Annotated in this window: 93 protein-coding genes and 3 pseudogenes (2 of these 96 running past the window's edge); 54 read left to right on the top strand and 42 right to left on the bottom strand. The window is 72.2% G+C overall.

Annotation, left to right across the window (positions count from 1 at the left end; genetic code table 11):
- Positions 1-183 carry the 5' end (the start) of a MarR family transcriptional regulator gene (locus tag PYR91_RS00775; RefSeq protein ID WP_279776898.1) on the bottom strand. It extends 204 nt beyond the left edge of the window, so only the first 183 of its 387 coding nucleotides appear in the window; it begins with the start codon at positions 181-183; its stop codon lies beyond the left edge, outside the window.
- Positions 184-269: 86 nt separating this feature from the next.
- On the opposite strand from PYR91_RS00775, the gene PYR91_RS00780 reads away from it, so the two are divergent.
- The 5 genes from PYR91_RS00780 to PYR91_RS00800 all read left to right on the top strand — a co-directional run bounded on the left by PYR91_RS00780 (position 270) and on the right by PYR91_RS00800 (position 4,946).
- Entirely contained in the window at positions 270-1,700 is a 1,431-nt protein-coding gene (locus tag PYR91_RS00780; protein WP_279776899.1) for an MFS transporter, read from the top strand.
- Between the two features lie 162 nt (positions 1,701-1,862).
- Complete coding sequence (locus PYR91_RS00785) at positions 1,863-2,522, top strand: hypothetical protein (protein ID WP_279776900.1); 660 nt, start codon at positions 1,863-1,865, stop codon at positions 2,520-2,522.
- A gap of 92 nt (positions 2,523-2,614) precedes the next feature.
- Positions 2,615-2,971: a cupin gene (locus PYR91_RS00790; protein ID WP_279776901.1), complete on the top strand. Its 357-nt coding sequence runs from the start codon at positions 2,615-2,617 to the stop codon at positions 2,969-2,971.
- Positions 2,972-3,177: 206 nt separating this feature from the next.
- A complete protein-coding gene (locus PYR91_RS00795; RefSeq protein WP_279776902.1) occupies positions 3,178-4,257 on the top strand; it encodes an adenosine deaminase in 1,080 nt (359 codons plus the stop codon).
- 65 nt (positions 4,258-4,322) lie between these two features.
- The gene (locus PYR91_RS00800; RefSeq protein ID WP_279776903.1) at positions 4,323-4,946 is read left to right on the top strand and encodes a PH domain-containing protein; all 624 of its coding nucleotides are present in this window, start codon (positions 4,323-4,325) and stop codon (positions 4,944-4,946) included.
- Positions 4,947-5,616: 670 nt separating this feature from the next.
- Here the strand turns inward: PYR91_RS00800 and PYR91_RS00805 are convergent.
- Positions 5,617-7,284, bottom strand: a complete 1,668-nt coding sequence (locus PYR91_RS00805; RefSeq protein WP_279776904.1) for a phospho-sugar mutase — start codon at positions 7,282-7,284, stop codon at positions 5,617-5,619.
- A 135-nt stretch (positions 7,285-7,419) separates the two neighbouring features.
- Positions 7,420-8,223 carry a purine-nucleoside phosphorylase gene (locus tag PYR91_RS00810; RefSeq protein WP_279776905.1) on the bottom strand — a complete coding sequence of 268 codons (804 nt, stop codon included), beginning with the start codon at positions 8,221-8,223 and terminating at the stop codon, positions 7,420-7,422.
- Positions 8,224-8,412: 189 nt separating this feature from the next.
- Here PYR91_RS00810 and PYR91_RS00815 point away from each other — a divergent pair, with 189 nt between their 5' ends.
- From PYR91_RS00815 to PYR91_RS00830, 4 genes are all read left to right on the top strand, one after another.
- Complete coding sequence (locus tag PYR91_RS00815) at positions 8,413-9,042, top strand: RDD family protein (RefSeq protein WP_279776906.1); 630 nt, start codon at positions 8,413-8,415, stop codon at positions 9,040-9,042.
- A 594-nt stretch (positions 9,043-9,636) separates the two neighbouring features.
- Positions 9,637-10,548 (top strand): polymorphic toxin-type HINT domain-containing protein, encoded by a 912-nt coding sequence (locus PYR91_RS00820; RefSeq protein WP_279776908.1) that lies wholly within the window; start codon positions 9,637-9,639, stop codon positions 10,546-10,548.
- Positions 10,549-11,704: 1,156 nt separating this feature from the next.
- Positions 11,705-12,907 (top strand): kynureninase, encoded by a 1,203-nt coding sequence (gene kynU / locus PYR91_RS00825; protein ID WP_279776910.1) that lies wholly within the window; start codon positions 11,705-11,707, stop codon positions 12,905-12,907.
- 318 nt (positions 12,908-13,225) lie between these two features.
- Positions 13,226-14,092, top strand: coding sequence for a sulfotransferase (locus tag PYR91_RS00830; protein WP_279776912.1), 867 nt, complete (start codon positions 13,226-13,228; stop codon positions 14,090-14,092).
- Positions 14,093-14,210: 118 nt separating this feature from the next.
- Here PYR91_RS00830 and PYR91_RS00835 read toward each other — a convergent pair whose 3' ends face one another.
- The gene (locus PYR91_RS00835; RefSeq protein WP_279776913.1) at positions 14,211-14,669 is read right to left on the bottom strand and encodes a gamma-glutamylcyclotransferase; all 459 of its coding nucleotides are present in this window, start codon (positions 14,667-14,669) and stop codon (positions 14,211-14,213) included.
- Positions 14,670-14,889: 220 nt separating this feature from the next.
- On the opposite strand from PYR91_RS00835, the gene PYR91_RS00840 reads away from it, so the two are divergent.
- Positions 14,890-16,284, top strand: coding sequence for an NAD(P)H-quinone dehydrogenase (locus tag PYR91_RS00840; RefSeq protein WP_279776914.1), 1,395 nt, complete (start codon positions 14,890-14,892; stop codon positions 16,282-16,284).
- Between the two features lie 6 nt (positions 16,285-16,290).
- Here PYR91_RS00840 and PYR91_RS00845 read toward each other — a convergent pair whose 3' ends face one another.
- From PYR91_RS00845 to PYR91_RS00855, 3 genes are all read right to left on the bottom strand, one after another.
- On the bottom strand, positions 16,291-17,505 hold the full coding sequence (locus tag PYR91_RS00845) for a pentapeptide repeat-containing protein (protein WP_279776915.1): 1,215 nt from the start codon (positions 17,503-17,505) through the stop codon (positions 16,291-16,293).
- A gap of 201 nt (positions 17,506-17,706) precedes the next feature.
- A complete protein-coding gene (locus PYR91_RS00850; RefSeq protein WP_279776916.1) occupies positions 17,707-19,068 on the bottom strand; it encodes a hypothetical protein in 1,362 nt (453 codons plus the stop codon).
- 195 nt (positions 19,069-19,263) lie between these two features.
- Entirely contained in the window at positions 19,264-21,012 is a 1,749-nt protein-coding gene (locus PYR91_RS00855; protein WP_279776917.1) for a biotin carboxylase N-terminal domain-containing protein, read from the bottom strand.
- 231 nt (positions 21,013-21,243) lie between these two features.
- On the opposite strand from PYR91_RS00855, the gene PYR91_RS00860 reads away from it, so the two are divergent.
- Positions 21,244-21,516: a WXG100 family type VII secretion target gene (locus PYR91_RS00860; protein ID WP_279776918.1), complete on the top strand. Its 273-nt coding sequence runs from the start codon at positions 21,244-21,246 to the stop codon at positions 21,514-21,516.
- A 226-nt stretch (positions 21,517-21,742) separates the two neighbouring features.
- A complete protein-coding gene (locus PYR91_RS00865) occupies positions 21,743-22,129 on the top strand; it encodes a TadE/TadG family type IV pilus assembly protein (protein ID WP_279777092.1) in 387 nt (128 codons plus the stop codon).
- A 187-nt stretch (positions 22,130-22,316) separates the two neighbouring features.
- Here the strand turns inward: PYR91_RS00865 and PYR91_RS00870 are convergent, their stop codons facing one another.
- Positions 22,317-27,335 (bottom strand): FtsK/SpoIIIE domain-containing protein, encoded by a 5,019-nt coding sequence (locus PYR91_RS00870; protein WP_279776919.1) that lies wholly within the window; start codon positions 27,333-27,335, stop codon positions 22,317-22,319.
- A 96-nt stretch (positions 27,336-27,431) separates the two neighbouring features.
- Entirely contained in the window at positions 27,432-27,962 is a 531-nt protein-coding gene (locus PYR91_RS00875; RefSeq protein ID WP_279776920.1) for a hypothetical protein, read from the bottom strand.
- A gap of 358 nt (positions 27,963-28,320) precedes the next feature.
- On the opposite strand from PYR91_RS00875, the gene cutA reads away from it, so the two are divergent.
- From cutA to PYR91_RS00940, 13 genes are all read left to right on the top strand, one after another.
- Positions 28,321-28,665 (top strand): divalent-cation tolerance protein CutA, encoded by a 345-nt coding sequence (gene cutA, locus PYR91_RS00880; RefSeq protein WP_279776921.1) that lies wholly within the window; start codon positions 28,321-28,323, stop codon positions 28,663-28,665.
- A 369-nt stretch (positions 28,666-29,034) separates the two neighbouring features.
- Positions 29,035-29,733: a hypothetical protein gene (locus PYR91_RS00885; protein WP_279776922.1), complete on the top strand. Its 699-nt coding sequence runs from the start codon at positions 29,035-29,037 to the stop codon at positions 29,731-29,733.
- Position 29,734: 1 nt separating this feature from the next.
- A complete protein-coding gene (locus tag PYR91_RS00890; RefSeq protein ID WP_279776923.1) occupies positions 29,735-30,544 on the top strand; it encodes a hypothetical protein in 810 nt (269 codons plus the stop codon).
- The gene (locus PYR91_RS00895; protein ID WP_279776924.1) at positions 30,541-31,848 is read left to right on the top strand and encodes an ATPase, T2SS/T4P/T4SS family; all 1,308 of its coding nucleotides are present in this window, start codon (positions 30,541-30,543) and stop codon (positions 31,846-31,848) included. Before PYR91_RS00890 ends, PYR91_RS00895 begins: the two co-directional genes overlap by 4 nt.
- Entirely contained in the window at positions 31,845-32,759 is a 915-nt protein-coding gene (locus tag PYR91_RS00900) for a type II secretion system F family protein (RefSeq protein ID WP_279776925.1), read from the top strand. The genes PYR91_RS00895 and PYR91_RS00900 overlap by 4 nt, the downstream gene beginning before the upstream one ends.
- Positions 32,752-33,678 carry a type II secretion system F family protein gene (locus PYR91_RS00905; RefSeq protein WP_279776926.1) on the top strand — a complete coding sequence of 309 codons (927 nt, stop codon included), beginning with the start codon at positions 32,752-32,754 and terminating at the stop codon, positions 33,676-33,678. The genes PYR91_RS00900 and PYR91_RS00905 overlap by 8 nt, the downstream gene beginning before the upstream one ends.
- Positions 33,679-33,918, top strand: coding sequence for a hypothetical protein (locus PYR91_RS00910; RefSeq protein ID WP_279776927.1), 240 nt, complete (start codon positions 33,679-33,681; stop codon positions 33,916-33,918).
- A complete protein-coding gene (locus PYR91_RS00915) occupies positions 33,915-34,343 on the top strand; it encodes a pilus assembly protein (protein WP_279776928.1) in 429 nt (142 codons plus the stop codon). The genes PYR91_RS00910 and PYR91_RS00915 overlap by 4 nt, the downstream gene beginning before the upstream one ends.
- Entirely contained in the window at positions 34,340-34,798 is a 459-nt protein-coding gene (locus PYR91_RS00920) for a pilus assembly protein TadG-related protein (protein WP_279776929.1), read from the top strand. Before PYR91_RS00915 ends, PYR91_RS00920 begins: the two co-directional genes overlap by 4 nt.
- A 31-nt stretch (positions 34,799-34,829) precedes the next feature.
- Positions 34,830-37,982: a bacterial transcriptional activator domain-containing protein gene (locus PYR91_RS00925; RefSeq protein ID WP_279776930.1), complete on the top strand. Its 3,153-nt coding sequence runs from the start codon at positions 34,830-34,832 to the stop codon at positions 37,980-37,982.
- A 141-nt stretch (positions 37,983-38,123) separates the two neighbouring features.
- Positions 38,124-38,900, top strand: coding sequence for a hypothetical protein (locus PYR91_RS00930; protein WP_279776931.1), 777 nt, complete (start codon positions 38,124-38,126; stop codon positions 38,898-38,900).
- On the top strand, positions 38,897-39,865 hold the full coding sequence (locus PYR91_RS00935) for a hypothetical protein (protein ID WP_279776932.1): 969 nt from the start codon (positions 38,897-38,899) through the stop codon (positions 39,863-39,865). Before PYR91_RS00930 ends, PYR91_RS00935 begins: the two co-directional genes overlap by 4 nt.
- A gap of 83 nt (positions 39,866-39,948) precedes the next feature.
- The gene (locus tag PYR91_RS00940) at positions 39,949-40,599 is read left to right on the top strand and encodes an MOSC domain-containing protein (RefSeq protein ID WP_279776933.1); all 651 of its coding nucleotides are present in this window, start codon (positions 39,949-39,951) and stop codon (positions 40,597-40,599) included.
- 36 nt (positions 40,600-40,635) lie between these two features.
- Here PYR91_RS00940 and PYR91_RS00945 read toward each other — a convergent pair whose 3' ends face one another.
- The 5 genes from PYR91_RS00945 to PYR91_RS00965 all read right to left on the bottom strand — a co-directional run bounded on the left by PYR91_RS00945 (position 40,636) and on the right by PYR91_RS00965 (position 45,675).
- Positions 40,636-41,142 carry a methylated-DNA--[protein]-cysteine S-methyltransferase gene (locus PYR91_RS00945; RefSeq protein ID WP_279776934.1) on the bottom strand — a complete coding sequence of 169 codons (507 nt, stop codon included), beginning with the start codon at positions 41,140-41,142 and terminating at the stop codon, positions 40,636-40,638.
- Entirely contained in the window at positions 41,139-42,710 is a 1,572-nt protein-coding gene (locus PYR91_RS00950; RefSeq protein WP_279776935.1) for an AlkA N-terminal domain-containing protein, read from the bottom strand. The genes PYR91_RS00945 and PYR91_RS00950 overlap by 4 nt, the downstream gene beginning before the upstream one ends.
- Positions 42,711-42,812: 102 nt before the next feature.
- Positions 42,813-43,757, bottom strand: a complete 945-nt coding sequence (locus PYR91_RS00955) for an NYN domain-containing protein (protein ID WP_279776936.1) — start codon at positions 43,755-43,757, stop codon at positions 42,813-42,815.
- Between the two features lie 103 nt (positions 43,758-43,860).
- The gene (locus PYR91_RS00960) at positions 43,861-44,064 is read right to left on the bottom strand and encodes an acyl-CoA carboxylase subunit epsilon (RefSeq protein ID WP_279776937.1); all 204 of its coding nucleotides are present in this window, start codon (positions 44,062-44,064) and stop codon (positions 43,861-43,863) included.
- Between the two features lie 12 nt (positions 44,065-44,076).
- A complete protein-coding gene (locus tag PYR91_RS00965; RefSeq protein ID WP_279776938.1) occupies positions 44,077-45,675 on the bottom strand; it encodes an acyl-CoA carboxylase subunit beta in 1,599 nt (532 codons plus the stop codon).
- A 74-nt stretch (positions 45,676-45,749) separates the two neighbouring features.
- On the opposite strand from PYR91_RS00965, the gene PYR91_RS00970 reads away from it, so the two are divergent.
- The 3 genes from PYR91_RS00970 to PYR91_RS00980 all read left to right on the top strand — a co-directional run bounded on the left by PYR91_RS00970 (position 45,750) and on the right by PYR91_RS00980 (position 51,112).
- Positions 45,750-46,562, top strand: coding sequence for an ABC transporter ATP-binding protein (locus PYR91_RS00970; RefSeq protein ID WP_279776939.1), 813 nt, complete (start codon positions 45,750-45,752; stop codon positions 46,560-46,562).
- Complete coding sequence (locus PYR91_RS00975) at positions 46,538-48,094, top strand: hypothetical protein (RefSeq protein ID WP_279776940.1); 1,557 nt, start codon at positions 46,538-46,540, stop codon at positions 48,092-48,094. Before PYR91_RS00970 ends, PYR91_RS00975 begins: the two co-directional genes overlap by 25 nt.
- Before the next feature lie 189 nt (positions 48,095-48,283).
- On the top strand, positions 48,284-51,112 hold the full coding sequence (locus PYR91_RS00980) for a phosphoenolpyruvate carboxylase (RefSeq protein ID WP_279777093.1): 2,829 nt from the start codon (positions 48,284-48,286) through the stop codon (positions 51,110-51,112).
- A 362-nt stretch (positions 51,113-51,474) separates the two neighbouring features.
- On the opposite strand, the pseudogene PYR91_RS00985 reads toward PYR91_RS00980, so the two are convergent.
- From PYR91_RS00985 to PYR91_RS00995, 3 genes and pseudogenes are all read right to left on the bottom strand, one after another.
- A pseudogene (locus tag PYR91_RS00985) lies at positions 51,475-51,882 on the bottom strand (formate dehydrogenase accessory sulfurtransferase FdhD); the annotation flags it as partial.
- Positions 51,883-52,119: 237 nt separating this feature from the next.
- Positions 52,120-52,713, bottom strand: a pseudogene (locus tag PYR91_RS36365) (formate dehydrogenase accessory sulfurtransferase FdhD); the annotation flags it as partial.
- On the bottom strand, positions 52,710-54,923 hold the full coding sequence (locus PYR91_RS00995) for an FdhF/YdeP family oxidoreductase (RefSeq protein WP_279776941.1): 2,214 nt from the start codon (positions 54,921-54,923) through the stop codon (positions 52,710-52,712). The gene PYR91_RS00995 and the pseudogene PYR91_RS36365, both read right to left, overlap by 4 nt.
- A gap of 232 nt (positions 54,924-55,155) precedes the next feature.
- Between PYR91_RS00995 and PYR91_RS01000 the strand changes: the two genes are divergently transcribed.
- From PYR91_RS01000 to PYR91_RS01040, 9 genes are all read left to right on the top strand, one after another.
- Entirely contained in the window at positions 55,156-55,983 is an 828-nt protein-coding gene (locus tag PYR91_RS01000; protein ID WP_279776942.1) for a biotin--[acetyl-CoA-carboxylase] ligase, read from the top strand.
- A 100-nt stretch (positions 55,984-56,083) separates the two neighbouring features.
- Positions 56,084-56,596, top strand: coding sequence for a PH domain-containing protein (locus PYR91_RS01005; protein WP_279776943.1), 513 nt, complete (start codon positions 56,084-56,086; stop codon positions 56,594-56,596).
- Between the two features lie 33 nt (positions 56,597-56,629).
- Positions 56,630-57,622: an adenylate/guanylate cyclase domain-containing protein gene (locus PYR91_RS01010; protein ID WP_279776944.1), complete on the top strand. Its 993-nt coding sequence runs from the start codon at positions 56,630-56,632 to the stop codon at positions 57,620-57,622.
- A gap of 102 nt (positions 57,623-57,724) precedes the next feature.
- A complete protein-coding gene (locus PYR91_RS01015) occupies positions 57,725-58,810 on the top strand; it encodes an S-(hydroxymethyl)mycothiol dehydrogenase (RefSeq protein ID WP_279776945.1) in 1,086 nt (361 codons plus the stop codon).
- Positions 58,807-59,469, top strand: coding sequence for an MBL fold metallo-hydrolase (locus PYR91_RS01020; RefSeq protein ID WP_279776946.1), 663 nt, complete (start codon positions 58,807-58,809; stop codon positions 59,467-59,469). Before PYR91_RS01015 ends, PYR91_RS01020 begins: the two co-directional genes overlap by 4 nt.
- A gap of 174 nt (positions 59,470-59,643) precedes the next feature.
- Positions 59,644-59,823 carry a (2Fe-2S)-binding protein gene (locus tag PYR91_RS01025; RefSeq protein WP_279776947.1) on the top strand — a complete coding sequence of 60 codons (180 nt, stop codon included), beginning with the start codon at positions 59,644-59,646 and terminating at the stop codon, positions 59,821-59,823.
- Between the two features lie 16 nt (positions 59,824-59,839).
- Entirely contained in the window at positions 59,840-60,328 is a 489-nt protein-coding gene (bfr, locus tag PYR91_RS01030; protein ID WP_279776948.1) for a bacterioferritin, read from the top strand.
- A gap of 254 nt (positions 60,329-60,582) precedes the next feature.
- A complete protein-coding gene (locus tag PYR91_RS01035; RefSeq protein WP_030451323.1) occupies positions 60,583-61,251 on the top strand; it encodes a response regulator transcription factor in 669 nt (222 codons plus the stop codon).
- Between the two features lie 11 nt (positions 61,252-61,262).
- A complete protein-coding gene (locus tag PYR91_RS01040) occupies positions 61,263-62,534 on the top strand; it encodes an ATP-binding protein (protein ID WP_279776949.1) in 1,272 nt (423 codons plus the stop codon).
- Here the strand turns inward: PYR91_RS01040 and PYR91_RS01045 are convergent.
- The gene (locus PYR91_RS01045; protein ID WP_279776950.1) at positions 62,518-63,105 is read right to left on the bottom strand and encodes a GtrA family protein; all 588 of its coding nucleotides are present in this window, start codon (positions 63,103-63,105) and stop codon (positions 62,518-62,520) included. The genes PYR91_RS01040 and PYR91_RS01045 overlap by 17 nt on opposite strands.
- Positions 63,106-63,290: 185 nt before the next feature.
- Here PYR91_RS01045 and PYR91_RS01050 point away from each other — a divergent pair, with 185 nt between their 5' ends.
- The 3 genes from PYR91_RS01050 (at position 63,291) to purE (ending at position 66,186) form a co-directional block, all read left to right on the top strand.
- Entirely contained in the window at positions 63,291-64,235 is a 945-nt protein-coding gene (locus PYR91_RS01050) for a hypothetical protein (RefSeq protein WP_279776951.1), read from the top strand.
- Between the two features lie 183 nt (positions 64,236-64,418).
- Positions 64,419-65,585, top strand: coding sequence for a 5-(carboxyamino)imidazole ribonucleotide synthase (locus PYR91_RS01055; protein ID WP_279776952.1), 1,167 nt, complete (start codon positions 64,419-64,421; stop codon positions 65,583-65,585).
- A gap of 88 nt (positions 65,586-65,673) precedes the next feature.
- Entirely contained in the window at positions 65,674-66,186 is a 513-nt protein-coding gene (gene purE / locus PYR91_RS01060; RefSeq protein ID WP_279776953.1) for a 5-(carboxyamino)imidazole ribonucleotide mutase, read from the top strand.
- Between the two features lie 201 nt (positions 66,187-66,387).
- Here purE and PYR91_RS01065 read toward each other — a convergent pair whose 3' ends face one another.
- A complete protein-coding gene (locus PYR91_RS01065) occupies positions 66,388-67,707 on the bottom strand; it encodes a UDP-glucose/GDP-mannose dehydrogenase family protein (RefSeq protein ID WP_279776954.1) in 1,320 nt (439 codons plus the stop codon).
- A 174-nt stretch (positions 67,708-67,881) separates the two neighbouring features.
- Between PYR91_RS01065 and PYR91_RS01070 the strand changes: the two genes are divergently transcribed.
- Entirely contained in the window at positions 67,882-69,045 is a 1,164-nt protein-coding gene (locus tag PYR91_RS01070) for an acyl-CoA dehydrogenase family protein (RefSeq protein WP_279776955.1), read from the top strand.
- A 61-nt stretch (positions 69,046-69,106) separates the two neighbouring features.
- Here the strand turns inward: PYR91_RS01070 and PYR91_RS01075 are convergent, their stop codons facing one another.
- From PYR91_RS01075 to PYR91_RS01085, 3 genes are all read right to left on the bottom strand, one after another.
- Positions 69,107-70,057, bottom strand: coding sequence for an SDR family NAD(P)-dependent oxidoreductase (locus PYR91_RS01075; RefSeq protein ID WP_279776956.1), 951 nt, complete (start codon positions 70,055-70,057; stop codon positions 69,107-69,109).
- Positions 70,058-70,096: 39 nt separating this feature from the next.
- Entirely contained in the window at positions 70,097-70,687 is a 591-nt protein-coding gene (locus PYR91_RS01080; RefSeq protein ID WP_279776957.1) for a TetR/AcrR family transcriptional regulator, read from the bottom strand.
- A gap of 224 nt (positions 70,688-70,911) precedes the next feature.
- Positions 70,912-71,355 carry a type II toxin-antitoxin system PemK/MazF family toxin gene (locus PYR91_RS01085; protein WP_279776958.1) on the bottom strand — a complete coding sequence of 148 codons (444 nt, stop codon included), beginning with the start codon at positions 71,353-71,355 and terminating at the stop codon, positions 70,912-70,914.
- Between the two features lie 695 nt (positions 71,356-72,050).
- On the opposite strand from PYR91_RS01085, the gene PYR91_RS01090 reads away from it, so the two are divergent.
- Entirely contained in the window at positions 72,051-74,744 is a 2,694-nt protein-coding gene (locus PYR91_RS01090; RefSeq protein ID WP_279776959.1) for a ricin-type beta-trefoil lectin domain protein, read from the top strand.
- A gap of 204 nt (positions 74,745-74,948) precedes the next feature.
- Here PYR91_RS01090 and PYR91_RS01095 read toward each other — a convergent pair whose 3' ends face one another.
- Together PYR91_RS01095 and PYR91_RS01100 are read right to left on the bottom strand one after the other, a co-directional pair.
- Positions 74,949-75,176, bottom strand: a complete 228-nt coding sequence (locus PYR91_RS01095; RefSeq protein ID WP_279776960.1) for a hypothetical protein — start codon at positions 75,174-75,176, stop codon at positions 74,949-74,951.
- A 67-nt stretch (positions 75,177-75,243) separates the two neighbouring features.
- Complete coding sequence (locus PYR91_RS01100; protein ID WP_279776961.1) at positions 75,244-76,473, bottom strand: hypothetical protein; 1,230 nt, start codon at positions 76,471-76,473, stop codon at positions 75,244-75,246.
- Positions 76,474-76,609: 136 nt separating this feature from the next.
- Between PYR91_RS01100 and PYR91_RS01105 the strand changes: the two genes are divergently transcribed.
- Positions 76,610-79,411, top strand: a complete 2,802-nt coding sequence (locus PYR91_RS01105) for a BTAD domain-containing putative transcriptional regulator (RefSeq protein WP_279776962.1) — start codon at positions 76,610-76,612, stop codon at positions 79,409-79,411.
- 150 nt (positions 79,412-79,561) lie between these two features.
- On the opposite strand, the gene PYR91_RS01110 is transcribed toward PYR91_RS01105, so the two are convergent.
- The 3 genes from PYR91_RS01110 to PYR91_RS01120 all read right to left on the bottom strand — a co-directional run bounded on the left by PYR91_RS01110 (position 79,562) and on the right by PYR91_RS01120 (position 84,655).
- Entirely contained in the window at positions 79,562-80,980 is a 1,419-nt protein-coding gene (locus tag PYR91_RS01110) for a non-reducing end alpha-L-arabinofuranosidase family hydrolase (RefSeq protein WP_279777094.1), read from the bottom strand.
- A gap of 80 nt (positions 80,981-81,060) precedes the next feature.
- On the bottom strand, positions 81,061-82,524 hold the full coding sequence (locus PYR91_RS01115) for an endo-1,4-beta-xylanase (protein WP_279776963.1): 1,464 nt from the start codon (positions 82,522-82,524) through the stop codon (positions 81,061-81,063).
- Between the two features lie 70 nt (positions 82,525-82,594).
- The gene (locus PYR91_RS01120; RefSeq protein WP_279776964.1) at positions 82,595-84,655 is read right to left on the bottom strand and encodes an RICIN domain-containing protein; all 2,061 of its coding nucleotides are present in this window, start codon (positions 84,653-84,655) and stop codon (positions 82,595-82,597) included.
- Here PYR91_RS01120 and PYR91_RS01125 point away from each other — a divergent pair, their 5' ends adjacent.
- Positions 84,656-84,925, top strand: coding sequence for a hypothetical protein (locus PYR91_RS01125; protein WP_279776965.1), 270 nt, complete (start codon positions 84,656-84,658; stop codon positions 84,923-84,925).
- Between the two features lie 582 nt (positions 84,926-85,507).
- Here PYR91_RS01125 and PYR91_RS01130 read toward each other — a convergent pair.
- Complete coding sequence (locus PYR91_RS01130) at positions 85,508-85,726, bottom strand: hypothetical protein (RefSeq protein ID WP_279776966.1); 219 nt, start codon at positions 85,724-85,726, stop codon at positions 85,508-85,510.
- Positions 85,727-86,455: 729 nt separating this feature from the next.
- On the opposite strand from PYR91_RS01130, the gene PYR91_RS01135 reads away from it, so the two are divergent.
- Complete coding sequence (locus PYR91_RS01135) at positions 86,456-87,043, top strand: hypothetical protein (RefSeq protein ID WP_279776967.1); 588 nt, start codon at positions 86,456-86,458, stop codon at positions 87,041-87,043.
- Between the two features lie 34 nt (positions 87,044-87,077).
- Here PYR91_RS01135 and PYR91_RS01140 read toward each other — a convergent pair whose 3' ends face one another.
- Positions 87,078-89,414, bottom strand: coding sequence for a rhamnogalacturonan lyase (locus PYR91_RS01140; protein ID WP_279776968.1), 2,337 nt, complete (start codon positions 89,412-89,414; stop codon positions 87,078-87,080).
- A gap of 346 nt (positions 89,415-89,760) precedes the next feature.
- Positions 89,761-90,210 (bottom strand): GNAT family N-acetyltransferase, encoded by a 450-nt coding sequence (locus tag PYR91_RS01145; RefSeq protein WP_279776969.1) that lies wholly within the window; start codon positions 90,208-90,210, stop codon positions 89,761-89,763.
- Positions 90,211-90,293: 83 nt separating this feature from the next.
- On the opposite strand from PYR91_RS01145, the pseudogene PYR91_RS36370 reads away from it, so the two are divergent.
- Positions 90,294-90,416: pseudogene (locus tag PYR91_RS36370) on the top strand (hypothetical protein); the annotation flags it as partial.
- Here PYR91_RS36370 and PYR91_RS36375 read toward each other — a convergent pair.
- Positions 90,380-91,630: a glycosyltransferase family A protein gene (locus tag PYR91_RS36375; RefSeq protein ID WP_347942811.1), complete on the bottom strand. Its 1,251-nt coding sequence runs from the start codon at positions 91,628-91,630 to the stop codon at positions 90,380-90,382. The pseudogene PYR91_RS36370 and the gene PYR91_RS36375 overlap by 37 nt on opposite strands.
- Positions 91,627-92,637, bottom strand: coding sequence for an iron-containing redox enzyme family protein (locus PYR91_RS01155; RefSeq protein ID WP_279776971.1), 1,011 nt, complete (start codon positions 92,635-92,637; stop codon positions 91,627-91,629). The genes PYR91_RS36375 and PYR91_RS01155 overlap by 4 nt, the downstream gene beginning before the upstream one ends.
- Before the next feature lie 280 nt (positions 92,638-92,917).
- Between PYR91_RS01155 and PYR91_RS01160 the strand changes: the two genes are divergently transcribed.
- Complete coding sequence (locus PYR91_RS01160; protein WP_279776972.1) at positions 92,918-93,748, top strand: phosphoribosylaminoimidazolesuccinocarboxamide synthase; 831 nt, start codon at positions 92,918-92,920, stop codon at positions 93,746-93,748.
- Between the two features lie 9 nt (positions 93,749-93,757).
- On the opposite strand, the gene PYR91_RS01165 is transcribed toward PYR91_RS01160, so the two are convergent.
- Positions 93,758-95,218 carry an LCP family protein gene (locus PYR91_RS01165; RefSeq protein ID WP_279776973.1) on the bottom strand — a complete coding sequence of 487 codons (1,461 nt, stop codon included), beginning with the start codon at positions 95,216-95,218 and terminating at the stop codon, positions 93,758-93,760.
- A 182-nt stretch (positions 95,219-95,400) separates the two neighbouring features.
- On the opposite strand from PYR91_RS01165, the gene PYR91_RS01170 reads away from it, so the two are divergent.
- A complete protein-coding gene (locus tag PYR91_RS01170) occupies positions 95,401-96,426 on the top strand; it encodes a glycosyltransferase family 2 protein (RefSeq protein ID WP_279777095.1) in 1,026 nt (341 codons plus the stop codon).
- Here the strand turns inward: PYR91_RS01170 and PYR91_RS01175 are convergent.
- From PYR91_RS01175 to PYR91_RS01205, 7 genes are all read right to left on the bottom strand, one after another.
- A complete protein-coding gene (locus PYR91_RS01175; RefSeq protein ID WP_279776974.1) occupies positions 96,380-97,060 on the bottom strand; it encodes an aminotransferase class III-fold pyridoxal phosphate-dependent enzyme in 681 nt (226 codons plus the stop codon). The two genes, PYR91_RS01170 and PYR91_RS01175, sit on opposite strands and share 47 nt — an antisense overlap.
- Before the next feature lie 333 nt (positions 97,061-97,393).
- Positions 97,394-99,802 carry a BTAD domain-containing putative transcriptional regulator gene (locus tag PYR91_RS01180; protein ID WP_279776975.1) on the bottom strand — a complete coding sequence of 803 codons (2,409 nt, stop codon included), beginning with the start codon at positions 99,800-99,802 and terminating at the stop codon, positions 97,394-97,396.
- A 358-nt stretch (positions 99,803-100,160) separates the two neighbouring features.
- Positions 100,161-101,387, bottom strand: coding sequence for an imidazolonepropionase (gene hutI / locus PYR91_RS01185; RefSeq protein WP_279776976.1), 1,227 nt, complete (start codon positions 101,385-101,387; stop codon positions 100,161-100,163).
- Positions 101,388-101,602: 215 nt separating this feature from the next.
- Complete coding sequence (locus PYR91_RS01190) at positions 101,603-102,934, bottom strand: formimidoylglutamate deiminase (protein ID WP_279776977.1); 1,332 nt, start codon at positions 102,932-102,934, stop codon at positions 101,603-101,605.
- A 106-nt stretch (positions 102,935-103,040) separates the two neighbouring features.
- On the bottom strand, positions 103,041-104,222 hold the full coding sequence (locus PYR91_RS01195) for an allantoate amidohydrolase (protein WP_279777096.1): 1,182 nt from the start codon (positions 104,220-104,222) through the stop codon (positions 103,041-103,043).
- Between the two features lie 158 nt (positions 104,223-104,380).
- Positions 104,381-106,048 (bottom strand): urocanate hydratase, encoded by a 1,668-nt coding sequence (gene hutU, locus PYR91_RS01200; protein ID WP_279776978.1) that lies wholly within the window; start codon positions 106,046-106,048, stop codon positions 104,381-104,383.
- A gap of 29 nt (positions 106,049-106,077) precedes the next feature.
- Entirely contained in the window at positions 106,078-107,118 is a 1,041-nt protein-coding gene (locus PYR91_RS01205) for a MurR/RpiR family transcriptional regulator (protein ID WP_279776979.1), read from the bottom strand.
- Positions 107,119-107,287: 169 nt separating this feature from the next.
- Here PYR91_RS01205 and PYR91_RS01210 point away from each other — a divergent pair, with 169 nt between their 5' ends.
- Both PYR91_RS01210 and PYR91_RS01215 read left to right on the top strand, forming a co-directional pair.
- Positions 107,288-108,841 carry an aromatic amino acid lyase gene (locus tag PYR91_RS01210; protein ID WP_279776980.1) on the top strand — a complete coding sequence of 518 codons (1,554 nt, stop codon included), beginning with the start codon at positions 107,288-107,290 and terminating at the stop codon, positions 108,839-108,841.
- 93 nt (positions 108,842-108,934) lie between these two features.
- A complete protein-coding gene (locus PYR91_RS01215; protein ID WP_279776981.1) occupies positions 108,935-109,723 on the top strand; it encodes a DUF72 domain-containing protein in 789 nt (262 codons plus the stop codon).
- Positions 109,724-109,801: 78 nt separating this feature from the next.
- On the opposite strand, the gene PYR91_RS01220 is transcribed toward PYR91_RS01215, so the two are convergent.
- Complete coding sequence (locus PYR91_RS01220; protein WP_279776982.1) at positions 109,802-110,710, bottom strand: helix-turn-helix transcriptional regulator; 909 nt, start codon at positions 110,708-110,710, stop codon at positions 109,802-109,804.
- A 147-nt stretch (positions 110,711-110,857) separates the two neighbouring features.
- Positions 110,858-111,094, bottom strand: coding sequence for a DUF397 domain-containing protein (locus PYR91_RS01225; protein ID WP_279776983.1), 237 nt, complete (start codon positions 111,092-111,094; stop codon positions 110,858-110,860).
- Between the two features lie 223 nt (positions 111,095-111,317).
- Between PYR91_RS01225 and PYR91_RS01230 the strand changes: the two genes are divergently transcribed.
- The 4 genes from PYR91_RS01230 to PYR91_RS01245 form a co-directional block, all read left to right on the top strand.
- Positions 111,318-111,938 (top strand): ATP-binding protein, encoded by a 621-nt coding sequence (locus PYR91_RS01230; RefSeq protein ID WP_279776984.1) that lies wholly within the window; start codon positions 111,318-111,320, stop codon positions 111,936-111,938.
- Between the two features lie 82 nt (positions 111,939-112,020).
- Positions 112,021-112,845 carry an SAM-dependent methyltransferase gene (locus PYR91_RS01235; RefSeq protein ID WP_279776985.1) on the top strand — a complete coding sequence of 275 codons (825 nt, stop codon included), beginning with the start codon at positions 112,021-112,023 and terminating at the stop codon, positions 112,843-112,845.
- A gap of 128 nt (positions 112,846-112,973) precedes the next feature.
- Positions 112,974-114,242 (top strand): Bcr/CflA family efflux MFS transporter, encoded by a 1,269-nt coding sequence (locus tag PYR91_RS01240; RefSeq protein ID WP_279776986.1) that lies wholly within the window; start codon positions 112,974-112,976, stop codon positions 114,240-114,242.
- A 365-nt stretch (positions 114,243-114,607) separates the two neighbouring features.
- Positions 114,608-115,343, top strand: the 5' portion of a protein-coding gene (locus tag PYR91_RS01245) for a hypothetical protein (protein WP_279776987.1). 110 nt of this gene lie beyond the right edge of the window; the window shows 736 of its 846 coding nt (coding positions 1-736); its start codon is at positions 114,608-114,610; its stop codon lies beyond the right edge, outside the window.

Consider the following 115,343-nt stretch of genomic DNA (forward strand, 5'->3'; position numbering starts at 1 on the left):
GGCGTCGGCCAGCTCCTGGACGCGGTACTTGCCGTGCTCGGACTCGCACATGCGGTCGAGCACCTCGAAGTCGCTGACGCCCAGCCCGTGCTTCTCACCCAGCTCGCGTTCGAGCGCACACCAGGTGGATGCGTGTCGGGCCAGCAGCTCACGCCACGAGCCCACGACCTCGGCGTCGTCCATGCCCGGACTATAGCATGCACGTTCATCTGATGCACGGGAATTATTTGCTTGTGCATTGAATGCATACGCATGTAGCCTCCTGAGACATGATCTCCCCACAAGACGAACGTTGGGACGGGCGCCTCTGGGGGGCGCTGACCGTGCTCTGCGCCGTCGTGTTCCTTGACGCGCTCGACGTCTCCATGGTCGGAGTCGCCCTGCCGTCCATCCAGGCCGACCTCGGCCTCTCCACCTCGACCCTGCAGTGGATCGTCAGCGGGTACGTGCTCGGGTACGGCGGCCTCCTCCTGCTCGGCGGCCGCACCGCCGACCTGCTCGGCCGCCGGCGGGTGTTCCTCGTCGCGCTCGCGCTCTTCGCGGTCGCGTCCCTGCTCGGCGGGCTGGTGGACGACGGAGCCCTGCTGATCGCGGCCCGGTTCATCAAGGGCATCAGCGCCGCCTTCACGGCGCCCGCGGCCCTGTCCATCATCACCACCACCTTCGCCGAGGGCCCGGCGCGCAACCGGGCGCTGAGCATCTTCACCGCCTGCGGCGCCAGCGGCTTCTCCCTCGGGCTCGTCCTGTCGGGCTTCCTCACCGAGCTCGGCTGGCGCTGGACGTTCCTCATGCCGGTGCCCGTCGCGATCATCGCGCTCGTGGCCGGCCTGAAGCTGCTGCCGCGCCACTCCGGCGAGGAGCGCGCGACCGGCGGGTACGACCTGTTCGGCGCGGCGACGATCACCCTCTCGATGCTGCTGTTCGTGTTCTCCGTCGTGCAGGCGCCCGAGGCGGGCTGGGGCTCGCTCTCCACGATCGCCGGCCTGGCGGGCGCCGTGGCGCTGCTCGCGCTGTTCGTCGCCGTCGAGCTGCGCATCAGGCACCCGCTGGTCCGCCTGTCGATCCTGAGGTCCGGGCCGCTGGTCAGGGCCAACCTCGGGCTGGTCATCCTGTTCGGCTCCTACGTCGGCTTCCAGTTCGTGGCCATGCAGTACTTCCAGAACCTGCTCGGGTGGTCGGCGCTGCACACCGCCCTGGCCTTCCTGCCCGCCGGGCTGCTGGTGGCGGTCACCTCCACCAAGATGGGCGACCTCGCCGACCGGTTCGGCACGCCCAAGCTGATCGTGATCGGGTCGGCGTCGCTGGCCGCCGGGTACGCCGTGTTCCTCGGCGCCGGAGAGAACCCGAGCCTCGCGACCATGGTCATTCCCGGCATGGTGCTGCTCGGCATCGCGTTCGCGCTGTCGTTCCCGTCCCTGAACATCCAGGCCACCAACGGCGTGGCCGACGACGAGCAGGGCCTGGCGTCCGGCCTGCTCAACACCTCGGGCCAGGTCGGCGGGGCACTCGTCCTCGCCATCGTGGCGGCCGTGGCGACCGCCGACGGGGGCGCGGTCACCATGGAAGCCATCCGCTCGTCGTTCGCCGTCTGCGCGGCCCTGGCCCTCGTCGGACTCGGCATCGCCATCACCGGCCTGGTGACCCGCTCCCGCCCCGCCACCGAGGAGGCGGAACGGGCGGAGGTGCTGGAGAGGATCTGACGGCCTTCGTCGCCACCGGTCAGCCCCTCGGCGCGTGCGCCGGGGGGCTGCTTTGCCGCCTGTGGGTGACAATCGCGGGACACCGGGTGATCCGGCGAACCTCCGGGGCGGTCCCGACGTCGTATGGTTGGTGAACTTCCTGAAGGAAGACGAGGCACCGACATGAAGAAAATCGCCGTAACCGCCGTCCTGGTGTCGTTCACGCTGCTCACGGCGTGCGGCAGTGCCGAGAATCCCGCGCCCCAGGCCACCGCCACGGTGACGGTCTCGCCCTCGGAGCCCGCCTCGTCCGCGCCCGAGACCTCCACCCCGGCGACCGGCCCGTCGGCCACCGCCTCCGCCGGCCTGTCCGGCACCCCGGCGCCCAGCGCGGCGGCGTCCACGCTGCCGCCTCCGACCGGCACCAAGCAGGTGGAGGTGACCCGCAACCCGTCCCGCCCGCCCCTGGTCGTCGGGGCCCGCGCGGGCGGCCACAAGGGGTTCGACCGCGTGGTCATCGACCTCAAGGGCCCCATGACGGGCTACACCGTCGGCTGGGTGAAGCGCATCCTGGAGGACGGCTCGGGCGACCCGATCGAGGCCGAGGGCGACGCCTACCTGCAGGTCACCCTGCGCCCCGCCAACGCCCACACCCCCGACGGCAAACCGACCTGGGGGAGGACGCCCGTGTTGCGGCCCGAGCTGTCCAACGTGCGCAGCATCATACGAGCGGGCGACTTCGAGGCCGTGGTGACCGTCGCCGTCGCCCTGCGCCACCGCGCCGGCTTCCGCGTCCTGGAACAGCGCGAGCCCTCCCGCCTGGTGGTCGACATCGCCCACTGACAGGGATGATGTGGGTGAGCACCTCCCGCCGGGGCCGCCCCTCGCTCGCGCCCCCGGGCGACGCGGGTGAGCCGGGGTCCTAAACTGGCTCCGTGGTGAGCAGAATCGCGGGCCCGACCCGCATCCCGGTGCCCGGCGGCAAGGTGATCGACGAATACGTCGGCCACGTGAACACCGGCGACGACCAGGTGTCGATCGCCCACATGGTCGCCCCGGCGGGCTGGGAGGAGCCTCCCCAGACGCCGGAGTTCACCGAGCACACCGTCGTCCTGCGCGGCACCGTGGTGATCGAGCACGACTCCGGCGTCACCGAGGTCTCCGCCGGCCAGGCCTTCACCACCACCCCCGGCGAGAAGATCCGCTACACCGTCGGCCCGGAAGGCGCCGAGTACATAGCCGTCTGCCTCCCCGCCTTCACCCCCGAAACCGCCAACCGCGCCGACTCATAGACCGTCAACACCAGTCACACCGTCCGCAAGCCCGATCGCCGTCCCCTGAACGGCGCATTCGGCACGGCCTTCCAAGGGCGGCCCTCCTTCCCAGCCCCACTCGCCGTCGCGCGAACAGCCGTGCCTCAGCCGCGTACGGATACGCGCTGTCCACAGGGCGGGGCGTCCGGGGGTCGCCGGGGCGGCTCAGTCCTTAAGATGAGGCGATGAACCTGCAGCCCAGCCTTGTCGAGATCCGCAAGGCGCCCAAGGTACTTCTCCACGACCATCTCGACGGCGGCCTGCGGCCCGAGACGGTCGTCGAGCTCGCCCGGGAGACCGGCTACGACAAGTTGCCCACCGGCGACGCCGACCAGCTTCGCGCCTGGTTCCGAGACGCGGCCGACTCCGGGTCGCTGGAGCGCTACCTGGAGACCTTCGCCCACACCGTCGGCGTCATGCAGACCCGCGAGTCCCTGGTCAGGGTCGCGGCCGAGTGCGCCGAGGACCTCGCGCACGACGGCGTCGTCTACGCCGAGGTGCGTTACGCCCCCGAGCTGCACACCTCCGCCGGGCTCACGCTCGACGAGGTGGTCGAGGCCGTCCTCGAAGGCTTCCGCATCGGCTCCCAGGGGCGGGGCATCCGGGTGAACACCCTGCTCACCGCCATGCGCCACCAGGCCCGGTCCATGGAGATCGCCGAACTGGCCGTGCGCTACCGCGACGTCGGCGTGGCCGGGTTCGACATCGCCGGAGCCGAGGCCGGCTACCCGCCCACCCGGCACCTCGACGCCTTCGAGTACCTCCAGCGCGAGAACTCCCACTTCACCATCCACGCCGGCGAGGGCTTCGGGCTGCCGTCCATCTGGGAGGCCATCCAGTGGTGCGGCGCCGACCGCCTCGGCCACGGCGTGCGCATCATCGACGACATCAAGGCCTCCTCCGACGGCACGGCCACGCTCGGCCGCCTGGCGGCGTACGTGCGCGACAAGCGCATCCCGCTCGAGATGTGCCCGACGTCCAACCTGCAGACCGGCGCCGCCGACTCGCTGGCCGACCACCCCATCGGCCTGCTGCGCCGCCTCAATTTCCGGGTCACGGTCAACACCGACAACCGGCTGATGAGCGGCACCAGCGTGTCCCAGGAGTTCGGCAACCTGGTCGAGACCTTCGGTTACGGCTGGGACGACCTGCAATGGTTCACCATCAATGCCATGAAGTCGGCCTTCCTGCCGTTCGACGAGCGGCTCGCGCTGATCAACGGTGTCATCAAGCCCGGATTCGCCCAGCTCAAGTGGCAGGCTTGAGAACTGCCGCGAAGGCGTTACCGTGGTGACCGCCTGGTGAACGGAAAGGTGCCGGTGAGCGAGCGGTGAAGCCACAAATCTACCGATCCAAGACCGCATGGGTCCTCGGCTGGGTGTGGGTCGCCTTCGCCGCCCTCAACGCCGCGGATCTGCTGGTCAACGGCCGTCTGCCGTCGGCCCTCATCGCGGGCGCCGTGCTCGCCGTGCTCACCGCCGGGGTGTTCATCGGCTGCCTGCGCCCCGGCATCCTCGCCCGCGAGGACGGCGTGCTGGTGCGCAATCCGCTGCGCAACGTCTTCGTGCCCTGGAAGGCCGTCGACGCCGTGCACGTCTCCCACTCGATCACCATCGAGTCGGGCGACGAGAGCGTCCGCTGCTGGAGCCCCCAGTCGTCCGCACGGGAACGCGCCAAGTCCGTCCGCCGCGGCGTCCCCGCCACCACCCCGTCCACGCCCGGCTACCTGCCGAGCAGCCGCGCGGAGGTCCCCAAGGCCCAGCAGACGGCCGCGATGGCCGTGGCGGGCCGCACCCACGCCGACTGGGTGGCCCAGCAACTCACCGAAGCCGCCGACCGAACCCCCCGCCCTCCAGGCGATCAGACGACCCTCACCGCCACCTGGTCCCCCTCCGCCCTGGGCGCCCTGGCCGCCGCCCTGATCCTGGTGATCGCCGCCCTCATCGTCGCCTGACGCGGCGGTTCCTCGCCGGTGGCCGCGGCGTGGCTTCCTCGCCCGGTGGCCGCGGCGGCCTGCTCGCTCGGTGGCCCTCGCCCTCCACCTTCCTCCGACTCCCCTCCGCCTGACGGGGTGCCCCCTTCCGGCGCCGCGTCGGTGCGAAGTGGTACGGCGAAGTCGGCGCCGCCGTACGGCGGCTCGCCGGGTGAACAGCGGCCCTGGGGATGCGTGCGTCTGACGTGGGTTCCAGCCTCTTCGACATCGACCCTCATCCCGTACGGACAGCCGCCGTCCCAGAAATGGCGCCTTCGGCGCGCCTTTCAAGGGCGCCCCTCGCCCAGCCCGCCGTCCATCGTCACGCGGGAGACCGCCCTGCGGTGTCCAAGGGACGACGGTCGTCGACACCATGCCGTTCCACCGGCGGGATGCCGGGGTGAGGTGCGACTTCGACCGGGCCGCGTGTCTGTCCCTCGTGCGGGGCGCTCACCCGCCTTCGCCAGGGGCCGGCCTTCCCTCTCCGCCTGACGCAGTCCCCCTTCCGGCGCCGCGTCGGTGCGAAGTGGTACGGCGAAGTCGGCGCCGCCGTACGGCGGCTCGCCGGGTGAACGGCTCAGGGCGGTGTGCGACCCAAGGTGCCCGGCCTCGTCTCTTCGTCAGCGCGTGTGTGAGGCCCCGGCAACTGGCGCTACAGACCGAGGGCCGTGGAGAGGTCCGCCTTAAGAGCGTCCAGGTCCTGGGCCGCCCTGCTTCGAGCGGCGGGGGCGTCGGCGATGCCGGAGACCGGGACGACGACCTCCAGGTAGCACTTCAGTTTGGGTTCGGTCCCCGACGGGCGGACGACCACGCGGGCGTCGCCGTCCAGCGTGTACCGCAGGCCGTCGGTGGGCGGCAGACCCTCGACGCCGGTGCTCAGGTCGTCCACCGACCGCACCGCCCGGCCGCCCAGGGCCGTCGGCGGGGTGGCCCTCAGTCGCTCCATGGCGGCGGTGATCAGCGAGAGGTCGTCGACGCGCACCGAGAGCTGCGACGTCGCGTGCAGCCCGTACCGTACGGCCTGTTCGTCGAGCAGGTCGATCAGCGTCCTGCCCTCCCGCCTGGCCGCCGCGGCCATGCCGGCCACCGTCAGGGCCGCGCCGATGCCGTCCTTGTCGCGCACCGGCAGGCCGTCGTCCGAGCCGACGCTGTACCCCAGCGCCTCCTCGTACCCGAACACGAGCCCGTCCCCGGCCTTCACGATCCACTTGAACCCGGTCAGCGTCTCGGTGTGCCTCACCCCGTGGGCCTTGGCGATCTTGCCGAGCAGCGAGGACGACACGATCGAGGCCGCGACCAGCCGGTCGGGGCCGGACGTGCGCCCGATGACGTACTCACCCAGCAACCCGCCCACTTCGTCCCCGGTGAGCATCCGGAACCCGCCGTCTCCGGTGGGCACCCCCACGGCGCACCGGTCAGCGTCCGGGTCGTTGGCGACCACCAGGTCGACCCCGTCCCTCCCGGCCAGGTGCAGGGCGAGGTCCATCGCGCCGGGCTCCTCGGGGTTCGGGAACGCGACCGTCGGAAAGTCGGGGTCGGGCTCGAACTGCGCCTCGACGACGGCCGGAGGCGCGAACCCGGCCGCGGCGAAGGCGCGAAGCAGCATGGTCCCGCCGACGCCGTGCATGGGCGTGTAGACGACCCGCAGGTCACGGGCCTCCCCGAGGGGGAGCGCGGTCACCGCCGCCAGGTACGGCTCGACGATCGCGGCGTCGTCGAGGGTGTCCCAGCCCTCGCCCAGCGGGAGCCGGTCCACCGGGCCGACGGCGTCGATGGCCGCCGAGATCTCCGCGTCCAGCGGCGGCACGATCTGGGAGCCGTCACCCCAGTAGACCTTGTAGCCGTTGTCGCGCGGCGGGTTGTGCGAGGCCGTCACCATGATCCCGGCGTCCGCGCCGAGGTGCCGCACGGCGAAGGCGAGCACCGGCGTCGGCCGGCGGTCGGCCATCATCGACACGCGCAGCCTGGCCCCGGTGAGCACCGCCGCCGAGTCGCGCGCGAACGTCTCGGAGTTGTGCCGGGCGTCGTACCCGATCACGACGTGCGCGCCCGGCCCCAGCCGCGCCGCCAGGCCGGCCGCCGCGCGCATCACCGTGACGCGGTTCATGCGGTTCGGCCCGGCGCCCATCTCGCCCCGCAGCCCGGCCGTCCCGAACTCCAGCCTGGCCGCGAAACGGTGCTGAAGCTGTGCGGTGTCCCGCCTGTCGAGCAGGTCTCGCAGCTCGGCCCGCGTGCGCGGATCAGGATCCTGCGCCAGCCACTCCTCGGCCCGCCGCACCAGCTCAGACTCCACGAACCGCGGCCCCGCAAGCTCGGACACCGTAGAACCCACCCCTAATCAAGTACTCCCGCGCACGAATCCTCGACGGACCGGCCCGAATCCCGGCAAGAGCCCAGCCCCACTAGCGTCGTCAAACGTCCAGGGCTGGGGCGCGCCCATCAGCCCATCAGTACCTCAGAGCTTGTTCACCAGCGTGCCGAGCAGCACGCCCATGCGCGCCGCCGTCTCCCGGCCGACCTGGAGGACCTCCTCGTGGTTCAGCGGCTCGCCGACGAGCCCCGCGCCGGGGTTGGTCACCAGGGACAGCCCGAGCACCTCGGCGCCGCCCTCGCGTGCCGCGATGGCCTCCAGGGCGGTGGACATGCCGATCAGGTCGCCGCCGAGGGTGCGCAGCATGCGGATCTCCGCCGGCGTCTCGTACGTCGGGCCGCGGAACGCCACGTACACGCCCTCCGCCAGCGACGGGTCGACCTCGCGGGCCAGCGCGCGCAGCCGCTTGGAGTACACCTCGGTCAGGTCGATGAAGGTGGCCCCGGTGATCGGGTTGGACCCGGTCAGGTTGATGTGGTCGCTGATCAGCACCGGCTCGCCGACCCGCTGGGTCTCCGGACGCAACCCACCGGCCGCGTTCGTCAGCACCACCGTCCGGACGCCGGCCGCGATCGCCGTCCGCACACCGTGCACGACCGGCTCGACGCCCCGCCCCTCGTACAGGTGGGTGCGGCCCAGCAGGATCAGCGCCTTGGCCCCCGACTCGGTGGTGACCGCCCGGATCGTCCCGAAGTGCCCGGCCACCGCGGGCGCGGCGAAGCCCGGCAGATCCGTCACGGGAAACTCGGCGACCACCGCCCCGATGGCATCGGCCGCCGGAACCCACCCCGACCCCATGACCAGCAGCACGTCGAACGAGTCGACCCCGGTACGGCCCTTCAGCACGCCCGCCGCCTCAGCGGCGAGCCCATAAGCGTCCTTGCTCACGATGACCGAGGCTACCGCCCAAACCCGAAGATAAGCACACCCACGACACACCCGGCGAACAGCCATTCAAGATCGGCGCTCCTCGCACGTTCCCGGCTCCCTCAAGCCTCGGAACTCCGGCGAATGAGACGAGTGTTGATGGCGCGAAGCAAGGAACGTCTGCGACATACGTCCTGCCATAATCGCCGTGTGATCGTTTCCCCTCCCGCCGGTCGGTTGGCGCCGGTGGTGGCCGCGCGTACGCAGCGGTTCGCGGCCTTCTTCGTCGACCTGGTGTTGTTCTCGATCGTCTTCGTGCTGGCCCAGGCGGCGTACAGCACGGTGATGCCTTTCGACGCGGCAGAGGAGGAGCCCGTCCCCGGCGTGGTCGAGGGCTACCTCAACCAGTTCGCGGGCGACCCGGCATGGCCCCTGACACTCGCGCTGAACGCCGGCTTCGCGCTGTACGTCTGGCTGAGCCACGCCCGCTGGGGCCAGACCCTGGGAAAGCGCATCTTCCGCCTCAAGCTCGTCACCAGCGACGGTGAGCCACTGACCACCGCACGCACGGGAGTACGCGCCGCGCTCTACCCCGCCCTGACGGCGGTGCCGTACGCCGGACTCGCGACCCACCTCATCGACGCCCTATGGATCTTCGCCGACCGCGACCGCCGCACCCTCCACGACAAACTCACCGGCACCGTAGTGGTGGACCTCAACCCACCGTCCTCATCCACCGGCCGCCCCAAGACGAGAATCTGGGACTTCCTCCTCGCCTTCCTGCTCGTCCTGCTCGCCATCTGGATTTACTACGTCGTCACCATCCTCTTCCAAACCTGACGACGGAAACTATGCCGAGCGCACGCAGGGCGGGGTTGCCCGAACTCAAGGAATGACACTTGTGGTGCCCACGAGCCGGGGTGCGGAAAACCCAAGGCACCTAACTACTGCAATAAGGGTGTCAAACAGTGCCAGACCGCTCCGCCGCCTGACAAGAGAAAGCTGAGGAATCCAGGTGGGCCCAGTGGCAACGGGAACGGGCCGACCGCGCCGTGCCAATGTGGAACATCGCCACAACCGTATACACCTAAACCGAAGCCGAAGATCGACTGCAGTGACGGGCCGACGCAGGGGTCGTGCGACAGGTTGCCCCCCGAGGCGCGAACCGGCTGTGGAAAGCGCTGCGGGTACATCGAGGGCTACAACCCTGACCTGGAGGTCCTGAACTGCGATCTCTGGTCGCCTGATCCGGAGTGTCCACCGCTACGCCCCGAGCTGGTTTCCTGTATGGGGATGTGTGGACCACCAGACGCGAACTGCGGTAACTCAGGTAGCGGTGGCTTCTACAGCACCCTGTACACCGCTTGCCCACCACCAGGTCAAGGGGATCCGTCGATCATCAACGACCTCGCGGGCCAGTGCAGTGACAACCTGATGTGCGACATCCTTATAGGTGACGGCATAAATTGCCTGGCCACCCCAAACTGGGCGGACTGCCTCTCCGCCGGCGTCGGCATCATCCCGGTCGGCAAGCTGCTAAGCGGCGGCGTCAAACTCTCCACGAAGCTCCCTAAGGCGTTCAATAAGGGTGATGGCTGCTTAACCGGCAACAGCTTCGTCCCCGGAACCCTCGTCCTAATGGCCGACGGCGCCCGCACGCCAATCGAGGAAGTTCGAGTCGGTGATCTCGTATTGGCGAAAGATCTGACGACGGGAGAGTCGGGGCCAAGATTAGTCAACGCGCTAATAGTTGGTGGCGGAGGCAAGAGCCTCGTGGAAATCACCGTACACGTGAACGGAAAGCGAGATGTCGATGCTCGCTCCGTGATTGCCACCGACGGCCACCCCTTCTGGGTCCCCCGATTGGAACGATGGGTGACGGCGACCCAGCTTCGCGTCGGCATGCTTTTGCAGACGAGCGCTGGTACTTATGTGCAGGTTAGTGCTCTTAAGAAGTGGACAGCCCCTGGGACGGTTCACAACCTGACGGTGGCACATTCTCACACTTACTACGTCTACGCAGGCAACGTTAGCCTCTTCGTGCACAACTGTGACCGGAAGGGGTTGAATTTCAGCGATGCGGAGCGGAACCGAGTGTATGATAATAATCTCAACAAAAACAATGGAGTGATAAGGTGCGAATACTGCGGACGCGATGTTCTGCGACGCCCGCGCGGTCAGCAAGGCGCGCCTGATGACGCACAGATAGACCACGTCGATCCCAAGTCGAAAGGTGGCTGTGGTGCCGCCCATAACGGGTGCGTCGCCTGCCGCACATGCAATCGCGATAAATCGACGAAGACGCTATCCGATTGGGATGACGAGCTTCGAGAGTTTTTAAACTGAAGGATGTCGGCTGTGTCAAAAGAAGCGAGCGATTCGCACACTGCTCACCTCGCAACTGAGCGCCTATATAAGGTGGCCTTTGACTTGGAGTCTGTCACCTCCACATGGCCGCCCTTCTCGGTGGAGCGCCTGTGGGCGAAGAAAACGTCGGTAACCAGGGAGGTTGAGATTTGTAATATTCCATTCTATATTCCCAACCTATCTTATGGCGACGTCGTGTTGGTGAGGCCGGATCATGATAGGCGTGAACTAGTATTCGTCCGCCTTGTTAAGCGCTCAGAGCACTCGACCGTGCGGATCTCCTTGGGGGACGAGGTGGATGGTGCTACGGTGGCAGCTGAACTGCTCTCCCTAGGATGCTCTTGGGAGGAAAGTAATGTTCCGGCCTACCTCGTATTTGATGTACCGCCGAAAGTGAATTACGGCAGAGTGCGCGAGTGGTTGCTTCAGCGAAAGTCGGAGGGCGTGTTCGCTATCGAAGAGAGTGTAATATCCGAACGGCATTGGGCTGATCTGGAGCTATAGATCGTCAGAATGCAGCTGTCGGTACGAGTTATAAATTCGCGAACGCCCGAACAATTGGGGCTCTTTGCTGAGGAGCTACGGCTTCTTCGTAAAGGTCTGATGGAGTGGAGCGGGCCCGCGCGCCGTACAATGAATTCGCGATAGCCATGGGATTGCGAGACGCAACTAGCCTCCCCGGTGATTGTCGAAGACTTCATGATGCCTTGGCGGCAGGGGAGTGCATGGAACCCTTGGATTGGGCGAGTACTCTTCTCGCGACGGAGATTTCCTTCGTTAGCGATGTCGTCGGCTCTGGCTACGAATGGTCGACCACAAAGGGATGGTCGGACGAACGGACTGTGAAGGTTCTGCGGTCCATCCAGCGAAAGCTTGTGAGCACTGTCGCGCCTGTAATGGGTCGAAGTCTGGGGACGCGACCGTCAGAGTTCTAGACATTTTTCAGAGCCATTCTTTGTACGCCGTTGTCGTCCAGAACACACCGGGATCTCCCTGCGGTCATGTCTCGTAGTGATCGTCATCTACTTCTTCCACGAAGGGTTGCGCTCGACGACCAGCCGGGTGGAGTGTGTCCGGGCTGTAGGGGTGCGTAACGTTTGGTGCAGTGGGATGACCTGCGGAAGGGGTAGGGCGTATGGGTGAGCTGGGGGAGCGGGCGGCGGAGTTGGATGGTGGGGATTCGTTGGCCTTGGTGCGGGGGGAGTTTGATCTTGCGCCGGGGGTTGTTTATTTGGATGGGAACTCGTTGGGGGCGTTGCCTCGGCGGGTGGCTGGGCGGGTTGCGGAGGTTGTTGGGCAGCAGTGGGGGAGGCGGCTGATTCGGTCGTGGTCTGAGGGGTGGTGGACGGCGCCTGAGCGGGTGGGGGAGCGCGTTGCGCCGTTGGTGGGGGCGGGGCCGGGGCAGGTCGTGGTGGCGGACTCCACGTCTGTGAATCTGTTCAAGGCGCTGGTGGGGGCGGTGCGGATGGCGCCGGGGCGATCGGAGATCGTCGTGGATGCGGCCACGTTTCCTACGGATGGGTATGTGGCCGAGTCGGTTGCGGGGCTCATGAATGTGGAGCTGCGGGCTGCTACGGCCGATCGGCTTGATGACGTGCTGGGTGAGCGGACGGCTGTGGTGCTGCTCAACCAGGTCGACTACCGGACGGGGCGGTTGTACGACATGGCCTCGGCGACTGAGACGGTGCATGGCGCCGGGGCCCGGGTGGTGTGGGATCTGTGTCACAGCGTCGGGGTGCTGCCGATCGAGCTGGACGCGCTGGGTGTCGACTTCGCGGTGGGGTGCACGTACAAGTTCCTGAACGGGGGGCCCGGGGCGCCGGCGTTCATCTACGTGCGCAAGGACTTGCAGGGGGCGTTCGAGCAGCCGTTGGCCGGGTGGGGCGGGCATCGGGATCCGTTCGCGATGGCTCCGACGTACGAGCCGGCGGCGGGGATCGAGCGGGCGCGGGCCGGGACGCCGGACATCCTGTCGCTGCTGGCGCTGGAGGCGGCGCTGGAGGTCTGGGACGGGGTCGATCTCGCCGAGGTGCGGGCCAAGGGGCTTGCCTTGACCGGGTTCTTCATCGAGTGCGTCGACGAGTTGGTGGGGGACGCCGTCGAGGTCGTGACGCCGCGCGACGGGATGCGCGGGCACCAGGTTTCGCTGCGCCACGATGACGCGCGGGCCTTGATGGCGGAGCTCATCGCGCGCGAGGTGATCGGGGACTTCCGGGCGCCCGACATCATGCGCTTCGGCTTCGCGCCCCTGTACAACCGGTACGGCGACGCTCTGAGCGCGGCCCGCGCCCTGGCCGACGCACTCGCCACCCTGAAGGACGCCCCCGCGCGGCCTTGACGGTGTCCTGCTCTCCACCGTTCTCGGGGGGTTGTTCGGTCGTCTGGAGCGCCGTATGGCGGTGCCGGTGGGCGGGTGGTCTTGGGCGCTGAGGTGGGGTGTTCGCGCGGCGGTGGGGAGTGGGCTGGGTGAGGGGTCGCCTGTTGAGAGGCTGTGCCGAAGGCGCCGTTTTCAGGGGGCGGCGGGCGGCTGAGGTGGTGGGTGGGGTTGGTAAGGGTTGTGCCAACTGGGGTGGGGGGCGTGTGTCGTTGCGGTTTGGGGGTGGGGGGCGGGGGAGTCTGGAGGGTGACTTGTCGGGGGGTGTCCGTGGAGCGGGACATGGTGTCTTTTCTGATCGGCAGCGGGCGTTGCGGGTCCACGATGCTGTACAAGGTTCTCGCCGGGCATCCTGACGTGCGGTTCCTGTCCAACGTCGACGACCGGGTGAGGCTGTTGCCGGGGACGATCGGGCGGTGTCAGGGGATGTTGTACCGACATACCCCGGCTCGCTGGTCCGGGTGGCGGCTGCGGCCGTCCGAGGGGCAGCGGGTGCTGGCTCGGGAGGTGTCGCCCGCGCTGGTGGATCCTTTTCGGGATCTGACGAATGCCGACCTCACGCCCTGGATGGCGCGACGGGTGCGGGACTTCTTCGACGGCCTGGCGGCGGATCGCGGCGGGCGTGTCGTGCACAAGTTCACCGGCTGGCCGCGGGTCGCCCTGCTGCATGAGGTGTTCCCGCGGGCGCGGTTCGTGCACATCGTGCGGGACGGCCGGGCGGTGGCCAACTCGTGGCTGCAGACGCCCTGGTGGCGGGGTCACCTGGGCGAGGAGGGGTGGGGGCTGGGGCCGCTGCCGGAGGCCTACGCGCGCGAGTGGGACGGTGAGGGGCGTTGCCTGGTGCATCTCGCCGCGATCGGCTGGAAGATGCTGATGGACGCCTTCGAGGAGGCCCGCGCGGGCCTCGCGCCCGACCTGTGGTTGCAGGTGCGGTATGAGGACCTGCTGGCCGATCCCCGCAAGCAGGTCGACGTGATCCTGGACTTCCTCGGCCTGCCCTGGACGGCCGCCTTCGAGCGCGGCTTCCTCGCCCGTTCCTTCACCGCCGACCGTCTCCGGGGCTTCCAGGACGAGCTGACCCCCGACCAGCTGGCGCGGCTCAACCGGTCGCTGGGCGTTCATCTCGGCGAGCTGGGTTACCGGGTCTGACCCTCCGCGGAGCGGCCGCTGGTCGGGCCGGGCGCCGGCGCGCACCGGCGTACGGGAAGGCGGGTTCGCGTCGGGCGGCGTCAGAGCGGGGCGGCGCCGAGGTCGGTGCGGCCGGCGGTCAGGGGGTGTCGCCTATGGAGGTGCAGGGGCGCGAGCGCAGGTCGGTGACGTAGTCGTCGGGGGCGCCGGCCTTCTCGGCGGCGTCGGCGAGGATGCCGAGGTAGCGGGCGGACGGGAGGCCGCCCTCGTAGCCGTCGAGGACGTAGAACCAGGCCACGATCTCGCCGTCGAGGGTCGCCACCCGCAGTTTGACCTTGTGGTAGAGCCGCAGGGCCGCGCCCTCCCACTGGTCGAGGGACGACTCGTCCCACTCGGGGACGTCGTACAGGACGACGAACACGTGGTCGTCGGGATCCTCGGCGATGGTGGCGAGCGCCCCTTCCCAGCCGACGTCCGCACCGCCGAAGGTGAGGCGCCAGCCCTGCAGCCAGCCCGTGCCCCGCATGGGGGAGTGGGGGGCGCGCTGGGCCATCTGCTTGGGGTCCATGTTGCTGCCATAGGCGGCGTAAACCGGCACGGGACATTAGACTAAACCAAGATCGCTCCGGTGGGCCGGCCCGACGCTCCCGACGCGCGATTCGGGTGCGTCGGCGAGTTCCTTCTTCCGGCGACCGCCACCGCGACCCGTTGATTCACGGGGGTTTTACGGTGAGATCCGCGTTTTTTACCGGGCTTCACCGCCTTCTCATTGCCCATCCCACACCGGGCACAGGACGACATGCGGGACAATGGGGTATGTGACGAGGATTGTGATCATTGGCGGTGGGCCCGGCGGTTACGAGGCGGCGTTGGTCGCCGCACAGCTCGGGGCCGAGGTCACCGTGGTCGAACGCGAGGGCCCGGGCGGCGCGTGCGTGCTGACCGACTGCGTGCCGTCCAAGACCATGATCGCCACATCGGTGCGCAAGCAGGCCCTGCTGGACGGCACTTCGCTGGGCGTCCACTACACCGGCGGCGCCGACGGCGACGTGGGCGGCGTCCACGCCGACATGCCGCTGGTCAACAAGCGGGTGAAGGAGCTGGCGCGTGCCCAGTCCGCCGACATCAGCTCCCGGCTCGTCGCCGAGGGCGTGGAGGTCGTGCAGGCCGCAGGCCGCCTGGTCGACCCCCGCATCGTTCGCGCGGGCGACCGCACCATCTCGGCCGACGTCGTCATCGTCGCCACCGGCGCCACCCCGCGGGTGCTGCCCGGCGCCGAGCCGGACGGCGAGCGTGTGCTCACCTGGCGCCAGCTCTACGACCTGGACGAGCTGCCCGAGCACCTGATCGTCGTGGGCTCCGGCGTCACCGGCGCCGAGTTCGCCGGCGCGTACCGCTCCCTGGGCTCGGAGGTCACCCTGGTGTCCTCCCGCGACCGCATGATGCCGAACGAGGACGCCGACGCCGCCGAGGTCCTGGAAGAGGTCTACCGGCGCCGCGGCATGAACGTCATGGGCAAGTCCCGCGCCTCCTCGGTCAAGCGCACCGCCGACGGCGTGGTGGTCACCCTGGAGGACGGCCGCACCGCCGAGGGCAGCCACTGCCTGATGACCGTCGGCATGGTGCCCAACACCTCCGGCATCGGCCTGGAGGAGGCCGGAGTGACCCTTGACCGCAACGGGTTCATCCAGGTCGACAAGGTGTCGCGCACCTCCGCACCCGGCGTGTACGCCGCCGGCGACTGCACCGGCGTGCTGATGCTGGCCTCGGTGGCCGCCATGCAGGGCCGCATCGCCGTCTGGCACGCGCTCGGCGAGGCCGTCCAGCCGATCCGCCTGGCCACCGTCGCGTCCACGATCTTCACCGACCCCGAGATCGCCGCCGTCGGCATCTCGCAGCAGCAGATCGAGTCGGGCGAGATCGAGGCCAACATCGTCAAGCTCCCGCTCGCCACCAACGCCCGGGCGAAGATGCAGGGCTTCAACGACGGCTTCGTGAAGCTGTTCTGCCGCCCGCACACCGGCATCGTGCTCGGCGGGGTCGTGGTCGCGCCGCGCGCGTCGGAGCTGATCCTCGCGCTGTCGCTGGCCGTGCAGCACCGGCTGACCGTCGACCAGCTCGCGCACACCTTCGCGGTCTACCCGTCGCTGTCGGGCTCGATCACCGAGGCCGCCCGGCGGCTCATGATGCCGGGCACCTCCACGCTCATCTGACCCGGCTCAGGTCATCCGCGACCGCACCCTGCGGAGGGCCTCGCGCCCGTGGTGGACGGCCGACGCCACGCCCCCCAGCTCGGGCGTCGACCGCGCCAGGTGCAGCGACCCCTTGGCGGCCTCGTACGCGTCCAGCGCGCGCCGCCACTCGTGGTCCATGCCCGGGTCGCTCAGCCGGTTGATCTTGTAGTCGAAGTCGAGCGCGTCGATCTCCTCGCCCAGCCGCAGCACGTCCTCCTCGGCCCCGCGACGGGCCGCCGCGAAGCGCCGCGCCTTCTTGGTCCTGCGCCGGTGGGACATCACCAGGAAGGGCAGGCACAGGGCCAGGGCGATGCCGGCGAAGACCAGCAGCGGCGTCCGCCCGAACGAGCCGCCGGTGGCCGGCCGCGCCGAGGCCGGATCGCCGTCCTCCGGAAGGTCGGCCGTGGTGCCGACGGCGTCGTCCGGGACGTTCTCCGGCTCGCCGAACGCGCCGGTGAGGTCGAGGTCATGGGCCTGGACGAAGGACGCCTTGTTCACGTTCGCCCCGGTGAGGTCGGCGTCATCCATCTCGGCCTGGGTGAACTCCGCCTCCGACAGGTCGGCGTTCTTGAACGTCGCGAACTGCAGCCGCCCCTGGCCCAGCTTGGCGTCGTGCAGCTTGGCGCCGGTGAAGTCGGCCTTCCGCGCCCGCACCTGCACCATGGTGGCGTCGTCGAGCTGGGCGCCGATCAGCGTGGCGTCGGTGAGGTCCGCCTGGCCGAGTTCGGCCCTGGACAGGACGGCCCCGGTGAGGTCGGCGTGCGGGAACTCCGCCTGGCTCGCCCGGACGTCGGCGAGCACGGCGTCCCGCAGCGTCGCCTGCTTGGCACGCATCTGGCCGAGGTCGGCGTCGGTGAGGTCCGCGCCGGTGAGGTCGGCGAAGTCCAGCCGCGCCTGGGTGAGCGTCGCCTCCTTCAGGGAGGCGTTCTTCAGCAGCGCGCCGGTGAGCACCCGCTGGCCGAGGTCGACCTCGTCCAGCTTGGCGCCGGTGAGGTCGGCGCACAGCAGGTCGTCGGGCAGGGCGGCGCCGCCGGTGAAGTCCTTGCCGCGCAGCTTGAGCCCCGACCCCGGCTTGCACGGGGCCGAGACGCCGGTGGCCGCAGGGGCGGCGGTGGACGCCTGCGCCGGAACGGCCGGCACGACCAGTACGAACAGTGCGAACAGCCCTGCCAGGACGGCCAGGGGAACATGAGCACGCAACGCGGCCTCCTCGACGACTGCGCCGAGTGTGACAGGCGGCCATATACGACAGGTTGCACCCCCCTTGCAGATCGCTTTCGCACGCAGGGGCGCCACGCGAGCCGCCGCGGAACCCGCCTGGCGACAAGGAAGGAGCCCCGGCGGGACGCTGCCCGCCGGGGCTCCTGTGGCACTACCTGGCCGTGACCGCGTGCCGGTGGTCTACCAGTCGCCGCCGCCGAAATCGCCGCCGCCGAAGTCCCCGCCGCCGAAGTCGCCCCCGCCGCCGAAGTCCCCGCCGCCGCTGAAGTCGCCGCCTGCGGCTCCCGCGTCGTAGCCGTAGCCGCCGCCGAAGCCGAAGCCGCCCATCGAGCTGCCCAGCATCGTGCCGATCAGCATGCCCGTGAGCAGGCCGCCGCCGTCGAAGCCGCCGTAGTAGCCGCGGGCGTAGGGCCCGTACGCGGGGCCGGCGTCCCAGTAGGGACGGCGCTGGCCGTCGACCATGACCTCACGCATCTGCGGGTCGAAGCCCTGGTCGACGCGCTGGGCGTCGGCCGCGCAGGCGGGCACGTTGCGGGGCGCGCCGCCGGGGGGCGCCCACATGACCTCACGCGCGGAGGGGCCGTGCTGCGGGTTGAAGAAGCACGGCGCGAGCCGCTCGGGCACCGGCCGGTTCTCCACGCGCGCCTTGACGCACGCCAGGGCGTACCGCCCCTCTTCGAGAGCGGAGGTGACGCCGTGCAGCTCGTCGGCCTTCTTGGCCGCGGCCAGCTCGTTCTTGGCCCGCTCGTAGGAGTCGAGGGCGAGCTGCCAGTCGTTCGTGGTGGCGGCCTCGACACCGGAGACCCTGACGTCGAGGTCGAGCGCGGTGATCTCCTCGCCGAGCTTGGTGACATCCTCCTCGACCGTCTGCTTGACCGCGGCGAGCTGGGCGGCCTCGCGGGCCTCCCGCTTGCGCTTCATGCTGCGGGAGTAGAAGAAGATGCCGAGACCGCCGGCGAGCGCCAGCACGAGGATGCCGATCAGCACCCCGCCCGCGCCTCCGCCGCCCGCGGCGCTGCCGGACTTCAGGGCGTCCCGGGTGTTGCCGGCGACCGCCTTGTCGACCCGGTTGACGAAGTCCTCCATGCCGGAGACGACGTCCTTGTTGTTGGCGACCGCGGCCTCGGCGAGCTGCCCGGCCACGCCGGCCTGCTGGATGGCGCTAGATCCGGCGTACAGCGTGTTGCCGTCGAGGATCGCCACGGTGGCCCGGGAGCGGTCGGCGCCGGCGAGTGCCTGGCCGAGGGAGTTGATCAGAGGGGGAGCGGTGGTGTCGTTCACCGTGCCGTTGGCGAGCGCTGCGACGTAGATGCGGCTGTCGGCGCCCTCCACCGCCTCACGGATCTTCGACAGGTCGCTGGAGCTGATGGTCACACCGGGCCCGACGTAAAGCGGGTCGCTGGTCTTCCACGCCGCCAGGACGGTGTTCACGTCCGGCGGGGCGGCGGCGTGAGCCGCGGACGTCGACGCGAGAAGCGTGAGCAGCCCTGCCAGCATGGCCACGACTGTGGCTGCGGCACGGCGCACCGATTGAGTGGTCACGGCAGTATGCCTCCTTCGTCCTACAGGACGAACGGCGAGTCGTCCGAGTTCCTCAATTGGCCACCGTATCTCTGCCCGAAACCTATCGCGGTCTACCACCGGCGCGGGCAAGCGATCTTCCGGCCCTCGGGCCCTGACACGCCACGCCGTCCGCACCCGAAGGGCACGGACGGCGTGGCGGGAGGCGTGAGGAGCTCAGACGTCCTTGATCTCGCAGATGGCGGCGCCCGCCGAGACGGTCTGCCCCACGGTGGCGGCCAGGCCCGTGACGGTGCCGCCCTTGTGCGCCGTGAGGGGCTGCTCCATCTTCATGGCTTCGAGCACCACGATGGAGTCGCCGGTCTGGACGACGTCGCCGTCGGACACGGCGACCTTCACGATCGTTCCCTGCATCGGGGTCACCAGGGCGTCCCCGCTCGTCGCCGTGGCCGCGCCCTTGGCGGCGCCCCGGCGGACGGGCTTCTTGGCCTCGGCCGGGCGGCGCGCCGCCGCGGCGCCGGCGGGCAGTACCACTTCCAGGCGCTTGCCGCCGACCTCGACCACCACCCGCTCGCGCTCGACGGGCTCCTCGGCCGCGGCGACGTCGCCGGAGTAGGGCTCGATCTCGTTGACGAACTCGGTCTCGATCCAGCGGGTGTGGACGCTGAACGGCTCGCCGGTGAAGGCGGGATCGCGCACGACGGCCTGGTGGAACGGCAGGACGGTCGGCATGCCCTCGACGACGAACTCCTCCAGCGCGCGCCGCGAGCGCGCCAGCGCCTCCTCGCGGGTGCGGCCGGTGACGATCAGCTTGGCCACCAGGGAGTCGAACGACTGCGGGACGGTCATGCCCTGCTCGTAGCCGGCGTCCAGCCGGACGCCCGGGCCCGACGGCGCGCGCATCGCGGACAGCGTGCCGGGGGCGGGCAGGAAGTTGCGCCCGGCGTCCTCGGCGTTGACACGGAACTCGATGGAGTGCCCGCGGACCTCGGGGTCGTCGTACCCGAGGGCCTCGCCGTCGGCGACGCGGAACATCTCGCGCACGAGGTCGATGCCGGTGACCTCCTCGCTCACCGGGTGCTCGACCTGCAGCCGGGTGTTGACCTCCAGGAAGGAGATCGTGCCGTCCTGGCCGACCAGGAACTCGCAGGTGCCCGCGCCGACGTAGCCGGCCTCGCGCAGGATCGCCTTGGAGGAGGAGTACAGCAGCTCCCGCTGTTCGGCCGTCAGGTAGGGCGCGGGGGCCTCCTCGACGAGCTTCTGGTGCCGACGCTGCAACGAGCAGTCGCGCGTCGAGACCACCACGACGTTGCCGTGCGAGTCGGCCAGGCACTGCGTCTCGACGTGGCGTGGCCGGTCGAGGTAACGCTCGACGAAGCACTCGCCGCGCCCGAAGGCGGTCACGGCCTCGCGCACCGCCGACTCGTAAAGGTCGGGGATCTCCTCCATCGTGCGCGCGACCTTCAGCCCGCGCCCGCCGCCGCCGAAGGCGGCCTTGATCGCGATGGGCAGGCCGTGCTCGGAGGCGAAGGCGACGACCTCCTCGACGCCGGAGACGGGGTCGGGGGTGCCCGCGACCAGCGGCGCCCCCACCCGCTGGGCGATGTGCCGCGCCGCCACCTTGTCGCCGAGCGCGGTGATCGCCGACGGCGGCGGCCCGATCCAGGTGAGGCCGGCGTCGATCACCGCCTGGGCGAACTCGGCGTTCTCGGCCAGGAAGCCGTAGCCGGGGTGCACGGCGTCCGCGCCCGCCTCGGCGGCCACGCGCAGCAGCTTGCCGATGTCGAGGTAGGTCTCCGCGGGAGACTGACCGCCGAGCGCGTATGCCTCGTCCGCCATCCGCACATGAAGCGCGTCGAGGTCTTGGTCAGCGTAGACCGCGACGCCGTTCAGTCCGGCGTCCTTGCATGCGCGTGCGATACGCACCGCTATCTCGCCACGATTGGCGATCAGGACCTTCTGCACCGAGGTCGTCCCTTTCCTCAAAAGGCCCGCGAGGCCTCTTCCGGAGTGTAAGCGGCCTCTGATCTCAGGTGAGCCCCTACCCCACCGTTTCATTCGGCCGCGGCACGTCATCGCATAGGGGCTGACGACGATAACTCCTCGGTATAACCGGTGCGTCTCGGAGGGTTGACGTCTAAGGTGAGATCGTTTGGCTACCCCCTGTCATGCAGAAGATCCTCGAAGGAGACCGGCATGAGCCAGAGCTTGCTCGGCGGCGACCCCGCGGAAATGCAGAACATGGCCGCTCAGTTCACCCAGCAGGCCGAGCAGGTGCGCCAGACCATGGCGGCGCTCGACCGCGAGGCCGCGAAGGTCGGCACGGCGTGGACGGGCCCGGGGGCCGTGCGCTTCGGCGGCGCCTGGCAGAACTACCGCCAGGCCTTCCAGCGGATGACCGAGGAGCTGACCGAGGCGTCGCGCATCATCACCACCTACCGCGGCAACATCGAGTCGGCGACGCGCTAGGGCCGCGGCGGCCGGCTCCGCCGGGCCGCCTCCGTCCGCACCGGCGCGGGTGCCGGCGCGGGGAACCACGTCAGCGGTGGTGTGTATGCCGACGCGAACCACGGTGCCGCCAGGCGCGTCCACAGGGCCGGCCATGCCGTCGCCCTGCCCGGCGCCTGGGCGGCACGCGGGCGGCCCTCTGCGGCCCCGCTCAGGCCCGGCGCGGGGCGATCACGGCGCGTCCGCCATCGAGCTGGCGCTCATCATGCCCGTCGTGCTCGTGGTCGTCCTGCTGATCGTCCAGTTCGCCCTGGTCTTCCACGGCAGGCAGGTCGCGGACGCCGCGGCGCGGGAAGGGGCGCGCATCGCCCGGGCCGCGGGGGCCGACGGCGGCGGCTGGCAGGGCGCCGCCGAGACCAAGGCGAAGAACGTCGTGAGCGCGATCGGCCCCGAGCTGCTCGAAGGGGCCTCCGTGCAGGCATGGCAGAAGGGCGACCAGCGCGGCGTCACCGTGAAGGGCGCCGCCGTGGCCGTGATCCCGTTGCTGCCCGGCATGTCCTTCACGATCACCTCGACGTTCGGCGGCCCCATCGAGTGTTTCCGCCCCGACGACGGCACCCCCGACTGCGGCTGACCGCCGCCCGGCCGAGGGCCTCGCTCCGGCGGCTGACGGCGCCCGCGAGCCCCCGAGGACCTCGCTCCGGCGGCTGAGGGCGCCCGCGAGCCCGCGGCTGACGGCGCCCCCGGGGACCGATGGATCCGAGCGCGGCTGACGGCCGTCTCCGCGGCGCGAAGGGCGCCCCACGAGCCCCGGCCGCGGTTCAGGGCGTGAGGGCCGCCTGGACGGGGGTGGCCGTGCCCGAGATGACGAGCAGGCCGCGGCCGGGCGGACCGCCCACGGCGCCGCGCGGGAGCCTCACGTTGAACAGGTCGCCGTCGGCGGGGCTCTGCACCGACAGCAGCAGCCCGGTGCGGCCCTTGCGCGCCTCGGCCACGAACCCCCGGTAGGCGGTCGCCAGGTCGCCGGTGGTGCCCGCGATGAGCAACCCGTGCTCGCCGTCCCTGCCGCTGCGCAGCGTGCTTTCCAGGGCCGTGCCGAGCGGCGAGTCGGGTGAGACCAGCTCGGCGTCGTCCACGATCACGACATACCGGTCGCGGCCCGCCAGCGCGCCGGCGAGGTCGGCGTCGCCGTCGGCCCCGAGCACCGCCAGCACGCCGGGCAGGCCGGCCAGGTCGCGCAGCGGGCTGCGGCGCGGGGTGACCACGACCACAGGCGTGTCCTGGCCGAGCAGCCAGCGGGCGGCGGTGACCAGCGTGGACGAACGGCCCGACCGCGCCGGGCCCGCGACCACGGCGGCCGGGCCCTGGGTGAGCAGGTCGACGCCGAGCGGGGCCAGGGAGTCGCCGCCCGCGCCGAGCAGCGCCCAGAGCGGGGAAGGCGGCCGGAAGCCGGGGACGAGCTCAACGGCCTGGGCGGCCGTCACCCGCATCGGCAGGGCGTCCACCCGCAGCGGCGCGGCGCGCCCGGCGAACCTGCCGGACGCCGCGCGGCCGAGCGCCTGCAGCGCGGCCACCTGGGCGGGGCCGGACGGGTCTTCGTCCAGCAGGGCGATCTGGCTCTCGACGACGCCCTGCTCCCCGAGGGAGACCACCCGGCCGGCGGGCATGGACGCGGGCAGGCCGCGCAGCGGCAGCCCGGCGAGGCCGTAGTCGGCGGAGTCGGCCAGCCGCATGATCAGCCGATCTTCGAAGAGCGTGGAGATCTGGCCGAGCAGCCCCGACCGGTCGGCGGTCACCACGGCGCGCAGCCCGACGGCCGGGCCTTCGCGCAGCAACTGCATCAGCGCGTCGAGCAGGCGCCCGTAGTCGTAGCCCTCGAACGCCGCCGCGAACCCCTCCCAGCGGTCGAGCAGGAGCACCAGCCACGGCATCCGGAGCGTCGTGTCGCCCGTGCCCGAGCGGTGGATCGCCGCCCGCGCCTCGGCCAGGGACGCGTACCCGGCCTCGGCCAGGAGCTGCTGGCGCCGCCCGACCTCGGCGCGGAGCCGGGTGAGCAGCCGCTCCACGCGGTCGAGCTGGTCGCGGGTGACCACGGCGCCGCAGTGGGGCAGGGCCACGAGCGGCAGCAGGGCCCCGGAGCCGCAGTCGATGGCGTGCAGGTGGACGTCGTCGGGCGAGGCGTGGGCGGTGATCGACCCGGCGATGGTGCGCAGGGCCGTGGACCTGCCGGTGCGCGCCGTGCCGGCGATCAGCAGGTGGCCGCCGCGGGCCAGGTCGAGCGTGAGCGGGCGGCGGTCCTGCGCCCAGGGCAGGTCGGTGACGCCGAACGGCAGCGGCGGCACCTCGTGGCCGCCGGCGCCCTCCCGGGGGGCGTCCATGAGCACCAGGCCGGGCAGCGGGGGCAGCCACGGGCTCGGCCGCTCGCGGACGCCGGCCATGCGGGCGGCCTCGACGACGGCGTCCACCAGCCTCGCCAGGTCGCTCGACGGGCCGCCGTTCACCCCCGGACGCTCGGCGCCGCGCGCCCCTGCGGCCCTGAGCGGGCCGCCGAGGCCGGGACCGTTCCCGGCGGAGGTGAGGGCCGCCGCGGCGTTCGCGGCGCCGCGGGAGGGGCGCAGGGGGTGGCCGAGGTCGCGCCAGCGGACCTCCACGACCCGGGGGCCCGCCCCGCCGCGCGCGGCCTCCGGCACCCGGCCGCCCACCCGGGCGGTCTGCACGGGCTGGGCCGGGCCGGTGCCCGAGCGGACGTAGCAGCGTCCCGGCGTGGTCTTGGAGATGTGCGCCGCCTCCGGGCCGGAGATGACGTCGGTGGACTCGGCGACGTCGGTGACCCGCAGCGCGACGCGCAGCGAGGTGTTCGCCTGGATGTCGGCCGTCACCACGCCGCCGGGCCGCTGGGTGGCGAGGATCAGGTGGATGCCCAGCGAGCGGCCGCGGCGGGCGATGTCCACGAGCCCGTCCATGAAGTCGGGCAGCTCGGACACCATGGCCGCGAACTCGTCGATGACCAGCAGCAGCCGCGGAAGCGGCTCCAGCGTCGCCTCCGGGCCCGCCTCGGTGTCCCGGGCCGCCGGCTCGGCCGCCGGGGCGCCCGCGTGGCCCGCGGCGAGCCGCGCCGCCCGGCCGCTCAGCCCGGTCAGCCCGGTCAGCCCGGTCGCGCGGCGTCCCGGCGTCCCGGCGTCCATCCCGGACGCCCGGCCGCCGGCCGTGGCCTGCCCGGCTGTGCGGCCGCCCGCCGACAGGCCCGCGCCGGGCGCCCGGCCCGCCGGTTCGGAGGCCGGCGCGGAGGCGGCGGAGGCCCGGGTGAGGGCCGCGCGCGCGGCCCGGGGGTCGTCGCGTAACTCCAGGTAGTCCTCGATGTCCTTGGCGCCCGCGGCGAGCAGCAGCCGTTCGCGCCGGCGGATCTCGGCGGCCAGCGAGGCCAGCGCCCGCTGGGTCAGGTGCTCGTCGAGGTCGGTGACCATGCCGACGGTGTGCGGCAGCCGCACGCACTCCTTGAACGCGGCTCCGCCCTTGTAGTCGATGAGCACGAACGTCATCTCGTCGGGCCGGTTGGCCACGGCCAGCGAGCAGATCAGCGTCTGCAGCAGCTCCGACTTGCCCGCGCCGGTGGTGCCCGCGACCAGCGCGTGCGGGCCGTCGCGGCTCAGGTCGACGCTGAACGGGCCGTCGGGCCCCACGCCGATCGGCACCTCGGTCGTGCGGCCGCCCGAGCGCCACCGCCCCGCCACGGCGCGCCCCGACGGGCTCAGCTCCAGCAGGTCGAGCAGGCGCACCGAGCCCGGCAGCACGGATGTGACGTCGTCCCTGCTCACGTCGCGCAGCGGCGCGAGCGAGCGCGCGAGCCGCTCGGACCAGGCGGGCGTCACCTGGTCGGCCAGGATGTCCCCGACGGCGTCCAGCCCGCCGCCGCGCAGCCGGACGAAGCCGTCGGCGCCGCAGTCGGCCACGGTGGCGCACTCCTCGGGCAGCAGCCGCGTGTCCTCGTCGATGGCGACCGTGTAGACCCCGGCGCCCGGCCCCTGCCTGAGCACCTGGGGCATTCCGGGGAGCCCGCGCAGCACCTGGGCGCCGTCCAGGATCACCAGCACGTCGTACGGACGGTCGTCGTAGGAGGCGAACAGGGGCTCCTCGTCGGGGCCGAACCCGCGCCCCCACCCCTTGACCGCGCCTCCGGCGGACGCGCCGAAGGCGGGGCCGTCGTCGTCGCCGAGGCGCTCGGCCACCAGGGCGGCCAGCTCGGCCACCCGCTGCGCCGCCGCCTCGGGGTCGGCGCCCACCAGGGCGACGCAGTCGGCGTCGCGCGGGGCGCAGTGCGGCAGCCAGCGTGCCCAGTCCCAGTGCGCGGCGCCGTCCCCATGGGCCGACAGGACCACCACGGCGAGGTCGCGGGGGCTGTGCAGGGTGGCCGCGGCGCCGACCAGCGAGCGGGCGATGCCCAGCGTGACGTCCCGGGGCCCGGTCATGCCGGCCACGCCGAGCCGCCGCATCGCGAGCGACACCGGGACGGCGCCGGAGACGGGCGCCCCGGGCATCGTCAGGTCGGCGGGCGCGCCGCGCTCGGGGGTGAAGTCGATCTCGGCGGGCAGGTCGGCGAGCCCGAGGCGCAGGCGCAGCGCGTCGGGGTCGTGGCTCCTGCGCTCCCACAGCCGCCGCCGGGGCCCGGTCGCCGTGAGCAGCAGCTCGGCGGGGTCGGGGGACGCGGCGCGGCGCTCGCGCTCGTTGACCGCCCTGGCCTTGCGCACGTTCTCCTCGAACGCGGCCTGGCGCTCGCGGTAGGCCTTCATGGCCTGGCGGTGCTGCTTGCGGCCGTGCCGGCGGTCGCTGATCCACTGCCCGATCATGATCATGGGCGTCATCAGGGCGATCAGCAGGTAGAACCAGAGCTGGAACGCCCACCACATGGCCAGGCCGAGCACGGCCGGCAGGCAGGCGGCGAGCAGTTGCAGGCGGATGCCCTCGCGGCGCACGGGCTCGGCGGGCACGTCGAGCCGGCGGCGGCGGTCGCCCGGGCGCAGGCGGGGAGGCCGGTTGTAGGCGAGGCCGCCCCCGGGCAGGGCGTCCAGGTGGGCGTCGGGGGGCTCGGTGCCGTGCAGCACCAGGATGGAGTTCCCGCAGGCCAGCGGCGCTCCCTCCGGCCACGGCCTGGCGGTGGCGAGCGGCTCGCCGGCCAGCAGGGGCGCCGTGCGGGTGGCGCCCCGCTTCATGGCGCCGACGGCTTCGGAGTCGGGGGTGCCGTGGACGCGCGCCGCCGCCGCGCGCCGCGCCCGCCGGCCCGTCTTGCGCCGCGTCCTGCGCACCCGGCGGGGCTTCTTGGCGGGGGGCGCGCCGGCGGGGGCCACCGCCCGCACCAGGACGGCGTCGGGCGTCACGCGCAGCTCGACGACCTCGGGCGGCAGGTCGCCGTCGAGGGCGATCGCGCACGCGGGGTCGGAGCCGATGGCGTGCACGCCGAAGCCCAGCCGGTGCACCGCGCCGGCGCCGGGCCCGCCCGCGACCCTGACCTCGATCACGCCGCCGGGCTCGGCCAGCAGCGTCGACCCGGCCGTGCGGGGGTCGAGCGTCACCAGGTCGCCGTCGCGGACCGCCGCGGCCATCGGGGCCTCGGGGTCGAGCCGCCTGCCGTCGACCCACAGGGACGGCGCCTCGGGCTCGCGGGCGCCCTGGCGCGCGTCGAGGCCGTACGGCGCGCGGGCGCGCGACAGCCGCACGACGTTGCCGCGCTCCTCGGGCGCGTCGCGCAACGCGGTGGCGAGCCCCGCGACCGTGGTGTCCTGGTCGCCCTCGATGACCACGTCGCGCCGGCCGTGCTCCGAGACCACGGTAAGCATGATCCGCATGCGGCGTCTCCTCCGGGTCCGGCTCCGCGCTTCAACGTAAGCGACGGGAGCCCGCCGCAGGCGCCGGTTTCGCCAACTGGCCGCGACGCCCGCCGCCTACCCCACTCTCGCGCCGTCGGGCCTGACCGCGTACCACCTGCCGCCGAACTCGTCCCGGCCGCGCCCGTAGACGTCGCCGGGCTTCCTGTCGCCGTTGAAGTAGTAGAGCGGGAGCTCGCCGTAGGTCACCTGCCGCACGCCGTCGCGCTCGACGGCGCCGAGCCTTTTGCGCCGCACCCCGCTCTCGGCCCCGGGCTCGTCGCGGGTGACGGCGGGCGGCCACCACGCGGCGCAGGACAGCAGGCACGTGGGCTCGCCGGGGCGGTCCCTCCCGAAGACGTACAGCGTCCTGCCGTTCTCGCCGACGAGGACCTCCCCGGCCTTCGTTCGCGCCGCCTTGACGGTGACGCGCCGCGGGGTGGGCATGGTGGGCGGCAGCCCGGTCTCCGACGGGGACGTCCCGCCGGACGGGGTCACCGGAGGGGAGGGGGACACGCCGCGGCCGGCGCGCGTGCCGCCGCACGCGCCCGCCGTCAGGGCCGTGAGGGCCGTCAGGGCCGCCGTGGCATCCCTCGCGAGCCTTCTCAAGCGACCCCTCCTCCGACGCGGCTCGCGCTCCGGCCGGCCGCTGGCGATTCGTGCGAGGGGGTGTACTGTTCGTTCCCTCCGGCGTGGTTTTCAGTACATCCGCCGTTGTTCCGGGGGCCGCCGTTTGGAAAGCCGCGGGTCATCCGGCGTGTGCCACCGGGAGGCCTCCCGTCATCCACAGCCCCCTGTGGACAGAACGCCGGCCGGGTGTGGATAACTCGGCGCGTTCTGTGGTGATTTAGGGCCATAAACCGGATTAAAAGTGACGATCCGGACGAATGGCCAATGGTCGCACCTGTGGATAAAGCCTGTGTACAATGCCGCGGCCGTGCGGATCAATCTTGGTGGAAGGGGCGCCATGCCGGAGTACGTGCAGGTCCAGGTGGCCGTGGACGACAGGGCCGTGGCCGGCGCCCTCGCGCGCTCGGCGGTCGCCGCCCGGCTGGCCGCGTGCGCGCAGATCGTCGGGCCGATCACCAGCGTCTACCGCTGGAAGGGCGTCGTCGAGACGGCCGAGGAGTTCCTGCTGCTGATGAAGACCACGGGGGAGCGGAGCGGGGAGCTGACCGAGCACGTCCGTCGGGAGCACCCGTACGAGACGCCCGAGATCATCAGCCTGCCCGTCACCGGAGGGCTGGGCGCCTATCTGGAGTGGATCTCCGAGGAGACGGGCGGCCCCGGTGGACCGGCGGATCGCGGTTAGGATCCGGCGACCCGGGGGAAACCGATGGGAGACTTGTGACCGAGGTTACTGGCGATACAAACGTGATTATTGCCGGATATATGCCAGCAGTGAGCTGACCGAAACGGGAGTGATTCTTGACGACGCCATTGACAGCCAATCCATAGTGGATGAGCATGGGTCCGGTTTCGGTCCCCCCACGTGGTGCAAGCTGCACACACTATGAATGACAAATTGGGCAGATAACCCTAAGATCGTCGTCCTCCATATCCGTGACCATGCCATCCCGCCACCGTGGTCATGCGGTCCGTTCTCGCCCGGCCCCCGCCGGTCGGTATCAGCGCATGGTGAGGGCGACGGCCTGGTCCTGATTCCGGGAGCCCCCCACCCATGAGGATCAGCGAGAAAGCCGGCCGCGACGGTCGCGCCGCGAACGCGGAGCGCGCCGCATCGCAGGGCGCGCTTTCCGGGCCCGCCTCGCGCAAGCTCCCCGTGCCGCCCCGCGAGCGCAAACCGGCCCTGGCCGCGCTCGCGCTGCTGCTCGTGCTCGGCGGCGCGCTCGCCGCCACGCTGCTGGTGATGCGCAGCGGCGACCGCGTGTCGGCCATCCAGATCAGCCAGCAGATCGGCCCCGGCCAGCCCATCCTCCCCGAGGCGATGACCGAGGTGCAGATCGCCGACACCGGGGTCGGCTACGTCTCCTGGATCCACCGCCAGGAGGTCGCCACGACGTTCGCCCGCGTCACCATCCTGCCCGGCACGCTGCTCACCGAGCAGATGGTCACCAGGGCCAGCGAGCAGCTCGTCCCGGGCAAGGTCATGGTCGGCCTGGCGCTCAAGGCCGGCCAGGTGCCGCAGGGGCTGCAGAAGGGCGACCACGTGCAGGTGCTCTACGTGCCCGGGTCGGGCCGGGGCACGGCGCAGGGCAAGGTGCTCACGCCCAGCGCGCTCGTGCAGAGCGTCGGCACGCCCGAGGGCGACAGCACCGGGCTGGTCACGATCATCGTGGACGCCACCGTCTCGCCCACCGTCGCCATGTACTCCTCCAGCGGCGAGATCGCCCTGGGCAAGCTCGCCGGAGCCGGTTGACGTGGCTCTCATAGCGCTCGCCGCCGACAAGGGCGCGCCCGGCGTCACCACCGCGGCGACCGCGCTCGGCGCGGTGTGGCCGCGTCAGGTGCTGCTCGCCGAGTGCGACCCCTCCGGCGGCGACCTCGTCTACCGGCTGCCCGGCGTCGACGGCGGCGTGCTCAACCCCGGGCGCGGCCTGCTGAGCCTGGGCGCCATGGCGCGCCGCGGCCTGCGGCCCGAGCAGGTGCACGAGCACACCCAGAAGCTCATCGGCGGCCTCGACGTCCTGACCGGCCTCACCCACGGCGAGCAGGCGGCCGGGCTCACCTGGCTGTGGGGCCCGCTCGGCCGGGCGCTGTCGGCGTTGCCGCACGCCGACGTGCTCGCCGACTGCGGCCGCCTCGGCGCCCACCCGCAGATGAACGACCTGCTCGCCGAGGCCGAGCTGACGCTGCTGCTCACCCGCCCGAGCCTCGACCACGTGGCCCACCTGCGCGAGCGGCTCGCGCTGACCGGCGGGCAGGTCGGCGTCGTCGTCATCGCCGCCCCCCGCTCCTACCGGGCCTCCATCGACGAGGTGCGCCGCATCGTCACCGCCTCCACCAAGGAGGTCTCCTTCGTGGCCGGCCTGGCGTACGACCCCAAGGGGGCGGAGCTGCTCAGGGGCCAGTGGGGCGGCCGGCTCGACCGCTCCCTGCTGATCCGCACGGCCCGCGAGCTGGCCGGCCGCCTCGCCGCGCGGGTGGCCCCCGGCCGCACGTCCCCGCCCGCGGGCGCGCCGCCGCGCGCGACGGCCATCGACACCGAGCGAGCGGAGCGAGCGCGATGAGCACCGACCATGCGCTGGTGAAGCGGTTCCGCCAGGAGGTGGGCGACCGCCTGGCCCGCCAGCGGCGGCTCGACCAGGCGAGCGGCCTGGTGCCGATGTCCGGCGAGGACGAGCGGCAGTTCGCGCGCGCCCTGATCTCCCAGGTGCTTGAGGAGCACGCCCGCAGCGAGATCGGCTCGGGCCGCACGCCCCCCACCGCCGAGGAGGAGGAGGCGCTCGCGGCCGGCATCCACGCCGCGCTGTTCGGCGTCGGGCGGCTGCAGCCGCTGCTCGACGACCCCGAGGTGGAGAACATCGACGTCAACGGCTGCGACCGCGTGTTCGTCGGGTACGCCGACGGCCGCGAGGTCGTGCACGACCCCGTGGCCGAGTCCGACGAGGAGCTGATCGAGCTGATCCAGATCCTCGCCGCCTACAGCGGCCTGTCGAGCCGCGCCTTCGACACCGCCAACCCCCAGCTCGACCTGCGCCTGCCCGACGGCTCGCGCATGTCGGCGGTGATGGACGTCACCGTGCGCCCAGCCGTCTCCATCCGCCGGGCGCGCATGGGCAAGGTCTTCCTCAGCGACCTGGTGGGCAACGGCACGCTGACGCCCGAGATCGGCCGGTTCCTCGCGGCGGCCGTCGGGGCCCGCAAGAACATCATGATCGCCGGGTCGACGAACGCCGGGAAGACGACGCTGCTGCGCGCGCTGGCCAACGAGATCCCGCCGCACGAGCGCCTGATCACCGTCGAGCGCGCCCTGGAGCTCGGGCTCGACCAGTTCCCCGAGCTGCACCCCAACGTCGTGGCGTTCGAGCAGCGCCTGCCGAACTCCGAGGGCCAGGGTGAGATCACCATGGCCGAGCTGGTGCGGCGGTCGCTGCGCATGAACCCCAGCCGCGTGATCGTCGGCGAGGTGCTGGGCGACGAGATCGTGACGATGCTGAACGCGATGACGCAGGGCAACGACGGCTCGCTGTCGACCATCCACGCCAACTCCTCCATGGAGGTGTTCAACCGCATCGCCACCTACGCGCTGCAGGCCGAGGAGCGGCTGCCCATCGAGGCCACCCACATGCTGATCGCCGGCGCCATCGACTTCGTCGTGTTCATCGAGAAGCGCAACGACTACCACATGGGCGGCCGCCTGCGCCGGTACGTCGCCAGCATCCGCGAGGTCGCCGGCGTCGACGGGCGCGTGCTGTCGTCGGAGATCTTCACGCCGGGCCCCGAGGGGCGGGCCGTGCCGCACGCCCCGATCGCCTGCGCCGACGAGCTGGCCTACCACGGGTACGACCCGTCGGCGGGGGTGTGGTCGTGATCTCGCTGCCCCCCGGGCTGTTCGACCCGCTGGCGATCCTCGCCGGGGCCGCCGTGGGCGGCGGCCTGTTCCTGCTGGCCCTGGCCCTGTACGGCATCCGGCCCGGGCCGGCCACCCCCGACCGCGGCGCGGGGCGGCGCGAGCTCGTGCGCCGGCTGTCCACCCGCTCGGCGGTGGCGACCGTCACCGGCGGCATGGTCCTGGTGATCACCGGCTGGCCGGTGATGGCGGCCGGCGCGGTGCTGCTCGTGCTCGCCTGGCGCGGCCTCACCGGCGGCGCGGCCGAGGAGCGGGCGGCGATGAGCCGGCTGGAGGCCCTGGCCGCCTGGACCGAGTCGCTCAGGGACACCATCGCCGGCGCCGCAGGCCTTGAGCAGGCGATCCCGTCGTCGATCAGGGCCGCCGCGCCGACGCTGCGCCCGCACCTGCGGGCGATGGTCGACCGCCTGCACACCCGCATGCCGCTCGCTGACGCCCTGCGGCTGTTCGCCGACGAGCTGGACGACCCCTCCGCCGACCTGGTGGTCGCCGCGCTGATCCTCAACGCCAAGCTGCGCGGCCCCGGCCTGCGCGAGGTGCTCGGCGCGCTCGCCGTCTCCGCGCGCGAGGAGCTCGACATGCGCCGCCGGGTCGAGGCCGAGCGCCGCGCGACGCGCCGCAGCGTCCAGATCGTGGTCGGCACCGCCGTCATGTTCGCCGCGATCTTGGTGGTGTTCAACCGCGACTACGTCCAGGAGTACGACGACCTGCTGGGACAGGCCGTCCTGGTGGTCGTCGCCGGGCTGTTCGGCGCCGGGTTCGCCTGGATGCGGCGGCTGGCCCGGTTCGACAAACCCGCCCGGCTGCTCGGCCCGGCGTCCAGCGCTCCCGTCGCCGAACGCGAGCCGGTGTCGGGAGGCATCCGTGGTTGAGACCGTGCTGGCCGGGGCCGCGTTCGGGCTGGGGCTCTTCCTGCTGGTCAGGGCGCTGTTCCCGCCCAGGCCCGGCCTGGTGGCGCAGTTGCTGGCGCTCGACGCCGCCCGTGAGGGCGACGACTCCCTGCGGCTGCGGTTGCTAGCGCCCGACGAGGAGGTCAGCCCCTTCCGGCGCGGCCTTGGCGTGCGCCTCGCGCGGTTCTACGCCTCGCGCGGGTGGGAGGCGCGCTCCACCCGCGCCGACCTGGCGCTGCTCGGCAAGTCGTTCGAGGGCTACCTCGCCACCAAGATGCTGCTGGCCGTCTCGGGCCTGCTCGCCTTCCCCATCCTCGCCGGGTGGCTGGCGCTCATGGGCTGGGGCGTCTCCCCGCAGGTGCCGCTGTGGGCGTCGCTCATCGTGGCGCTGGTCTTCTACTTCCTGCCCGACCTGCAGATCCGCCGCGACGCCGCGGTGCGCCGCCGCGACTTCCGGCACGCCGTCGGCGCCTTCCTCGACCTGGTCGCGATGAACCTCGCGGGCGGGCGGGGCGTCCCGGAGGCGCTGCTGACGGCGGTCTCGGTCAGCGACGGCGCCAACGCGTCCAACTGGGCCATGGCCCGCATCCGCGAGGCCCTGTCCAACGCCCGCATCGTCGGCATCACGCCGTGGCAGGCGCTGGGCCGGCTCGGCGACGAGATCAACGTCGACGAGCTGCGCGACCTGTCGGCGGCGCTGGGCCTGGTGGCCGACGACGGCGCCAAGGTCCGCGCCTCCCTGACGGCCCGCGCCGCCACCATGCGGCGGCGCGAGCTGGCCGAGGTCGAGGGCCGGGCCGGTGAACGGTCCCAATCCATGCTGGTCGCCCAGCTCCTGCTGTGCGCCGGCTTCGTGATCTTCCTCAGTTATCCGGCAGCGATGAAGATGTTGGGGTCCTAAATGTTCACACCTCCGTGGCTCACCTATCTGGTCGCCGTCCTGAACGTGCGGCTCCACCGCGCCCGTACGGCTCCCTCGCGGGGAGCGTCCGCCGTCGAGTGGGTGATCATCACCGCCATCATCGCCGGGGTGGCCCTGGGCCTCGCCACGCTGATCAGGACGCTCGTCACCCAGAAACAGGCCGAGATCCAGAGCAACTTCGGCGGCGGCGGGGGCGGCGGGGGTGGCGGGAATCCGTGACGGTCCGCACCCGGCGCACCCGGTCTCCGGCGCGCCCGGCCGCGGGCGACCGCGGGTCGATGGCGGTCGAGGCGGTGCTGCTGGCGCCGGTCTTCCTGATCTTCCTGATGTTCCTGGTCGGCGCGGGACGCGTCGTCGAGGCGCAGGGCGAGGTCAACGGCGCCGCCAGGGACGCCGCCCGGGCCGCCTCCGTGCAGCGTGCGCTCGGCACGGCGCGCGACGCGGCGAGCGAGGCCGCCGAGGCGGCGCTCGGCGGCGAGTGCACCCCCGTGGTCAGCCTCACCGGCAGCGAGTGGACCGAGGGCGGAACGGTCCGCGCGACCGTCACCTGCCCGCTCGACCTCGACTTCCTCGGCTTCGGAGTCGTGAAGCAGGTGAAGGGCAGCTCGGTCGTGCCGCTGGAGCGGTTCCGGAGGGTCGAGTGAGCGACCGCCCGCTCCCGCCGCCCGCGCGGCGCCCCGGTGACCGCGGGTCCATGTCGGTCTTCGTGGTGCTCTTCTCGGTGGTGGTGTTCATGCTGGCGGGCCTGCTGGTCGACGGCGGCGCTGCGATCAACGCGCGGCTGCGGGCGTCCGACGTCGCCGAGCAGGCGGCGCGGGCGGCGGCCGACGAGATCGACGAGGAGCACCTCAGGAGCACCGGGCAGGTGCGGCTCGTCGGCGACGAGGGCGCGGTCTGCGGCCGGGCGCGCAAGATCGTCGGCGCGCACGACGACACGGCCGTCCGGCTCACCGAGTGCCGCCCCGGCCAGGGACAGACGGTCGTGACCGTCGCGGTGAGCGTCAGGTGGAACGCCTTCTTCCTCGCCGCGTTCGGCTTCAGCGGCTCCGACATGTCCGGTACCGCCACCGCGGGTCCCGATTCCGGCGACGCGCCGTGAGCGGCCCCGAGACGACCGAGGAGGGAGAGGGATGGCTACGTCGAAGCCCCCGTCGCGTCCGGCCGCGGGGCTGACCCCGGCGTCGCCCCACGGGCGCATCCGGCCGCGCCGCACGGCCTGGGACGTCGTCGCCGGCGTCGCCGCCCTCATCGCGCTGGCCGCGCTCATGGGCGGCGTCCCGTACGCGCTGCTGCGCTTCGCCGGCCCGCCGCTGCCCGCCGACCTGCTCGACGGCGAGCTGCTGACCAGCCAGATCAGCCCGAGCACGGCCGTCGCGATCCTCGTGCTGCTGGTCTGGCTGACGTGGGCGCAGCTCGTGGTCTGCGTGGTCGTCGAGGTGTACTCCGGCATCCGAAAGATCGGCATGCCGGTGCGCGTGCCCCTGTCGGGAGGGTCGCAGGCGCTGGCCAACCGGCTCGTCTCCGCGGCGCTGGCCCTGTTCACCGCCTCCGCCGTCGCGATCCCGATCGCGGGGGCCGCGTCCCCGCCGCCGGCGCGTCCCCCGGTGGTAGCCACCCAGCTCACCGCCCCGATCCCCGAGCAGTACGCCGTGCTGGAGGACGTGCGGGAGGTCAAGAAGGTCTACGTCGTCCAGCCGCCGCACGGGCGTCACCACGAGAGCCTGTGGGAGATCGCCGACAAGTGCCTCGGCGATGGGCGGCGCTACCCCGAGATCTACCGGCTCAACCAGCACAAGTCGCAGCCCGACGGCAGCCGCCTGCAGATGGCCGACCTGATCAAGCCGGGCTGGGTGCTGGACATGCCGGACGACGCGCGCAACGTGCACGTCGTCCCGGCCGACGAGTCGCGGGTCGTCACGCTCAGGCACCACCCCGGCAAGCCCGCCGAGCTCGACGGGCGCACCCAGTTCGTCACCGCCGAGTCCGGCCGCCCGGCCGGTCAGATGCCGGGCGCACGGGGCGAGGCCGGAGCCGTCGGGGGCGCCGACCGCGAGACGGCGCGGCCGGAGGCGCCCGAGCGGGGCGAGGGCCGGGCGGACGGCGCCGCCGGAGGAGAGGCCGCGGACGGCGCGCGGCAGGACGGTGCCGCGCGCCCTGATCAGGGCGGTGCCGCGCGACCTGATCAGGGCGGCACGGGCGGCGTCGCACAGGGCGGCGCCGGCGGCGCGGCCCAGGGGGGCGGCCTGGCCGGGAGCGGCCTGGAACTGCCGCCGCCCCCGGTGGGCGACCGGCCGCCCGGGCTGCCCGCCGTGCCGAACCTGCCCGCCGCCTCGGCCGTGCCCAAGGCGCCGAAGGCGTCGGCCGTCCCATCCGTGAAGCCGGGCGAGACGTCGTGGAGCGACAGGGCGCAGCGGCCCGAGGGCCTCGACCGGCCGCAGGCGCAGGACACGGGCGGGCTCGACCTCGTCGACTACCTGGCCGGCGGCTCGCTCGCGGCGGCCGGCCTGCTCGTGGCGCTCGGACGACGGCGCCGGGAGCAGCTCTGGCACCGCGCGTTCGGCCACCGCATCGTCCGCCCGAGGGGGGACGCCGCCGGGGCCGAGGTGGCGCTGCGCCTGGGCTCGGACGCCCCCGGCGGCAAGATGCTCGACAACGGCCTGCGCCTGCTGGGCAAGCTGCTGGCCGAGCAGGGCCGCGTCCCGCCGACCATCTACGCCGTCCACCTGTCGGCCCGCGGGCTCGACCTGTGGATCCACCCGCCCGAGCCGGACGCCCCAGAGCCGTGGGAGTCCCACGACGGCGGCCGCACGTGGCGGCTGCTCGCGCACGAGGGCCGGGCCATCGACGAGCACGCGCTGGCCGACGTGCCCGCCCCGTACCCGGGCCTGGTCTCGCTCGGGGTGACCGAGTCGGGCCGCGTGCTGATCGACCTGGAGGCCGCCCACGGCGTGATCGCCATGACCGGCCACCGGGTGCGCGAAGCGCTGGCCGCGCTCGCCGTCGAGCTGGCGACCAACCGCTGGTCCGACGAGATGCGGGTGACGCTGGTCGGCTTCGGCGCCGATCTGGCGACCATCGCGCCGCACCGGGTGCGCTCGGTGGGCAGCCTCGCCGAGGCCCTGCCCGAGCTGGAGGCGCGGGCGCGGGAGACCGAACCCGCGGCGCAGGTGCTCACCGGGCGCGTCCACGGCCGTGCGGCGGCCCCGGCCTGGCCGCCGCACTTCCTGCTGTCGGCCATCGCGCCCGATCCCGACGACGCCGTCCGCCTGGCGAGGCTCGGCCGGGCGGGCACCCGCATGGCCGCGGGGTACGTCATCGCGGGCGAGGTCCCGCACGCCACCTGGACCTGGGAGATCACCGAGGAGGGCAAGGCCAGGGTGGAGGCCCTGGGCGTCACGGTGGCGGCCCAGCTCCTGCCCCGGCGGCACTACGAGGCGGTCGTCGACCTGTTCCGCACCGCCGGCCGCCACGAGGGCGAGCCCGTGCGTGAGGAGGAGCCGGCCCGTGAGTTCACCACGACGCCGTCCGTCAACGTGCGCATCCTGGGGCCGATCGAGATCGGCCCGGTGCCGCCCCTGGAGGAGGGCAGGGCCGAGCTGGCCTGCGAGATGATCGTCTACCTCGCCAGCCACCCGGCCGGGGTGCATCCCGTCGTGCTCGGCGGCATCCTGTGGCCGCGCGGCGTGCAGGCCGTCGTCCGCGACGCCGCGATCGCCCGCGTGGCCGAGTGGCTGGGCACCGACAGCCAGGGACGCCCGAACCTGCGCGCCGACGACACCGGGCGGCTGCGCCTGGGCCCCGAGGTGCGCTCCGACTGGCAGCTCTTCCGCGAGCTCGTCCGGCGGTCGCACAACGACCCCGGCGGGCGCGCGGTGCTGCTCGACAAGGCCCTGGGGCTGGTGCGCGGGCCGCTGCTCAGCGGCCGGCCGCGCGGCCGGTACGCCTGGCTGGCCGCCGACGAGCTGGAGTACGAGGTCACCGCCAGCGTGGCGGACGCCGCCCACCGGCTCTGCGAGGTGCGGCTGGCGCACGACGACGCAGAGGGCGCCGTGGCGGCGGTGCGGGCGGGCCTGCTGCTGGCGGCCGACGACGAGGGCCTGTGGCGCGACCTGCTGCGCTCCGCGCACGCCACCGGCGACCCGCTCAAGCTGCGCGCGGTCGCGGACGGCCTACACCGCCGGGCCTCCTCGCACCCGTACGGCGGCGGGATGGCGCCCGAGACCGAGGCGCTGATCGACGAGCTGCTGCCGACCTGGCGGCTGCACTCCATGCCGTCGGCGTGAGGACGTACCGGAGACCATGGACGAGCGGAAGGAAGGGCGGCGGGCGGTCGCGGCATGCGTGCCGGTGATCGCCGTCGGAGGCGCGTGTGCCAGAAAGATGCTGCTGAGTCATGCCGATACCCGCAAAAGGGTGGTTCGGCGGTGCGACGCGTGATTAACGTCACCGGCATGCGGATGCCGCCCGCGCTGACCGCTCGCACGGGGCCGCCGTCCGCCGTCCCCTCCTCACCTTCCGTGACGGGCCGCGCGCGGCGCGTGCCGGCGGTGCTGGCCGCGGGGGCCGTGCTGCTCGCCGCCGCGTGCGCGCCCGCCGGGGCGGAACGGCCCTTCACCCCGCGGGGTGACGCCCCCACCGCCGGCGGGCCGGGCGCCTCCCCGGGCGCGAGCGGCGCGCCGGGGGCCCTGTCGGTGCCGCAGGTGCGCGAGGTCGAGGCGGCGCCCGGGCTCACCGTGTCCGTCGAGTGGCCGGCCGGGCTCGACGCCGCCGGCCAGGCCATGGTCCAGACGTTCGCCGACGGCTACGTGGGCTCCTGGCGGGCGGTGGCCACCCAGGGCGAGGACACCTCCTACCTCACCGGCATCCAGGACGAGGCGGGCCGCGACGCCTACACCTGGGTGCGCGGCTTCGTGAACCGCCGCCAGTCGGCCACCGGCACGGCCAAGGTGTACGCCGTGCGGGTGGCGTCGGTCACCGGGCCGGGAGCCGAGGTCGACGCCTGCGTCGACGAGTCGGGCATCCGGGTCACCGAAGCGCGCACCGGGCGCCCGATCAGCTCCCAGCCGGCCTGGACCAAGCCGCCGAAATCCGTCTACCTGCAGGTCGCCGCCCTCCGGCGCGGCGACGACGGGTCGTGGCGGGTCAAGGCGTACATGCACGCCGCCTATCCCCATCAGCGCGCTAAGGAGTGCCGCCGATGAGAACTCTCCCTTCCATCGTCCTGACCGCCTCGCTGGCGGCGGCGCTCGTCCTGGCCTCCGGCCCCGTGTCGGCCCAGGCCCCGGGCGATCCCGGCGGCCCGCGCGGGGAGGGGTTCCAGGACGGCCGCACCAGCGGCGTGATCCTGCGCAACTCCAAGATCGTGCTCAGCGGGGACGGCCTCGGCGCGAAGGCCGACGGCTACCGCGTCCAGCGCCCCTGCTGGTACGAGCCCGGCGACAACGCCGACCAGATGCTGGAGCGCCAGGAGGACGTCCGGCAGTACTGGTTCCACACCAACCCGACCGGGACCGCCGAGGACTTCGAGAAGTTCCTGAAGCAGTACGAGGACAAGGTCGGCGAGAACGGCCGCTGGTGGGTGCCCGCGTACAACGCGGCCGACCCGGACGGGCTCTCGTGCTGGAGCGGGCTGCAGGGCGCCGTGTGGGTGCCCGAGGGCGGCTCCCCGCCGGGCGGCATCACGCTCGCCGAGCTCTACCAGCTCGCCCGCGCCGCCCTCACCGTCCCGGAGCCGAAGATCGAGCTCAGCCCCGACGTCAAGAGCTACGTGAACCTCGACACCTGGGTGTGGCTCACCGGCGTGGGCGCCACCACCCGGTCGGTCACCGCGGAGATCCCCGGCGTCATGTCCGCGACCGTCACCGCCACGCTGTCCGACCTGCAGATCAAGTCGGGGACCTCCGGGGCCCGGGCCGAGGTGCGGCAGAACTGCGGGCCCACGGGCCATCCCTACGTCAAGGGCGGCACGTTCACCTGCGGCGTGCGCTACCTCCGCGCCTCGGTCGACCAGGCCGGCGGGGCGTACACCATGACCGTGACCACGGTCTGGCCGGTGACCGGCGGCGGCTTCGACTTCGACCCGGTGCAGGTGACGGCCGAACGCTCCGTGCCCGTCGGGGAGGTCCAGAGCACCGTGCGTGACACCCCGGCCGGCTCCGCCGGCTAGCGGGGTGTCGTCCGCCCACGGGCTGGTCCGAATTCGGATGAAGGTCTCGCTTCGGCAGGCGGGAGGGTCGTAGCGTCGGGTGTATGAGACTGCTGTCGGTCAACGTCGGCAAGCCGCGGGCCAACCCGTGGAAGGAACTCGGCATGACGGGCATCGACAAGCGGCCCGTCGAAGGCCCGGTCGCCGTCACGGAGCCCGGGCCGAAGGGCACGGGGGCCGTGGGCCTGGCCGGCGACCGCGTCTACGACGTGAAACACCACGGCGGCACCGACCAGGCCGTCTACGCCTACGCCCGCGAGGTGCTCGACAGGTGGGAGGCCGAGCTGGGCAGGCGCCTGCCGAACGGCTCCTTCGGCGAGAACCTCACGACCGCCGACCTCGACGTCGACGGCGCCCTCATCGGCGAGCACTGGCGCATCGGCGAGACGGTGGTGCTGGAGGTGTCCGCGCCGCGGCTGCCCTGCGCGACCTTCCAGGGATGGCTGGAGCGAGAAGGCTGGATGAAGGAGTTCACCCGGGCCGCGCTGCCCGGCGCCTACCTGCGGGTCGTCGAGCCGGGCGACATCCGCGCCGGCGACCCGGTCGAGATCGTGCACCGCCCGGACCACGACGTGAGCGTCGCCGTGGCGTTCCGCGCCCTCACGCTGGAGCCAGGCCTGCTGCCCCGGCTCGCGGCGGCCGAGGCGCTGCCCCGGAAGGTGCGGCAGAAGGTCGCGCGGCGCACCAGCGCGTAGACGGGTGCGCGCCTGCGCACGCCGGCGCGCACGGCGTCACACCGCTTTCTCGTGCGTGAGCAGCCACTCCTTGACCGGGCTGCCGTAGTAGTAGCCGCCGAAGCCCCCCGAGGAGGGCAGGATGCGGTGGCAGGGGACGAACGGGGCGATCAGGTTCTGGGCGCACGCCGACCCGGCGGCGCGGGCCGCCGTCCTCGGCAGGCCGGCCCGTTCGGCGAGCTGGGCGTAGCTGATCGTCGTGCCCGGTTCGACCGCGCGCAGGGCGACGTAGAGGCGCTGGCGGAGCGGCGTGCCCGGCTGGTCGACCGGCACGGCGTCGAGGGCGAGCAGGTCGCCGTCCAGGTAGTCGCGCACGGCCTGGGCGGGCTTGCCCAGGTCGTCGACGGCGCGGAGCGGGAGCGCGCGGAGCGCGGCGGGCAGCCGGGCGAACATCTCGGCGACGGCGCCGTTGAAGCCGGCGGAGACGAGCACGTCGCCGTGGGCGAGAAGGGTCAGCGGGCCGGCCGGGGTGGCGATGGTCTGGGCGTCGACGGTCGAGGTCACGATGAGCTCCAAAGGTGCATGGCGGCGTACGCCCGCCAGGGGCGCCACCGCTCGGGTTCGGTGGGGGGGACGCCGAGCGCCTTCATGGCCCGCAGCAGGACGAGGTCGTCCACGGGCCAGGCGTCCGGGTCGCGCAGGGCGCGCATCACGATGTATCCGGCGGTCCAGGGCCCGATGCCGGGAAGGGCCAGCAGGCGGGCGGTCGTCTCGGCGGGGTCGGCGCCGCCGTCGAGGTCGATCTCCCCCGAGGCGGTCTTCTCGGCCAGCGCCCGCAGCGTGGCCTCCCGCCTTCCGGTGAGGCCGAGCCCGGACAGGTCGGCCTGCGCGAGCCGCTCGGCATCGGGGAACAGCAGGTGGAGCCCGCCGGGGACCCCCTCCTCCGCGCCGGCGGCGGGCGCGCCGTCACGGCCGGGCGAGGCCGGGATCGCCGTCCCGGCGCGTGCGGCGACGCGGCCGAGCAGGGTGCGGGCCCCGGCGACGGAGACCTGCTGGCCGACCACGGCGCGGACGGCCAGCTCGAAGCCGTCGAAGGCTCCGGGCACCCGCAGCCCGGGGCGGCTCTCGACCAGCGGGCGCAGCGCCGTGGCGCCGAGCGCGTCGGCGATGGCCGCGGGGTCTGAGTCGAGGTCGAGCAGGCGCCGGCAGCGCGCGACGACACGCGGCAGGCGGCGGGTGTCGTCGAGCGTCACCGACAGCCGGACGTGGCCGTCGGCGGGCGTCAGCGTGACCGTGCCGCCCTGCACCGTGCGCCGGTAGCCGCCGGGACCGGCCTCCTCGACGCCCGGGACGGCCCGGGCGGCCAGGAAGGCGAGCAGCGCCGGCGCGTCGTACGGGGCGCGGTAGGTCAGGCGCAGGGTGAGCGCCGCCGGCGACGCGCCGGTCCCGCCCCCCGACGCGCCGGACCCGCCCCCCGACGCGCCGGACCCGCCCCCCGGCGCGCCGGGCGTGCCCTCCGGGGAGGGCGGCACCCGCGCGGCGGCGCGGGCCGTCGGGCCGGAGGAGGCCGTGCGCAGCTCGCCGGGGGCGAAGCCGTAGGCGTCCTTCATGGTCGCGTTGAACTGGCGCACGCTGCCGAACCCGGCGGCGAAGGCCACGTCGGTGACCGTCAGGGAGGTCTCGGTCAGCAACTGCTTGGCCAGCAGCAGCCGCCTGGTCCTGGCGACGGCCAGCGGGCCCGCGCCGAGCTGGGCGGTGAACAGGCGCAGCAGGTGGCGCTCGGTGATGTGCAGCCGGCCCGCCAGCCCGGCGACGCCGTACTCGTCGGCCACCCCCTCGTCGATCAGGCGCAGCGCCCGCCCGACCAGGTCGGCGGGCACGTCCCACCCGGGGTCGCCGGGGCTCAGCTCCGGGCGGCACCGCCGGCACGGCCGGAACCCGGCGGCCTCGGCGGCGGCCGCGTGGCGGTAGAAGCGGATGTTGCGCCGCGCGGGCGTGCGGGCCGGGCAGATGGGACGGCAGTAGATGCCGGTGGAGGTGACGGCCGAGTAGAACCGCCCGTCGAACCTCGTGTCCCGAGCGCTCACCGCCCGGTAACAGGAGTCGAAGTCGAGGGTCTGGTGTGGGGTCACGACAACGACGCTATGCCCTGATGGGGGAGCCTCACCAGCGGAATTCGGACCTCGCCGTGGCGGGCAGGGCACCGGGCGCGAACAGGCGGGAGACGGCGGCGGCTACTTGGTGGAGATGCCGACGCCGAGGTCGAACTCGCGGTAGACACGCGCCCAGAAGCCGTCGCGCAGCCAGACGCGGGCCTCGGGGTAGGGGCGCAGGGAGTGGCCCAGCTCCTTCTCGGCCTCGATCAGCAGCTCGGTGTCGATCACCGTCGGCAGCAGCGGGCCGGGCAGCAGGTCGCGGATGTTGTCGCGGCCGCGGGTCAGTATCCACTTCTGCGCGACGTGCTCGCCGACCTCCTCGACCCTCGGGCGGCTCGGGCCCAGCTTCGTGACCTGGCCCGGGTGGCGCACGGCGGGCTTGGCGCTGAGCGCGGTGCGCCCGGCGAACACCTGGGCCGGGGACGGCGGGGAGGGCGCGGCGGGGACGACCTGCGCGGCGCGGCTGAAGTAGGGCCGCAGGAAGTCGGCGGTCAGCTCCTCGACGGTGTCGGACTCCCACACGAGCCGCTCGGCCTGGTTGGTGCCGTAGGGCGGTTCGACGCCCCACAGGTGGATGCGGACGCCGAACGTCTGGGCGGCCTCCACGGCCGGCACCATGTCCTCGTCTCCGGCGATCAGCACGGTGTCGCTCACGGCGTGGTGGCGGGCGAGGGCTTCGAGGTCGCTGCGGATCTGCGCGTCCACGCCCTTCTGCTGCCCGCGGGCGTTCAGGTTGCCGAGCCGGACCTTGACCCAGGAAAGCTGCGCGATGACCCGCTGGTCGACGGTCGGCACCCGGTCGCGGGCGGCGTCGTACCAGTAGATGCGCAGCAACTCGCCGGGGATGCGTTCCATCGCGTGCTTCTTCAGGGCCGAGATGAGCTCGTCGGCGGCGACCCGATATTCCTTGCGCTCCTTGGCCCCCAGGATGACCTCGCCCGCCGCCGCGTAGAGATACCCGACGTCCACGAGGACGGCGTATTTCGCCGCTACGGGATGCGGTGTGAGGTCCGGGATTGCCATGCTCTCCTCCAGGCCTCGTTGCTAGATGATGATCGGCTGACTATATTCCCCCATTTCTAGATAGTCCCAACTCTTAGCGCGCTTGACACCCACTTCCAAAGATCTACTGGGGGAGTGAGCTCGTGCGCCAGGCGCCCGGCCCCCTCAGCAACCCCGTTCTCATCTGGTGTGTTGGGTTACGCCACGTATCTGGTTTTTGCGCGGTTCGTTGGGGACGCGAGTCTCTTGTGGCAAGTGCGATCACCAGCGCGGCGACCTCTTCGGCGCTGGCGTCGCCGCGGACGATTCTCAGATAGGGCTGTTCCACGGACGCCTCCTCCTACAGCGGGATGTTGCCGTGCTTCTTCGGCGGCAGGCTCTTGCGCTTGTTGCGCAGCGCGCGCAGCGCGCGGACGACGCGGATGCGGGTGTCGGACGGCCGGATCACCGCGTCCACATACCCGCGTTCGGCCGCGAGATACGGGTTGGCGAGCGTGTCCTCGTACTCGGTGACGAGCCGGGCGCGCTCCTTGTCGGGGGCGTCGGACGCCGCCAGCTCGCGGCGGTACAGGATGTTGACCGCCCCCTGCGCGCCCATCACGGCGATCTGCGCCGTCGGCCAGGCGAGGTTGACGTCGGCCCCCAGGTGCTTGGAGCCCATGACGTCGTACGCGCCGCCGTACGCCTTACGGGTGATCACCGTGACCAGCGGCACGGTGGCCTCGGCGTAGGCGTAGAGCAGCTTGGCGCCCCGGCGGATGATGCCGTTCCACTCCTGGTCGGTGCCGGGCAGGAACCCGGGCACGTCCACGAAGGTCAGCACGGGGACGTTGAAGGCGTCGCAGGTGCGCACGAAGCGCGCGGCCTTCTCGGAGGCGGCGATGTCGAGCGTGCCCGCGAAGCTCATCGGCTGGTTGGCCACCACCCCGACCGAGTGGCCCTCCACCCGGCCGAAGCCGACCAGGATGTTCGGCGCGAACCCGGCGTGCACCTCCAGGAACTCGCCGTCGTCCAGGACGTGCTGCACCACCTGGTGCATGTCGTACGGCTGGTTGGCGGAGTCGGGGATCAGCAGGTCGAGCTCGCGGTCGGCCTCGGTGACCTCAAGGTCGGCGGGCGCGTCGAAGACCGGCGGGTCGTCCATGTTGTTGGAGGGGAGGTAGGACAGCAGGGCCCTGGCGTAGTCGAGGCAGTCGTTCTCGTCGGCCGCCTCGTAGTGGGCCACGCCGGACCTGGAGTTGTGGGTGTGCGCGCCGCCCAGCTCCTCGAACGTGACCTCCTCGCCGGTCACCGTCCTGATCACGTCGGGGCCGGTGATGAACATGTGCGACTTCTCCCGCACCATGAGCACGAAGTCGGTCAGCGCGGGGGAGTAGACGGCGCCGCCCGCGCAGGGGCCCATGACCAGCGAGATCTGCGGGATCACCCCGGAGGAGTGCACGTTGCGCTTGAAGATCTCGGCGTACAGCCCGAGCGAGACCACGCCCTCCTGGATGCGCGCGCCCCCGGAGTCGTTGATGCCGACGACCGGGCAGCCGGTCTTCAGCGCGTGGTCCATGACCTTGACGATCTTCTCGCCGAAGACCTCGCCGAGCGAGCCGCCGAAGACCGTGAAGTCCTGCGCGAACACGGCCACCGGCCGGCCGTCCACGGTGCCGTGCCCGGTGACCACGCCGTCGCCGTAGGGGCGCTCGCGCTCCATGCCGAAGCCGGTGGCCCGGTGCCGGGCCAGCTCGTCGAACTCCACGAACGAGCCGTCGTCGAGGAAGGCCACCAGCCGTTCCCTGGCCGTCATCTTGCCCTTGGAATGCTGCTTCTCCACGGCACGCTCGGACCCGGCGTGTGCGGCCTCGTAGAGGCGTCGCTCCAGGTCGGCTATCTTCCCCGCGGTGGTGTGCGGGTCGACGCCCTCGACGTGCGGTACCGGGTCAGCGCTCATGCACCGTAGGGTAGCTCTCCGGTCACGGGCATGGTCACCCGGAGCCGTCCTCGCGGCGGCACTAGAGTGACGACATGACCGACTTCGCCAGTGGGGACGGCGCGTCCGGCGGGTCCGGGTTCGCCGAGGCGGTGCGCACGTACGGCCTGTTCAAGAGGTTCGGCGGGCAGATCGCGGTCGCCGGGGTCGACCTGGTGGTGCCGCGAGGCGGTTTCGCCGGGCTGGTCGGCCCGAACGGCGCGGGCAAGACGACGACGCTCAGCATGATCACCGGCCTGCTGGTGCCCGACGCCGGGTCGGCGACGGTCGGCGGCGCCGACGTCTGGCGCGACCCGGTGGCGGTCAAGGCCCGCGTCGGCGTCCTGCCCGAAGGGCTGCGGCTGTTCGAGCGGCTGTCCGGCCGCGAGCTGCTCCTGTACAACGGGCAGATCCGCGGCATCCCCAGGGACGAGGTCGCCCGGCGCGCCGAGGAACTGCTCAAGGTCATGGACCTGCTCGACTCCGCCGACAAGCTCGTCGTCGACTACTCCACGGGCATGCGCAAGAAGATCGCCCTGGCCGCCGCGCTGCTGCACAACCCCGCGGTGCTGTTCCTGGACAAGCCGTTCGAGGGCGTCGACCCCGTCAGCGCCAACACGCTGGTCGAGGTCCTGCGCCGGTACACCGCCTCCGGGTCCACGGTGATCTTCTCCAGCCACGTCATGGAGCTGGTCGAGCGGCTGTGCGACTGGGTGTCGGTCATGAACCAGGGCCGCATCGTCGCCCAGGGCCCGCTGGCACAGGTACGCGGCGCCGGCGCGACCCTCAACGACACGTTCCTCGACCTCGTCGGAGCCCGGGGCAACGGCGAGGAGGGGCTGTCGTGGCTGGGCTCTTCGTCCGCCTGAAGCTGCGCCTGATCGCCGGCAACCTGCGCGGCGACACGATGCGCCAGGTCGGGTTCGTGTTCACGCTCATCGCCGCGTTCCTGGTCGCCGTCGGCGGGCTGCTGCTGATGAGCCTGCTGCGCCTGGCGCCCGCCGACGTGGCGGTCGACGCCGGCATGGTGACGTTCACCGTGCTCACGCTGACGTGGATCGCCGGGCCGCTGATGGTCTTCGGGGTGGACGACACCCTCGACCCCGCCCGGCTGACGCTGTTCCCGCTCACCCCGCGCCAGATGGCCGTCGGCATGTTCGCCGCCTCGGCGACCGGGCCGTGGCCGCTCGCCACCCTGTTCTTCCTCGCCGGCGCCGTCGTCGGGCTGTCGCGCACCGCCACCGGCGCCCTGATCGGCGTGGTCGCCGTGATCCTGCAGGCCGCGCTGTGCCTGGTGGCGTCGCGGGCCGTCACCACCGCCCTGTCGCGGGTGCTGCGCAGCCGCCGGGGCCGCGACCTGCTGGCCGTGGGCGTCGTGTTCGTGTTCCTGCTGACCCAGCTCCCCAACCTGCTGCTCAACCAGGGGCTCGGCGCCGACCCCCGCCTCATGCTGGCCGAGCTGGCCTCGGTCGTGCGGTGGGGCCCGCCCGCGATGGCCGCGCACGCGATCGCGGACGGCGGGCTCGCCGGGCTGGCCGAGATCGCCGTCGTCGCCCTGGTGGTGATCGGGCTGTGGTGGCTGTGGATCGCCGCGCTGCGCAGGACGGCGGTCACCTCCGACTCCTCCACGCTGGTCGGCTCGGTGGGCCGAAGCCGCTTCGACGCCCTGCTGCCCGGCGGCGCGCTGGGCGCCGTGGTCGCCAAGGAGCTCAAGTACCTGCGCCGGGAGCCGCGCGGCCGCATGGGGTGGCTGGCGGCCGTCGGGTTCGCGGTTATCTTCACGTTCTCGCTGTTCAGCGACCCGAGCGGGTCGCCGGGCGCGGCGGTGACGCTGGCGCCCGGCTGTCTCGCGGCGTTGATGATCGGCCTGCAGAGCGCCAACGCGTTCGGCATCGACGGCCGCGCCCTGTGGATGAACGCCATCGTGTACGCCTCCCCCCGTGACGTGCGCACCGACCTCGCCGGCCGGCACCTCGCCGTCTGCGTGGTCGCGGTGCCGCTGCTGGCCGTGCTGTCGATCGGCGCGGCCCTGATCGCGGGCGACGTGCTGTGGTCGCTGCAGGCGACGGCGGCCGCCACGGGGCTGCTGCTCGTCGGGCTGGGCACCGGGGCCGTGACCAGCGTGATCCTGCCGTACACCTATCCCGACCGGCTCAACGCCTTCACCAGCGCTGCCCCCGGGCAGGGCGGGGCGGCCTTCGCCGGGGCGTTCGGCGCCATGATCGTCACCAGCGTGCTGGCGCTGCCGTTCCTGCTCCCGGCGTTGTTCGGCGTCGGCTGGATCGGCCTGCTCGCCGTGCCGTACGGTCTCGTGGTGGCGTGGGCCGGGCGCCGCCTGGCGTCCGTCATCGGCTACGCCCGCCTCCCCGACCTGCTCGGCGCCGTCTCGCGCCCCTCCTGAGCCGCGTCGTCCACAGGCGTCCGCCCCGCGGCCCGAGAACCTTCCCCGGGCGTTCACACTGGTCTAGTCCAATGGATGAGACCCGTATCCAGGAGAGGAGACGGAGTGGATACCCTTCGTGGTATGGCCGCCATCGCTCCGCATCAGGAAGAGCGTTCCGCCGTCGAACGTCACCATGCCGTCACCGAGATGCCCGACGAGCTGCGCGCCGACGTGCGCCTGCTCGGCGAGCTGCTCGGTCGCGTGATCGCCGAGGACGGCGGTCCCGATCTCCTGGCCGACGTCGAACGGCTCCGCAAGGCGGTGATCGCCGCCCGCAGGCGCGAGATCTCCGTCGACGAGGTGGCCGCCATGGTCGCCGAGTGGCCGATCGACCGCGGCGTGCAGCTCGCCCGCGCGTTCACGTGCTACTTCCACCTGGTCAACCTCGCCGAGGAACACTTCCGCATCCGCATGCTGAGGTCCAGGGACACCGGCGACTCCCCGGTGCCCGAGTCGCTGGCCCAGGCCGTCGGCGCGCTGAAGGCCGACCTCGGCCCCGACGAGCTGTCGCGGCTGATCGCCGAGCTGGAGTTCCGGCCGGTGCTCACCGCCCATCCCACCGAGGCCCGCCGCCGCGCCGTCGTCACGGCCATCCAGCGCGTCAGCGTGCAGCTCGCCGAGTACAACACGGCCGGCAGGGGGTCCAACGAGCGCCGCGAGGCGCACCGGCACCTCATGGAGGAGATCGATCTCCTCTGGCGCACCGCCCAGCTCCGGCACAGCAAGCTCGACCCGCTCGACGAGGTCCGCACGGCCATGGCCGCGTTCGACGAGACGCTGTTCCGCACGGTCCCGCGCATCTACCGCTCGCTGGACGCCGCGCTCGGCGAGGGCACCGGCAGGCGCGAGCCGCTGGCCAGGGCCTACATCCGCTACGGAAGCTGGATCGGCGGCGACCGCGACGGCAACCCCAACGTCACCGCGCGCGTCACCCGCGAGGCCGTGCTGATCCAGGCCGAGCACGTGCTCACCGCGCTGGAGAACGCCGCCACCCGCATCGGGCGCACGCTCACCGTCTCCGACCTCTACGGCCCGCCCAGCAAGGAGCTCGCCGACGAGCTGGCCCTGGCGCGCGACGACCACCCCGAGCTCGTCTCCGAGCTGGGCAAGCGCGCGCCTCGCGAGCCGCACCGGCAGTGGCTGCTGTTCGTGGCGGCCCGCATCGCCGCCACCCGGCGGCGCGACATCGACCTCGGCTACCGCTCGCCCGACGAGCTGCTGCGCGATCTGAAGGCCTGTCAGGCGTCGCTGGCGTCCACGGGCGCCACCCGGCAGGCGTACGGGGAGCTGCAGCACCTGATCTGGCAGGTGGAGACCTTCGGGTTCCACCTCGCCGAGCTGGAGGTCCGCCAGCACTCCCAGGTGCACGCCCAGGCGCTGGAGGAGATCCGCGCTGGCCGGTCCTCCGAGCGCACCGAGGAGGTCCTGGCGACGCTGCGCATGATCTCCTGGATCCAGGAGCGGTTCGGGGTCCGCGCCTGCTCGCGGTACGTCGTGTCCTTCACCCGCTCGGCCGACGACATCGCGGCCGTCTACGAGCTGGCCCGGCACGCCCTGGGCGCCCGCGCCCCCGTGATCGACGTCGTGCCGCTGTTCGAGTCCGGGGAGGACCTCGCCAACTCCGCGCGGGTGCTGGCCGGCATGCTCGAGCTGCCGCCCGTCCAGAAGCGGCTGTCGGCCAACGGGCGGCGCATGGAGGTCATGCTCGGCTACTCCGACTCCGCCAAGGAGCTCGGCCCGGCCGCAGCCACCCTGAAGCTGTACGACGCCCAGGCCGAGCTGGCCGTGTGGGCCGCGGCCAACGACGTGCGGCTCACGCTGTTCCACGGCCGGGGCGGCGCCCTCGGCCGGGGCGGCGGCCCCGCCAACCGGGCCGTGCTGGCGCAGGCCCCCGGGTCGGTGGCGGGCCGGTTCAAGGTCACCGAGCAGGGCGAGGTGATCTTCGCCAGGTACGGCCATCCGGCCATCGCGCTGCGGCACATCGAGCAGGTGACCAACGCCGTGCTGCTGGCCTCCACCGGCTCGGTGGAGGACCGCACGGCCGACGCCGCCGCGCGCTACCGCCTGCTGGCCGAGCGGGTCGCCTCCGCCTCCGAGCGGGCCTACCGGTCGCTCACCGAGGCCCCCGGGTTCCCCGAGTGGTTCGCGCTGGTCAGCCCGCTGGAGGAGATCGGCTCCCTGCGCCTGGGCTCCCGTCCCGCCCGCCGCGGCCTGGGCGCCCCGCGCTCCCTGGACGACCTGCGCGCGATCCCGTGGGTGTTCGCCTGGGCCCAGACCCGGGTCAACCTCCCCGGCTGGTACGGCCTGGGCAGCGGCCTGCTCGCGGCCGTGAAGGCGGTGTCACCGGCCGCGCCCGGCGCCGCGCCGGCGCAGACCGCGCCCGCCGCGTCCGGTGAGAACGCCTCGTCCGCGGTGAAGGCCGTGACCGGTGAGGACGCCTCGTCCGCCGTCAAGGCCGCGTCCGGCGCGAACGGCACGCCCGCGGCGAGCGGCGTGTCCGGTCCCGGCGCCTCCGAGGCGGCCGTGGAGGCCGCGGGCGGCGACGCCGAGCTGGGGCCGGGCCTCGATGAGCTGCGGCGGGCCTACCGCGAGTGGCCGCTGTTCGCCTCGCTGCTCGACAACGCCGAGATGTCGCTCGCCAAGACCGACCGCGCGATCGCGGCGCGTTACCTGGCGCTCGGCGACCGGCAGGACGTCGCCGACCGGGTGCTGGCCGAGTACGACCTCACCCGGTCCCTGGTGCTGGCCGTCACCGGCCACTCCCGTCTGCTGGAGAGCAAGCGGGTCCTGTCCCGCGCCGTCCAGCTCCGCGATCCCTACGTGGACGCGCTGTCCCACCTGCAGTTGCGTGCCCTGTCGGTGCTGCGCGCCGAAGGGGCCGAGGGAACGCTGTCGGAGGAGGAGCGCGAGAGGCTGGAGACCCTGCTCCTGCTCAGCGTGAACGGCGTCGCCGCCGGCCTGCAGAACACCGGCTGACCCCCCGGCCGCGGAGGGCGACGTCCTCCGCGGCCGGGCGGAGCCGGTGGTCCGGTCACGGCGGCGGCGCGGCACCGGCCGGAGGCCCGTGGTCGACGAGGGTTGGCGGGATCGTCACGTGGCCCGGAAGACGACCCCGCACTGGACGGTCCGCCCGGACACGCCGGTGCGTGACGCCGTGGTCTGCTCATTTCCATGTCCCTCCTGGATGACAGGAAAGACCCGGAATTCGATGTGTTCGGATTTGAGGCATATTCGGGGAATCAACCAGATTTATGGTGGGCTGCACTGGGTGGGGTCCAAGGTGTTTCCTGGTGATTTCCCGGCAATTCAATAAGCCCGGTGTTTTCGAGTGCGCTCGGTCAGCCGGGAAGGGCGATGCGTTCGGGGGCGGTGTAGACGTTGAAGCGTTCGCCGCGCAGGAAGCCGACCAGGGTCATGCCGAACTCCCGGGCCAGGTTCACGGCGAGCGAGGAGGGGGCGGAGACGCCGCACACCAGTGGCACGCCCGCCGCCAGCGCCTTCTGCACGATCTCGTAGCTGGTCCTCCCGCTGACCAGCAGGATGTGGGCGCCGAGCGGCAGCAGGCCGTTCATCAGGGCCCAGCCGGCGAGCTTGTCGACGGCGTTGTGGCGTCCGACGTCCTCGCGCAGGGCGAGCAGGGTGCCGTCGGGCGCGAACAGGCCGGCGGCGTGCAGGCCGCCGGTCTTGCCGAAGATGCCCTGGGCCTCGCGCAGGCGGGCCGGCAGCGAGTAGAGCAGGGCGGGCGTCACCGGCGGCAGCGCCCCGGCCGCGGCGGCGCCGGCCCCCGGCGCGGGCCGCTCGCCACCCGGCGCGGGCCGCTCGCTGTCCGGCGTGGGCGGCTCGGTGCCCGGGGCGGATCGTTCGCTGCCCGGCGTGGGCGGCTCGCTGCCCGGGGCGGGCCGCTCGCCGCCCGGCTCGGACCCGTGGGCGCCGGGTGGCGGCCCGGCGGGCGCGGTCAGGGACAGGCGGCGGGCACGCAGGGCCTCGATGCTCGCGGTGCCGCACACCCCGCACGCGCTGGACGTCAGGAAGTGGCGGTGCATGGTGGGCATCTCGGGCAGCGCCGGGCCGCGCAGCCGGACGGTCACCGTGTTGTAGCGGGCCTCGGGCGGGAGGTCCTCGTCGGTGCAGTAGGCGATCGCCGCGATGTCGTCCGGCCCGGCGATGCCCTCGCCCGACAGGAAGCCGGCCGCCAGCTCGAAGTCGGCCCCCGGCGTGCGCATGGTGACGGCCAGGGTGCGGGTGGCGCCGCCGGCCGTGACGCGGATCTCCAGCGGCTCCTCGGTGGCGAGGTCGTCGCGCCGGTCGCGGGCGACGCCGCCGGCCACCTCGCGGACGCGGACGCGCGTCGTCGGCCCCGGAGGCCGCCGGCCGGCCGCCGCCCCCAGCTCGTCCAGGCGGCGCGCCGTCCCGCCCCGGCCGTGTTCCGCCGGCCCGGGACTCCCGGTCCCGGTCCTGCCGGTTCCGGTTCCCGTCCTGCCGGTTCCGGTCCCGGCCTCGGTGTCGGTCTCGCTCCTTGTGCCGGTGCCGGTCTCGGTGCCGGGGCGGGTCGCCGGGCCGGAGTCGGCGGGGGTCACGGGGCCGTCCTCCGGAGGGTGACCACGGCGTTGTAGTCGGGGATGCGGGCGGCCGGGCTGCGGCGGGAGACGTCCAGCAGGACGTTGCCCTCGGGCCAGTGGATCTGCAGGTTGCCGGGGGTGAGCGGCGCCCGCAGCACGCGCCCGGTGAAGCGGCCGGCGGCGCCGTTCAGCTCGACCTCGGCTCCGTCGGGCAGCCCGAGCCGGTCGGCGTCGTACGGGCTCATCAGGACGGCGTCCCTGGTCGCGCCGTTGAAGCCGTCGCGCCGCTCGTGGACCATGCTGTTGAACTGCTTGCCGCGCCGCGTCGCCACCGTGAAGGCGCCGTCGGGGCGCTCCAGCTCGGGCAGCGGGACGGGCGCGAAGCGGCCGAGGCCGTCGGCGGTGGGGAACCGGCCGCCCGGGCACAGATGGCGCCCGCCGTACTGGACGTTGTCGCCGAACGCCCGCAGCCCGGCGATCCCGGCGTAGAAGGGGACGGCCTCCTCGATCTCGCGCCGGATCTGCGGCGTGCCGCCCGGGTAACGGATCATGTCGGCCAGCTCCGGGCGCGTGCGCGCCGCCAGCTCGGTGAAGATCTTCCACTCCGGCCAGGCCTCGCCGACGCGCGGCCCCGGGATCTGCGGGGAGAAGATGACACGCCGCTCGGTCGAGGTCTCGGTCACCCCGCCCTCCATCTCGTACCGCGTCTGCGCGGGCAGCAGCAGCACGTCGCCCTCCGGCTCGACCAGCATCTGGCTCGACAGCACGATGTCGATGTGGACGCGTAGCCCCAGCCGCGACAGCGCCTGCCGGCAGTACGCGGGATCGGGCAGTACCTCCAGGAAGTTGCCGCCCGAGGAGATCAACGCGTCCAGCTCGCGCTCGTGCGCCGCGTCGATCATGTCGGTGGCGGTGAGCCCGGGCGTCCGGGGCACCGAGAACCCCCACATCTCGCCGAAGCGGGCCGCGTTCTCGGGCGTGATGGGCAGGCCGCCGGGCAGGCCGGTCGCGTACGCGCCCATCTCGGCGCCGCCCTGGACGCCGCTGTGCCCGCGGATCGGCATGAGCCCGCAGTGGTCGCGCCCGACGAAGCCCCGCGCCAGGGCGAGGTTGACGATCGAGCGGACGTTGTCCTCGCCGTAGGTGTGCTGGGTGACGCCCATCGACCAGACCAGCACGGCCGACTTCGCCTCGCCGAGCAGCTTGGCCAGCTCGAACATGCTCTCGCGCGTGGCCCCGCTCAGCGCCTCCAGCGCCTCCCACGACTGCCCGGCCACCGCCTGGCGCACGTCCTCGAAGCCCGCGGTGTGCTGGTCGACGAACTCCTTGTCCAGCCAGTCGTGCTCGACCAGGTGCTTGAGCACGCCGTTGAGGAAGCCGATGTCGCCGCCGACGTTCACCCCGAAGAAGTGGTCGGTGATCTTGGTGCCGAACAGCGCGGACTCGGCGTTGGACGGCACCCAGTAGCGGTCCATGCCCGGCTCGCGGTAGGCGTTCACCATCACGACGCGGGTGCCCTGCTTCTTGGCGTGGTACAGGTACTTCATCGCGACCGGCTGGTTGTTCGACGGGTTGGAGCCGATGAAGACGACGAGGTCGGAGCCGACCCAGTCGGTGTAGGAGCAGGTCGTCGCGGCGGCGCCGATGGCCTGCTTCAGCGCCACCGTGGAGGGGGAGTGGCAGATGCGCGCGGCGTTGTCGATCGAGTTGGTGCCCAGCGCCCGCACGGCCTTCTGCGCGGCGAAGTAGTTCTCGTTGGGCATGCCCCGGCTGGTCAGGTAGGCGCCGAGGCGGGCGCCGCGCAGCCGGCCCGCGGCCAGGTCGAGTGCCTCGTCCCAGCCGACCCGGGTGAAGCCCGGCTCGCCCCTGCGGCGCAGCATGGGGTACGGCAGGCGGCCCAGCTCGCGCAGCTCCGCGCTGCGCATCCGGGCCAGCGGCGCCACGTCGGCCAGCACCGCAGGGTCGAGCGCCGGCATCGTGTTGAGCGGCAGCAGGCGCAGCCGGATGTTGCACAGGTGGACCTCCGGCATCGTCCAGTCGCGCATGCCCTTGGTGCCGAGCGCGCAGCCGTCGCAGGTGCCCCGGCTGAGGATGCGCCAGGCGTACCGCCGGTTGCCCCTGACCGAGCGAAAGGCCTTCCACAGCTCCAGGTAGTTGTTCGGCTTACGTTCGCCGATGCCGAAGGGCTTCCAGCTCGCCCAGTTGCGCGGATCCAGACGCTTGCTCACCGGACCGTTCACCGTTCCTTCTCCCGGCCGCCGGCTGTCCGGACGGCCCTCTCCTAGCATCGCCTTTTCGCCCACATCTGACGAACTGATGATCTTGTCCGGTGTTCTCGGGGGCGTTCAGGACGGCGGCGTGGTCGCCCTAGGTCAAGAATCCGGTGGCATTACGTAGTGTTAGCCGGTCATCCGGGCCCGAGGGGTCCCGCCACTCCGCGCCGAGGAGGAGGATGGACGGGTGCTTGACTCGCCGTACACCGATCTCGACCGGCCGCCGCTGTCGCAGGCGGCGCTGGCGCGCGCCGTCGTCCGTCCCGGCTCCCTGTGGTCCCAGCTCAGCGTGGTCGACCGCACCGGATCCACCAACGCCGACCTCGGCCAGGTCGCCCGGGAGGGCGCCGCCGAGGGCGCGGTGCTCGTCGCCGAGCTGCAGCTCGCCGGGCGGGGCCGCCTGGGCCGCGCCTGGACGGCCCCGGCGCGCGCCGGGCTCACCTTCTCCGTCCTGCTGCGCCCGGCGGTGCCCACGGCCCGGCAGGGCTGGGTGACGCTGCTCGTCGCGCTGGCCGCCGCCTCGGCCGTGCGCCGCCTCGCGGGCGTGGACGTCCGGCTGAAGTGGCCCAACGACCTGCTGGTCGGCGAGCGCAAGCTGGCCGGCGTGCTGGCCGAGCGCGCCGAGGGCGCGGTCGTCGTCGGCATGGGGCTCAACGTCTCGGTCCGGGCCGACGAGCTGCCCGTGCCCACGGCCACCTCGCTCGCCATCGAGCAGGCCGAGTGCGTCGACCGCGACCCGCTGCTGCGGGCGGTGCTGCGCGAGATCGAGACGCACTACCGCGACTGGGTGGCCGCCGAGGGCGACGCCGACGCCTGCGGGCTGCGGGCGTCCTACCTGGCGATGAGCGCGACCATCGGCAGGCGGGTGCGGGTCGAGCTGCCGGGCGAGCGGGTGCTGGAGGGGGAGGCCACCGGGGTCGACTCCTCGGGCCACCTGATCGTCCGCGCCGACGGCGTCGAGCGGGCTCTCAGCGTGGGCGACGTCGTGCACGTGCGGCCCGCCTCCGCCGGCTGAGCGCCGCGCGTCAAGGCCGCGCCAAGGTTGGTGGCTGATCGGTCCGGGGGCCGACGGCTTGGGCAGACGCGGGGGAGATCGTCGTGCCACGATTTGCCCCATGGGTCTGCCTGATCATCATCTGACGTCGGGGGAGCGGGTCGTGCACGCGTTCCGCCCCCACTGGAAGCGGCTCGTGGTGCCCTTCCTCGCGCTGCTGCTCGTCATCGCCGCCTCCAGCGCGGCCCTGTACCTGATCCCGGTCGACTACGAGTACGCCGGCGTGGCCTGGATCGCGGTCGCCGTCGTGTCCGTGGTCGCGCTCGCGCTCTGGTCGTTCATCCCGTATCTGCGCTGGAAGACGACCTGGTACACGCTCTCGACCCACCGCTTCAACATCAGCTCGGGCATCCTGAGCAAGTCCGAGGACGACATACCGCTCACCAAGGTCAACAGCGTCAGCTCCGACCAGCGGTTCGTCGAGCGGCTGCTCGGCTGCGGCACGCTGGTGGTGGAGTCGGCCTCCGACCGGGGCGAGATCGCGCTCAAGGACATCCCGAAGATCCAGACCGTCAGGTCCGACCTGTTCCGGCTGGTGGAGGACGTCTCCGACGGGGTGGTCGACGGCCGGTGAGACATGCGCCTGACGTGGCGTAACCTCCTGAAGGTGCGCGAGACCCCCACCGCGGGCCGCCCGACGGCCGAGCAGATCGAGCGGCTGTTCGTCGGCTCGGCCGCCCGGCACACCCGCCTGGAGGTGGCCCGGCTGGCCGGCGTGCCGTCCGAGCTGGCCCAGCGCATCTGGCGCGCCCTCGGGTTCGCCACGCCCGCCGACGACCTCCCCTCCTTCACCGACGCCGACGTCGACGCGCTGCGCCGGGTCGCGGGCCTGCTCGGCTCGCAGCTGGTGGACGAGGAGACCGTCGTGCGCCTGGCCCGCGCGCTCGGCCAGACCACCTCCCGGCTCGCGCAGTGGCAGGCCGAGATCATGGTCACCGCCATGCTGCCGCAGGGCAGGGCCCCCGACGACGAGGAGCTGGCCGGCGTCCTGTCGCTGTCGCAGGCCCTGCTGCCCGACTTCGAGCGCCTGCTCGTGCACGTGTGGCGCGCCCAGCTCGCGGCGGCCGGCGTCCGGCTGCTGGCCAACACCGACATGGACGCCGCGGCCGTCCCTGGCCGGCCCACGCTGGCGGTGGGCTTCGCCGACCTGGTGTCGTTCACCCAGGTGTCGCGCGAGCTGGACACCCAGGGGCTCGCCGAGCTGGTCGAGTGGTTCGAGTCCCTGGCCTCCGACGTGGTGGCCTCCCGCGGGGCGCGCCTGGTCAAGACCCTCGGCGACGAGGTGCTGTTCACCGCCCCCACCGCCGAGACGGCCGCCCGCGTCGCCCTCGAACTGGTCGACGCCGTCCGCGACGACGGCCGCGACCTGCGGGTGGGCCTGTCCTACGGGCCGGTGCTGCCGACCATGGGCGACGTCTTCGGCACCACCGTGAACCTCGCCGCCCGGCTGACCGCCATGGCGCATCCCTGCACGGTCCTGGTCGACCCCGGCGTGGCCGAGGCCGTGAAAGGATCTGCCGGGCTGGCCGTGCAACGGATCCGCAGGCGGCCGGTGCGCGGGCTCGGGGTGATCCAGCCGTACGTGCTCCGCCGGGCTTGACCGGCGCGGCGGAGGTCAACATCCTCAAGAAACCCAGCAGTCCGATCGAAGGTCGCCGAGCAGGCCGGCAAGGCAGGCAGGTCGACAAGGGAAGGACCCACCATGCCGTACGAAGTCCAGGGTGTGATCGCCGCGGGCAAGGGTGAGGCCGTCGAGGTACGGTCCGTCCTGGTGCCCGACCCGGGACCCGGCGAGGCCGTCGTCGCCGTGCAGGCGTGCGGGGTCTGCCACACCGACCTGCACTACCGCGAGGGCGGCATCAACGACGACTTCCCCTTCCTGCTCGGCCACGAGGCCGCCGGGGTCGTGGAGGCCGTCGGCGCGGGCGTCACGGGGGTCGCCCCGGGCGACTACGTGATCCTCAACTGGCGCGCCGTCTGCGGCAACTGCCGCGCCTGCCTGCGCGGCCGGCCGTGGTACTGCTTCGCCACCCACAACGCCGCGCAGAAGATGACCCTGGAGGACGGCACCCCGCTCTCCCCGGCGCTCGGCATCGGGGCGTTCGCGTCCAAGACGCTGGTGGCCGCCGGGCAGTGCACCAAGGTCGACCCCGACGCCCGCCCGGCGGTGGCGGGCCTGCTCGGCTGCGGCGTGATGGCCGGGCTCGGAGCGGCGATCAACACCGGCGGCGTCACGCGCGGCGACTCCGTGGCGGTCATCGGCTGCGGCGGCGTCGGCAACGCGGCGATCCTCGGCTCCTCGGTCGCGGGCGCGTCGAGGATCATCGCGGTCGACGTCGACGACCGCAAGCTCGACCTCGCCGGCGGGTTCGGCGCCACGCACACCGTGAACTCCACCGTCGACGACCCCGTGGAGGCCATCCGCGAGCTCACCGGCGGCCACGGCGCCGACGTCGTGATCGAGGCGGTCGGCCGTCCGGAGACCTACAAGCAGGCGTTCTACGCGCGCGACCTGGCCGGCACCGTCGTGCTGGTGGGCGTGCCGACGCCCGACATGACTCTGGAGCTGCCGATGCTCGACGTCTTCGGCCGCGGCGGCTCGCTGAAGTCGTCCTGGTACGGCGACTGCCTGCCGAGCCGCGACTTCCCGATGCTGATCGACCTGTACCTGCAGGGCCGGCTCAACCTCGACGGGTTCGTCTCCGAGACCATCGAGCTCGACGACGTCGAGGAGGCCTTCGGCAAGATGCACCGCGGCGAGGTCCTGCGCTCGGTGGTGGTCCTGTGAGCGCGAGCGGCGTTCCGGACGGCCCCGGCGGCACGGCGGGCCTGTCCAAGATCGTGACGTCCGGGTCGTTCACGCTGGACGGCGGCACCTGGGACGTCGAGAACAACGTCTGGCTGCTCGGCGACGACCGTGAGGTCGTGGTCGTGGACGCCGCGCACGACGCCGAGGCGGTCCAGGAGGCGCTCGGCGGCAGGCGGCTGCGGGCGATCGTCTGCACGCACGCCCACAACGACCACGTCAACGCGGCGGGCGCCCTGTCCGACGCGACGGGCGCGCCGATCCTGCTGCACCCGGCCGACTCCGTGCTGTGGCAGATGGTGTACGGCACGGGACGGCCGTACGAGCCGCTCGCCGACGGCGACGTCATCGAGGTCGCCGGCACCGCGCTGCACGTGCTGCACACGCCGGGGCACTCCCCGGGCGCGGTCAGCCTGCACGTGCCCGACCTCGGCGTCGTGTTCACCGGCGACACGCTCTTCTCGGGCGGGCCGGGGGCCACCGGCCGGTCGTACTCGTCGTTCGAGACGATCATCGACTCCCTCCGCGAGCGGCTGCTGGTGCTGCCGCCCGAGACGGTCGTGCACACGGGCCACGGAGAGTCCACGAGCATCGGCGCGGAGGCGCCCGATCTGGAGTCCTGGATCGCGCGGGGTCACTGAAAAAACGCAGCTTAATCAGGGTACATACGCACAGAGTAAGGAGATCGTGACGCGCCGCCCCTGACGGGAGAGTGACATCCACCTGACGGTGGCACATGTCACATAGGCATGCCTAACTTGCTTGCGCTATCTTAGGTATGCCTAACCTTCCTTCCTGAAAGGGCGTATCCTGTCGTGTACGTATGCATCTGCGAGGCGGTGACCGAAAGCCAGGTCCACGCCTGCATAAAAGCGGGTGCGAAGAGTGCGCGACAGATCCGGGATACCACGGGCGCGGGCAGGGATTGCGCGACATGCGTACGAAAGATCTGTGCGATCCTGAAGCGATCTGAAGATTTAGTCGCTACCGCGTAGATATAGGGGCCCGCCCATGCAGGGGGATAAGGACATCATCGCTCTGTTGAACGAGCAGCTGACGTCGGAGCTCACCGCCATCAACCAGTACTTCCTGCATGCGAAGATGCAGCAGAACTGGGGATACACCAAGCTGGCCTCCTTCACCCGGTCGGAGTCCATCGACGAGATGCGGCACGCCGAGGTGCTCACCGACCGCATCCTCTTCCTGGAAGGGCTGCCGAACTACCAGAAGCTCGGCACGCTGCACATCGGTCAGACGGTCAGGGAGCAGCTCAAGGCCGACCTGGAGCTGGAGCTCGGCGTGGTGCGGCGCCTGCGTCCCGGCATCCAGCTCATGCGCGAGCGGGGTGACGTCACCTCCGCCCGCATCTTCGAGGCGATCCTTGAGGACGAAGAGCACCACATCGACTACTTGGAAACCGAGCTGAGCCTGCTGGAGTCGCTGGGCGACGGCCTCTACCTCCAGCGCTACGCCGAGCCGCCGTCCAGCTCCGGCGACTGAGCCCGGCGACGCGCCGGCGGCGGGCCCCGCACGAGGGCTCGCCGCGGGCCGGCGACACGCCGGGGCGCCCCGGCGTGTCTGGGCCGCTTCGGGACGTTCGCGGGCGGAAGCGCCTAGCGGACCGGGGTCCCGGGCGGTGCGTGAGGGCTCGTACCTCTTTCGCCGAGTTTGCCCAGGTCAATTGGTGGGTCAACGACGAGTCAAACCGCGCGCTGTACCCGGGAAACGATCGCCTAAGGTCCTACGATCGCTTTATGACCTGCGTACTTCTCGCCGAGGATGACACCTCGATCTCCGAGCCCCTGGCGCGCGCGCTGCGCCGAGAGGGCTATCAGGTGGAGGTGAGCCCCGATGGCCCGCAGGCCCTGGAAAGGGCTCTGTCCGGGGGCGTCGACCTCATCGTGCTAGATCTGGGCCTGCCCGAGATGGACGGGCTGGAGGTGGCCCGTCGCATCCGTGCCGAGGGGCACGGCACGCCCGTGCTCATCCTGACCGCCCGCGTCGACGAGGTCGACACGGTGGTCGGGCTCGACGCCGGCGCCGACGACTACGTCACCAAGCCGTTCCGGCTCGCCGAACTGCTCGCCCGCGTGCGCGCCCTGCTGCGGCGCGGCACCTCCGAGACCCCCGTGGTCCAGGGGGTGCGCATCGACGCCGACTCGCGGCGCGCGTGGATGGGCGACAAGGAGCTGCACCTCACCACCAAGGAGTTCGACCTCCTGCGCGTGCTCGTCCGTGACGCCGGCAAGGTCGTCACCCGCGAGCAGATCATGCGCGAGGTGTGGGACACCAACTGGTGGGGCTCCACCAAGACACTCGACATGCACATCTCCTGGCTGCGCCGCAAACTGGGGGACGACGCCGCCAAACCTCGATACATCACCACGGTCCGCGGGGTCGGCTTCCGGTTCGAGCGCGAATAGCCAGCGGCTAGATGCGCCGGAGGTTGCTCTCCTCGACCCTCGTGGTCGCGGCCCTCGCCGTCCTGCTCCTGGGCGTGCCGCTCGGGCTGGTGGTCACCCGCCTCATCGACGACGAGGCGGTCCAGCAGTTACGGGCTCAGGCGACGCTGCTGCTCAGCCAGGTCGAGTACGCCCGCATCGAGGACCGGCCCGTCGATCCGGACGAGCTGCAGCGGCAGTACCCCAACAGGTACGTGCAGATCTTCATCCGCGACAGCCCGACCGTCATCGTGGGCGCCGACCCGCCCCCCGATCGGCAGATGACCGAGGAGACCCATTCAGAGAGCGGTGTCTACGTCCGGATCACCCGCGACCGAGCGCAGGTGGAGCGGAACATCCGGGGTTGGCTCATGCTCATCGTCGCCCTGGCGGGGCTGGCGCTGGCGGTCGCCGTGGCGCTCGCCGTCGTGCAGTCGCGCCGGTTGACTCTGCCGCTCCTTGATCTCGCCCGGATCGCGGAGCGGCTGGGGTCGGGCGAGGCACGGCCCAGCCGGCACCGTTACGGCATCCCCGAGCTCGACCGGGTGGCCGAGGTGCTCGACCGCAGCGCCACCCGCATCGCCGAGCTGCTGAGCCGCGAGCGCGAGTTCGCCACCGACGCCTCCCACCAGCTCCGCACGCCGCTCACCGGGCTCACCATGCGCCTGGAGGAGATCGTGGCGGCCGCCACCCAGCCGGCGATCGTCCGCGAGGAGGGCGAGGCGGCCATCGTCCAGGCCGAGCGGCTCACCGCCGTGATCGACGAGCTGCTGGCCGCCGCCCGGCGGCAGCGGCACGCCCAGGCGGAGGCGATCGGCGTGGACGAAGTGCTGCGCCAGCAGATCACCGAGTGGGAGCCGGCCTTCCGCAGGTCCAGGCGGGCACTCGTCCTCGACGGCGAGCGGGGGCTGCGCGCGCTGGTCAGCAAGGGCGGGCTGAGCCAGGTGGTGTCGACGCTGCTGGAGAACTCCCTGGAGCACGGCGACGGCCCGGTGACGATCACGACGGGCTGTTCCGACATGTCGGTGGTCATCGAGGTGGCCGACCGCGGCCCCGGCATCCCCGAGCACCTGCGTCCGCAGGTGTTCGACCGCAACGTGAGCGGCGCCGGGGGCACCGGCCTCGGGCTGACGCTGGCCAGGGCGCTCACCGCCTCCGACGGCGGGCGCCTGGAGCTCGTGTGCTCTCGCCCGGCGGTCTTCGCCCTGTTCCTGCGGCACGCTGACGAGGCCGCGCGCCACCGCGTGGTCAGCGGCCCCGCGTGACCGGCGGCGAGGCCGGCTGCCGCGGCTGAGGCGGCGGGGGCGGCTGAGGCGCCGCCAGGTGCTGGGCGGGGGTGTCCTGGGTGTCCTGGGCGTCGCCGGTGACCTCCGGCAGGCCGGTGTGCGGGTCGACCGGGGGCACGCCGGGCGGCAGGAAGACCCACTTCTTGTACGACCAGAAGCGGAACAGCGTGCCGATCGCGGTGCCGATGATCAGCGAGATGTTGTAGCTCAGCGGATCGCGCCATTCGAGGGTGTACTCGACGAAGCCGATGATGAGCAGCGAGATCAGCAGGCCGATGCCGTTGAGCACGAAGAACAGGAAGTACTCGCGGGCCAGGCCCGACTGCTCGCGGTGCCGCCAGGTCCAGAACCGGTTGGCGAGGTAGGCGAACGTCGCCGCGACGACCGTGGCGAAGACCTTGGACGTCAGCGGGCCGAGGGGCACGCCGTACCGCAGGAGGTTGGTGCCGCCGAAGTCGATCACGAAGGCGACGGCCCCGACGGTGCCGAACTTGGCGAGCTCGCGGAGCAGCGAGGAGAACCTGTCATACAGGCGTTGGGTGAACCGCACGAAGGTCCTTCCTGGTCTTTGAGCTCCTCCAGGTTACCGGTGGGAGGGCGGGGCGCGCGTCCAAGACGTCCGCACCGGTCGAACGACTATCTACGTAAATATCGTTTTAACGCCTAGTAACCGACGTGGTGCGCTAGGCTGCGGCGCAGATCGCATAGGCGTCCCCTGGAGAGGTGGCTCCCAGCGTGCTGCGTCGAGTGCTGGCTCTGGGAATCGGCCTGATGCTGCTGGTCGGGTGCGGAGCGAGGGTCGAGGGTCAACCCGCGAGCACGACCGATCGCAGGAAGGCCACGGCCGCCCGCACGGTCGGTCCCGGCGACGCCGAGAGCGCCTTCGGCGTGCTCGCCGAGCTGGACGAGGCCTGGCGGAAGCGCGACTGCGCGAAGGTGCGGCACCTGACCACCGCGGCGGAGAACGTGCTCGGCGACCGCGCCTGCGAGGCGACCAGGCACGGCCGCCGGGTCCCCTCCCGTCCCGAGTACGGCGACGTCAGGTTCTACCTGCCCGACACCCCCGACGACGTCCCGTGGTTCGTGGCGCTGGCGAGCGAGCCGCACCCGGCCTACTTCCTGCTGGTCCGCGAGGACGACCGCTGGCGGGTGGCCTACGGTCCCGTCCGGCTCGTCGGCGAGGCGTCCGACCTGGACGCCGACGTGACCACGCGGGTCGTCCCCAGCGACGACCCCGACGACGGGGTCGCGGCCCGGCTGGTGCCGCAGAAGCACCTGGCCTTCCTCGCCGACCACGTGGGCCTCAGCGGGGTGCGGTTCCCCGCAGGGGACGCCATGAAGGACCTGCTCGCGGAGCTGGTGAAGAAGCCCTCCACGGTCCGCCCCGACCGCCTCAGCTCCGACGTGCGACTCATCCCGGGCGAGACCAGAGCCCTGGCCCTGGCCGACGGCGGGGCGCTCGTCTTCCACGCCCTGGAGATCCTGCACACCCAGAAGTCCGGTTCGGGCAAGCTCCGCCACCCGATCGCCGGCACGGCCGACATGCGCGCCTTCACCGGCAAGCCCTCCCAGCCGTCACTCCACGTCACTGAAATATTCATGCTCGCCACCGAGGTGGACCCCGACGGCGGGCTCAGAACCGTCGCCATGACCCGCCACCTGTCCGACGTCACCACCTGACCGCGCCACCCCCCGGGAGCCGCCGGACCGGCGGTACGACCACCGGCCGGCACCCCGCCTTCGTCACGGCGGCGGGCGGCCGGGCCGCGGGCGGGTATGACGTGGCCGGCCTCCGCGCCACCCCCCGGGAGCCGCTGGACCTGCGGTACGGTCACCGGGGCGCGGTGGGTAGGGTTCTGGCTTGTGACCGGTGAAGTTCCGAGGCGACCGTCCCCCGCCGGCCCCGTCGTGGGCATGGTGGGCGCGGGTCAGCTCGCCCGTATGACCCAGCAGGCCGCCATCGCGCTCGGCGTCGAGCTGCGTGTGCTCGCCGGCTCCGCCGACGAGAGCGCCGCCCGGGTGGTCCCCGGCACGCGGCTGGGCGACCACCGCGACCTCGCCGCCCTGCGCGACCTGGCCGCCGGCTGCGACGCCGTGACCTTCGACCACGAGCACGTGCCCACCGCCCACGTCCAGGCGCTGGCCGCCGAGGGCGTCGCCGTCCACCCGGGCGCCGACGCGCTCGTCCACGCCCAGGACAAGGCCGTGATGCGCGAGCGGCTCACCGCGATCGGCGCCCCGTGCCCGGCGTGGGCGCGGGTGTCGACGGCCGCCGACATCGAGGGCTTCGGCGAGGAGCACGGCTGGCCCGTGGTGCTCAAGGCCGTGCGCGGCGGCTACGACGGCCGCGGCGTCTGGGTCTGCTCCTCGGCCGAGGACGCCGCGGAGGTGCTCGCCAGCGGGGTCCCGCTCATGGCCGAGGCGTTCGTGCCGTTCGAGCGGGAGCTGGCGGTGCTGGTGGCCCGCTCGCCGCACGGGCAGGGCGTCAGCTACCCGGTCGTGGAGACCGTCCAGGAGGACGGCATCTGCGTCGAGGTGATCGCGCCCGCGCCGGGGCTCGACCCCGAGCGCGCGGCCCAGGCCCAGCACGTCGCGCTGAAGATCGCCAACGAGCTGGGGGTGACCGGCCTGCTGGCGGTCGAGATGTTCCAGCTGCCCGGCGGCCGGGTGCTGGTCAACGAACTGGCCATGCGCCCGCACAACAGCGGCCACTGGACGATCGAGGGCGCGCGCACCTCGCAGTTCGAGCAGCACCTGCGGGCCGTCCTCGACCTGCCCCTGGGCTCGCCGGCCCCGACGGCGCCGGTGGTGGTGATGGTCAACCTGCTGGGCGGAGAGGATCCCGACGTCTTCTCGCGCTACGAGCACGTGATGGCCCACGACCCCGGCGTGAAGATCCACTTCTACGGCAAGGACGTGCGCCCCGGTCGTAAGATCGGCCACGTCACCGCGTTCGGCACCGACCTCGACGAGGTCCGCGCCCGCGCGCGCCACGCCGCCGTCCACCTGGCCACCGGGGAGTACGTGTGACCATCCACCCGACCAAGGGGGTCCCTGCGATCACCCACCTGACGGCGGGGGTACGTGTGATCGCCCACCCGACCGCGGGGGAGTGCCTGTGACCACCGATGAGCCGCTGGTCGGCATCGTGATGGGAAGCGACTCCGACTGGCCGGTGATGAGGCTCGCGGCGGAGGCGCTGGCGGAGTTCGACATCCCCTTCGAGGCCGACGTCGTCTCGGCGCACCGCATGCCGCACGAGATGATCGCCTACGGCGAGGGCGCCGCCGGGCGCGGGGTGCGCGTGATCATCGCGGGAGCGGGCGGAGCCGCCCACCTCCCCGGCATGCTGGCCTCGGTGACGCCGCTCCCGGTGATCGGCGTCCCCGTCCCGCTGAAGTACCTCGACGGCATGGACTCCCTGCTGTCCATCGTCCAGATGCCCGCCGGCGTCCCCGTCGCCACGGTGGCCATCGGCGCCGCCCGCAACGCCGGCCTGCTGGCCGCCCGCATCCTGGCCACCTCCGACGGCGACCTGAGGACCCGCATGGAGTCCTTCCAGGCGACCCTCCGCGACCAGGCCCACGCCAAGGGCGACCGCCTCCGAGCCGAAGCCAAGAACCTCCACTAAGGCGTTCAGTGCTCGCCCCGCCCCGGAAGGCGCTTTCGGCCCAGCCTTCTGAAGGGCGCCTCTCAGGCGCCTACTCCCCGCCATCGCGCAGCCGATCGCGGCGCTGGCTCAAGCCACCGGTGCGCGCCGGGGAACCGGGCACACCGGTGGGTCGGTCCGCGCGTCGGCTGCCGGGCCGCCCTGACCACACGCTCGCCGGGGTCAGGGGCGGCCCAGGGCGCGGTAGTGCCAGCCGGAGGCGCGCCAGGTTTCGGCGTCCAGGGCGTTGCGGCCGTCGACGATCCTGCGGCTGGCGACGACGCCGCCCAGCGTCTCGGGGTCCAGCTCGGTGAACTCCGGCCACTCGGTCAGCAGCAGCACGACGTGAGCGCCCTGCGCGGCCTCAAGGGCGGAGGAGCCGACGCTCAGGTTGGGGTGGGCCTTGCGCACGTTGTCGAGTGCCACCGGGTCGTAGACGGTGACCTTCCCGCCCTGCTCCTGGATCTTCAGGGCCACGTCCAGGGCCGGGGAGTCGCGGATGTCGTCGGAGTTGGGCTTGAACGCGGCGCCGAGCACCGTGACCGAACAGCCCCGGAACGAGCCTCCGGCCAGCTCGCGGGCCAGGTCGACCATGCGCGCGCGGCGGCGCATGTTGATGGCGTCCACCTCGCGGAGGAACGTCAGCGCCTGGTCGGCGCCGAGCTCGCCGGCGCGCGCCATGAACGCCCGGATGTCCTTGGGCAGGCAGCCGCCGCCGAAGCCGAGCCCGGGGTTGAGGAAGCGCCCGCCGATGCGCTCGTCGAACGACAGCGCCAGCGACAGGTCCTTGACGTCGGCGTGCGCGGCCTCGCAGACCTCGGCCATGGCGTTGATGAAGGAGATCTTGGTGGCGAGGAAGGCGTTGGCCGCCACCTTGACCAGCTCGGCCGTCGGGTAGTCGGTGATGATCAGAGGCGTGCCCGCCGAGAGCATGGGCTCGTACACCTCGCGCATGACCTTCTCCGCCTTGTCGGACACGACGCCGAGCACGATGCGGTCGGGGTTCATGGTGTCCTTGACGGCGAAGCCCTCGCGCAGGAACTCGGGGTTCCACGCCAGCTCCACCAGGTCGGCGGCGGGCGCGAGCAGCGCCAGCTTGTCGGCGAGGCGCTGGGCGGTGCCCACGGGGACGGTCGACTTGCCGACGACCAGGCACTGGCGCGTCAGGTGCGGCGCGAGCGACTCCACGACGGCGTCCAGGTAGGACACGTCGGCCGCGTACTCGCCCTTCTTCTGCGGCGTGCCCACGCAGACGAAGTGCACGTCGCCGAACTCGGCGGCCTCCTCGTAGGAGGTGGTGAAGCGCAGGCGCCCCGACGCGAGGCCGCTCTGGAGCAGGTCTTGCAGGCCGGGCTCGTGGATCGGCAGGTCACCGGCGCGCAGCCGGGCGATCTTGTCCGGATCGACGTCCAGGCCGAGGACCTCGAAGCCCAGCGCCGCCATGCACGCCGCGTGCGTGGCTCCCAGGTATCCGGTCCCCATGACCGTCAGGCGGTAGGACACGAGCGCGCTCCTTCCATGTTCGTCTGTCGACCCAATCTTTACCGTTACGTTGCCGAGGCATGTTACCGGCCCTCTGGCCTCGCGCAACAGTACAAACAGGACATTTCACCGGGGGGTGCTGTCCATATACCCCTGCGACGGCCACCGTATTGTTGGACGTCCTACTATCTTCTTATGAGCTTCCCTCTCTACGCGCCCGCCGAAGAGCACCAGATGCTGCGTGAGACCGTGCGGGCCCTCTCCGACGAGAAGATCGCCCCGCACGCCGCCACGGTGGACGAGAGTGCCGAGTTCCCCTGGGACGCCTACAAGGCCCTGCTCGCCGCCGAGCTGCACGCGGTTCACATCCCCGAGCAGTATGGCGGCGCCGGCGCCGACGCGCTCGCCGCCGTCATCGTGATCGAGGAGGTCGCGCGCGCCTGTGCCTCCTCCTCCCTGATCCCCGCCGTCAACAAGCTCGGCACCGTACCACTGCTGCTGTCGGCATCCGAGGAGCTCAAGCAGGCTTACCTCCCGCGGGTCGCGCGCGGGGAGGGAATGTTCTCCTATGCCCTGTCCGAGCCGGAGGCCGGCTCGGACGCAGCCGCCATGAAGACCCGTGCCGTGCGCGACGGCGACCACTACGTGCTCAACGGCACCAAGATGTGGATCACCAACGCCGGCGTCTCGGAGTTCTACACGGTCATGGCCGTGACCGACCCCGGCGCCGGCGCCCGCGGCATCTCGGCCTTCGTCGTGGAGAAGGGCGACGAAGGCGTGAGCTTCGGCGCCAAGGAGAAGAAGCTCGGCATCAAGGGCTCGCCCACCCGCCAGGTCATCCTGGAGAACGTCCGCGTCCCCGCCGACCGCATGATCGGCGAGGAGGGCACCGGCTTCAAGACCGCCCTGGCCACCCTCGACCACACCCGCATCACCATCGCCGCCCAGGCGTTGGGCATCGCCCAGGGCGCCCTCGACTACGCCATCGGCTACGTCAAGGAGCGCAAGCAGTTCGGCAAGCCGATCGCCGAGTTCCAGGGCCTCCAGTTCATGATCGCCGACATGGCCATGAAGCTGGAGGCGGCCCGCCAGCTCACCTACGCCGCGGCGGCCAAGAGCGAAGCCGCCATGCACGGCGACCGCGCCCCCGACCTCACCTTCTTCAGCAGCGCCGCCAAGTGCGCCGCCAGCGACGCCGCCATGGAGATCACCACCGACGCCGTCCAGCTCCTGGGCGGCTACGGCTACACCCGCGACTACCCGGTGGAACGCATGATGCGCGACGCCAAGATCACCCAGATCTACGAGGGCACCAACCAGATCCAGCGCATGGTCATGGCCAGGCAGCTCCTGAAGTAGTCGTCTCCGGAGATCTTCTCGATGGCGACGTGATCAGGGGCGACCAGGTCGCGGTCAGCGACTACCGATTCGCGGGTGCCACGTCCACGGGAACGGCGGCGAGTAGCGCGCGGGTCTCGGTGACGACGCGGTCAGCGAAAGCAGGGTCACGGACTTGAACGGAGCCGACCATCGGCTTGCCGCTCTCGTCGTAGTACACCCCTGTCCGATCCGACCCGTCGGTCAGTACGCTGGTGATCATTCGAGCGGCACGCTTCGGGGTGCTCCAGTGCTTGACGAGGGGCGCGAGCGGCGCGGCGACGTACTTGGCCAGAAACTGGACGGCGGCGTTCGCGTCGCGGCCGAGGCCGGTGCCCGGATTGAAGCCTGGTTCGACCGCGTTGAAGCGCAGCCGCGGAGTCTCACGCGCGAACGCCAGCACGGTGGCGAGGTTGCACTGCTTCGATGTGGCGTAGGCGTCGAAACCGGCTTTGGAGGAGCCCCCGGGCTGCCATTCGCCGCGGAAGCCGGCCTCTGCCGAGATGTAGCGCCCACCGCGGAAGCCGATGGCGGCCGCGGGCTTCAGTTCCGGATCCTCGACGCCCGAGCAGACGAACACGACGTTCGCACCGTCGGGAAGGTGCGGAATGAGCGCCTCGGTCAGAGCAAATGGTCCGAGGTGGTTGGTCGTGAAGGCGAGGTCGTACCCCTGTGCGGTTTGATCGGCGCGGGTCGGCATGATGCCCGCGTTGTTGAGCAGACCGGCGATCGGAAGGCCGAGCGCGACGATCCGCGCGGCCGCGCGCCGCACGCTCGGGATGTCGGAGAAGTCGCAGACCACCGATACCGCGTGACCCTGGGGCCGCGCGTTGATCTCGGCTTCGACCTCTGTGAGCTTGTTCGGGTCGCGGCCCACCAGAATGACGCTGCCGTGCTCGGCGAGTTTGAGCGCGGTGCGCCGCCCGATTCCGGACGTCGGCCCGGTGATGATCCACGTCCTGGCGGGCGATCTGCTGCGGCTGGAGTTGGGCATGTCGGTTCCTTCACGGTCGAGATCACGGGTGGATGGAGATCAGGCGGTGGGCGGAGCGGCGGAGCCGGCCAGCACCCGCCAAATGGCGTCGGACGCGACCCTGCTGCGGGCCTCGGCTTCGGCAGGCTCGCGGATCATCTCGTCGATCGTCGCCTCGGCGATCGCGTTCACCAGGGTCAGGACGTAGCCAAGCGGCACGTTCTGCATCGGCCCGTTGGCCCGGCTTCGTTCCAGCAGGTCGGCGATACTGCTGAACGCGAAGCTCGCCGCCCGGTGACTGTCGGCGGTGATGTCATCCGCCACTTGGAGCTGTGCGAGCGCCCGCCGCTTGTCCGGGTTGGCCGTCGCCCAGCGCCACCACTGCGTCCACATTTGGCAGACCTGCTCGCGGGGTCCGTCCCCGGCACGGAGATCGGGGGTCGCCGCGGCGGCCATCTCCGCCTTCAGAGCGACGTAGAGCTCGTTCAGCAGCTTCGCTTTCGTGTCGAAGTAGGTGAACAACGAACCATTGGAGATGTCTGCCTCCCTCGCGATCGCCGCTGTGGCCGCCCCGAGCCCCTGGGACGCGATGACGCGGGTGGCCGCGCGCAGGATCGCATCACGCCGATCCTCACTCCGTGGTCTGGGCATGACCCGACTATATAAGAGAGTGTCTAGTCAGTCAAAAATGTGGCTTCGCCGGGGCGACCTCGGGGCCCTGTGTCCACCTCCTGCCCGTTTCGCGTCGGCGTGGACGGGCGCGGTGAGTTCGTCCCGTAGCGGGGGTACGAGGATGAACCGTGCGGCGTGGTACTTCGCGGTGGTCTTCCCGGCCGGGTCCGGCGGCGACTGATGGGCTGGAGCCGTTGCAGGCGCTACGCGAACGGCCAGCCATAGCGGTCGTGCAGGGCTGCGGCCACGCGGGCGAACTTGGCGGGTTCGAGGACGGAGCCCTCGCGGCGGATGTCGTGCTCGTCGAGTTCGAGAACGCGGTCCAGGCGCAGGTGGGAAACCCGTTGTTCGCGATCCCAGCCGCCGGAGCCGAGCGCCAGCCAGTCGTCCTCGTGGCCTGGGTCGGGATCACGGCTGGAGAGCATCATGCCCAGCAGTCGGCGCCCATGGCGGCCGACGAGCAGCAGGGGCCTGTCCTTGCCGCGTGTGGCGTCCTCCTCGTACGGCACCCAGGCCCACACGATCTCGCCGGGGTCGGCCAGGCCGTCCAGGTCCGGGGAGTACTCCAGGGCCACCGCCCCCTGTACGTCGTAGACCTGCCGTGCGACGCCGCGAACGGGGCGGGAACTCTCGCCTTGATCACGCATGCCCGCAGCCTAGCGTCACCGATTCCGCGGCTGCCGCCCGAGGGCCGCCGGGTGGCCGGCGAGTGTGATCACGGTCGCTGATGAAAGTTACATCACCAGATGCGATCCACCACTTCTGATGTGAGCGGTTTCCTCCCGCGCCCGCCCGTGACGCGGGCTGGTCCGGCGGGGACCCGGTGCGCCGCCGGCACCGCACGAGGGATCGCCCCGGTCGTCAGCACCCGGCGCGGTGACGGATGCACCGGCCTCTGACCTGGCGGATCGGGCCCGCCCACAGCCGGATCGCACCGCAGGTATGACCGGCGGGGTCGCACCGCGACCCGCGGGCACCGCCACGGCGCCGAAGATCACCTGGCGTCGTGGTTCCGGGGCGGTCGGAGGTGCGCCTTCCCCCACTCCGCCGACTGTTGCCAGCCACCCGTGTTAATGCGACATTACCGCCAGACGTCATTCGGCATACGTATGACGTCACGAGATGGTAACGCCGCGTCTGTCACGGATACCCCGGGCCGCCGCGCATCGCGTGAGGGCCGGCCGGTCTTCCGGCCCGGAAAGGGGCACGGCCCGCCGATCGATGCCCCCGACCGCAAGACAGGCGCCACGGCCGCGCGATGACACACTCCCGACGGGTTCCGCCACGGCGGGGTGGTCACGCGGTGAACACATCTGCTCGGAACCAGCGAAAGGAACAGAGCGTGAAGTCAGCCCTGTCCACCACTGGGAAGGCGTTAGCAGCGCTCGCGGTGTTCGTCGCCGCCGTGTCGCTGCAGGCCTTCGCAGGTGGCACCCCGGCCTCGGCAGCGGTCCAGGCGACCTACTACGTCGCCCCCGACGGCGACGACGCCAACCCTGGAACGCTCGCGTCGCCGTTCAGGACCCCGCAGCGCGCGAGGGACGTCGTCCGCACGGTGAACGCGAACATGACCGGCGACATCCAGGTGTATCTCCGCGGGGGCAACTATTCGGTCGCCAGCACCATCGACTTCACGTCGGCCGATTCCGGCACGAACGGGTACCGGGTCATCTACTCCGCCTACCAGAACGAGACGCCGATCCTCAGCGGAGGCGTTCGGGTGACCGGATGGACGCAGCACAGCGGCAACATCTGGAAAGCCCCGCTGAACCGCGGCAACAAGCTCCGTGCGCTCTACGTCAACGACAAACGAGCGTTCATGGCCTCGAAGACGATGAGCTCGGCGGGGTGCTACGGAACCTACAACGTCACGGCGGGGCAGGCGTCCTGGGCGTGGGAGTCGGGTTCGCAGTGCGCGGGGGCGAAGTACAGCCTGAACGACTTCCCCGCCATCGCCGGCAATCAGGACGACATCGAGATAGAGACGGGGACGACCTGGACCACGGCCATCGTGGGAGTCCGGCAGGTCACCTCTGACGGCGCGAACCGGATAGCTCAGTTCCAGCAGCCCGGAGCGGCCATCGCCCAGGGCGCCTTCAACGGGAACGCCCAGGTCGGCGGCTCCCACAAGGTCATGAACGCCTACGAGTTCCTGGACACGCCGGGCGAGTTCTTCTTCGACAAGACGAGCCGGACGCTGTACTACTACAAATCGGGCTCCGAGGACATGGCCGCCGCGACGGTGTTCGCGCCGAACAACGTGTCCACCCTTCTCAGGGTCGCCGGCACCTCCACGAGCAGTCGCGCCCGCAACATCACGTTCTCCGGCCTCACGGTCCAGCACTCCGACTGGAACCTGTTCAACGTGGCCGGCTCGGTGCTCAAGCAGGCGCAGCAGGGCAACCTCGGCGCACACGCGTATGCCAGGCAGAACTTCCACGTCTACTACTACCGCAACGTCGACATGGCGCCCGGCATGATCCAGATCGAGAACGCCGACGGGCTCATCCTGCAGAACAACCGGATCCAGCACACCGGCGTCGACGGAATCACCATGGTCAACGACGTGGTGAACTCGCAGTTGATCGGAAACCACACGAACGACATCGCCGGATCCGCCATCGCCGTGGGCCATCCCCAGCATGTCTACATCGGGGACCACACCGCGACGAATCGCGAGAAGTACCCCGCCCAGGTCGAAGGGGCGCCCAAGAACATCCAGATAAAGAACAACTACATCTACGACAGTGCCGTGCTGTTCAACGGGCACAGCCCCATCTCGGCGTACTTCGCCGACGGCCTGTCCATCCAGCGCAACCGCATCGAGAAGACCCCGTGGTCGGGTATAACGCTCGGCTGGGGGTGGTGGAACTTCGACGGGTCGTCAGGCTCGATCGTGCCCAACCGGCCGACCAACACGGCGAAGAACAACAACATCAGCTACAACCACATCATCGACACGGTGCAGCGCCTGAGCGACACGGCTCCCATCTACACGCTGGGCAGCCAGCCGGGAACCACGATCAACAACAACTATCTGCAGGGCGTCCCCGCCGGTCACAAGTACGGACTCCACCCGGACGAGGGCTCGGCGTACATCGCTTTCCGCGACAACGTCCTGAGCGTGGACAAGAATGTCACGTGGCTCATCAACTCCGACGACTTCGGGCGCAAGCATGATCTGAGCATCACGCAGACATACGGCCCTATCAACAAGGTCTCCAACAAGAACCTGCCGAACAGCACGGTCCAGGACATCATCGTGTCCTCGGACTACGTCTGGCCGGCGCAGGCCTATGGCATCGCCGTGAACTCCGGGCTTGAGGACGCGTACCGGAGCATCATTCCCCAGAGCAATCTCTCTCCGCCGGACTACGCCCTGCCGGCCAGCACGTTCGTCGGCGCCGGTGTGACGTCGATTCCCATCCGGAGCATCGGCGATGCGAGCAGGTCGGTCTGGCTGGCCCCCTCGGGTACGACCTCCTTCGTGGCCGGCAACACGATGACCAGGGCGAGCGGAACCGCCACCTCCATCGCCGTTCCGACGTCGGCCGGCGAGTACCGGCTCTACGTCGTGGACGCCCAGGGGAATCGGTCGGCTGAGTCGAAGTCGCTCGTCAGGCAGGGGAACGGCGGCGGCAGCCAGCAGAACGTCACCGTCGTGGGCGGCCAGTCGGGTCGATGCCTGGACATCACCGGCGGCACGGCGACCAACGGCGCTCAGGCGCAGCTGTGGGACTGCAACGGCGGCACCAACCAGCGGTTGACGTACACGTCGGGCAAGCAGCTGCAGGTGTTCGGCAACAAGTGCCTGGACGCCTCCGGCCAGGGCACCTCGAACGGCACCCAGGTGGTGATCTGGGACTGCAACGGCCAGACCAACCAGCAGTGGAACCTGAACTCCAACGGCACCATCACCGGTGTGCAGTCCGGGTTGTGCGTCGACGCCTACGGCGGCGGCACCGCCAACGGCACGAGGATCATCCTGTGGTCGTGCAACAGCGGCCCGAACCAGCAGTGGAGTCTGCGCAGCTGACGCGCGGTCCCACCTGGCCGCGGACGGTGTACGCACACCGTCCGCGGCCGGGTGGGGGCCCGGCCGGGAGCCCTGAACACCGTCCTACCGGGTCACCGTCGGAAACCCGCTCCGGGCGGGCGATCACCGGCACGCGCCCGCGGCCGCCCGCCCCGAGCCGGTTCGGGGCGGGAGCCGTGATTCCGGGGGCCTTGGTGGAGCGGGTCACCAGAGCAGCGTGGCGACGGCCACGAGGCAGGCCACGAAGGCGAGGGTCATCAGCAGGCAGCCGCCGGAGCCTCCCGCTCCCGAGGAGGATCCGCCCGACGAGTGCCCCCGTGAGGACCCGTGGCCCCCTCCGTGGCCGCCGCTGTCGCTGTCACCGCCGCCGCCGGAACTGCCGCCGCCACCGCTGCTGCTGCCGCCACCGCCGCCACCGTTCTCGGGAGGCATCGCGATCACTCCTTTCGTGGGGAAGGTATTGCTGATCTGCGGGGTTCGAGCTCCGAGGTGATCTCGATCAGCCGAGCACCGGTTCGATGTTGAAGTCCAGCCACGCGGTGCCGAAGTCCTGGAACACCAGGGTGCGGCCGATCGTGGCCGTGATGGTGCCCTTGGCGATGACCCCGTCTGACTCCCAGAGGCCGAAGACCGGCCCGCCGCTGTCACCGGCGCTGCCGGCGGAGCCGGCGTTGTGTTCGGCGATGGTGAGGTCGTAGTAGCACTCGGAGTTGCCGTAGACGTCGCGGGCGCACATCACGTACGCGTCGGCGCTGACGAGGAAACCGCATCTCGCGCCGGTCACCGAGCCGGACGCGCACAGCCATTCACCCGGCGACACCCAGCCCCACCCCCGGACGCGCTTGGTGAACTCGTTCTGGCCCACGCCGCCGTCCCAGATGCGGCCCCCGACGGGAGCCGAGATCAACAGCAGGTCGTGGGCCACGTGCTCATAAGCTCCGGTACCGACGTAACGGCTGTCGTCGCCGTTGTTCCAACTGCCGCCGGGGCGGCCACAGTGCCCGGCGGTCAGTATGAAGGCCGAGTCGTACCTGATCACGGGGAAGCCGGCGCTGCACACGGAGTCGTTGTCGTTGTTGTTGATGCGCGCACCACCCCAGAACGGGGCCGTGTCGTCGAGCCGTCCGGCGAGCCGTGGGCGTTCCTGGCGGACGATGGTGGCCCGGATCCCGGCTGGTGGCTTGAGCTCGCCGGGGAGTGCGACCGGCAGGGGACCGGCCTGCTCGGTCTTGACGACGAGCCCGCTGCCGTCGTGGGCGATGACGACGCTGTGGAACGGCGTTCGCGGGTCGGCCCGCATGTGGTCCGCGATGGGGCGGGCCGCAGCCTCCAGCTCGGCGCGGGAATGGGAGGCGGGCGCCACCCGCACCCGCGCGGCGCGGCGGGCGTCCGCGATGGCGTCCTGGACCGCCCTCGGCACGGTGCCCTTCCACCAGACCACGACCTCGTCTCCGCTCAGCGCGATGCCGGCGTAGCCGGCGGCCCGGGTGCGCTGGACGCTCCACCGGACGATGTCGGCGGCCTTCTTCAGCGGCTGCTGCGCTTCCATCCGGTGTCGCACGTCGTCGGCGATGTATCCGGAGGCGGCCGGGGTGGGCTTGGGGTCCTCCAGCGCCGCCGCCGTGGTCGCGGCGGCGGCCAGCACCGCGGCCGCGATCGCCAGAAGGCCACGGCGGACGCGGTCCGCCGTGCCCGCGTCTCCGCTTTCCGTCCCTGTGCTTTCCGTCATGGGCCCGTCCCGTCGTGGGGGGTGGAGCTCTCATGCTGGATCCGGCCGGCAGTCGGAAAGTTGTCGATATGTTGTCGCACTATGTAGTGGTGTGTTCACAGCCGTGCGCCGGGGCGGGACGGGAGAGGCGGTCACCATGGAATTCCGGCTGTTGGGACCGGTGGAGGTGGTCTCGTCGGGAAAGACGTTCGCGGTGGGCCCACCCCAACGGTGCGCGGTGCTGGCGGCACTGGCGGTGGACGCCGGCCGCCAGGTCACCGTGGAGACCCTGATCACGCGGGTCTGGAGCGACCGGCCGCCGGAGCGGGCCCGCCGAGCGTTGCAGGCGCACGTCACCAGGCTCCGGCGAGTGCTCGAACAGGCCGGCGCCCACGGGGGGACCATCGCGCCCCTGGTACGCCGCTCGGGTGGATACCTTCTCGGCGTCGAGCCCGAGCGGGTGGACGTCCACCGTTTCCGGCTCCGGTTCCGGCAGGCCCGTGAGGCCCGGCGCCCCGAGCCCGAGCGTGTGCGGTTGCTGCGTGAGGCGCTGGAGCTGTGGCAGGGCGAGGCGCTCGGCGGGCTGACCGGGAGCTGGGTCGAACGCACCCGTCAGGACTGGCGCCGGGAGCACCTGGACGCGGTCCTGTCGTGGGCCGGCGCCGAACTGCGCGCCGGTGACGCCGCGGCCGTCATCGGCCCGCTCACCGAGGCGGCCCGCCAGAACCCCTTCCTGGAGCCGCTGGTGGCGGCGCTGATGCGCGCGTTGTACGTGGTCGGACGGTCGTCGGAGGCGCTCGATCTGTACACGGCCACCCGCGGACGGCTGGTCGATGAGCTGGGGGCCGAACCGGGGGCCGAGCTTCGCCGCGTGCATCAGGGGATCCTCCGCGACGATCTCGACACGAATCCGGGGCCGGTGCCGGTCCGGACGTCTCCGGCGTCCGCCGTCGTTCCGGCACAGCTGCCGAGCGACGTACGCGGGTTCTGCGGTCGCGGCGACGAGCTGGCCAGGCTCGACGCCCTCGTCCGGCGGTCGCGAGAGCAGCCCACCGCCGTGGTCATCAGCGCGCTGACCGGGACGGCGGGGGTGGGCAAGACGGCCCTGGCGGTGCACTGGGCCCATCGGGTCCGCGACCGGTTCCCCGACGGGCAGTTGTACGTGAACCTGCGCGGGTTCGCCCCGGAGGGCTCGGCGATGGATCCCGCCGAGGCCGTGCGGGGCTTCCTGGACGCCCTTCACGTGGCGCCGCGACGTGTTCCGGCCGACGTGGCCGCCCAGGCCGCCCTCTACCGCACCTTGCTGGCCGACCGCCGGATGCTCATCGTGCTCGACAACGCCCGCGACTCCGAGCAGACCGGCCCGCTCCTGCCGGGCACTGCCGGGTGTGTGGTCGTGGTGACCAGCCGCAACCAGCTCTCCGGCCTGGTCGCCGCCGGGTCGGTGCCGCTCACTCTCGACGTGCTCGCTCCCGAGGAGGCGCGGGAACTGCTCACCCGGCGCCTGGGAGCCGACCGGGTCGAGGCCGAACCCGAAGCCGTCGCGGAGATCGTCCGCCGATGTGACCGGCTGCCGCTCGCGCTGGCCATCGTGGCCGCCCGAGCCGCCACCCATCCGGGCTTCCCCCTGCGAGCCCTGGCGGCGGAACTGCGCGCCGCGCACAGCAGGCTGGACGCTCTCACCGGCGGTGAGTCGGCCACCGACGTACGCGCGGTGTTCTCCTGGTCGTACCGCACCCTCACCCCCGACGCGGCCCGCCTGTTCCGGCTTCTGGGCCTGCACCACGGCCCCGACATCTCGGTCCAGGCGGCGGCCAGCCTCGCGGCCCTGCCCGTGCACCAGGTGCGGCCCCTGCTCGCCGAGCTCGCCCGTACCCACATGCTCGTCGAGCACGTGCCGGGCCGGTACGCCTTTCACGACCTTCTCCGCGCCTACGCCGCGGAGAAGGCGCACGGCACCGACACCGCAGAGCGTCGCCGGGAGGCGGTCCGCCGAGCACTGGATCACTACCTGCGCACCGGTCACACCGCGGCGATGATCCTGCACGCGTGCCGGGATCCGATCACCCTGCCCGAACCCGCCCCCGGGGTGGTCCCCGAGGTCCTGCTGGATCTCGAACAGGCGCTGCGGTGGTACACCGCCGAGCACGCCGTACTGATGGCCGCCGTGGACCACGCGGTGAGCGCCGGTTTCGACACCCACACCTGGCAACTGGCCTGGACGCTCACCGACTTCCTCGACCGGCGCGGCCACTGGCATGACTGGATCACCACGCAGCGCGCCGCCGTGACGGCCGGTCGCCGGTCGGGCGAACCCGCCACGGAGGCCGGCGGTCACCAGCAGACCGGGCACGCGTACCTCCAGTTGGGCCGTTTCGCCGAGGCCGGCACCCATCTCGAACGCGCTCTCGCCCTCTATCGCCAGGCCGGTGAGCTTCCCGGACAGGGGCAGACCCACTACAGCTTCGCCGTACTACTGGGCCGTCAGGACCGTCACCGCGAAGCGCTCGAACACGCACGGCGGTGCCTGGAGCTCTTCCGCGCCGCCGCCCATCCGCACGGGCAGGCCCTCGCCCTCAACACGGTCGGCTGGCTGCACGCCGAACTCGACGACCACCAGGAGGCTCTCGCGCACTGCGGCCAGGCGCTGACCCTGTTCCAGGAGATCGGCGACCGTCACGGGCAGGGCGAGAGCTGGGATCGCCTCGGCTACGCTCACCACCACCTCGGCCACCACGCCGAGGCCGTCGCCTGTTACAAGAACGCGCTGGAGCATCTCCGGCGCCTCGGCGACCGCTACTGGGAGGCCGGCGTCCTCACACACCTCGGGGACACCCACGAGGCCGCCGGTGACATCTCCGCCGCCCGCGCGGCCTGGCGGAGCGCACGGGACATCCTGGACGACCTCGACCACCCCGGGGCCGTGGAGGTCCGTGCCAGACTCGGCGCGGAGGCCTAACGCGTCGGATGATCCGGGTCGTCCGCATGACTGCGGCGGGCTCGGTCTGTGCCGAGCCCGCCGCTTGGTTCTGTCCGGTCCTGCCTGACGCTCACCGGATCTCGTGAGCGTCAGGCGTCAGGCGTCAGGGCCGGACGGGTGTCGTGTCGTTCAGCGCTGGAGTGTCAGCAGGCCGGGACGGTAGGGCAGCAGGCCGTAGTCGACGCCGTCGGAGCTGGGGCTGCGGCCCTGGTAGAGCAGCTGCAGGTTGCAGGGGTTGATGGTCATGGTCTGGTCGGCGTTGGTGCGCAGCAGTTCGCCGTGGCTGATGTCGTTGGTCCAGGTGGCGCCGCTGTTGGCCTTGCCGGCGAAGGGGTTGCTCTCGCTGGTGGCCTGCGGGGTCCAGGAGCCGCCCAGGCTGGTGGCGGTGTAGGAACGGAAGTAGCGGCCCTGCGAGCCGATGGACTCCACCAGCATGAGGTAGCGGTTCTCGTTCTGCAGCTTGTAGACCTGCACCGCTTCGAACAGGTTGTTGGTGGTGTCGGTCATGATCGTGGTGTAGTTGGAGCCGAAGTTGCCGGGGAAGTTGCCGATGGGCATGCTGGCCCGGTAGATCCGGCCATTGTCCCCGGCGAAGAACAGGTACATGTTCTGGCTGTCGCCGATGAGCGCCTGGTCGATGGGCCCGGTGGTGGAGTTGGAGATGTTTCCGGTGAACAGGGGCTGCTCGGCCGACCAGCCGTTGGGGTTGACCGGGTCGGTGGAGGTCCGGTAGGAGAACTTGGAGCTACCCCACTGGTAGGCCAGCACCCAGATGTTCCTGGGGGCGAAGTAGAACAGCGTGGGCGCCACGGTGGAGACGTTCATCGTGTTCTGGCTGGCCGAGCCCATCTGCGAGTAGTTGGAGAACAGGCCGAAGTTCATCGAGCCCCACCGGGTGCCGAAGTCGTGCGTGGTCGCGTAGACCAGCTGCTGACCGTTGTACGGGGCCACGGTGAAGTCCTTGAGCGAGACCCAGCCCGACTTCGGCTGAGCCAGCGGGCCCGTCGAGGTCCACCGGTACGTCGACGGAAGGGGACACTGGCCGGTCGACGTCGGCGTCGGGGTGGGCGTCGGGTTGGGGGTGCTTCCACCGACCGGGACGAGCTGCCACTGCTGGTTGGCGCCGCCCCAGTCGTCGTACTGGACGATGTTTCCGCCGTCGGCCGTGGACGCGCCCTGGACCTCCAGGGCCTTGTTGCTGTGGCGGCTGATCAGGCGGACGTGGCCGCCGTCGGAGTCGGCCAGGCGCCACTGCTGGTTGGTGCCGTTCCCGTCGGCCCACTGGACGATCGAGCCGCCGTTGGCGGTGGAGAAGTTGTAGACGTCCAGCACCTTGCCGGAGTGGCGCGACTTGACGCGGTAGTAGCCGCCGCCGGAGTCGACGAACTGCCACTGCTGCTGGTTGCCGTTGTTACGGGTCCACTGGGTGATGCGCCCGCCGTCGGCGGTGGAGAGGTTGTAGACGTCCAGGGCCTTGCCGCTGTTGCGGTTCACCAGGACGTACCAGGCGTTGGTGTCGACGGTCGCCGCGTTCGCGGACGAGATAATGAAGAAACTCGCAAAGAGGGCGGCGACCGTCGCGAGGACGGCCAAGGGCTTGTATCTCACGGTTCGCTCCGATTCCCGGGTCATCCGACGCGCACGAGTTGCCACTGCTGGTTGGTGCCGTTCCAGTCGGTGTACTGGACGACGCTCGCGCCGTCGGCGGTCGAGGCGCCCTGGACTTCCAGGGCCTTGTTGCTGTTCCGGTTGATCAGGCGGGTGTAGCCGCCGGAGTCGGCCACGCGCCACTGCTGGTTGGTGCCGTTGCCGTCGGCCCACTGGACGATGGAGCCGCCGTCGGCCGTGGAGAAGTTGTAGACGTCCAGGACCTTGCCGGAATGGCGCGACTTGACGCGGTAGTAGCCGCCGCCGGAGTCGACGAACTGCCACTGCTGGTTGTTGCCGTTGTTGCGGGCCCACTGGATGATGCGCCCGCCGTCGGCGGTGGAGAGGTCGGCCACGTCCAGGGTCTTGCCGCTGTTGCGGTTGACCACGAGGTACCAGGCGGTGGTGTCGATCGGACCGCCCGAGGTCGGCGTGGGCGTGGGGGTGGGGTTGGGCGTGCCGTTGTTCAGGGTGTTGAGCACCGAGGTGTAGGCGGCCTTCTTGTTGCCCGAACCGTCGAACAGCAGCGGGTTCTCGCCTCTGCGCCACGAGTCGGTGTCCCGGATGCCCCACACCGTGATGCCGTTGCAGCGGGCGACCGCCAGGCAGGCGCGGGTCACCGTGGCGTAGATGTTGGCCTGGTTGGACCCCTGGGCGACGTCCAGCTCGGTGATCTGCACGTCGACGCCGAGGTCGGCGAAGCGCTGGAGGTTGGCCTGGTAGTCGCCGGAGATGGTGGTGCCGAGGTGGGACTGGAAACCGACGCAGTCGATCGGCACGCCGCGCGACTTGAAGTCCCGGACCATGTTGTAGATCCCGGTGCTCTTGGCGTTGATCCCGTCGGTGTTGTAGTCGTTGTAGCAGAGCTTGGCGTTGGGGTCCGCCGCGTCGGCGGCGCGGAAGGCCGCCTCGATCCAGTCGTTGCCGGTTCGCTGGAGGCTCGAGTCACGCCGGCCCCCGCCGCCTCCGTCGGCGAAGGCCTCGTTGACCACGTCCCAGGAGTCGATCTTGCCTCGGTAGTAGGTCGCCACCTGGGTGACGTGGTTGATCATCGCGCTGCGCAGCGTCGAGCCCGACAGGCTCTGCGCCCACCCCGGCATCTGCTGGTGCCAGAGCAGGGCGTGGCCGCGCACCCTCATGCCCCGGCTGATCGCGTGGTTGACGATCCGGTCGCCGCTTGAGTAGTTGAAGGAGCCCCGGTTGGGTTCGGTGGCGTCCCACTTCATCTCGTTCTCGGCGGTGATCTGGTTGAACTCCCGGTTCAGGATGGTCTGGTACGTCGTGTCGCTGAGCCTCCCCGCGGCGACGGCGGCGCCGTAGTAGCGGCCTCCCCGCTCGGCCGCCGAGGCACCCAACGTGGAGGCGGCGTCCGCCTGCCCGTTGAGTGCCACCGACAGGCCGACGGCGACCAACCCGGTGGTGAGGATGGATAGCAGTCGTTTCATGGGCGAGTGTGCCTTTCTAGCCGAGCAGGTAGAGCTGCTGACAAGGGTCGGCAGAACCCTTGTGGTCGTCCTACGGGGTGGTGAGGTCGAAGCGGGGCACCGTCACCGCCCCGCCGAGGGACTGGGTGGCGTAGTTGAAGATCCCGAAGCGGTAGCCCATGAAGAACTGCCAGGCGTTGTTCATCGTGAACGCCGGGCCCAGGGCGGTGAAGTTGGTCCCGTCGGTGCTGTAGGAGAAGCGCGCCTGCCGTCCTGTGCCGGGCCGGATGTCGGCGTTGACCCGCAACCAGATCTTGCCGCCGGAGATGTTCGCGCTCGCGGCCTCAGTACCGGTTCCTGTGGTTCCCCAACTGCTGTTCATGGTCAGGCCGTTGGTCATCACCACGCGGTTGGTGCCGTTGTCGCGTTTGACCCCGATCCACGCCGACTGGTCACGGAGCATGGCGAGGCCGGCCCGGTCGCCGTTGGCCATCGCCGAGTAGTCGAGCTCGATCGTCGCCGTGGACGACGGGCCCTGGATGCGGTGGGTCAGCGTGTTGCGGGCGTTGTACAGGTCGTTGGTGACGGTCGCGGTCTGGAGTCGCAGGCCGCTGCCGGTCGACCAGCGGCTGTTGTCGGGGTTGTGGTTCCACTCCCACCGGTGGCCGAGCGTGCTGGACGAGAAGGTGTCCGGGCCGATCATCGACGCCACGGTCCGCGTGGTCTGGATGTTCGGCTTGGGGTAGTTGACGCCCCAGCGGCCGTTGACCGTCTGCAGGACCGGCCAGTCGTTGGTCCAGGTGATCGGTGCGAGAGCGGGTACCCGGCCGCCGGGGTAGGCGTCCACGAAGCTCATGTAGTACCAGGCGCCGTTCTGCGTCTGCACCAGTCCGCCCTGGTGGGGCACGCCGCCGCCGGAGATCGGGCCCGGCAGGTCCAGCAGGACCTGGCGCATCTCGTACGGGCCGAAGGGGGACGTGGAGCGGAGCACGTACTGGCCGTTGGCCGGGCGGGTCAGCCAGATGTAGTAGTAGCCGTTGCGCTTGTAGAACCGGGCGCCCTCAAGGGTGCCGACGCTGGAGGGGGTCTGGAACACCTGCTGGGCGCGGACCTGGCTGAGACCGTCGGCCGAGAGCTGGGCGACGCTGATCGTGCCGTTGCCGTAGGCGACGTACATGGTGTCGTTGTCGTCGATGAGCAGGCCGGCGTCGTAGTAGCAGTTGGGGATCTGCGCGCGCTTGGTCCACGTGCCGTCGACCGCCGAGGCGGTGTAGACGTAGGTGCGGTTGAACTCGATACAGCCGACCCAGTAATAGGTGCTGTTGCTGGGCCGGTAGTTCAGGGTCGAGGCCCAGATCCCCTTCACGTACGCCCGGCCGCCGTTGAGGTCGTAGGCGTTGGAGCCGAAGTCGAGCCTCGGGACCGAGTGGCCCGCGTACTCCCAGTCGACCAGGTTGTAGGAGCGCAGGATGGGCGCGCCCGGGGAGTAGTGCATGGTCGAGGCCGAGTAGTAGTAGGCGTCGCCGACCCGGATGATGTCGCCGTCGGCGAAGTCCTGCCAGACCACCGGGTTGGTGTAGTTCCCGCCGGCCGTCGGCGTGGGGGTGGGCGTCGGGCTGGGGTCGCTGCCGCCCACCTGGACGAGCTGCCACTGCTGGTTGGTGCCGCCCCAGTCGTCGTACTGGACGACGTTTCCGCCGTCGGCCGTGGACGCGCTCTGGACTTCCATGGCCTTGTTGCTGTGGCGGCTGATCAGGCGGACGTGGCCGCCGTCGGAGTCGGCGAGCCGCCACTGCTGGTTGGTGCCGTTGCCGTCGGCCCACTGGACGATGGAGCCGCCGTTGGCGGTGGAGAAGTTGTAGACGTCCAGCACCTTGCCCGAGAGACGGGACTTGACGCGGTAGTAGCCGCCGCCGGAGTCGACGAACTGCCACTGCTGGTTGTTGCCGTTGTTACGGGTCCACTGGGTGATGCGCCCGCCGTCGGCGGTCGAGGAGTTGTAGACGTCCAGGGCCTTGCCGCTGTTGCGGTTCACCAGGACGTACCAGGCGTTGGTGTCGACGGTCGCGGCGGAGGCGCCGGACGACACGATGGTGATCACGGTGCCCGCGAGTATCGCGGGCAGGATGATCGCCAAGAGGCGTCTGATCACATGAATCTCCAGAGGTTGTTGCTCGCGGTTCTCGTCGGCGAGTACGACCTGCGCGCCCTGGGAGGTGCCGCCGAGGCCCAGCTCTCGGCTGCCGTCGGCGCACCGGACACGAAAGGCGGCGTCGCCGCCGTAGCAAAGCCGGCGTTGTCGTTGGGGGCCTTCATGAGCACCCGCGTCGGCGGCCGCGCGGTCCGGCCGGCGGCGGACGCGCCGGCGACCTGGGTGGCGGCCGAGAGCGCGACGGTCGTGCCCGCCGACTGCGGGGGCTGACGACGGCTCGTGGACACGGAAGGGCTCCTGAAGATGAGGGGGGTGTCAGATGGGCGGTCGTGGAGACCACGGCCGCTCACCGGGGTTCATCCGGTCAGGCCGACGGATCGGCTGCCCATGACCTCGCGGGACGTGCGCTCGGCATTGTTATCGCTAACATCTCAACTGCCAGATATTCATGGCCTGCTCCATGGTCGCGTGACGCGGAGTACATCCGACTGTCGAGTCCGGCGTCAACGAGTCGCGAGCGTCGCTCACCTGCGCGTCACCACGGGGGCCTCTCCCGGCCTGGATATTTGTTCCAAGGGAGATCATGTCGCGCTGCCCGCACATCTGAAAGTTTCACGGATGTAACCGACTGGAAACCCGGTGGACTCAGGCGGAGGGCGGCCGGATGTCCCGGCTCCGGGTCGAGGCTGCCCGCGGGCCTCCGAGCCCCAGGCATGTTATCGATAACAAGGGTTGATCCAGGCGGTCGCGCCGTGTGACCGTCCCGGCCGTGAGACAGGCCTGCGAACACCCTTGAACCCGGTCCGGCGGGGTGCCTGGGCCGGGTCCCCGCCTTCCGCGGCAGGAGACGGTTCAGAGCGCCTCGGCGTTCATCGCGACGCCGGCGTGGTCGGTGTGCGCGTCGCACTCGATCACGGGTTTGCCCCGGCCGGCCGTGACGTCGACGAAGGCGCACTCGGCCAAGAGCGGCGGGTCGATGGGCGGCGTCCGATAGATGATCACGTGGCAAGGGTTGACCAGCACGGCCCGACCGCTGTTCATCGCCCCGGCGCAGGTGATCTGGCCGGCCACCGCCCCCCCTGTTTCGTCACCGGACCCTGCCTCGGAATCAATCATCTTCGCTACGCGACCCAACCGACCTCACGAAAGATCGAGGCTAGTCGCGAAGCGCCTTTCGTATTTCCGTCCACAGCCCGGACGATTCCAGGGAATTATTCGCCTGCGGCTCAGCAGTGGTCGGCGCGGATCCTGTGCTCGAAATCGACCTCCGTCAGCCGCTCCCCCCTGCTCAACACCTGCCTGGTGACCGCTAGATCCTGGGGCAACCTGATCGAGCGGAACCCCTGTTCCCGCGGGGGAGTCACCTGATAGTCGCACGGAGACGCTGATGCTGGGCGGCAGAGGAAAGCTGAGAGGGACCTCCTCTTTCGCGAAGCGCTCGGTGTGCCCCAGCGTGATCCTCCCTTTTCGCTCGGCCGGTCCTGTCGGCTCTGAAACCATCCATACGGGCACTCCTGTATCGTGCCCTTCCACCGAGAAGGAAACGACTGATTCCCCCGCGCACAGAGGCACGACGAATCTGAGCTTGGCACAGGACAAAGGCGACGGAGTCCGAAGGTGGTAACCCAGAAAACGGGCCTGAATCCAGTATGCGAATAGTAGATGTTCCATTGACGCATGTGCTCGGCATCGTGATCCGTGCCCCTATGGCAGTGGTGAGAAGGAGCGAGATCCGCGGCGATCGGTAGGGTCGCCGGGGTGGATGGTTTGCGGGTGGTGTTGCTCGGGGGGACGTCGAATGTGGGGAAGTCGACGGTCGGGCGGGGGGTGGCTGCCCGGCTGGGGTTCGAGTGTCTGTCGACGGATGGGCTGGGGCGGCATCCGGGGCGGCCCTGGCGTACGCCCGACTGGGAGGTGCCGGAGCACGTCGCCGAGCATTACGGGACACTCGCGGTCGACGAGCTGATCACGTCCGTGCTCGACCACTACGAACGGCTGTGGCCTCGCGTCGAAGAGCTCGTCACGGCCCGCGCGGCCGGCGACGGGGCGGGGCTGGTGCTGGAGGGGTCGGGGCTGTGGCCCGACCGGGTCGCGGCGCTGGGGGTCCCGCACACGGGCGCGGTGTGGCTCACCGCGGACCACGCCGTCGTGCGCGCCCGGGTGCATGCGGGCGGTCGCTATGAGGCGGCGACCGACGCGGAACGGCGCCTGATGGACAAGTTCCTGGCTCGGACGGAGCGATACCAGACCCTCATGGTGGATGCGGTCGACAGGCTGGGCCTGGATCGGGTCGACGTGGACGGCCGGTCTGTCGGAGAAGTGGTCGACTCGGTGCTCGCGGTCATCGGCTCGCAGGACGCGGTGGGGCGGTCGGCCTTTCGCACCTGAGCGCCGAATGCTCGACAGAGCCCGGCCGCCTCGGCTACCTGCGCGGGATTCGGAGGTGGGGGAGCGGCACCTTGGACCAGTCGAGGTCGGAGGTGAGGGGGAAGCTGGGGTAGGAGGGCTGGTTGTAGGCGGTCTGCTGCCTGGCGACCTCCGCCCGGTAACGGGGGTCGTGCATGAGGGTGTGGAGCTTGCGGTCGGTCAGCTCGGTGCTGAGGTACATCCTGATCGCGGTGCTGTCGGCGGTGCGCAGCAGGAGTTCCTCGCGCCAGTCGCCGAAGACGTCGGCCACCAGGGCGGGGTTGCCCTTGGTGCCGTTGTTGGCCAGGGTGCCCTCGGCGGTGAGCAGCGTGCCGCGGCGCCGGTCGTCGATCGTGGGGGTCTGCGGGACGGTGGTGGCGGTGCCGTTGACGATCTGGGTGGTCATGTCGGCGGCCCAGCGGATGCTCATGTTCGTGCCGGGGGCGTTCCGGCCCAGGTAGTCGCCGTCGGCCGACCACAGGCCCGCCTCGACCGCCTGGTTGGGCGGCATCGACGACCAGGCCTCGGCGCCGGGGACGGCGGGGTCGATGTCGCCGACCATGCCGCGGCCGGTGTCCACGCCGCTGTAGCCGCCGAACAGCACCTCGCCGGTCGCGGCGTCGCGCATCGCCCACCCGTAGGGCGCCCACGCGCCGCCCTCGTGCACCGACCAGATCTCCAGGCCCTCCCGGGCGAGGTCGAAGTCGCCGACGTGCAGGGCGTCGCCGTGGCCCAGCCGGACGCGTTGACCGGGCACGTTGCTCTGGGGCGGCCCTTCGGCGAACGAGGAGTACAGCAGGCCGCCGTCGTCGTCGATGGTCGCGGCGCCGTAGATCACCTCGTGCCTGCCGTCGCGGTCGACGTCGGCCACGCTCAGCGAGTGGAAGCCCTGCGTGGTGATGGAGCCGAACTCCGGGTCGGTGCCGTCGACCCCGTGCGGGGCGGCGTTGAACGGGTTGGACATCGGCACGTGGCCGCTGTCGACGGACCAGACCTCCGTCAGCCTCCGGCCGTTCCAGTCGTACGCCACGAGCGTCGTGCGCGTGTAGTACCCGCGGGCGAAGATCGCCGACGGCCGCCTGCCGTCGAGGTAGGCGACGGCCGACAGGAACCGGTCGACGCGGTTGGCCGGCTCGACGCGGGCCATGGCGTAGTCGCCCCACAGCAGGCCGTCGTCGCCGCGCGCGGGCTTGTAGTGGATGGTCTGCAGCTCCCTGCCGTCGGCCCCGTTGAACACCGACAGGTACTCGGGCCCGGTGAAGACGAAGCCCGCGAACTCGCGCAGCCGGTTGTTGGCGCTGCGGGCGGGCGCGTAGACGTCGACGAAGTGGGTCGCCAGCTCGACGGCGGCCTCCCGGGTGAGCGGGTAGTCGTGGGCGGGCTCGATGCCGAAGGCCTGTTCGAGCGTCGCCGGCCAGCGCCCGGCGACCACCTCGGGGTGCTCGTGCCAGCGCAGGAACATCTCGACGAGATGGTCGAAGTAGCCGGCGGCGCTCGCCCGGTAGTCGTCGGCGTGGGAGTACCCGGCCCTGACGTCCTGCCGGGGCATGGTGATGTGGCGCTCGGAAACCACGTCGCCGTCGGCGTCGTAACGGATGATCTTCGTGCCGGGGGCGGTCTTGAGCATCATCTCGGAGCGGCCGTCGCCGTCGAAGTCGTAGACGAGGAACTGGGTGTAGTGCGCGCCGGAGCGGATGTTGACCCCGAGGTCGAGGCGCCAGAGCAGGGCTCCGTCGAAGCGGTAGGTGTCGACGTAGGTGGGGCCGGTGTAGCCGCGCTGGGAGACGTCCTTGGAGTTGGAGGGATCCCACTTGACGACGTACTCGTAGCGCCCGTCGCCGTCGACGTCGCCGACGCTCATGTCGTTGGCCGCGTAGGTGTACGCCTCGCCTGCCGGCGTGACGCCGTCGGCCGGCCTGCGCAGCGGCAGGTCGTGGAACGGCGCCGGCCACGGCTTGGCCGCCGCGCCGCGCGGGCCCTCCCTGCCCCGGATGATCGCGGCCACGCGGTACTCGGAGGCGCCGGTGCCGGCGGTGTCGAGGTGGTTGGTGCTGCCGGTGACCGTCGCGATGGGGCGGCCGTCGCGGTAGACCCGGAAGTCGGCGCCGGTCATGCCGGTGGCGCCGGCGCCGGTCACCTCGTCGCCGAGCAGCCGCCAGCTGAGGAACACCCCCTGGCCGGTGGAGGCGGCGACCAGCCCGCGGTCGAGGTGCTCCACCTGGACGCCGCCGCCCGGCCGGCCGTGGCCGCTCGCGGCGTCGCCGGCCCGTGCCGGGCCCGCCGGCAGGCCCGCGCAGAGCAGTGCGGCCGAGGCGGTGAGGAGGATGCGGCGGATGCTGCTGGGGGGACTCATGGGGGGCTCCACCTCGGGGGTCACTCGCGTCTGCCGCGAATTAAATCGATGCAACCAAGGCGGAAACTAAGGGCATTCAATGGCCTTGTCAAGAAATAGATTTCGGGCGTTTCTTACGCGATAAACGCAGTTCACGGCACTGGAGAGGTCAATTCGTGCGGATTGAATCGTTCTACGCCGGAGGGAGCGCAGGCGGGGCTGTGGTGGGCGGGTGGTCCCGGGCCGGAAGGGCGCGCGGCCGGCGTCTTGGAGGCGTCGCCGGGGATGGTGAAAGTTTCACCCGCGTCCGGCCGGCGCCGGGGTTCGCGGGCCGGAACGGGCGCGAGGGTCCGAAGGACGTGCGTGTTCAGAGGGCGAGCTTGAAGCCCAGGTGGGAGTCGACGAAGCCGAGCGAGGCGTAGAAGCGGTGCGCGTCGGCGCGGGACCTGTCGGTGGTCAGCTGGACCATCCGGCAGCCCCGGGCGCGGGCGCGGTCGACGGCCCAGCGCATCATCTCCCTGCCGAGGCCCTGGCCGCGATGTGAGCCGGCCACGCGCACCGCCTCGATCAGCGCCCGCTCGCCGCCCCTGCGAGACAGGCCGGGGATGAACGTGAGCTGCATCGTGCCCGCCACCCGGCCGTCCACCTCGGCCACGACCAGCTCCTGCCGGGGGTCGGCGTCGATGGCCTCGAAGGCGGTGCGGTAGACCTCGTCGGACGGGTCACCCTCCCTCGCCGCGGCGATCGGGTCGTCGGCCAGCATGGCGACGATCAGGGGGACGTCTTCTCGCCTGGCGGCGCGGAAGGTTACGGACATGGGGGAAGGGTATCGAGGGGGGTTCATGGCGAGACGGGGTGACCTGGGCTGATCGCCCGGGGATAGTCGGAGGACCGGGGGACATGGCGGAGCAGTTCGACGAGCCGGTGACGGTGACGCCGTGTGAGGACGGGCCGTTGCTCGTGCGGGGGCCGTTCGTCCTGGTGACTCAGGACGGGCGGCGGATCGACCCTGGGCGGGCGACGGTGGCGCTGTGCCGGTGCGGGCGCTCGGCCACCAAGCCGTTCTGCGACGGGTCGCACAAGGTGACGGGCTTCCGGGCGCCCAGCGCCCCGGACGGGGCCGCCTGACGCAGGCGGCGGACCGTGTGGGCCGCCGTCCTCAGGCGCAGGCCGCGATAGGGTATGCCGCCGCGCAGGCGGCTGACCAGGGCGAACCAGATGCAGACCGATCGTTCCAAAATCCACGCGGGGGCGAACAGGGAGGCCGCGGCGGGGAAGACCCGGCGGCCCCCGGCGCGCCGGCGCCCGGCTTCGGCGAGCGCCACCGAGACGCCGGCGCACAGCGCCAGCGCGGCTCCGCGTCGCCGGAGCGAGCCGGTTCGCGCCGGCCGGCCGTGCCGTCTGGGCGGGCCGGTGTGCGGGGCGGTGGAGGGCCGTCGTCCGATCAGGCCGGCGGCCAGGGCGGGGAGCACGGCGAGGAAGAAGGCCAGGCGGGCCGGCTGGGCCAGGTCGTCGTAGGCCTGACGGATCCGCTGGGCCCAGAAGTGGCGGGCGTCCGGGGGAAGCCGGCGGACGTACAGGTCCAGGGGGCGCAGCTCGCGGCCGCCCGCCGCGCGGACGGTGCGGATGAGCTCCAGGTTCTCGAACATCGCGTCCCCGTCGTAGCCGCCCATCCGCAGGAAGGTGGAACGGCGGACCCCCAGGGTGCCGGGGTAGTCGGCGCCGAGTGCCCGGTTGAGCAGGGTGCGGGCCGTGTCCCACCGGGCGTGCCAGGGGGAGGGGTCGAAGTAGTTCTGCGGGCGCACCAGGTCGGCCTCGCCGAGGAGCGCCGCCACGCGGTGCAGCGCCGGCCCGTCGTAGCGGACGTCGTCGTCGGCGATGATCACGTTGTCCGTCCGGGCCAGGCGGATCCCGGTGACCACGCCGCAGACCTTCCCGTTGGCGAAGCGCAGGTCGCGGTCCGGGCGGACGTGCAGCACCATGTCCGCCCACCGGGCGGCGTGCCGGTCGAAGACGCCGGGCGGCGAGCCGTCCACCACGATCACCCGCGCGCGGCGGCTCAGCCATCGCAGGTACGCGGTGAGCTCCTCCAGGCCCGAGTCCTGCTCCCAGCGCAACGGCAGCACGTAGTCGACGGCGGGGCCCGCGCGCGGCGGCGGGTCGTCCACCGTGACGTCGAGCCGGGCGACCGCGGGGCCCGCGCGCGGGCGCGGCGGCGGGCCGGGGCGAAGGCTCATGCCGGCCGGCTCGCGGCCAGGCCGGCCTCGCTCAGTGACGAGGCGTCCCGGCGCCAGGCGGCGAGGAGGTGTTCGGCGAAGAGGCGGTCGAGGGTGAGGGCGCAGGCGGCCCCGTACAGGACGTCGCCGGTCGCGGACGGTTCGGCCGCGGCGAAGCCGCCGCACATGTCGTTCAGGGCGATCTGCTCGTGGACGGCGTCCGCCTGGATGTGCTCGTCGTAGAAGTGGGCGGTCCCGGGGTCGGCCCCCAGCCGCCGCAGGCCTCGCGAGTACCTCATGTTCGGCAGGGACGAGGTCATCTCCAGGGCCGCCAGGTGGCCGAGCAGGGCGCCGCGCCACCTGCGGTGCAGCCCGAACAGGGACATGACGTTCGAGCCGGCCAGCGTGATCGCCGGGACGTGGTCGACGTAGGCGCCGTAGGAGTCGTTCAGGCCGAGGCCGCGCATGGTCTTCCTGAACAGCTCCGAGTGCATCCGCTCCAGCCGGCCGCCGCCGTACTCGTCGGCCTGGATCTCGACGAGGGCCGCCTTGGGGGCGCCGTGCAGCCGGGGGATGGCCCAGGTGTGCGGGTCGGCCTCCTTGAGGTGGTAGGGCGACCGGTGGACGACGAACTCGCGGAACTGCTCCAGCGTCGCCTGACGCTGGAGGAACGCCGACAGGGAGGGCCCGCCGTCGGAGGCGTCGACCAGCCGCGTCATGGCGTGGCGCAGCCTCGCCGGGGGGACGACCGGCGGCCGGGGGACGGCGCGCGCCAGGCCGTCCTCGAACCGGCGCTCCATGGCGGCGCGCGCCGCCAGGAGGGAGGGGTTCCACTCCCAGCGGTCGTCGACGTCGTCGAAGCCCTGGTAGTGCAGCTCGTAGCACACGTAGAGGGCGAGCTGCAGGTCGTCGTCCTCCAGGGGAGGTCCGCCCGCGGAGTTCGGGAGTGGCTCGACGTCGTGCGGGGTGCGGGTGAGTCGTTGGAAGAGATGAGAGGTGACGGGACCTCGGGGAAGAGGCAGCCGCATGTAAGCACTCCAGGAGATGGTTCGTCAGCCGAGTAGGACGGTGCCGTCGGCGGATCGGCCGGATGTGTGGCTTTCCTTTCGGCGTCGGCCTGTTCCGCGGTACGTGCCCGCTTCCGCGTCGCCGCGGATCCCTATTCGCCCCATACCCTCCCTCACCGTGGCAAACAGTGACATTAAGTAACTGTGACGCCATCCTGGTGCAGGCCCGCACCGGCATCCCGGCGGCCGGACGGGCGGCGGTAGCCTGGAGCGGTTGTCGGCCGGTGGCGCTGGGGGTGTGGTGGAGCTTCTTCACTCGGGGAAGGTCAGAGACGTCTACGAGGACCGCGGGGACATCGTCCTGGTGGCCTCCGACCGGGTCTCGGTGTACGACGTGGTGCTGCCGACGCCGATCCCCGACAAGGGCAAGGTGCTCACCCGGCTCTCGCTGTGGTGGTTCGAGCGGCTCGCGGACGTCGTGCCCAACCACGTCATCTCGGCCACCGACGTGCCGCAGGAGTTCGCCGGCCGGGCCGTGCGCTGCCGCAGGCTCGACATGGTGCAGGTCGAGTGCATCGCGCGCGGCTACCTCGCCGGGCTGGGGCTCAAGGAGTACCGGGCCACGGGGGCCGTCTCCGGCGTCACGCTGCCTGCTGGGCTGGCCGAGGGGTCGCGGCTGCCCGAGCCGGTCTTCACCCCCACCACCAAGGCCGCCCTCGGCTCGCACGACGAGTTCATCACCTTCCAGGACGTGGTGGCCCAGGAGGGCGCCGAGACGGCCGAGGAGCTGCGGCGGATCACGCTGGAGGTGTACCGGCGCGGGGCCGAGCTGGCGGCGGCGCGCGGCATCCTGATCGCCGACACCAAGCTGGAGTTCGGCCGCGCGGCCGACGGCACGCTGGTGCTCGGGGACGAGGTGCTGACCTCCGACTCCTCGCGCTTCTGGCCCGCCGACCGGTGGGAGCCCGGCCGCCCGCAGTACGCCTTCGACAAGCAGTTCGTCCGCGACTGGGCCGCCGGCACCGGCTGGGACAGGAAGGAACCGGCCCCGGAGGTCCCCGGCGACATCGTGGAGGCCACCCGCGCCCGCTACATCGAGGCGTACGAGCGCATCACCGGCGACACCTGGTAACCCCGGCGCCTATTTCTTGCAGATGTTCTGGGTGGCCGTCCTGGCGACCGGGGTGGCTGCCGCCGACGGGGTGGACGTGGTTCCGGTGGAGGGCTTGACGGTCACCTTGCCGGTGCCCTTGTAGGTGGCGCCGAGGATGATCTCGACGCCCGGGACGTCGGCCTGGCGGGTCTCGGCGCCGGGGACGGCGGAGGCGAGGGTTCTGGCGGAGTCCTCGCGGCCGGCGGGGTAGCGGATCACCGTGTTCTCGTACCTGGTGCCGGTGGTGACGGGTTCCAGGGGCACCAGGAAGCCTGCCTTGCGCAGGTCGGCGCGGGCGCGGGCGCCCAGGCCGTCGATGTCGGTGCCGTTGACCACGCGCACCGCGATGCGGGACGGCGGGATGCTCAGGGTGGGCGCGGGGGTCGAAGACGGCGTGGCCAGGGCCCCGGCGCTCGGGGAGGTCGTCGTGCCGGCGGTTGGCGTGGGCTTCACCAGCGGCTCGTCGGCCTCGATGCGCTTGAACAGGTCTCTGGCCGCCGGCTTGTCCCACAGCACGGCCGACTCGCCGGTGGGGGCGGTGTAGTTCACGTTCGACAGCGGGACGGTGGCGAACGTGACGTCGTCGGTGGAGACGTCCTTGAGCTGGTTGGCCAGGCCCAGGAGGTCTTTGGCGAGGGCCTCGTCGACCGTGAGGGTCTTGAGGGTGGAGCCGACCAGGTCGGCGAGCTTCGCCGGGTTGGCCAGCGTGCCGCCGCTGAGCGCGCGCTGGAGCAGGGCCGAGATGACCTGCTGCTGGCGGTCGATGCGGTCGAGGTCGGAGCGCGCGGTGGCGCGGGTGCGCGCGTAGAACAGCGCCTTGACGCCGTCGAGCTCGTAGGTGCCGGGCGCGAGCTGGAAGCGGGTCTTGACGTCGTTGATCGCGACGGGCGTGCACACCGAGACGCCGCCGAGGGCGTCCACGACGTTGATGAAGCCGAGGACGTTGACCTCGACGTAGTGGTGGATGGTCATGCCGGTGGCGGCGGCCACCGTGCGGACCGCCAGTGGGGCCCCGCCGAGCGCGTACGCCGAGTTGATCTTGTGGGCGCCCTTGCCCGGGATGTCGACCCAGCTGTCGCGGGGGAGGCTGACCACGGTGACCTTCGAGTGGTCCTCGGACAGCCGGATCACCATGATGGTGTCGCTGCGCTGACCCACCTCGCGGCCGAGGTGCAGGCGGTTCTGCTGCTGACGCGTCAGGTCGTCGCGCTTGTCGACCCCGACGAGCAAAATGTTCATGGCGCCCCGGGCGTCGGAGCCGGTCGTCCCCGCGTTCACCGACTTGATCTGCCCGGCGGCGTAGCTCGACAGCACCCACAGCGCGCCCGAGCCCACCAGCACGGCGCCGGACAGCGCGCCGGCGAGCAGCACGCCGCGGGCGCCGGCACGGGTGCGCCTGGACGCCGGCCGCTGCGGCAGCCTGACGACGCCGTAAGCGTCACCGCCCACGCGGACGGCATCCTCTTCGGCGGGCCCGCGCGCGGGCCCAGGGGGAGCGCCGGGGGCGTCCGAGCCGTCGTCACTCATCGCGGTGCCCCCCTCGGGCCGAGAACGGTCATCGATGAGGATGGCCCTTCCTCCGCCAACGGGTTGCCGTCCCCACCCGCTCGTACAGTAGCGTGAGCGCCGCCATGAAGGAGTTCCCCGACTCGCCCCGCACCAGCCCGTCCGTTCAGGTCTGGCCGCCCGTGTCCGTCGTCATGCCGGTGCTCAACGAGGAGCGGCACCTGCGTGAGGCCGTACGACAGGTGCTCGCCCAACGTTACGACGGCCCGATCGAGGTCGTGCTCGCCGTCGGCCCCTCGCACGACCGCACGCAGGAGGTGGCCGACGCCCTCGCGGCCGAGGACCCCCGCGTCACCGTCGTGCCGAACCCCACCGGCCGCACGCCCAACGCGCTGAACGCCGCCATCGGCGCCGCCCGCAACGCGATCATCGCCCGGGTGGACGGCCACGCCATGCTCCCCGAGGACTACCTCAGGGTGGCGGTCGAGACGCTTGAGCGCACCGGCGCCGACAACGTCGGCGGCGTCATGGCCGCCGAGGGCGTCACGCCGTTCGAGCAGGCCGTGGCGCGCGCCATGACGTCCCGCATCGGCGTCGGCAACGCCCGCTTCCACACCGGAGGCCAGGCCGGCCCGGCCGACACCGTCTACCTGGGCGTCTTCCGGCGTTCGGCGCTGGAGCGTGTGGGCGGCTACGACGAGCACTTCCAGCGCGCCCAGGACTGGGAGATGAACCACCGCATCCGCGAGACCGGCGGCCTCGTGTGGTTCCAGCCCGCCATGCGCGTGTCGTACCGGCCGCGGCCGACCGTCCAGGCGCTGGCCAAGCAGTACTTCCACTACGGCCGGTGGCGGCGTGTCGTGGCCCGCACCCACGAGGGCACGATCAACCTGCGCTACCTCGCCCCGCCCCTGGCGGTGCTGGCGATGCTGGCGGGGCTGGCCGTGTCGCCGTTCTTCTGGCCGGGCCTGCTGGTGCCCGCCGCGTACGTGGCGGCGATCGTCGCCGGTTCGGCGCTCACCGGGCGCGGCCTGCCCGCCGGCGCCCTGGCACGGCTGCCGCTGGTCTACGCCACCATGCACGTCGCGTGGGGGTGGGGCTTCCTCACCAGCCCGCCGCGCCTGAGCAAGGCGTCACCGGCCGTCTCGTAGCCCCCTGGCGGGGGCCCCCCCCGGGGGGGGGGGGGGCCGGGCCCCCGGGGGCCCCCACGGCCGCGACGTCGCCGTAGGGGTAGACGACGATGCCCGGCAGGCCGGGGAAGCGGAAGGAGTTCTCCGACGACCCGGTCAGGCTCCCCGCGCCGAGGGTCTTGCCGTGGAAGCTGATGTCGGCCCGCAGGATGGTGCCGCGCCGCCCGCCGTGGTACTTGTACGCCATCTTCACGGCGCCCTCGTTGGCCTCCGCGCCCGAGTTCGGGAAGTAGGAGATGTTCAGGTCCCCCGGCAGCAGCGCGGCCACGTTGTGGCTGAGCGCGGCGACGTACGGGGAGAAGAACGCCTTGTGCACCTCCATGCGCCCCCGCTCGGCGAAGCGGCGGCGCGCCGCCACGATGCGCGGGTGGTTGTGGCCGTGGTTCAGTACGCCGACCCCTCCGGTGACGTCGAGGATGCGCCGCCCGTCGCGGGTCCAGATGTGGGCGCCCTCGGCGCGTTCGACGAGCTCGCGGCCGAAGCCGAAGGTGGTCATGAGATTCACCTGGCTGCGGCTGACGTATCTTCTGTAGAGATCCTGCACCTGTTTCACAGGGAGGCTTTCGCACTCCTCGACGCCGATCAGATCAGACACGTCCACCCTTCCCTTACGTGTTCGCACGAATTCCGCAAGGTGCCGGTCTTCTCCGGACGGCCGAGAAGACCAGAGACATGGCGTCGATACTGTTCGAAGCGGCTATACCCCGCACCATACGAACCTGTATAGGTCGGCGTCAGGGCACGGCGGGCGAGGGCGGAAACGACGTGCGCGCGGGATTCACCGGTGCGATGCGGGGTCGGCGGCGTCCGGGGAGAATGGTTTCCGGTTCGCCGCCAGGGCCGACTCCGAACGTCCCCCGGCGGCCGTGGCGGGCTCGGCGGGGGTCACCGCGCGTGATCGGTCACCCGGCCGGCGCCGGGCGGTGGGTCACAGTTCGACGCCGTTGATCAGATGCAGGGCGTGCAGGATCGTGGTGCTGGTGCGCCAGCACTCCTTGGCCTGCTCGTCGTCCCCGAGGTCCTGGAACGCCTGGCCCAGGCCCCGCCAGTGCTCGGCCATGCGGTGGGTCCCGCCGCGGCCGCCCGCCAGGTCGGCCTCCAGCGCCTTGTAGTACCACAGGGCCGCCAGGTCGGGCCGGCCGGCCAGACGGTACGCCTCGGCGAGGCCCCCGTACCCCTGGCCCGCCTGCACGGGGTCTCCGGTTCGCCGGGGCAGGGCCGCGACCGGGTCGTGGGCGTCGCCCGCCTCGCCGAACGGTCCGAAGCGGATCCCGGGGAGGGCCGTCTCGCCGTGCGGCCGGTGCGACGGGGCGCCGACGGCGGCCGGCCGGCCGTCCCCGAGCGCGCGGGGAGCCCGGTGGGCGGCGGCGGTCAGGCCGGCCAGCTCGTCGTCGAGCCGCGCGGTGTCGGCGGTGAGCCCCGTCGACAGGCCGAAGTGCCGGAACGCCCTGCCGCCGAACCCGGTGTTCGGCCTGGCCCGCCGGGGGTGGATCCGCTCGACGGTGCCGGCGATCAGCAGGTGGCCGCGCAGCGCCCGCTGCGCGGCCCGCGCCTCGTCGTCGTGGGTCTCCTCCCGCCGGGCCTGTTCGCGCGCGAACAGGCGGAGCAGGCCGTGCATGCGGTACCACCCGGGCTCCGCGGCCTCCAGGAGGTGGGCGTCGGCGAGGTGGTCCAGCAGGTCCGCGGTCTGCGCCTCCGAGCGGTCGGCGAGGGCCGCGGCGACCTCGACGCTGATGTCGGACCGGCCGAGCAGGCTCAGCAGCCGGAACATCCGGGAGCCCTCGTCGTCCAGGGCCCGGTAGCTGATCATGAAGCTCGCCCGTATGGCCCGGTCGTCGGCCTCCAGCTCCGACAGGCGGTGCTCCTCGATCGCGAGGCGGTCGGCGAGGGCGCGCGGCGACAGGCCCGGACGGGCGATCATCCGGGCGGCGACGATCCTGATCGCGAGCGGCAGACCTCCGCACAGCCGTACGATCGCGCGCGCCGCCCACGGGTCGGCGGCGACGCGCTGCTCGCCGACCAGCCGCCCGAACAGCGTGAACATCTCGGCCTCGGCCATGACGCCGACCCGCAGGTGCGTGACGGCGTCCAGGGAGGTGAGCATCCTGCGGCCGGTGATGACGACGCGGCAGGTGGGGCTGGCCGGCAGCAGCGGCCGCACCTGGGCGGCGTCACGGGCGTTGTCGAGCAGCAGCAGCAGGTGCTTGCCGTCGGTCAGCGAGCGGAACCGCGCCGCCGCCTCGTCCACGTCGGCCGGCACCGCCGTGTCGTCCCCGAGGGAGCGCAGCAGGCGGGCCAGGACGTCGGCCGGCTTCAGCGGGGCGGCGCCGGGTGTGGAGCCGTGCAGGTTCACGTAGAGCCGGCCGTCGGGAAACCGGTTCGCGACCCGGTGGGCCACGTGGACGGCGAGCTCGGACTTGCCGATGCCGGCCGGCCCGGTGATCGCGATGACGACGGCCGCGCCCGGGCCCGCGGAGGTCAGCGACGTCCACAGCCGGGTCTTCTCCGCGGCCCGGCCGGTGAAGGCCGGCGAGTCGATGGGCAGCTCGGCCGGGGCGAAGGCCCTGCGGCCGGTGACGGCTCGCGGCAGGGACAGTGCGGGGTTGTCGGCGAGGATGCGCCGGTGCATGCGGATCAGGTCGGGGCCGGGGTCGATGCCCAGCTCCGCGGCGAGCGTCTCCCGCGCGCCCTGGTACACCGCGAGCGCGTCGGCCCGGCGGCCGGAGCGGTACAGGGCCAGCATGAGCTGGGCCGTCAGCCGTTCGTTGAGCGGGTCCTTGCGGGTCAGCGCCTCCAGGTCGGCGAGCACCTCGCCGTGCCGGCCCAGCGCGAGGCGCGCCTCCAGCGAGGCGTCCACCACGGTGGCGCGCAACCGCTCCAGCCGCGCCGTCTCCCCGCGCAGCGGCGGGGGCAGGGGCAGCCCCTCCAGGACGGCTTCGCCGCGCCACAGGCCGAGGGCGCGCGTCAGCCGGTCGAGCGCGACGTCCTCACGCCCGTCGGCGAGCGCCTGCCGTCCCTTGGCGGCCAGATCCTCGAACACGGTCACGTCGACCTCGCCGGGGGCGGCCCGGAACACGTAGCCGTTGGAGCCCGTCTCGATGCGCGAAGGCGCGCCGAGCGCCCTGCGCAGCGCGGAGATGTAGGTGTAGAGGTTGGCCTCGGCGGTGGCGGGAGCCTGCTCGTGCCAGAGCCAGTCGAGCATCCGCTGACTGCTGATCGCCGTGCCTACGTTGAGCAACAGGGCGGCGAGCAGGACTCGCTGTTTTCTCCGCCCGAGTGCGATCGGCGTGCCATTGGGCCCCCGGACCTCGATCGGCCCGAGGATCTTGAAATCCACTCAGTGTCACCCCGCTGTGCGCAGTGCCTACAAGTACAGCAATAAATACATATATATGCGGATTTGGCCAATGATCGAGGCAAGTGAGCGTGGAAGGTACTTCCTTGAAAGGAACAAGAAGATGACGAGAGGTGCGATGTCCAGCTTTCAGCTACTTTCACGGTCGCGCTAGCCCGCAGGTCAGATGTCGGCCACCGGATCAGGGAGGAGAAAGCAAAACCACCGACATTACACGGCGAAGTGACCGCCGTCATCGGCGCGTTCCGCAAAAATCTCCGGCGAAAAGTGGATGACCCCGCGTTCCCCTCCGGCCCGCTCGCGCCGGGCGGTTTCCATGATCGCGGGCGGCCGGGCCGTCCTACGCCCGCGCCGGCCGGGCGGCCGAGGCCTCAGGCCCGACCGGCCGGTCGCCGCCCGCGACCAGCCTGCCGCGCCGCCAGACGCGCCGCACCAGCGGCACTCCCGGGCGGTAGGCCAGGTGGACGTGGGAGGGGGCGTCCAGCAGCACGAAGTCGGCCCACGCCCCGGGGCCCAGATGCCCGACGTCCCGCCTGCGCAGCGCCTTCGCCCCGCCCATCGTCGCGGCCCACACCGCCTCGGCGGGGGTCATGCGCATCTCGCGGACGGCCAGGGCGACGCAGAAGGGGATGTTCGTCGTGTAGCTGGAGCCGGGGTTGCAGTCGGCGGCCAGCGCCACCGTGGCGCCCGCGTCGATCAGCCGCCGCGCGTCCGGGTAGGGCGAGCGGGTGGAGAACTCCGCGCCTGGCAGCAGCGTGGCCACCGTGTCGCCGGAGGCCAGCGCCGTCACGTCGTCGTCGGTCAGGTGGGTCAGGTGGTCGGCCGACGCGGCTCCCAGCTCCACCGCGATCCGCACGCCCGGGCCGGGGCCGAGCTGGCCCGCGTGCACCCGGGGGACGAGCCCGCGTTCGAGCCCGGCCGTGAGGACGGCCCTGGTCTGGTCGCCGTCGAACGCCCCGCGATCGCAGAACACGTCGATCCACCTGGCGTGCGGCGCGCAGGCGTCCAGCATGGGGCCGCGCACCAGGTCGGTGTAGGCGTCCGGGTCGCCCGCGTACTCCGGCGGCACCACGTGGGCGCCGAGGAAGGTCACCTCGCCGGTCGCCTCGGCGGCCAGGCGCAGGGAGCGCGTCTCGTCCTCGACGGTCAGGCCGTAGCCGGACTTGCACTCGACGGTGGTCGTGCCCGACCTGAGCGCCTCGGCGACCAGCCTGGCCAGGTTGGCCCGCAGCGTGTCGTCGGAGGCCTCGCGCGTGGCGGCCACGGTGGTGCGGATGCCGCCGGCGCTGTAGGGGCGGCCGGTCATCCGCGCGGCGAACTCCTCGGTGCGGTCGCCGGCGAACACCAGGTGCGCGTGGCTGTCCACGAAGCCGGGCACGACCGCCAGGCCGCCGGCGTCGAACCGCTCCTCGGCGTGTCCGGGGGCCCGCCCCCGGGGCCCGGCCCAGGCCACCCGGCCGTCCTCGACGACCAGCGCCGCGTCCTCGACCAGTCCGAGCGGCCCGTCGCCCAGGGCCGGGTCGTTGGTCACCAGCGACCCGATGCCGTCGATCAGTACCGAAGCCACGCCGCTTCCCCCTCGCTCACGCTCATGACCGCCCGCCCGCACCGTGCCCTGCCCTCCCGGCCCGGCGTCACATCCTCGCACCGCCGCGCCGCACATCACCGCGCGCGGCATCACCGCGCGCCGCACCGCCGTGCCCCGCACGACCGCGCCCGCATCGCCCCCCCCCGCGCCGCCGTGACACGTCTCGCGGCGCCGGGGCTCACGCCGCGCGGCCCTCATGTGACGGCCGCGACGGCGTCGGCGAGCAGCGCGGGGACGTCGCCGAGCAGCAGGTGCCGGCCCTCGGAGACGATGTGGCGGCCGCCGGCGACGACCTCGCGGACGTCGGCCGCGGTCGCGCCGAACACCAGCGACTCCACCAGCGCGTCGGACGGCGAGCCGGCCATGCGGACCGAGTCGAGCGTCACCGTCACCAGGTCGGCCGGGGCGCCGGGCTCGATGGCGCCGGCCTCGGGCCAGCCGAGCGCGGCGTGGCCGTCGCGGGTGGCCGCGCGCAGCAGGTCGGCGGCGAGCCAGTTGCCCCGTCGCCGGCGCGCCAGGCGCTCGTCCAGCTCGACCGCGCGGGCCTCCTCCAGCAGGTCGACGACCGCGTGGCTGTCGCTGCCCAGCGACAGCGGCGAGCCGGCGTCGGCCAGGGCCCGCGCGGGGCCGATGCCGTCGGCCAGATCCCGCTCGGTGGTCGGGCACATGCAGACGCCGGTGCGCGTCCCGCCGAGCAGCGCGACGTCCCCGGGCGTCAGGTGCGTGGCGTGGACGGCCGCCGACAGCGGGCCGAGCGCGCCGCTGTCCCCCAGCAGCTCCGCCGGGGTGCGGCCGGTCGCGGCCAGGCACGCCTCGTTCTCGGCCACCTGCTCCGACAGGTGGAAGTGCAGCGGGGCGCCGCGCTCGCGCGCCCAGGAGGCCACCGTGCCGAGCTGGGCCGCGGGCACCGCGCGGACCGAGTGGATCGCCGCACCGACCCGCGCGTGCCCGTCCCCCTTGAGCCCCGCGGCCCGGTCGGCCCAGGCCGCGGCGTCGCCGTCGCCGAACCGCAGCTGCGGGCCCTCCAGCGGGGCGTCGAAGCCGCCGCGCAGGTAGCAGGTGTCCAGCAGCGTGACCCGGACGCCCGCCTCTGCCGCCGCCGCCGTCAGCGCCTCCCCCATGACGTTCGGGGACGCGTAGCGCCGCCCGGCCGTGTCGTGATGGAGGTAGTGGAACTCGCCGACGCAGGTGACCCCGGCCAGGGCCATCTCGGCGTAGGCGGCGCGGGCGAGCGCGTGGTAGGTCTCCGGGGTGAGCCGGGCCGCCACGCGGTACATCTGCTCGCGCCAGGTCCAGAACGTGCCCCGGCCGCGCTGCGTGCGCCCGCGCAGCGCCCGGTGGAAGGCGTGCGAGTGCGCGTCGGCCAGCCCCGGCACCGTGACGCCCCGCAGGCGCACGGCGCCCGGCGGCGCCTGCGCCACCCCCGGGCGCACGCGGGTGACCCGGCCGTCGCCGGCCTCGATCACCACGCCGGCCTCGGTGGCCTCCCCGCCCAGCCAGGCGTGGTCGGCGTAGTACACGGTCACCGTTCCGCCCGCCCCGCCCGCCGTCCCGTGCCGGCGCCACGCGGCGGGCGGCCGGGAGCGGGCGCGGCGGCGCGCGGCCGGGCCCGGCGGGGCGGGGACGACGGGGTCACCCGCATGCGAGGTCCTCCAGGACCGAGGCCAGGGCCGAGACCCCGGTGACGCAGTCGCCGGTCTCGGCGTGTTCGGCGGGGCTGTGGCTGACGCCGGTCGGGTTGCGGACGAAGAGCATGGCGCTCGGGACGAAGGCCGACAGGACGCCCGCGTCGTGCCCGGCTCCGGTGGGCAGGGCCGGCGCGCCGCCGAGCGTGGACGCGATGCGGCGCGTCAGCTCGCCGCCGAACTCCACCACCGGCGTGGCCGACTCGGCCACCACCTGGACGCGCACGCCGTGCGCCGCCGCCGCCGTCTCGGCGGCGGCGCTGACGTCCGCGACGATGGCGTCCAGCGTCGCCGCGTCGGGGGCGCGGCCGTCGAGCCAGGCGTCCACGCGGGACGCGATCGCGTTGGTGCCGTTGGGGTCGACGCGCACCTTGCCGAAGGTGGCCAGGCCGCCGTGGCGCTCCGCCGCCCGTCTCCCGGCCAGCACCGCGGACGCGAACGGCAGCATCGGGTCGCGCCGGTCGGCCAGGCGGGTGGTGCCGGCGTGGTTGGCCTCGCCGTGGAAGGTGCAGCGCCAGCGGCCGTGCGGCCAGATGGCGCTCGCCACGCCGACCGGGGCGTCCAGGTCGGCCAGCGCCCTGCCCTGCTCGACGTGCAGCTCCACGAAGGCGCCGATGCGGGCGAGCGCCTCGGCGTCCCGCCCGAGCGCTCCGGGGTCGGCTCCGGCCTCGCGCATCGCCTCGGCCAGCGTCACGCCGTCGCCGTCGCGCAGCGCGCGGGCGTCGCCGGGGTCCAGGACGCCGGTGAGCAGGCGGCTGCCGACGCAGGCGACGCCGAAGCGCGCGCCCTCCTCGTCGGTGAAGTTCACCACCGCGACCGGCCTGGACGGCACGACGCCGCGCGCGCGCAGCTCGTCCACGGCCAGGAACCCCGACACCACGCCGAGCGGGCCGTCGAAGGCGCCGCCGCCCGGCACGCTGTCCAGGTGGCTGCCGGTCACCACCGCGTCCGGCCCCGGGCCGTGCCACCACGCCCACTGGTTGCCGTTGCGGTCGCGCTCGTAGGTCATCCCGCGGAGCGCGGCCTGGCTCTCGAACCAGGCGCGCAGCGTCAGGTCGACCGGCGTCCAGGCGAACCGACGGTACCCCTCGGCCCCGCCGTCCCCGATCGACGCGAGGCTCCGCCACATCCGCTCGAACCGGTCGCGCGGCGGGACCGCGGCGTCCGGCGAGGCCGCGGCCGGCGGCACGCCGCGCCCGGCTTCAGCGTCCGGGCGGGAGCCCGGCGCGCTCGCCGCGAGCCGGCCCGGCCGGGGGGAGGCCGCGGGCACGGGGCCGGTGCTCCCCGTCATCGGGGGTCCCCGCCCGCCATGGGGATCGGCACGCCACGCTCGGCCGCGACCTCAGAGGCGCGGTCGTAACCGGCGTCGACGTGCCTGATCACGCCCATGCCGGGGTCGTTGGTCAGCACCCGCTCCAGCTTGAGCGCGGCCAGAGGCGTGCCGTCGGCGACGGTCACCTGCCCCGCGTGGATGGAGCGGCCGATGCCGACGCCGCCGCCGTGGTGGATCGACACCCAGGTCGCGCCGGAGGCGACGTTGACCATGGCGTTCAGCAGCGGCCAGTCGGCGATGGCGTCCGAGCCGTCGAGCATCGCCTCGGTCTCCCGGTACGGGGAGGCGACCGACCCGCAGTCGAGGTGGTCGCGGCCGATCGCCAGCGGGCCGCGCAGCTCCCCGGAGGCGACCATCTCGTTGAACCGCAGCCCCGCCTTGTCACGCTCCCCGTACCCGAGCCAGCAGATGCGGGCCGGCAGCCCCTGGAAGGCGACCCGCTCGCCGGCCAGCCCGATCCACCGGGCCAGCGACTCGTTCTCGGGGAACAGGTCGAGCACGGCGCGGTCGGTGGCGGCGATGTCGCGGGCGTCACCCGACAGCGCGGCCCAGCGGAACGGGCCCTTGCCCTCGGAGAAGAGCGGGCGGATGTAGGCCGGCACGAAACCGGGGAAGTCGAACGCCCGGGCGTACCCGGCCAGCTTGGCCTCGCCCCGGATGGAGTTGCCGTAGTCGAAGACCTCCGCGCCGGCGTCCATGAAGCCGACCATGGCCTCCACGTGCCGGGCCATCGACTCCCGTGCGCGCTCGGTGAAGCCGGCCGGGTCCTTGGCCGACTCGGCCCGCATGTCGTCGAAGTCGACGCCGAGCGGCAGGTACGCCAGTGGGTCGTGCGCCGAGGTCTGATCGGTGACGATGTCGACGGGGGCGCCCATCTCCAGCAGCCGGGGCAGCACGTCGGCGGCGTTGCCCAGCAGGCCGATCGACAGCGGGCGCCGCGCCGCGCGCGCCTCGGCGGCGAGCCGCAGGGCGTCGTCGAGGTCGGCGGCCTCCACGTCCAGGTAGCGGTGCTCGATGCGGCGGGCGATGCGGGAGGGGTCGCACTCGACGCAGAGGGCCACCCCGCCGTTCATGGTGACGGCGAGCGGCTGGGCGCCGCCCATGCCGCCGAGGCCGGCGGTGAGCGTGACCGTGCCGGCCAGGGTGCCGCCGAACCGCTTGGCGGCCACCGCGGCGAAGGTCTCGTAGGTGCCCTGCAGGATGCCCTGGGTGCCGATGTAGATCCAGGAGCCGGCGGTCATCTGGCCGTACATGGTCAGGCCGAGCGCCTCCAGCCGGCGGAACTCCTCCCAGGTGGCCCAGTCGCCGACCAGGTTGGAGTTGGCGATCAGCACGCGGGGCGCCCACTCGTGGGTGCGCATCACGCCGACGGGACGGCCCGACTGCACGAGCAGCGTCTCGTCGTCCCCCAGGCCGGTCAGCGTGCGGGCGATGGCGTCGAACGAGGGCCAGTCGCGCGCGGCCTTGCCGGTGCCGCCGTAGACGACCAGCTTGTCGGGATGCTCGGCGACCTCGGGATCGAGGTTGTTGTGCAGCATGCGGTAGGCCGCCTCCTGCTGCCACCCCTTGCAGGTCAGACGGTCGCCGCGGGGCGACCGGATCACCCGGGTCTCGTCACTCATGGATTTCCTCCTCTTGGCCGACCCGAGCGCTACCCGGGAAGGAACAGCCGCCGTTCGGCGGCGCTGTTCTCGAACTCCTCCAGGGACGCCTGTTCCCGGGTGGGCAGCGCGTAGATCATGGAATGGACCAGGGCCGCGCACAGCACGGTGGGCGCGGCCTGGGAGTCGAAGGCGAACTGCGAGCTCACGGGCGCGGCGAGCACCGCGTCCGCGTGCTCGGCGAGCGCGCCTGAGGCGTCGTCGGTGACCAGCGCGACGCGCAGGCCCGCGCGGCGCGCCCAGACCATGCCGTCGCGCAGCTCGCGCGGGTGGCGCGGCAGCCCGAACACCAGCGTCCACGTGGCCCCCGCCTCGGCGGCCCGGCTCAGGTGGTCCTCCAGCGTGGATCCTGGGGCGTCGACGACCCGCACGTCGGGGTGGGCCTTGGCGGCCAGGTAGCCGAACAGGTGGGCCAGCGGCGCCGACACCCGGAGCCCGACGACCGGCAGCGGGCGCGAGGCCGCCAGCGCGGCGGCGACCTCGGTGAGCTTCCGGGTGTCGGCGAGGCTGTCGCGCAGCAGTTCGAGATTGCGCAGCTCGGAGCCGACCATGGTCTGGACGGCGTTGAGCGGGACGGGCTCGGCCGCCGGGCCGCGGCCGTCGCGCAGCGCGGCGCGCAGGTCGTCGCGGAACTCGGGGAACCCGGCGAAGCCGAGCGCGAACGCGAAGCGGGTGACGGACGGCTGGCTCGTGCCGACCGCCTCGGCGATGTCGACGCTGGTGAGGAACACCGCCTGGTCGGGGCGTTCCAGCAGGTAGCGCGCGATCCGCCGCTGGGAGGGCGACAGCCGGTGCCCCTCCACCAGCTCCCTGAGCCGGGCGGCGACCCGCGAGGACTCCTCGTACGCCACGGCCGCGGCGGGAGCGGCCGGGGCGACCGCCCGCGCCCCGGGCGCGACGCCGGCGGGGCGATCCGGCGCCTCGGGCGCGACGCGGTCGGGAGCCGGCGCATCGGGCGCGTCGCCGGTCGGCGAGGCGGCCGGGCGGCTGATGCGCGTGACGGCGGGGTCGCGCACGCCCTCAGCACCCATCGGCGTGCGGGGGGCCGGCGAGCGGTCGCCTGGCCCGCGTGTCCGACTTGCCCATCCATTCACCTCTTGCCGTGTATGTAAATCTTCATGCAGGATTGTCGGCGCATACCTCCATGTCAAGAAGCATGCCCGAAATCCCGGGTAACGTGCGCGGTAAGGGGCTTCTCAGATGGCGTCGCGGACGATCACCCTGGACGGGGCCCGCACCCGCCCGTCCGACATCACCGACATCGCATGCGCCGGTGCCCGGGTGAGCCTCGCCCCGGAAGGGCTCGACCGGGCGGCGGGGGCCTGCCGGGCCGCCGTGGAGATCGCCGCCCGCCGCCCGTTCTACGGCCGCACCACCGGCGTGGGGGCCAACCGCTCACAGGACGCCGGCGACGACGGCGGCCACGACCTGCGCCTGCTGCGCAGCCACGCGGGCGGCATAGGGCCGCACCTGCCCGACGCCCACGTCCGCGCGATGCTCGCCGTCCGGGCCAACCAGATCCTGGCCGGCGGCGCCGGGCTGCAACCGGCGTTCGCCGAGGCGCTGGCGGCGGCCCTGAACTCCGGGTACCTGCCCCGGATCCACGAGATCGGCGGCCTGGGCACCGGCGACCTCACCGCGCTGGCCGAGACCGGCCTCACCCTCATCGGCGAGCGCCCATGGGCCGGGCCGCACGCTCCCACCGGCCCGTCCTCCGCCGGGCGGTCCCCGTCCTCGCGGGAGCCCCAGCCCGGTGAGCCTCCCGGCAGCGGCAGCGACGGCGGCGCCGGGCCCGGCGGGGGCACCGCGCCGGAGCCGATCGTGCTGCGGGCGGGGGACGCGCTCGCGTTCTGCAGCAGCAACGCGCTGACGGTCGGGCAGGCGGCGCTCGGGTGGTCCCAGATCGCCGGGCTGCTGGCCGCCACCCACGTGGTCGCCGCGCTGTCGCTGCTTGCCGTGGACGGCAGCGCCGAGCCGTACGACGAGCGGGTGCACGCCCGGCGCCCGCACCCGGGCGGCGTGGCCGTGGCGAGCGAGATGCGACGGCTGCTCGGCGACGCGCACCCGGCGGGCGCCCGGGTCCAGGACCCGTTCGGCTACCGCTGCCTGCCCCAGGTGCACGGCCCGGCGGTCGACGCGGCGGCGGCGCTCGCGCGGGTCCTCGAGATCGAGATCAACGCGGCGTCGGAGAACCCGCTGGTGTCGGCGGCCGACCTGACCGTCCACCACCACGGCGGCTTCCACCAGGCCACCCTCGGCCTCACCCTGGACCACCTGCGCGTGGCCCTGCTCCACACCGCGCACCTGTCGGCCGCGCGCCTGGCCACGCTGATGGAGCCCGCCTTCACCGGCCTGCGGCCCTTCCTGGCCGAGGGGCCGCCCGCCAGCTCGGGGGCCATGATCCTGGAGTACTCCGCCAACTCGGCCCTGGCCGGGCTCCGCAACGCGGCCTACCCGGCGGCCCTCGGCCACGCGGTTCTGTCGCGGGGCATGGAGGAGCACGCCAGCTTCGCCGCCCAGTCGGCGCGGCAGACCCTGGAGGCGGCTTCGGCCTACCGGCTCGTGCTGGCCTGCGAGCTGGTCGCGGCCGTACGGGCCCTGCGCGGGCGCGGCGCCCGCCCCGCTCCCCCGGCTCCGGTGGCCGCCGCCTTCGCCACGGCCGCCGCCGAGCTGGACGCGGACGCCGCGGACCGTCCCCTCAGCGCGGACGTCGAGACCGCCTCCTTCCTGCTCGACCGGCTCGCCGCCCTCTGACCGGCGGCGCCGCGGGCCGCCGACGTGTCACGCCCGGCTGGGCGGGCAGGTCTGTGGCCGTAGGGGATGCCGGACGGGGAGGCTGGGCCTTCGATGTTGCTCGTGGGAACCTCCGGGTGGCAGTACACCGACTGGCGCGGCGTGCTCTACCCGCCCGGCCTGCCGCAGCGGCTGTGGCTGGAGCGGTACGGGGAGGCGTTCGAGACCGTCGAGAACAACAACGCCTTCTACCGGCTGCCGTCGCGCGAGACGTTCGAGAGCTGGCGCGAGCGGACGCCGGACGGCTTCGTGATGGCCGTCAAGGCGAGCCGCTTCCTCACCCACATCAAGCGGCTGAAGGAGCCGGAGGAGCCCGTGGACCGGCTGATGGCCGCCGCCGAGGGGCTCGGCCCCAAGCTCGGGCCGGTGCTGGTGCAGCTCCCGCCGACCCTGCGCGCCGAGCCCGAGCGGCTGGACGCCTGCCTGCGCCGGTTCCCCCGCCACGTGCGGGTGGCCGTCGAGCCGCGCCACCCCTCCTGGTGGACCGCCGAGGTGCGCGCGGTGCTCGCCGAGCACGGCGCCGCGCTGTGCTGGGCCGACGCCCTCGGCCGTCCGCGCAGCCCGCTGTGGCGCACTTCCGGCTGGGGATACCTGCGCTTCCACCAGGGCCGCGCCCGGCCCTGGCCGTCCTACGGCGACGCGTCGCTGCGGTCGTGGCTGCACCGGCTGGGTGAGACGTGGGACATGGGCGACGACGTCTACGTGTACTTCAACAACGACCCCGGCGGGGCCGCCGTGCGCAACGCGGCGCGCTTCGCCGCGCTGGCCGCGCAGGAGGGATGGGCGGTGAGCCGCGTGTCACCCGGCCTGCCGGAGGAGGGAGCGCGGCCGGCGAGCGCGTGAACCGGACGCCCCCGCGGCCGTCAGGCGGACCACCCGGGCATGACCGGGCGGCCCGTCGCGGCCGAGAGGCGAGCGCGGTCAGATCTCCTTGAGGATCTTCTCCAGGGCGCTCTTGGTGTCCGACACCGGGACGGCGTCGAGGCACAGGCGCTCCATGACGGCCTGATAGCGGTCGAGGTCGTCGCGCTTGTCGAGGTAGATCGCGCTGGTGAGCTGCTCCAGGTAGACCACGTCGGGGAGATCCTGCTCGGCGAAGCGCAGGATGCTGAACGGCCCTCCCGCCGCCGCGTGGCCGCCCGCGCTGAACGGCATGACCTGCACGGTGACGTTGGCGGAGGCGACGGCCTCGATCAGGTGCGCGATCTGGCCGCGCATCACCTCGCGCCCGCCCAGGGGGCGCCGCAGCGCGGCCTCGTCGATCACGGCCCACAGGTGGGGAGGATCGGGCTGGGCGAGCAGCTTCTGCCGGGCCATGCGCAGGTCGACCCGGCGCTGGATCTCGGCCTCGGGCCCGTCGACATGGCCGAGCAGGACGACCGCGCGGGCGTACTCGGCCGTCTGGAGCAGGCCGGGGATGAACTGCACCTCGTAGGAGCGGATGCGGGTGGCCGCCTCCTCCAGGCCGACGTACGCCTCGAACCAGTTGGGCAGGACGTCGTCGTAGTTGTGCCACCAGCCGGGCCGGTTGGCCTGCGCGACGAGCGACAACATGGAGTCGCGCTCGACCTCGTCGGTGACGCCGTACAGCGTGAGCAGGTCGGCGACGTCGCGGACGCGGAAGCCGACCCGCCCGTGCTCCATGCGGCTGATCTTCGAGTGCGAGGCGCGGATCGAGTGCCCGGCGACCTCCAGCGTGATGCCGCGCTTCTCACGAAGGCGGCGGAGCTGGGAGCCCAGCAGGATGCGGAGGACCGTAGAGCTGCCCCGCTCCCGAGCCATCATGTTCAGCGGAGGCGGCTGGTCCCCCTCGGCTCGGGCTGTGATCATGGGCATGTCCTTAGCGCGGCGGGGTGATCAGTGTCTCACGTGTCGCGGTCACAGAGAAGTTCACGATACCCCTGAGGCACTGTTACGGATATACCCCAACATTACCCTTAGGCTACGATTTTCAACACTCAGTAGCCGGACCGAATCTCAAAACGCCAGGTCATCGAACTCCCCGTCCTTGGCCCCCAGGATGAAGGCCGCAATTTCCCCGCGACTGTAAATCAGCGCCGGCCCGGCCGGATGGTGCGAGTTGCGGACCGCCACGCCCCCGTCGGGGAGGCCGGCCACCTCGACACAGTTACCACTCGGATTGCTGTGAGCACTCTTGCGCCAGCGCACCCCCGCAAGGTCCGCAGCGGGCATGCCGTTGGAGATCTCGGCCATCACGCCTTCTTTTGCCTCTGGAATCAGACGAATGCTGACATTTGTCTCGCCGGACCCCTCACCCCGAGAGACGACCCAGATGGGCGTTCCCCGTCCCAAGACCCATCATACCGCCTGTGCGTTTGCACGTGCATCGGTACTTGCATCCGCACGGCTGGGAAGAGCACTATGGCTTAGGCGCATACTTTTCCCCTATAACGACCTAACCTCACAGGGCTCACCTATGACTGGGTACAGGACATCCCCCACCGCCGCCTCCTCGCACGACGAGGGCTGGGAAGGCTGGCCGATGGCGCTCGACTGTGTCCTGTCACCCACCGGCCGGCACGCGGGCGGCGTCCGTGAGGAGCCCGAGACGCCCGAGCTGGCGATCTGCGAGCTGAGCCACGACCCGTTCGCCGCGCGGACGGCGCGGGGTTTCACCAGGACGACCCTGCGCGCCTGGGGGCTGGGCGCGCTGCTGGACGACGCCGAGCTGGTCATCGGCGAACTGGTGATCAACGCCCTGCGGCACGGCGTGAGCGAGCTGGACGAGCCGCCCGGCGAGCACGTCACGATCATCCTGGGCCTCACCCGCGACGCCCTCATCATCGTCGTCACCGACCCGAGCGAGGACCGCCCCTCCCCGCGCGACCCCGACCACGGCGCCGAGGGCGGTCGCGGGCTGCAGGTGGTGGCCGGAGTCAGCCACAGGTGGGGATGGGCCCCGCTGCGCTCGCCGGGCAAGGCCGTGTGGGCGGGCTTCCGCCTGCCCGGGGACCACGGACGGGCACTGCGGAAATCCGGCATTGTGCGTACAACGCCCCACGGCACCGTGCACACTGGAGCCAGGCCTTATCGCTGAGCGTCCGCGGTGTCCCAAGTGAGCGTTTCCCCACAAGACGGATATCGTCTCCCCCGCGGGTGTCCGGTGGAACGGGGAGATCATGGCGGAGCACGAAGGGCTGAGCCTCGGCTTCGATCCCGCCATCCCGAACGAAGCCCGCATGTACGACTACTTCATGGGCGGCAAGGACAACTTCGCCGCCGACCGTGAGGCGGCGCGGCTGGCTCTGGAGGTCGCCCCCGAGCTGCCCATCATCTGCCGCGAAGGCCGCAGGCTCCTCGCACGTATGGTGCGCCACCTCGCCGCCGCCGGCATCCGGCAGTTCATCGACATCGGCTGCGGCCTTCCGACGCAGGGCAACGTGCACGAGGTCGCCCAGGCGGCGGCGCCCGGCTCCCGCGTGGCCTACGTCGACAACGACCCGGTGGTGGCCCTGCACGCCCAGGCCCTGCTGGAGAACGACGAGCACACGGTGGTCGTCCAGGCCGACATGCGTCAGCCCGAGCGCGTCCTCGGCCATCAGCGCCTGGGGAACCTGATCGACCTCGACGAGCCCGTCGCGATCCTGATCTTCTTCACGCTGATCATGATTCCGACGGACGAGGAGGCCGCGCGCATCGTCCGCGGCTTCCGCGACGCCGCCGCGCCCGGCAGCTACCTGGCCATCGCCCACAGCGTGTCGGACGTGAAGCCCGAGACCACCGCCAAGCTCGCCGCCCTCTACCAGGACGGCGGCGTGGTGCCCGGCGTCCCGCGCCGCGACCAGATCCGCGCCAAGGCCGACGTCGAGCGCCTCTTCGACGGCATGAGCCTGCTGGACCCCGGCGTCGTCTACCTGCCCGCCTGGCGCCCGGACGAGGGCGAGCGGGTCATCGACCCCGAGTCGGTCTGGTCCGTCGGCGGCGTCGCGCGCAAAGAGCGCTGACCGCCAACCCCGGAGGGCTGTCTCCGCAGGTCACAGGCGTAGCGTTGCCCGAAGGACGGCACGCCGCCGGCCGTGGCGGCGGTGCCGGGCGGCACGGAGGGCAGCCGGCCGCCCGCCTGGGAGGCCTGATGACCGCCATCACCGCCGGCACGCGGCAAAGGACGGGGCTCGCCGCCCTTCTCGGGGTGCTCGGGCTGCTCGCGGCCTTCCCCCCGCTCGGGACGGACATGTACCTGCCCGGCCTGGTGCCGATCGCGCGCGACCTCGGCGCGCCGGTCACCGCCGTCCAGCTCACGCTGAGCGCCTTCCTGGCGGGCATCGCCGCCGGGCACCTCGTGCTCGGCCCGATGTCGGACCGCCACGGGCGGCGCGTCACGCTGCTGGCGTGCCTTGCCGCCTGCGCCGTCGCCGGCGTCCTGTGCGTGCTCGCGCCCACCGTCTGGGTGCTGGTCGCCGCGCGGCTGGTGCAGGGCTTCACCGCCGCCGCCGGCGTCGTGATCGGCCGTGCCGTCGTGCTCGACCTGAGCCGGGGACGCGACGCCACCCGCCTGTTCGCCGCCCTGACGGCCGTCCTGGCCGTCACCCCGGTCCTCGCCCCCCTCGCCGGAGGCGTGCTGGCCGCCACGGTGGGCTGGCGTGCGGTGTTCGCCGTCCTGGCCCTGATCTCGCTGCTGACGCTCGCCGCCGCGCTCGTGGCCCTGCCCGAGACGCTGCCCCGCCGCCTGCGCCGCCGCGGGAGCCTCGCGGCGTCGCTGCCCGAGGCCCTCGCCCTGCTGCGCGACCGCGTCTACCTCGGGCACGCCCTGGCCCTCGCGCTGGCCTTCGGCGCCCTGACCGCCTACGCCGCGGCCGCCCCCTTCGTGCTGACGCAGGTGTTCCGCCTGTCCACCGCCGCGCTGTCGCTGACCCTCGCCGTCAACGCGCTCGCGCTGGTGACCATGGCGGCGCTGTCGGCCCGGCTGGTCTACCGCCTCTCGTCCCGGCGGCTGCTGGAGGCGGGGCTGGCCGTCCTGCTGGCCGCCAGCGCCGCGCTGTACGTGCTCGCCGTGGCCGGGCGCCTCCCGGCCGCGGCCTTCCTGCCGCTGCTGCTGGTCGCGGTCGCCTCCCTCGGGCCGGTGCTCGGCGACGCCGCCGCGATCGCCCTCCAGCGCGCCTCGCACGCGCCGGCGACCGGCGCGGCGCTGCTCGGGACGCTGCAGTTCGGCGTCGGCGCCCTGGCCGCGCCGCTCGCGGGCCTGAACGGCGACCGCACGGCCGTCCTCATGCCGCTCGTCATGGGGGCGTGCGCCGCGCTGGCCCTGCTCGCGTTCGCCCTCACCGGCGCCGCCGGGCGACTCGCCGAGGGAGGGGCGGCGGACGCCCGGGACGTCGGCGCCCGCTCCCGCGACCCCCGCTGATCCGCCCGGTCACCGCACGCCCGGCGACCCGGCGCACCGCGGCCGCTCCACCTCGTTCCGGGCGGCCCGCGCCGGCCCGGCCGCTCCGCCCACGCCACGGGCGGCCCGTGCCGCCACGCCCGCCGGACACGCCCACCCCTATACGCGGTGAACTCACGGGGGGCGGCGCCGGTTCCCCGCCCGCCGGCACGCGGGGGCGGTTCCGGCACCCTTGATGATCTCGCACGATTACGGACGGTGGGGGCCGTTCCCACGTCCCGGCCCCGATCGCGGAACGATCACAGGGTGGGACGGAGGGTTCTCCCTCAGCGCGTCGACGCGAAACAGACGTTACTTTTGCCCCATACCCCGTAAAATCCGCCGATGTGAACGAAGGTCAGCACCCTCCCCAGGAGCTCCCGGTCCGCGAACGCTCGTTCCGGACCAGCTCCGGCCGGCACCGGCGTCCGGTGCCGGCGAACCTGCCTCCCGAGGCTCCCGCGCTCGTGCTGGCCGTTCCGGGCACCGGCGGCGACGTGCCCACAGCCGTCAAGACCATCGTCGGCGTCGACCACCCGCAGCTCGACGTACGGCTCGTCCAGCTCGGCGACAGCAAGTCCAGCCTGGCCGAGACGCTGGTCGACTGCGCGGCCAAGCGTCCGGAGGGCATGCCGGCGGCCATCGTCGTCCCCCTGGTCACCGGCCCGCACCAGCAGGTCTACCGCGCCATCCGCGAGGCCGTCGCCGAGTGCGACGTGATCACCACCATCGCCGACCCGCTCGGCCCGCACCCGCTGCTCGCCGAGGCCCTGCACGTCAAGCTGTCGGAGAGCGGGCTCGCCCGCGCCGACCGCATGCGCCTGTTCAACATCGCCGCGCCGGTCGACGGCATCATCGTCGCGACCGTCGGCGGCCAGGAGGCGGTGCGGGCGGCGGACGCCACGGTCGTCCTGCTCGCCGCCCGCCTCACGCTGCCGGTGGTGGCGGCCTCGCTGGACGCCTCGCCCGGCGTGGGCGACGCGGCCCAGCGGCTGCGCAACATCGGCGCCTCGCGCCTGGCCCTGGCGCCCTTCCTGATCGGCCCGGAGATCGACCAGGCGAAGATCACCAAGGCCGCCGAGG

The sequence above is a fragment of the Sphaerisporangium sp. TRM90804 genome, assembly GCF_029846175.1.
GTDB lineage: Bacteria > Actinomycetota > Actinomycetes > Streptosporangiales > Streptosporangiaceae > Sphaerisporangium.

What these genes read in the sequence shown, in the direction of transcription:
- PYR91_RS00780 (WP_279776899.1), top strand. Translation starts at nt 270, where the DNA reads ATGATCTCCCCACAAGACGAACGTTGGGACGGGCGCCTCTGGGGGGCG.
- PYR91_RS00785 (WP_279776900.1), top strand. Translation starts at nt 1,863, where the DNA reads ATGAAGAAAATCGCCGTAACCGCCGTCCTGGTGTCGTTCACGCTGCTC.
- PYR91_RS00795 (WP_279776902.1), top strand. Translation starts at nt 3,178, where the DNA reads ATGAACCTGCAGCCCAGCCTTGTCGAGATCCGCAAGGCGCCCAAGGTA.
- PYR91_RS00820 (WP_279776908.1), top strand. Translation starts at nt 9,637, where the DNA reads ATGTGCGACATCCTTATAGGTGACGGCATAAATTGCCTGGCCACCCCA.
- kynU (WP_279776910.1), top strand. Translation starts at nt 11,705, where the DNA reads ATGGGTGAGCTGGGGGAGCGGGCGGCGGAGTTGGATGGTGGGGATTCG.
- PYR91_RS00830 (WP_279776912.1), top strand. Translation starts at nt 13,226, where the DNA reads ATGGTGTCTTTTCTGATCGGCAGCGGGCGTTGCGGGTCCACGATGCTG.
- PYR91_RS00860 (WP_279776918.1), top strand. Translation starts at nt 21,244, where the DNA reads ATGAGCCAGAGCTTGCTCGGCGGCGACCCCGCGGAAATGCAGAACATG.
- PYR91_RS00870 (WP_279776919.1), bottom strand. Translation starts at nt 27,335, where the DNA reads ATGCGGATCATGCTTACCGTGGTCTCGGAGCACGGCCGGCGCGACGTG.
- cutA (WP_279776921.1), top strand. Translation starts at nt 28,321, where the DNA reads ATGCCGGAGTACGTGCAGGTCCAGGTGGCCGTGGACGACAGGGCCGTG.
- PYR91_RS00885 (WP_279776922.1), top strand. Translation starts at nt 29,035, where the DNA reads ATGAGGATCAGCGAGAAAGCCGGCCGCGACGGTCGCGCCGCGAACGCG.
- PYR91_RS00895 (WP_279776924.1), top strand. Translation starts at nt 30,541, where the DNA reads ATGAGCACCGACCATGCGCTGGTGAAGCGGTTCCGCCAGGAGGTGGGC.
- PYR91_RS00910 (WP_279776927.1), top strand. Translation starts at nt 33,679, where the DNA reads ATGTTCACACCTCCGTGGCTCACCTATCTGGTCGCCGTCCTGAACGTG.
- PYR91_RS00925 (WP_279776930.1), top strand. Translation starts at nt 34,830, where the DNA reads ATGGCTACGTCGAAGCCCCCGTCGCGTCCGGCCGCGGGGCTGACCCCG.
- PYR91_RS00935 (WP_279776932.1), top strand. Translation starts at nt 38,897, where the DNA reads ATGAGAACTCTCCCTTCCATCGTCCTGACCGCCTCGCTGGCGGCGGCG.
- PYR91_RS00940 (WP_279776933.1), top strand. Translation starts at nt 39,949, where the DNA reads ATGAGACTGCTGTCGGTCAACGTCGGCAAGCCGCGGGCCAACCCGTGG.
- PYR91_RS00955 (WP_279776936.1), bottom strand. Translation starts at nt 43,757, where the DNA reads ATGGCAATCCCGGACCTCACACCGCATCCCGTAGCGGCGAAATACGCC.
- PYR91_RS00965 (WP_279776938.1), bottom strand. Translation starts at nt 45,675, where the DNA reads ATGAGCGCTGACCCGGTACCGCACGTCGAGGGCGTCGACCCGCACACC.
- PYR91_RS00970 (WP_279776939.1), top strand. Translation starts at nt 45,750, where the DNA reads ATGACCGACTTCGCCAGTGGGGACGGCGCGTCCGGCGGGTCCGGGTTC.
- PYR91_RS00980 (WP_279777093.1), top strand. Translation starts at nt 48,284, where the DNA reads ATGCCCGACGAGCTGCGCGCCGACGTGCGCCTGCTCGGCGAGCTGCTC.
- PYR91_RS01005 (WP_279776943.1), top strand. Translation starts at nt 56,084, where the DNA reads ATGGGTCTGCCTGATCATCATCTGACGTCGGGGGAGCGGGTCGTGCAC.
- PYR91_RS01015 (WP_279776945.1), top strand. Translation starts at nt 57,725, where the DNA reads ATGCCGTACGAAGTCCAGGGTGTGATCGCCGCGGGCAAGGGTGAGGCC.
- bfr (WP_279776948.1), top strand. Translation starts at nt 59,840, where the DNA reads ATGCAGGGGGATAAGGACATCATCGCTCTGTTGAACGAGCAGCTGACG.
- PYR91_RS01035 (WP_030451323.1), top strand. Translation starts at nt 60,583, where the DNA reads ATGACCTGCGTACTTCTCGCCGAGGATGACACCTCGATCTCCGAGCCC.
- PYR91_RS01040 (WP_279776949.1), top strand. Translation starts at nt 61,263, where the DNA reads ATGCGCCGGAGGTTGCTCTCCTCGACCCTCGTGGTCGCGGCCCTCGCC.
- PYR91_RS01070 (WP_279776955.1), top strand. Translation starts at nt 67,882, where the DNA reads ATGAGCTTCCCTCTCTACGCGCCCGCCGAAGAGCACCAGATGCTGCGT.
- PYR91_RS01075 (WP_279776956.1), bottom strand. Translation starts at nt 70,057, where the DNA reads ATGCCCAACTCCAGCCGCAGCAGATCGCCCGCCAGGACGTGGATCATC.
- PYR91_RS01080 (WP_279776957.1), bottom strand. Translation starts at nt 70,687, where the DNA reads ATGCCCAGACCACGGAGTGAGGATCGGCGTGATGCGATCCTGCGCGCG.
- PYR91_RS01085 (WP_279776958.1), bottom strand. Translation starts at nt 71,355, where the DNA reads ATGCGTGATCAAGGCGAGAGTTCCCGCCCCGTTCGCGGCGTCGCACGG.
- PYR91_RS01095 (WP_279776960.1), bottom strand. Translation starts at nt 75,176, where the DNA reads ATGCCTCCCGAGAACGGTGGCGGCGGTGGCGGCAGCAGCAGCGGTGGC.
- PYR91_RS01100 (WP_279776961.1), bottom strand. Translation starts at nt 76,473, where the DNA reads ATGACGGAAAGCACAGGGACGGAAAGCGGAGACGCGGGCACGGCGGAC.
- PYR91_RS01105 (WP_279776962.1), top strand. Translation starts at nt 76,610, where the DNA reads ATGGAATTCCGGCTGTTGGGACCGGTGGAGGTGGTCTCGTCGGGAAAG.
- PYR91_RS01115 (WP_279776963.1), bottom strand. Translation starts at nt 82,524, where the DNA reads ATGAAACGACTGCTATCCATCCTCACCACCGGGTTGGTCGCCGTCGGC.
- PYR91_RS01125 (WP_279776965.1), top strand. Translation starts at nt 84,656, where the DNA reads ATGAATCTCCAGAGGTTGTTGCTCGCGGTTCTCGTCGGCGAGTACGAC.
- PYR91_RS01140 (WP_279776968.1), bottom strand. Translation starts at nt 89,414, where the DNA reads ATGAGTCCCCCCAGCAGCATCCGCCGCATCCTCCTCACCGCCTCGGCC.
- PYR91_RS01145 (WP_279776969.1), bottom strand. Translation starts at nt 90,210, where the DNA reads ATGTCCGTAACCTTCCGCGCCGCCAGGCGAGAAGACGTCCCCCTGATC.
- PYR91_RS36375 (WP_347942811.1), bottom strand. Translation starts at nt 91,630, where the DNA reads ATGAGCCTTCGCCCCGGCCCGCCGCCGCGCCCGCGCGCGGGCCCCGCG.
- PYR91_RS01155 (WP_279776971.1), bottom strand. Translation starts at nt 92,637, where the DNA reads ATGCGGCTGCCTCTTCCCCGAGGTCCCGTCACCTCTCATCTCTTCCAA.
- PYR91_RS01170 (WP_279777095.1), top strand. Translation starts at nt 95,401, where the DNA reads ATGAAGGAGTTCCCCGACTCGCCCCGCACCAGCCCGTCCGTTCAGGTC.
- PYR91_RS01195 (WP_279777096.1), bottom strand. Translation starts at nt 104,222, where the DNA reads ATGTGGCGGAGCCTCGCGTCGATCGGGGACGGCGGGGCCGAGGGGTAC.
- hutU (WP_279776978.1), bottom strand. Translation starts at nt 106,048, where the DNA reads ATGAGTGACGAGACCCGGGTGATCCGGTCGCCCCGCGGCGACCGTCTG.
- PYR91_RS01205 (WP_279776979.1), bottom strand. Translation starts at nt 107,118, where the DNA reads ATGGGTGCTGAGGGCGTGCGCGACCCCGCCGTCACGCGCATCAGCCGC.
- PYR91_RS01210 (WP_279776980.1), top strand. Translation starts at nt 107,288, where the DNA reads ATGGCGTCGCGGACGATCACCCTGGACGGGGCCCGCACCCGCCCGTCC.
- PYR91_RS01215 (WP_279776981.1), top strand. Translation starts at nt 108,935, where the DNA reads ATGTTGCTCGTGGGAACCTCCGGGTGGCAGTACACCGACTGGCGCGGC.
- PYR91_RS01220 (WP_279776982.1), bottom strand. Translation starts at nt 110,710, where the DNA reads ATGATCACAGCCCGAGCCGAGGGGGACCAGCCGCCTCCGCTGAACATG.
- PYR91_RS01225 (WP_279776983.1), bottom strand. Translation starts at nt 111,094, where the DNA reads ATGGCCGAGATCTCCAACGGCATGCCCGCTGCGGACCTTGCGGGGGTG.
- PYR91_RS01230 (WP_279776984.1), top strand. Translation starts at nt 111,318, where the DNA reads ATGACTGGGTACAGGACATCCCCCACCGCCGCCTCCTCGCACGACGAG.
- PYR91_RS01235 (WP_279776985.1), top strand. Translation starts at nt 112,021, where the DNA reads ATGGCGGAGCACGAAGGGCTGAGCCTCGGCTTCGATCCCGCCATCCCG.
- PYR91_RS01240 (WP_279776986.1), top strand. Translation starts at nt 112,974, where the DNA reads ATGACCGCCATCACCGCCGGCACGCGGCAAAGGACGGGGCTCGCCGCC.